General features: G+C 30.5%; 116 protein-coding genes and 1 riboswitch. Of the genes, 96 read left to right on the top strand and 20 right to left on the bottom strand.

Translation table 11 applies throughout. The annotated features are described in order from the left end of the window. Nucleotides 1-195 precede the first annotated feature (195 nt). The 5 genes from KQI86_RS06185 to KQI86_RS06205 all read right to left on the bottom strand — a co-directional run bounded on the left by KQI86_RS06185 (nt 196) and on the right by KQI86_RS06205 (nt 5,702). Nucleotides 196-960, bottom strand: a complete 765-nt coding sequence (locus KQI86_RS06185; RefSeq protein ID WP_216438411.1) for a DeoR/GlpR family DNA-binding transcription regulator — start codon at nt 958-960, stop codon at nt 196-198. 40 nt (nt 961-1,000) lie between these two features. Then, nucleotides 1,001-1,369 (bottom strand): DUF1667 domain-containing protein, encoded by a 369-nt coding sequence (locus KQI86_RS06190; RefSeq protein WP_216438412.1) that lies wholly within the window; start codon nt 1,367-1,369, stop codon nt 1,001-1,003. Next, the gene (locus tag KQI86_RS06195) at nt 1,370-2,632 is read right to left on the bottom strand and encodes an NAD(P)/FAD-dependent oxidoreductase (RefSeq protein ID WP_216438413.1); all 1,263 of its coding nucleotides are present in this window, start codon (nt 2,630-2,632) and stop codon (nt 1,370-1,372) included. A gap of 12 nt (nt 2,633-2,644) precedes the next feature. Then, nucleotides 2,645-4,090, bottom strand: coding sequence for an NAD(P)/FAD-dependent oxidoreductase (locus KQI86_RS06200; protein ID WP_216438414.1), 1,446 nt, complete (start codon nt 4,088-4,090; stop codon nt 2,645-2,647). 70 nt (nt 4,091-4,160) lie between these two features. Beyond that, nucleotides 4,161-5,702, bottom strand: a complete 1,542-nt coding sequence (locus KQI86_RS06205) for an FGGY-family carbohydrate kinase (RefSeq protein ID WP_216438415.1) — start codon at nt 5,700-5,702, stop codon at nt 4,161-4,163. Between the two features lie 221 nt (nt 5,703-5,923). Between KQI86_RS06205 and KQI86_RS06210 the strand changes: the two genes are divergently transcribed. The 8 genes from KQI86_RS06210 to KQI86_RS06245 all read left to right on the top strand — a co-directional run bounded on the left by KQI86_RS06210 (nt 5,924) and on the right by KQI86_RS06245 (nt 14,619). Next, nucleotides 5,924-6,919 carry a dihydroxyacetone kinase subunit DhaK gene (locus tag KQI86_RS06210; RefSeq protein ID WP_216438416.1) on the top strand — a complete coding sequence of 332 codons (996 nt, stop codon included), beginning with the start codon at nt 5,924-5,926 and terminating at the stop codon, nt 6,917-6,919. Nucleotides 6,920-6,948: 29 nt separating this feature from the next. Then, nucleotides 6,949-7,710 carry a triose-phosphate isomerase gene (gene tpiA, locus KQI86_RS06215; RefSeq protein WP_216438417.1) on the top strand — a complete coding sequence of 254 codons (762 nt, stop codon included), beginning with the start codon at nt 6,949-6,951 and terminating at the stop codon, nt 7,708-7,710. Nucleotides 7,711-8,041: 331 nt separating this feature from the next. After that, nucleotides 8,042-9,532 (top strand): glycerol kinase GlpK, encoded by a 1,491-nt coding sequence (gene glpK / locus KQI86_RS06220; RefSeq protein WP_216438418.1) that lies wholly within the window; start codon nt 8,042-8,044, stop codon nt 9,530-9,532. Continuing rightward, entirely contained in the window at nt 9,525-10,451 is a 927-nt protein-coding gene (locus KQI86_RS06225; protein WP_216438419.1) for a sugar phosphate isomerase/epimerase family protein, read from the top strand. The genes glpK and KQI86_RS06225 overlap by 8 nt, the downstream gene beginning before the upstream one ends. Then, a complete protein-coding gene (gene rpiB, locus KQI86_RS06230) occupies nt 10,451-10,906 on the top strand; it encodes a ribose 5-phosphate isomerase B (protein ID WP_216438420.1) in 456 nt (151 codons plus the stop codon). The genes KQI86_RS06225 and rpiB overlap by 1 nt, the downstream gene beginning before the upstream one ends. Before the next feature lie 77 nt (nt 10,907-10,983). Then, nucleotides 10,984-12,435 carry an FGGY-family carbohydrate kinase gene (locus KQI86_RS06235; RefSeq protein ID WP_216438421.1) on the top strand — a complete coding sequence of 484 codons (1,452 nt, stop codon included), beginning with the start codon at nt 10,984-10,986 and terminating at the stop codon, nt 12,433-12,435. Nucleotides 12,436-12,445: 10 nt separating this feature from the next. Then, nucleotides 12,446-13,801, top strand: a complete 1,356-nt coding sequence (locus KQI86_RS06240; protein WP_216438422.1) for a phosphomannomutase/phosphoglucomutase — start codon at nt 12,446-12,448, stop codon at nt 13,799-13,801. Between the two features lie 14 nt (nt 13,802-13,815). Continuing rightward, nucleotides 13,816-14,619 carry a Cof-type HAD-IIB family hydrolase gene (locus KQI86_RS06245; protein WP_216438423.1) on the top strand — a complete coding sequence of 268 codons (804 nt, stop codon included), beginning with the start codon at nt 13,816-13,818 and terminating at the stop codon, nt 14,617-14,619. Nucleotides 14,620-14,773: 154 nt separating this feature from the next. Here KQI86_RS06245 and KQI86_RS06250 read toward each other — a convergent pair whose 3' ends face one another. Both KQI86_RS06250 and KQI86_RS06255 read right to left on the bottom strand, forming a co-directional pair. Then, nucleotides 14,774-15,106, bottom strand: a complete 333-nt coding sequence (locus KQI86_RS06250) for a HesB-like protein (protein WP_216438424.1) — start codon at nt 15,104-15,106, stop codon at nt 14,774-14,776. A gap of 380 nt (nt 15,107-15,486) precedes the next feature. Next, nucleotides 15,487-15,645, bottom strand: a complete 159-nt coding sequence (locus tag KQI86_RS06255; protein WP_216438425.1) for a hypothetical protein — start codon at nt 15,643-15,645, stop codon at nt 15,487-15,489. A gap of 319 nt (nt 15,646-15,964) precedes the next feature. Here KQI86_RS06255 and KQI86_RS06260 point away from each other — a divergent pair, with 319 nt between their 5' ends. The 10 genes from KQI86_RS06260 to KQI86_RS06305 all read left to right on the top strand — a co-directional run bounded on the left by KQI86_RS06260 (nt 15,965) and on the right by KQI86_RS06305 (nt 24,905). Beyond that, a complete protein-coding gene (locus KQI86_RS06260) occupies nt 15,965-16,183 on the top strand; it encodes a FeoA family protein (protein ID WP_216438426.1) in 219 nt (72 codons plus the stop codon). 20 nt (nt 16,184-16,203) lie between these two features. Next, complete coding sequence (feoB, locus tag KQI86_RS06265; RefSeq protein WP_216438427.1) at nt 16,204-18,063, top strand: ferrous iron transport protein B; 1,860 nt, start codon at nt 16,204-16,206, stop codon at nt 18,061-18,063. 42 nt (nt 18,064-18,105) lie between these two features. Then, nucleotides 18,106-18,255, top strand: a complete 150-nt coding sequence (locus KQI86_RS06270) for a hypothetical protein (RefSeq protein WP_216438428.1) — start codon at nt 18,106-18,108, stop codon at nt 18,253-18,255. A gap of 88 nt (nt 18,256-18,343) precedes the next feature. Further along, nucleotides 18,344-18,523, top strand: a riboswitch (cobalamin riboswitch). 141 nt (nt 18,524-18,664) lie between these two features. Further along, complete coding sequence (locus KQI86_RS06275) at nt 18,665-19,786, top strand: ABC transporter substrate-binding protein (protein ID WP_216438429.1); 1,122 nt, start codon at nt 18,665-18,667, stop codon at nt 19,784-19,786. A 22-nt stretch (nt 19,787-19,808) separates the two neighbouring features. Continuing rightward, nucleotides 19,809-20,903 (top strand): FecCD family ABC transporter permease, encoded by a 1,095-nt coding sequence (locus KQI86_RS06280; protein WP_216438430.1) that lies wholly within the window; start codon nt 19,809-19,811, stop codon nt 20,901-20,903. Nucleotides 20,904-20,915: 12 nt separating this feature from the next. Then, the gene (locus tag KQI86_RS06285; RefSeq protein ID WP_216438431.1) at nt 20,916-21,689 is read left to right on the top strand and encodes an ABC transporter ATP-binding protein; all 774 of its coding nucleotides are present in this window, start codon (nt 20,916-20,918) and stop codon (nt 21,687-21,689) included. Nucleotides 21,690-21,700: 11 nt separating this feature from the next. After that, nucleotides 21,701-22,543, top strand: coding sequence for a class I SAM-dependent methyltransferase (locus KQI86_RS06290; RefSeq protein WP_216438432.1), 843 nt, complete (start codon nt 21,701-21,703; stop codon nt 22,541-22,543). 84 nt (nt 22,544-22,627) lie between these two features. Next, nucleotides 22,628-23,527 carry an HD domain-containing protein gene (locus KQI86_RS06295; protein ID WP_216438433.1) on the top strand — a complete coding sequence of 300 codons (900 nt, stop codon included), beginning with the start codon at nt 22,628-22,630 and terminating at the stop codon, nt 23,525-23,527. Between the two features lie 146 nt (nt 23,528-23,673). After that, entirely contained in the window at nt 23,674-24,105 is a 432-nt protein-coding gene (locus KQI86_RS06300; protein WP_216438434.1) for a MarR family winged helix-turn-helix transcriptional regulator, read from the top strand. Nucleotides 24,106-24,200: 95 nt separating this feature from the next. After that, complete coding sequence (locus tag KQI86_RS06305) at nt 24,201-24,905, top strand: hypothetical protein (RefSeq protein WP_216438435.1); 705 nt, start codon at nt 24,201-24,203, stop codon at nt 24,903-24,905. Nucleotides 24,906-25,026: 121 nt separating this feature from the next. Here KQI86_RS06305 and KQI86_RS06310 read toward each other — a convergent pair whose 3' ends face one another. Then, a complete protein-coding gene (locus KQI86_RS06310) occupies nt 25,027-25,443 on the bottom strand; it encodes an HNH endonuclease (RefSeq protein WP_216438436.1) in 417 nt (138 codons plus the stop codon). Nucleotides 25,444-25,608: 165 nt separating this feature from the next. On the opposite strand from KQI86_RS06310, the gene KQI86_RS06315 reads away from it, so the two are divergent. After that, nucleotides 25,609-26,226, top strand: a complete 618-nt coding sequence (locus KQI86_RS06315; RefSeq protein ID WP_216438437.1) for a hypothetical protein — start codon at nt 25,609-25,611, stop codon at nt 26,224-26,226. 324 nt (nt 26,227-26,550) lie between these two features. Here the strand turns inward: KQI86_RS06315 and KQI86_RS06320 are convergent, their stop codons facing one another. Then, a complete protein-coding gene (locus KQI86_RS06320) occupies nt 26,551-27,240 on the bottom strand; it encodes a YjjG family noncanonical pyrimidine nucleotidase (protein ID WP_216438438.1) in 690 nt (229 codons plus the stop codon). 139 nt (nt 27,241-27,379) lie between these two features. Here KQI86_RS06320 and KQI86_RS06325 point away from each other — a divergent pair, with 139 nt between their 5' ends. Beyond that, the gene (locus KQI86_RS06325) at nt 27,380-28,069 is read left to right on the top strand and encodes a Crp/Fnr family transcriptional regulator (protein ID WP_216438439.1); all 690 of its coding nucleotides are present in this window, start codon (nt 27,380-27,382) and stop codon (nt 28,067-28,069) included. Between the two features lie 13 nt (nt 28,070-28,082). Here the strand turns inward: KQI86_RS06325 and KQI86_RS06330 are convergent, their stop codons facing one another. Next, nucleotides 28,083-30,554 carry a GxGYxYP domain-containing protein gene (locus KQI86_RS06330; protein WP_216438440.1) on the bottom strand — a complete coding sequence of 824 codons (2,472 nt, stop codon included), beginning with the start codon at nt 30,552-30,554 and terminating at the stop codon, nt 28,083-28,085. Between the two features lie 274 nt (nt 30,555-30,828). Beyond that, complete coding sequence (locus KQI86_RS06335; protein WP_216438441.1) at nt 30,829-31,503, bottom strand: uracil-DNA glycosylase; 675 nt, start codon at nt 31,501-31,503, stop codon at nt 30,829-30,831. Nucleotides 31,504-31,680: 177 nt separating this feature from the next. Between KQI86_RS06335 and KQI86_RS06340 the strand changes: the two genes are divergently transcribed. From KQI86_RS06340 to KQI86_RS06355, 4 genes are all read left to right on the top strand, one after another. Further along, on the top strand, nt 31,681-32,382 hold the full coding sequence (locus KQI86_RS06340) for a response regulator transcription factor (RefSeq protein WP_216438442.1): 702 nt from the start codon (nt 31,681-31,683) through the stop codon (nt 32,380-32,382). 82 nt (nt 32,383-32,464) lie between these two features. Next, nucleotides 32,465-33,388 carry an ABC transporter ATP-binding protein gene (locus KQI86_RS06345; RefSeq protein ID WP_216438443.1) on the top strand — a complete coding sequence of 308 codons (924 nt, stop codon included), beginning with the start codon at nt 32,465-32,467 and terminating at the stop codon, nt 33,386-33,388. Then, entirely contained in the window at nt 33,381-34,151 is a 771-nt protein-coding gene (locus KQI86_RS06350; RefSeq protein ID WP_216438444.1) for an ABC transporter permease, read from the top strand. The genes KQI86_RS06345 and KQI86_RS06350 overlap by 8 nt, the downstream gene beginning before the upstream one ends. A gap of 17 nt (nt 34,152-34,168) precedes the next feature. Continuing rightward, nucleotides 34,169-35,092: a sensor histidine kinase gene (locus tag KQI86_RS06355; protein ID WP_216438445.1), complete on the top strand. Its 924-nt coding sequence runs from the start codon at nt 34,169-34,171 to the stop codon at nt 35,090-35,092. A gap of 162 nt (nt 35,093-35,254) precedes the next feature. Here KQI86_RS06355 and KQI86_RS06360 read toward each other — a convergent pair whose 3' ends face one another. After that, nucleotides 35,255-36,445, bottom strand: coding sequence for a coenzyme F420-0:L-glutamate ligase (locus KQI86_RS06360; RefSeq protein ID WP_216438446.1), 1,191 nt, complete (start codon nt 36,443-36,445; stop codon nt 35,255-35,257). 120 nt (nt 36,446-36,565) lie between these two features. Here KQI86_RS06360 and KQI86_RS06365 point away from each other — a divergent pair, with 120 nt between their 5' ends. After that, a complete protein-coding gene (locus KQI86_RS06365; RefSeq protein ID WP_216438447.1) occupies nt 36,566-37,450 on the top strand; it encodes a LysR family transcriptional regulator in 885 nt (294 codons plus the stop codon). A 172-nt stretch (nt 37,451-37,622) separates the two neighbouring features. On the opposite strand, the gene KQI86_RS06370 is transcribed toward KQI86_RS06365, so the two are convergent. Next, entirely contained in the window at nt 37,623-39,536 is a 1,914-nt protein-coding gene (locus KQI86_RS06370; RefSeq protein ID WP_281417251.1) for an oxidoreductase, read from the bottom strand. Nucleotides 39,537-39,689: 153 nt separating this feature from the next. Here KQI86_RS06370 and KQI86_RS06375 point away from each other — a divergent pair, with 153 nt between their 5' ends. Next, complete coding sequence (locus tag KQI86_RS06375; protein WP_216438449.1) at nt 39,690-40,265, top strand: TetR/AcrR family transcriptional regulator; 576 nt, start codon at nt 39,690-39,692, stop codon at nt 40,263-40,265. A gap of 78 nt (nt 40,266-40,343) precedes the next feature. Here KQI86_RS06375 and KQI86_RS06380 read toward each other — a convergent pair whose 3' ends face one another. Beyond that, on the bottom strand, nt 40,344-41,492 hold the full coding sequence (locus KQI86_RS06380; RefSeq protein WP_216438450.1) for a methyl-accepting chemotaxis protein: 1,149 nt from the start codon (nt 41,490-41,492) through the stop codon (nt 40,344-40,346). Between the two features lie 620 nt (nt 41,493-42,112). Between KQI86_RS06380 and KQI86_RS06385 the strand changes: the two genes are divergently transcribed. Genes KQI86_RS06385 through bioA form a run of 4 tightly spaced genes read left to right on the top strand, consistent with a single transcriptional unit; the run spans nt 42,113 to nt 45,768 of the window. Continuing rightward, entirely contained in the window at nt 42,113-42,667 is a 555-nt protein-coding gene (locus tag KQI86_RS06385; RefSeq protein ID WP_216438451.1) for a biotin transporter BioY, read from the top strand. Between the two features lie 24 nt (nt 42,668-42,691). Next, on the top strand, nt 42,692-43,675 hold the full coding sequence (gene bioB, locus KQI86_RS06390; protein WP_216438452.1) for a biotin synthase BioB: 984 nt from the start codon (nt 42,692-42,694) through the stop codon (nt 43,673-43,675). Then, nucleotides 43,668-44,393 (top strand): dethiobiotin synthase, encoded by a 726-nt coding sequence (bioD, locus tag KQI86_RS06395; RefSeq protein WP_216438453.1) that lies wholly within the window; start codon nt 43,668-43,670, stop codon nt 44,391-44,393. The genes bioB and bioD overlap by 8 nt, the downstream gene beginning before the upstream one ends. A gap of 19 nt (nt 44,394-44,412) precedes the next feature. Next, complete coding sequence (gene bioA / locus KQI86_RS06400) at nt 44,413-45,768, top strand: adenosylmethionine--8-amino-7-oxononanoate transaminase (RefSeq protein ID WP_216438454.1); 1,356 nt, start codon at nt 44,413-44,415, stop codon at nt 45,766-45,768. 149 nt (nt 45,769-45,917) lie between these two features. Here the strand turns inward: bioA and KQI86_RS06405 are convergent, their stop codons facing one another. After that, entirely contained in the window at nt 45,918-47,441 is a 1,524-nt protein-coding gene (locus tag KQI86_RS06405) for a thiol-activated cytolysin family protein (RefSeq protein ID WP_425514368.1), read from the bottom strand. 427 nt (nt 47,442-47,868) lie between these two features. On the opposite strand from KQI86_RS06405, the gene KQI86_RS06410 reads away from it, so the two are divergent. The 13 genes from KQI86_RS06410 to KQI86_RS06470 all read left to right on the top strand — a co-directional run bounded on the left by KQI86_RS06410 (nt 47,869) and on the right by KQI86_RS06470 (nt 59,674). Beyond that, nucleotides 47,869-48,513, top strand: a complete 645-nt coding sequence (locus tag KQI86_RS06410) for a TetR/AcrR family transcriptional regulator (RefSeq protein ID WP_246582706.1) — start codon at nt 47,869-47,871, stop codon at nt 48,511-48,513. A gap of 5 nt (nt 48,514-48,518) precedes the next feature. Next, entirely contained in the window at nt 48,519-49,781 is a 1,263-nt protein-coding gene (locus KQI86_RS06415) for a cation:proton antiporter (protein WP_216438456.1), read from the top strand. A gap of 157 nt (nt 49,782-49,938) precedes the next feature. Next, nucleotides 49,939-50,658, top strand: a complete 720-nt coding sequence (locus tag KQI86_RS06420; protein WP_216438457.1) for an MBL fold metallo-hydrolase — start codon at nt 49,939-49,941, stop codon at nt 50,656-50,658. Nucleotides 50,659-50,947: 289 nt separating this feature from the next. Then, on the top strand, nt 50,948-52,243 hold the full coding sequence (locus KQI86_RS06425) for an IS30 family transposase (protein WP_216438458.1): 1,296 nt from the start codon (nt 50,948-50,950) through the stop codon (nt 52,241-52,243). A 427-nt stretch (nt 52,244-52,670) separates the two neighbouring features. Next, on the top strand, nt 52,671-53,159 hold the full coding sequence (locus tag KQI86_RS06430) for a helix-turn-helix domain-containing protein (RefSeq protein ID WP_216438459.1): 489 nt from the start codon (nt 52,671-52,673) through the stop codon (nt 53,157-53,159). A 13-nt stretch (nt 53,160-53,172) separates the two neighbouring features. Further along, nucleotides 53,173-53,532, top strand: a complete 360-nt coding sequence (locus KQI86_RS06435; RefSeq protein WP_216438460.1) for a DUF4180 domain-containing protein — start codon at nt 53,173-53,175, stop codon at nt 53,530-53,532. A 129-nt stretch (nt 53,533-53,661) separates the two neighbouring features. Then, nucleotides 53,662-54,525, top strand: coding sequence for a pentapeptide repeat-containing protein (locus tag KQI86_RS06440; RefSeq protein ID WP_216438461.1), 864 nt, complete (start codon nt 53,662-53,664; stop codon nt 54,523-54,525). Between the two features lie 33 nt (nt 54,526-54,558). Continuing rightward, nucleotides 54,559-56,100 carry a response regulator transcription factor gene (locus KQI86_RS06445; RefSeq protein WP_216438462.1) on the top strand — a complete coding sequence of 514 codons (1,542 nt, stop codon included), beginning with the start codon at nt 54,559-54,561 and terminating at the stop codon, nt 56,098-56,100. 115 nt (nt 56,101-56,215) lie between these two features. Beyond that, on the top strand, nt 56,216-56,827 hold the full coding sequence (locus tag KQI86_RS06450; RefSeq protein ID WP_216438463.1) for a methyltransferase family protein: 612 nt from the start codon (nt 56,216-56,218) through the stop codon (nt 56,825-56,827). 87 nt (nt 56,828-56,914) lie between these two features. Continuing rightward, a complete protein-coding gene (locus tag KQI86_RS06455) occupies nt 56,915-57,427 on the top strand; it encodes a dihydrofolate reductase (protein WP_216438464.1) in 513 nt (170 codons plus the stop codon). A gap of 316 nt (nt 57,428-57,743) precedes the next feature. Next, a complete protein-coding gene (locus tag KQI86_RS06460) occupies nt 57,744-58,454 on the top strand; it encodes an endonuclease V (protein WP_216438465.1) in 711 nt (236 codons plus the stop codon). A 196-nt stretch (nt 58,455-58,650) separates the two neighbouring features. Beyond that, entirely contained in the window at nt 58,651-59,133 is a 483-nt protein-coding gene (locus KQI86_RS06465) for a hypothetical protein (protein ID WP_216438466.1), read from the top strand. 16 nt (nt 59,134-59,149) lie between these two features. Continuing rightward, nucleotides 59,150-59,674 (top strand): hypothetical protein, encoded by a 525-nt coding sequence (locus KQI86_RS06470; protein WP_216438467.1) that lies wholly within the window; start codon nt 59,150-59,152, stop codon nt 59,672-59,674. A 164-nt stretch (nt 59,675-59,838) separates the two neighbouring features. Here KQI86_RS06470 and KQI86_RS06475 read toward each other — a convergent pair whose 3' ends face one another. Continuing rightward, nucleotides 59,839-60,795, bottom strand: a complete 957-nt coding sequence (locus KQI86_RS06475; protein WP_216438468.1) for an ABC transporter substrate-binding protein — start codon at nt 60,793-60,795, stop codon at nt 59,839-59,841. 144 nt (nt 60,796-60,939) lie between these two features. Here KQI86_RS06475 and KQI86_RS06480 point away from each other — a divergent pair, with 144 nt between their 5' ends. The 8 genes from KQI86_RS06480 (at nt 60,940) to KQI86_RS06515 (ending at nt 68,233) form a co-directional block, all read left to right on the top strand. After that, nucleotides 60,940-61,944 carry a FecCD family ABC transporter permease gene (locus tag KQI86_RS06480; RefSeq protein WP_216438469.1) on the top strand — a complete coding sequence of 335 codons (1,005 nt, stop codon included), beginning with the start codon at nt 60,940-60,942 and terminating at the stop codon, nt 61,942-61,944. After that, on the top strand, nt 61,944-62,969 hold the full coding sequence (locus tag KQI86_RS06485; protein WP_216438470.1) for a FecCD family ABC transporter permease: 1,026 nt from the start codon (nt 61,944-61,946) through the stop codon (nt 62,967-62,969). Before KQI86_RS06480 ends, KQI86_RS06485 begins: the two co-directional genes overlap by 1 nt. Nucleotides 62,970-62,971: 2 nt before the next feature. Then, a complete protein-coding gene (locus KQI86_RS06490) occupies nt 62,972-63,742 on the top strand; it encodes an ABC transporter ATP-binding protein (protein WP_216438471.1) in 771 nt (256 codons plus the stop codon). A 192-nt stretch (nt 63,743-63,934) separates the two neighbouring features. Then, nucleotides 63,935-64,363, top strand: coding sequence for a flavodoxin (locus KQI86_RS06495; protein WP_216438472.1), 429 nt, complete (start codon nt 63,935-63,937; stop codon nt 64,361-64,363). A gap of 50 nt (nt 64,364-64,413) precedes the next feature. Then, the gene (locus KQI86_RS06500) at nt 64,414-65,091 is read left to right on the top strand and encodes a DUF3793 family protein (protein ID WP_216438473.1); all 678 of its coding nucleotides are present in this window, start codon (nt 64,414-64,416) and stop codon (nt 65,089-65,091) included. 34 nt (nt 65,092-65,125) lie between these two features. Then, nucleotides 65,126-66,367 (top strand): arginine deiminase, encoded by a 1,242-nt coding sequence (gene arcA, locus KQI86_RS06505; RefSeq protein WP_246582707.1) that lies wholly within the window; start codon nt 65,126-65,128, stop codon nt 66,365-66,367. Nucleotides 66,368-66,589: 222 nt separating this feature from the next. Continuing rightward, nucleotides 66,590-67,270: a pseudouridine synthase gene (locus KQI86_RS06510; protein WP_216438474.1), complete on the top strand. Its 681-nt coding sequence runs from the start codon at nt 66,590-66,592 to the stop codon at nt 67,268-67,270. A 360-nt stretch (nt 67,271-67,630) separates the two neighbouring features. Further along, the gene (locus KQI86_RS06515; protein ID WP_216438475.1) at nt 67,631-68,233 is read left to right on the top strand and encodes an FMN-dependent NADH-azoreductase; all 603 of its coding nucleotides are present in this window, start codon (nt 67,631-67,633) and stop codon (nt 68,231-68,233) included. A 156-nt stretch (nt 68,234-68,389) separates the two neighbouring features. On the opposite strand, the gene KQI86_RS06520 is transcribed toward KQI86_RS06515, so the two are convergent. Continuing rightward, nucleotides 68,390-68,908, bottom strand: coding sequence for a nitroreductase family protein (locus KQI86_RS06520; protein WP_216438476.1), 519 nt, complete (start codon nt 68,906-68,908; stop codon nt 68,390-68,392). Between the two features lie 12 nt (nt 68,909-68,920). Further along, nucleotides 68,921-69,430, bottom strand: a complete 510-nt coding sequence (locus KQI86_RS06525) for a flavin reductase (protein ID WP_216438477.1) — start codon at nt 69,428-69,430, stop codon at nt 68,921-68,923. 129 nt (nt 69,431-69,559) lie between these two features. Here KQI86_RS06525 and KQI86_RS06530 point away from each other — a divergent pair, with 129 nt between their 5' ends. The 11 genes from KQI86_RS06530 to KQI86_RS06580 all read left to right on the top strand — a co-directional run bounded on the left by KQI86_RS06530 (nt 69,560) and on the right by KQI86_RS06580 (nt 76,629). After that, nucleotides 69,560-69,907, top strand: coding sequence for a winged helix-turn-helix transcriptional regulator (locus tag KQI86_RS06530; RefSeq protein WP_216438478.1), 348 nt, complete (start codon nt 69,560-69,562; stop codon nt 69,905-69,907). Between the two features lie 44 nt (nt 69,908-69,951). Then, nucleotides 69,952-70,749: a helix-turn-helix transcriptional regulator gene (locus KQI86_RS06535; protein ID WP_216438479.1), complete on the top strand. Its 798-nt coding sequence runs from the start codon at nt 69,952-69,954 to the stop codon at nt 70,747-70,749. 42 nt (nt 70,750-70,791) lie between these two features. Beyond that, the gene (locus KQI86_RS06540; protein WP_216438480.1) at nt 70,792-71,490 is read left to right on the top strand and encodes a transglutaminase-like domain-containing protein; all 699 of its coding nucleotides are present in this window, start codon (nt 70,792-70,794) and stop codon (nt 71,488-71,490) included. Between the two features lie 96 nt (nt 71,491-71,586). Next, nucleotides 71,587-71,925 (top strand): PadR family transcriptional regulator, encoded by a 339-nt coding sequence (locus tag KQI86_RS06545; protein WP_216438481.1) that lies wholly within the window; start codon nt 71,587-71,589, stop codon nt 71,923-71,925. Nucleotides 71,926-71,936: 11 nt separating this feature from the next. Further along, entirely contained in the window at nt 71,937-72,602 is a 666-nt protein-coding gene (locus KQI86_RS06550) for a permease prefix domain 1-containing protein (RefSeq protein WP_216438482.1), read from the top strand. Further along, nucleotides 72,602-73,189: a DUF4825 domain-containing protein gene (locus KQI86_RS06555; RefSeq protein ID WP_216438483.1), complete on the top strand. Its 588-nt coding sequence runs from the start codon at nt 72,602-72,604 to the stop codon at nt 73,187-73,189. Before KQI86_RS06550 ends, KQI86_RS06555 begins: the two co-directional genes overlap by 1 nt. Before the next feature lie 220 nt (nt 73,190-73,409). After that, the gene (locus KQI86_RS06560) at nt 73,410-73,751 is read left to right on the top strand and encodes a PadR family transcriptional regulator (RefSeq protein ID WP_216438484.1); all 342 of its coding nucleotides are present in this window, start codon (nt 73,410-73,412) and stop codon (nt 73,749-73,751) included. Further along, nucleotides 73,735-74,955, top strand: a complete 1,221-nt coding sequence (locus KQI86_RS06565) for a DUF2812 domain-containing protein (RefSeq protein WP_216438485.1) — start codon at nt 73,735-73,737, stop codon at nt 74,953-74,955. The genes KQI86_RS06560 and KQI86_RS06565 overlap by 17 nt, the downstream gene beginning before the upstream one ends. Nucleotides 74,956-75,138: 183 nt before the next feature. Next, nucleotides 75,139-75,633, top strand: coding sequence for a flavodoxin domain-containing protein (locus tag KQI86_RS06570; protein ID WP_216438486.1), 495 nt, complete (start codon nt 75,139-75,141; stop codon nt 75,631-75,633). Further along, a complete protein-coding gene (locus tag KQI86_RS06575) occupies nt 75,626-76,219 on the top strand; it encodes a TetR/AcrR family transcriptional regulator (protein WP_216438487.1) in 594 nt (197 codons plus the stop codon). Before KQI86_RS06570 ends, KQI86_RS06575 begins: the two co-directional genes overlap by 8 nt. Nucleotides 76,220-76,221: 2 nt before the next feature. Beyond that, on the top strand, nt 76,222-76,629 hold the full coding sequence (locus KQI86_RS06580; RefSeq protein WP_216438488.1) for an FMN-binding protein: 408 nt from the start codon (nt 76,222-76,224) through the stop codon (nt 76,627-76,629). A gap of 27 nt (nt 76,630-76,656) precedes the next feature. On the opposite strand, the gene KQI86_RS06585 is transcribed toward KQI86_RS06580, so the two are convergent. Next, entirely contained in the window at nt 76,657-77,523 is an 867-nt protein-coding gene (locus KQI86_RS06585) for a LysR family transcriptional regulator (RefSeq protein ID WP_216438489.1), read from the bottom strand. A 513-nt stretch (nt 77,524-78,036) separates the two neighbouring features. Between KQI86_RS06585 and KQI86_RS06590 the strand changes: the two genes are divergently transcribed. The 11 genes from KQI86_RS06590 to KQI86_RS06640 all read left to right on the top strand — a co-directional run bounded on the left by KQI86_RS06590 (nt 78,037) and on the right by KQI86_RS06640 (nt 87,609). Next, nucleotides 78,037-78,837 (top strand): ABC transporter ATP-binding protein, encoded by an 801-nt coding sequence (locus KQI86_RS06590; protein ID WP_216438490.1) that lies wholly within the window; start codon nt 78,037-78,039, stop codon nt 78,835-78,837. Next, complete coding sequence (locus tag KQI86_RS06595; RefSeq protein ID WP_216438491.1) at nt 78,830-80,479, top strand: hypothetical protein; 1,650 nt, start codon at nt 78,830-78,832, stop codon at nt 80,477-80,479. The genes KQI86_RS06590 and KQI86_RS06595 overlap by 8 nt, the downstream gene beginning before the upstream one ends. 605 nt (nt 80,480-81,084) lie before the next feature. Then, nucleotides 81,085-81,966: a hypothetical protein gene (locus KQI86_RS06600; RefSeq protein WP_216438492.1), complete on the top strand. Its 882-nt coding sequence runs from the start codon at nt 81,085-81,087 to the stop codon at nt 81,964-81,966. Nucleotides 81,967-82,508: 542 nt separating this feature from the next. Then, nucleotides 82,509-83,639, top strand: a complete 1,131-nt coding sequence (locus tag KQI86_RS06605) for a zinc-dependent alcohol dehydrogenase (protein WP_216438493.1) — start codon at nt 82,509-82,511, stop codon at nt 83,637-83,639. A 108-nt stretch (nt 83,640-83,747) separates the two neighbouring features. After that, nucleotides 83,748-84,557, top strand: coding sequence for an MBL fold metallo-hydrolase (locus KQI86_RS06610; protein ID WP_216438494.1), 810 nt, complete (start codon nt 83,748-83,750; stop codon nt 84,555-84,557). Nucleotides 84,558-84,874: 317 nt separating this feature from the next. After that, the gene (locus KQI86_RS06615) at nt 84,875-85,642 is read left to right on the top strand and encodes a class I SAM-dependent methyltransferase (RefSeq protein ID WP_343216149.1); all 768 of its coding nucleotides are present in this window, start codon (nt 84,875-84,877) and stop codon (nt 85,640-85,642) included. A 54-nt stretch (nt 85,643-85,696) separates the two neighbouring features. Then, nucleotides 85,697-86,185: an HXXEE domain-containing protein gene (locus KQI86_RS06620; RefSeq protein WP_246582708.1), complete on the top strand. Its 489-nt coding sequence runs from the start codon at nt 85,697-85,699 to the stop codon at nt 86,183-86,185. 61 nt (nt 86,186-86,246) lie between these two features. Beyond that, nucleotides 86,247-86,393, top strand: a complete 147-nt coding sequence (locus KQI86_RS06625) for a hypothetical protein (RefSeq protein WP_216438496.1) — start codon at nt 86,247-86,249, stop codon at nt 86,391-86,393. Nucleotides 86,394-86,448: 55 nt separating this feature from the next. Further along, nucleotides 86,449-86,688, top strand: a complete 240-nt coding sequence (locus tag KQI86_RS06630; protein WP_216438497.1) for a hypothetical protein — start codon at nt 86,449-86,451, stop codon at nt 86,686-86,688. A gap of 307 nt (nt 86,689-86,995) precedes the next feature. After that, a complete protein-coding gene (locus KQI86_RS06635) occupies nt 86,996-87,307 on the top strand; it encodes a hypothetical protein (RefSeq protein WP_216438498.1) in 312 nt (103 codons plus the stop codon). Nucleotides 87,308-87,462: 155 nt separating this feature from the next. Then, nucleotides 87,463-87,609 carry a hypothetical protein gene (locus tag KQI86_RS06640; RefSeq protein ID WP_216438499.1) on the top strand — a complete coding sequence of 49 codons (147 nt, stop codon included), beginning with the start codon at nt 87,463-87,465 and terminating at the stop codon, nt 87,607-87,609. Nucleotides 87,610-87,779: 170 nt separating this feature from the next. On the opposite strand, the gene tpx is transcribed toward KQI86_RS06640, so the two are convergent. Next, nucleotides 87,780-88,274: a thiol peroxidase gene (gene tpx / locus KQI86_RS06645; protein WP_216438500.1), complete on the bottom strand. Its 495-nt coding sequence runs from the start codon at nt 88,272-88,274 to the stop codon at nt 87,780-87,782. A 329-nt stretch (nt 88,275-88,603) separates the two neighbouring features. Here tpx and KQI86_RS06650 point away from each other — a divergent pair, with 329 nt between their 5' ends. From KQI86_RS06650 to KQI86_RS06760, 23 genes are all read left to right on the top strand, one after another. Further along, nucleotides 88,604-89,230 (top strand): hypothetical protein, encoded by a 627-nt coding sequence (locus KQI86_RS06650; RefSeq protein WP_216438501.1) that lies wholly within the window; start codon nt 88,604-88,606, stop codon nt 89,228-89,230. A gap of 253 nt (nt 89,231-89,483) precedes the next feature. After that, a complete protein-coding gene (locus KQI86_RS06655) occupies nt 89,484-90,839 on the top strand; it encodes an FAD-dependent oxidoreductase (RefSeq protein WP_216438502.1) in 1,356 nt (451 codons plus the stop codon). A gap of 195 nt (nt 90,840-91,034) precedes the next feature. Next, complete coding sequence (locus KQI86_RS06660; RefSeq protein WP_216438503.1) at nt 91,035-91,970, top strand: sugar-binding transcriptional regulator; 936 nt, start codon at nt 91,035-91,037, stop codon at nt 91,968-91,970. Between the two features lie 33 nt (nt 91,971-92,003). Beyond that, nucleotides 92,004-92,654 (top strand): L-fuculose-phosphate aldolase, encoded by a 651-nt coding sequence (locus tag KQI86_RS06665; RefSeq protein ID WP_216438504.1) that lies wholly within the window; start codon nt 92,004-92,006, stop codon nt 92,652-92,654. Between the two features lie 30 nt (nt 92,655-92,684). Beyond that, complete coding sequence (locus KQI86_RS06670; protein WP_216438505.1) at nt 92,685-94,004, top strand: Na+/H+ antiporter NhaC family protein; 1,320 nt, start codon at nt 92,685-92,687, stop codon at nt 94,002-94,004. Nucleotides 94,005-94,099: 95 nt separating this feature from the next. Continuing rightward, complete coding sequence (locus KQI86_RS06675) at nt 94,100-95,152, top strand: S-methyl-5-thioribose-1-phosphate isomerase (RefSeq protein ID WP_216438506.1); 1,053 nt, start codon at nt 94,100-94,102, stop codon at nt 95,150-95,152. A gap of 30 nt (nt 95,153-95,182) precedes the next feature. Then, nucleotides 95,183-96,394: an S-methyl-5-thioribose kinase gene (gene mtnK, locus KQI86_RS06680; protein WP_216438507.1), complete on the top strand. Its 1,212-nt coding sequence runs from the start codon at nt 95,183-95,185 to the stop codon at nt 96,392-96,394. A 47-nt stretch (nt 96,395-96,441) separates the two neighbouring features. Beyond that, on the top strand, nt 96,442-97,605 hold the full coding sequence (locus KQI86_RS06685) for an iron-containing alcohol dehydrogenase (protein ID WP_216438508.1): 1,164 nt from the start codon (nt 96,442-96,444) through the stop codon (nt 97,603-97,605). 260 nt (nt 97,606-97,865) lie between these two features. Continuing rightward, nucleotides 97,866-99,626, top strand: coding sequence for a helicase-related protein (locus KQI86_RS06690; protein ID WP_216438509.1), 1,761 nt, complete (start codon nt 97,866-97,868; stop codon nt 99,624-99,626). Between the two features lie 64 nt (nt 99,627-99,690). Beyond that, entirely contained in the window at nt 99,691-101,385 is a 1,695-nt protein-coding gene (locus tag KQI86_RS06695; protein WP_216438510.1) for a sigma-54 interaction domain-containing protein, read from the top strand. Nucleotides 101,386-101,757: 372 nt separating this feature from the next. Continuing rightward, nucleotides 101,758-103,323 (top strand): BCCT family transporter, encoded by a 1,566-nt coding sequence (locus tag KQI86_RS06700; RefSeq protein WP_216438511.1) that lies wholly within the window; start codon nt 101,758-101,760, stop codon nt 103,321-103,323. A 24-nt stretch (nt 103,324-103,347) separates the two neighbouring features. Continuing rightward, nucleotides 103,348-104,898, top strand: coding sequence for an HAL/PAL/TAL family ammonia-lyase (locus KQI86_RS06705; protein WP_246582709.1), 1,551 nt, complete (start codon nt 103,348-103,350; stop codon nt 104,896-104,898). A gap of 3 nt (nt 104,899-104,901) precedes the next feature. Next, nucleotides 104,902-105,144: a hypothetical protein gene (locus KQI86_RS06710; protein ID WP_216438512.1), complete on the top strand. Its 243-nt coding sequence runs from the start codon at nt 104,902-104,904 to the stop codon at nt 105,142-105,144. A gap of 347 nt (nt 105,145-105,491) precedes the next feature. Next, nucleotides 105,492-105,722 (top strand): DUF3892 domain-containing protein, encoded by a 231-nt coding sequence (locus tag KQI86_RS06715; protein WP_216438513.1) that lies wholly within the window; start codon nt 105,492-105,494, stop codon nt 105,720-105,722. 815 nt (nt 105,723-106,537) lie between these two features. Next, the gene (locus KQI86_RS06720; protein ID WP_216438514.1) at nt 106,538-106,861 is read left to right on the top strand and encodes a hypothetical protein; all 324 of its coding nucleotides are present in this window, start codon (nt 106,538-106,540) and stop codon (nt 106,859-106,861) included. Between the two features lie 2 nt (nt 106,862-106,863). Beyond that, entirely contained in the window at nt 106,864-107,913 is a 1,050-nt protein-coding gene (locus KQI86_RS06725) for a V-type ATPase subunit (protein WP_216438515.1), read from the top strand. Between the two features lie 11 nt (nt 107,914-107,924). Next, nucleotides 107,925-109,898 (top strand): V-type ATP synthase subunit I, encoded by a 1,974-nt coding sequence (locus KQI86_RS06730; protein WP_216438516.1) that lies wholly within the window; start codon nt 107,925-107,927, stop codon nt 109,896-109,898. 12 nt (nt 109,899-109,910) lie between these two features. Continuing rightward, nucleotides 109,911-110,336: an ATP synthase subunit C gene (locus tag KQI86_RS06735; protein ID WP_216438517.1), complete on the top strand. Its 426-nt coding sequence runs from the start codon at nt 109,911-109,913 to the stop codon at nt 110,334-110,336. Nucleotides 110,337-110,531: 195 nt separating this feature from the next. Beyond that, nucleotides 110,532-110,840, top strand: a complete 309-nt coding sequence (locus KQI86_RS06740) for a V-type ATP synthase subunit F (RefSeq protein WP_216438518.1) — start codon at nt 110,532-110,534, stop codon at nt 110,838-110,840. Between the two features lie 11 nt (nt 110,841-110,851). Next, the gene (locus tag KQI86_RS06745) at nt 110,852-111,457 is read left to right on the top strand and encodes a V-type ATP synthase subunit E (RefSeq protein WP_216438519.1); all 606 of its coding nucleotides are present in this window, start codon (nt 110,852-110,854) and stop codon (nt 111,455-111,457) included. An 8-nt stretch (nt 111,458-111,465) separates the two neighbouring features. Next, the gene (locus tag KQI86_RS06750; protein ID WP_216438520.1) at nt 111,466-113,244 is read left to right on the top strand and encodes a V-type ATP synthase subunit A; all 1,779 of its coding nucleotides are present in this window, start codon (nt 111,466-111,468) and stop codon (nt 113,242-113,244) included. A gap of 17 nt (nt 113,245-113,261) precedes the next feature. Then, nucleotides 113,262-114,641, top strand: coding sequence for a V-type ATP synthase subunit B (locus KQI86_RS06755; protein WP_216438521.1), 1,380 nt, complete (start codon nt 113,262-113,264; stop codon nt 114,639-114,641). Then, nucleotides 114,641-115,255 carry a V-type ATP synthase subunit D gene (locus KQI86_RS06760; protein ID WP_216438522.1) on the top strand — a complete coding sequence of 205 codons (615 nt, stop codon included), beginning with the start codon at nt 114,641-114,643 and terminating at the stop codon, nt 115,253-115,255. The genes KQI86_RS06755 and KQI86_RS06760 overlap by 1 nt, the downstream gene beginning before the upstream one ends. Nucleotides 115,256-115,343: the final 88 nt, after the last annotated feature.

Here is a 115,343-nt window from a genome sequence, read left to right on the forward strand (position 1 = left end):
ATAATTTATCATAATATATATTTGAAAATACGTCTGTAAAACATAAAGGGACTGAGGTATATAGTGGGAGGAGCGCCTTTTTCGAAGCGACGTCACTATGTATCTCAGTCCCTATTTTTTATGCCTAATTATCTTTGTATAAACTCACAATTTATATACAAAATAATTCACAAGGAACTTTGAAAATAAACTATGTCAATCACATAATATTACTTCGAGGTCTTTAGCCATATACTCTTTAATCACATCTTTTGATACTTTAGAGTTTGTAATTAGAGTATCCACTTGACTAGCTTTAGCAAAGCTAGATATGGAATTTTTTCCTACCTTAGAGTAATCCATAAGGGCTATTACTTTTTTTGCTCGAGAAACAAGTAGTTTTTTTAATTCTGCTTCATATATGTTAAATTCAGTAAGGCCTTCATCTAAAGTAAATCCTCTAGCGGAGACAAAGGCCATATCTGCATTGATTTGTTCCACAAGATTTTTTCCAAGAAGTCCTTCTAGGGAATTAGATTTAGGACGAACTACTCCTCCTGTAAGTATTACATTAATATTGGTATTATCCTTTAACTTGTCTGCTATATATAATCCGTTTGTGATTACGGTTAAATTTTTTACATTATCCATATATTTTGATAGGTATAGAGTTGTAGAACTTGCATCTATTATAATACACTGGTTTCCGGTTATAAATTCACTAGCTTTTTTGCATATATTTTCTTTTTCTAATTGATGCTGAGCTTCCCTTGTAGAAAAACTCAAATCTTTCATTGAGCTTTGGGGTAAAACAGCACCACCATGCATTCGCTGAAGAAGACCGTTTTTTTCTAATTTGTTTAGGTCATTTCTTATTGTGCATGGGGAGACACTAAAAAATGATTCTAACTCTTGGGTAGTTACCTTTTTATTTTTATAAAGTATCTCTAATATTTTATTATGTCTTTCAAAAGCAAGCATCTCATCCCCTCTTTTCTTTAATTATAATTTGCTTATAGAATTATAATTTGATTATAGTTCTAGATGCCACTATATTTATTTCTGAATTTAATATATTATTAATTATTATATCTCCCATTTTTATAGGGGGACTCACTTCGGTTTTATTGACAATTTCTATAATTTCTTTGAATAATTTCTGGGATATGGGTTTACTACTTCTAATAGGAAGTAGAGATTCTTTATTATTATCTTTAATTAATAGGGTACTTGTAAAAATCCTTTGAGGGTCTATAAATTCTAATTTGGCATAATCTATTCCTCTTGAGCACTTATTGCCGGAGATGCTTTCTATAGCATCGTTATTGATTGTTAATTTTAAGGTGCATTCAAGAGGGCAAGTAGTGCATACCACAGTTTTTTCTAACATTTATTCAACCTCCTTAATCTCTTCAATGGATAAAAACAAATCTTTTTCAATATTATTTAAATACTTCTTATTTAAGATGAAGTTTTCCATCTTATTTGGTCTAAAAGAGGTTAACTTTCCTTTGAAAAGTATTTCATCCTTTGATTTTAAAACTAAATGTCCTTGTTCTATTGGGTGCGTTACCCTAAAAAATATATTGATATTTTCCTCTAAAGCTTTGTTTATATATCTTGGCACTGTATATCTAATATTTTTCTCAGTTTCAATAGGGACTTTTTCAGATTCATACAAAACACCTTTAGAGAAAAGAGCTGCATTTTTTCCAGCTAATTCTGCTTCAAGGGTTACATTATCCACTAAATCGTGTACGTGAAGCACATTCCCACAAGCAAAAATACCTTCCGTTGAAGTTTGAAGATGGCTATCAACTAAAGGACCATTGGTAAAGGGATTTAATTCTACACCTGCTTTGCTTGAGAGTTCATTTTCAGGAATTAATCCAATGGAGAGAATTAAAGTGTCACATTCTATTTTTTCTTCAGTACCAGCTATAGGCTGCAAGTTTTCATCTACCTTTGATAGAACTACAGCTTCTACTCTGTCTTTACCTATTATATTAGTAACTGTGGTTGATAGGTTAAGAGGAATATCATAATCATCAAGGCAATGCTTTATATTTCTATATAGCCCATTAGGATAGGGCATAAGTTCGTAAACACCAAGGACTTTTATTCCTTCAATGGTAAGTCTTCTTGCCATAATAAGTCCAATATCTCCAGAACCTAATATAACTACTTTATTTCCAGGTTTTAAATTTTCGATATTCATGTATCTTTGAGCCAAACCAGCAGTAAATACTCCAGCAGGTCTAGAACCAGGTATCATTATAGAACCGCGGGTTCTTTCTCTGCATCCCATAGATAAAACTATGGATTTAGCTTCTATTAATATGTGACCATCATTATTTATTGCAGTTATTTCTCTGTCCTTTGTTATATCAACTACCATGGTATTTAAATATACATCTATGTTTGTATTGGTGATTTTATCTATAAATATTTGGCCATATTCAGGACCTGTTAATTCTTCTTTAAAATATTGAAGACCAAATCCACTGTGGATACATTGATTCAGTATTCCTCCTAATTCAGAATTTCTTTCTATAATTGCCACAGAACAATTTTCTTCATAACTTTTTAGTGCAGCAGCTAACCCGGCTGGACCGCCACCGATAATAACCACATCATAATTTAAGTGTTTCATATAGCTACCCTCCTAACCTTTAAGCCTATTTAATATTACATTAGAAGATTTATTTTCTAAATATATTTCATTTTCCAATAGATGAAGTTCTTTTGATAATATGTTAAGAACTCTATGTTGGCAAAATCCACTCTGACAACGGCCCATTCCTGCTCTAGTTCTCCTTTTAACACCATCTAATGTTTTAGCACCTAAAGGTCTATTTATACTTTGTAATATTTCGCCTTCAGTTATGGTTTCACATCTACAAATTACATTTCCATAGGAAGGATTATCTTTTATAAGTTTTTCTCTTTCTTCCATCGATAAATCGCTAAAATGTATTATTCCATTTCTATATGGGTTAAAGTTAGACTTAAATTTTAAGTCCAAACCTTCATTGCTTAAAATATCTCTAACATATTCAGCTATGGCGGGAGCAGAGGCTACTCCAGGGGATTGTATACCAGCTACATGTATAAAGCCCTTAACTTCACTGGAAGCTTCTATATAAAAATCATCATTATTTTCTAAAGCAACGGCTCTTAATCCGGAAAATTCTCTAATTATCATCTTTCTATTTATTTGTGGAACCATTTTTCTGGCTCCATTTAATAATTCATTAATTCCTTCCGTAGTATTTGAGAGATCTTCTTTATCATCTACCATTCTTGCGGTTGAGCCAACTATTATGTTCCCGGTAATACTAGGTATTACGACGATACCCTTTGTATGAGCACTTGGAATAGGGAATAACACTGTATTTAATCCTGTATTGTGGTTTTTATCTAGGATTAAAATTTCACCTAATCTAGGTTTTATTGAATAATTTTTTAGATTTACCATTTGTGAAATTTCATCTGCAAATACCCCAGCGGCATTAATTACATAGGAGGATTTGTATTTGAATTTTTCTGTCTCTAAATAAAAATAATTCTTTTCCTTTTCAATGGATAGAACTTTTTCATTTAAAAAAATATCCACTCCATTTTCTAATGCATTTTCACCAAAGGCTAATGCAACCTCGAAAGGCTCTACAATTCCTGCGGTGGGGGCGTAAAGAGCAAACTTTGCGTTATTACTTATGCTAGGCTCTATTTCTTTTATTTTATCTGTTTTAAGTATTTCAATATTAGGTACTGAATTTTTCACTCCATTTTCATATAGTTTCTTTAAATAGTCTAAATCCTTATCTTCAAAACCAACTACTAATGAGCCGGTATTTTTATATTTAAAACTTAATTCCTTAGATAATTTTTCATACATTAAAGAGCCATTAACATTTAATTTGCCTTTTAAAGTATTAGGCTTAGGATCATAACCGGCATGTACGACGCCGCCATTTCCTTTGGTTGTTCCAATTCCTAAATCTGAGTAAGCTTCTAAAAGAGCCACTGAAACATTATACTTTGATAATTCTCTTGCGATGGATGTTCCAGCAATGCCTCCACCTATAATAATTACATCATATTCTTTCATATTTACCACCTTTCTTTTTAAAGAGATAGCTTAAGATTTTGCTTATCATAGCTATCTCTTTAAGAGTAAATTAATAGAAATTTTTAATTGTATTGCTTAATTTATCCCAAAGATCCCACTGGGCTTTATATATATCCCTGTAGCAATCATATAGCTTTTCGTATTTTAAATGGTTATCCATATTAGGATTGAATTGTCTTTCGATTCTTACCATGTTTTCTACTGCCTCTTCAAAAGAGCTGAATAGATTTATAGCAACAGAAGCGTTTATTATAGCACCTTTAGCACCGAATTCACTTCCATGAGGAACTTTCATTATCTTACCAGTGGCATCTGAGAACATTTGGCACCAGAAACTGCTACTAGCCCCTCCACCAGATAAGCGGACTTCATTAATTTCTCCTGGCATATGCTTATAGCAATCTAACATTTCCATAGCTACTCCTTCGTATACAGCTCTTAGAAGGTCATATCTATTGTGATCCATACAAATTCCAGTAAATTGGGCTCTTGCAGTTGGTTTAACAAATGGTGCTCTTTCTCCACCAGGGCTTAAATAAGGGTGATATATTACTCCGTTAGAGCCTATAGGAATATTTTGGGCTTTTTCTTCTAAGAATGAGAATAAATCCATATTAGAGTTTTTAGAGTTCTCTTTATCTAAAGCACAAATATTATCTATACACCAATCTATATTAGGGGTTCCCATCATAGCTCCAAGGGCTCTCATCCATTTATTTGGTATTCCATGAGCTATAGTCATACCTACATTTAGTGGAGTAATATCTGGGCTACTCATAGTAACTTCATTAAAACAAGTTGTCCCAACTATAGAGCAAGCGTTTCCATCGTTTATTGCACCTACTCCTATTGAAGCAGATATTACATCAAAAGGAGCGATGACTACTGGTGTTCCTTCTATAAGTCCAGTAAAGTCTGCAACATTTTTAAGTAAGGGTGCGAAAGCTTTAGTAGAAGGAATTATTTCAGGAAAAATATGATTCAGATCATCTATGCCATATAATTTTAAAAGTTCCTGTGAATAAGTTTTTGTTCTTATATTGACATGAGGAAGTGAAGCATCGGATTCGTCTGTTGCAATAACTCCAGTTAATTTATATCTTAACCAATCTTTACAGTAGAAAGCATGGGCTATTTTGGAAAGGTTTTCGGCTTCATTATGCTTTAGCCACTTCAAAATAGCATTTTGAGCACCGGGGAAAAGGGATGATCCGCATATTTTGTAAGCTTCAGATGAAAGGCCACTTTCTTGCCACTCATTAATAATATTTCCTGCTCGTCCATCTGACCAAAGGATAGCATTTCTGATAGGATCTCCATTTTTATCTATCATCCAACATCCATCCCCTTGAGCTGTAACTCCAATAGCTAATACATCTTTAGGGTTAATTTTGGATTCATCTATTAATTCTCTTAGTGTGTTTAAAGCAGCCTGAAAAACAGAGTACATATCTTGTTCAGCCCAATCCTGTTTAGGAGTAAGAACCTGAGTTTTTTGCTTAGATACAAATAGTTCATGTCCTTGAAGATCAAATAATACGCTTTTAACTAGTGAAGTACCAGCGTCTAGCCCAATTAAGTATTTTTTCATACTTAAACCCCCTCGAGATTTATTATTTTTTATTATTTCTTACTTTTTCGTATGGAATTTTATTATAAATATATTCGTGAAATGGAAATTAATACAAATAAAAAAGGAAAAGTATAAATAGTTATTTTTTTAAATGAAAAAACATAGACATGTAATACAAAACAATAATAAAAGAGAATAAATGAAAATAAAAAATAGAAGGATAAAATAGGAGGGTAAAAATGAAAAGATTATTTAATGATCCATATAATATTGTAGAAGAAATGTTAGAAGGATACTGTAGAGCACATAAGAAATATATAAGGCTTTTAGAAGATGATAGACGAGTAGTAATTAGCAATGCTGCCCCCATAAAAGACAAGGTTGGAATAATAATAGGTGGTGGATCTGGACATGAGCCACTGTTTTTAGGATATGTAGGAGAAAACTTTGCTGATGCAGCAGTTATAGGCAATATTAATACATCACCTTCACCGGAACCTTGCTACAATGCTGTAAAGGCAGTGAATAGCGGCAAGGGTTGTTTATATATGTACGGTAATTATTCAGGAGATGTAATGAATTTTGATATGGCAGCTGAAATGGCAACAGATGAAGGTATTAGAGTAGAGACGGTAGTAGTTACTGACGACGTAATGTCATCTAAAGTGATAAGTGAAAGAAGAGGAGTGGCAGGAGACTTCTTTGTATTTAAATGTGCAGCAGCCAAAGCAGCTATGGGAGGAGATTTAGATGAGGTAAAGGCAGCGGCAGAGAAAGCTAACGATAATACAAGATCCATGGGAGTTGCAATGTCTTCATCTACTTTACCAACCAAAGGAAGCCCTATATTCCATATGGAAGAGGGTGATATGGAAATAGGCATGGGCATTCATGGAGAGCCAGGTGTAAAAAGAGAAAAATTAAGAAAAGCGGATGAAGTTGTAGGAGAAATAATGGAACACATTTTACCAGACATTCCTTTTACATCAGGAGATGAAGTTTATGTTTTAGTGAATGGATTAGGGGCAACTCCGTTGATGGATCTACATGTATGCTACAGGAAGGTTGATGAAATATTGGAGGAAAAGGGGATTAAAGTATATAAATCCTTGGTAGGAACCTTCGCTTCTTCTATGGATATGGCAGGTATGTCAATTACCTTAATGAAGTTGGATGAAGAATTAAAAGAATTGATGGATTACCCTTGTGACACCCCTTACTTTGTTCAATACTAAATTAACAATAAGAATGGATGTGGAGGAGTTTGAGAAAGCAAATAATAGGCTCTAGTTGGAAAATGCATATTAATTCTATTAATATGGCAGAGGAAACTGGTGAAGATTTAAATAAATTATTGGGGCATGAAAGTAGAGTGGAGATGTTTATACTACCTTCTTTTCCTATGATACCTAAATTATCTGAAGTACTTAAAAATAGCTCTATAAAATATGGTGCACAAAATATGTGCTATGAAGAAAAGGGAGCCTTTACAGGGGAAGTGCCACCACTAGTTTTAAAGGAATTAGGATGTTCTTATGTGGAAATTGGTCATGCAGAAAGAAGGTCTTATTTTAATGAGAGAGATGAAAACATTAATAAAAAGGTGAGATTAGCCTTTAAATATGGAATGATTCCCGTGGTATGCATAGGGGAAGAGGAGAGAGATAAAAAAGAAAACATAGGTGAAATAAAAATAAGAAGTCAAATACTTTGGGCTTTAAATGGATTGTCAAAGGAGGATGCACAAGAGGTTATTTTAGCTTACGAGCCTGTTTGGGCAATAGGTAAAGAAGAAGCAGCTTCTGTGGATTATGTAGAAAACATGCATGGACATATAAGGGATATTGTAAAAAAAGAGTTAGGTGAAGAAGTAAGTAAAAATATAAGAATAATATATGGAGGGTCAGTAGGTCCTGAAAATTCTAAGGAATTAAGCAAAAGAGAAGATATAGATGGAGTATTCGTGGGGCGTTTTGGATTAGAAGCTGAGAACTTTAAATCCATAGTAGATAATTTTATCCGATGACTACCATCCGTAATACTATCATCGCACTCTGTGAAAGCGATTCACGTAAAATCAAAGATTTTGGTTCTCTGCTTTTCTACAAGTGGGAGATATTAGAACTCTTGAGTTCCAGCGATTTAGAGTTCTTATGCTGTGCATAACGGATGCTACGTCCCTGGATAAGTTCTTCTCCTAAAGGATAAGGATTTCTAAGAAGCAAAGCTTCTAAGAACTCTCTTAATAACCTTCAGTTGGAGTAAGTATTCCTTTTAAGCAAACTCCATCTGAAGCTAAGAATCACTTGATAAAAAACAAATTATAAGAAGCAAAATTTAATAAGGGGGAAATCATAGTGGATAAAAAGATTTTAGTCATTGACCAAGGAACTACGGGCTCGCGTGCTATAGTTTTTGATGATAATGGTGATAGAGTTTCCATGTGCTATGAAGAGCATACCCAAATATATCCTCAAGCAGGATGGATGGAACATAATCCTTTAGAAGTATGGGATGTAACGATAAAAGTGGCTAGGGAAGCTTTAGTTAAGGCAAATTTAACAGGTAAAGATATTTCATGCATCGGTATAACTAATCAAAGAGAAACCACTACTATTTGGGATAAAAATACTGGAAAGCCACTATATAATTCAATTGTTTGGGGATGTAGAAGAAGTAGTCCACTATGTACAAAGCTAATAAAGGAAGGATATAGTTCTATATTCAATGAAAAAACTGGCTTGGTAATAGACCCCGTTTATTCTGCCACAAAAATTAAATGGATAATTGATAATGTGCCAGAAGCAAGAGAGAAGATTAAAAAGGGCGAAGGGATTTTTGGAACTATAGATACTTGGCTATTATGGAAGCTAACTAAAGGAAGAGTACATGCTACAGATTATTCAAACGCTTCAAGAACTCTTTTATTTAATGTTCATACCCTAGAGTGGGATAAAGAACTCTTATGGATTTTAGATATCCCAGAAGAAATATTTCCAGAGGTAAAACCCTCGGTTAATTTTTATGGATATGCAGATAAGGAATGGTTCGGCTGTGAAATACCAATAACAGGTATAGCAGGAGATCAGCAAGCTGCATTATTTGGCCAAACTTGTTTTGAAGAGGGATCAGCTAAAAACACTTATGGAACCAGTGCTGTACCATTGATGTTTACAGGAGAAAAAATAACAAAGAGTGATAAGGGGTTGCTTACCCTGGCTTGGGGAATTGATGAAAAAGTTAATTATGCTATGGGAGCAAGTATTTTTATTGCCGGAGCAGCGGTACAGTGGTTAAGAGATGGATTGAAGATTATAGAAAGTTCTAAAGATGTAGAAAAAATGGTTCTTAGTGTACCTGACAATGGAGGAATTTATTTTGTACCAGCCTTTACAGGATTAGGTGCACCTCATTGGGACATGTACTCTAGAGGATTAATAATAGGACTAACTTCTTCAGTAACAAGAGCTCATTTAGTTAGAGCTACAGTAGAATCTTTGGCTTACCAAGTAAAGGATCTCCTAGATGAAATGGAGAAGGAATCAAAAATAAAGTTAAGAGAATTAAAAGTAGATGGGGGAGCAGCTAATAATGATTTTTTACTACAGTTTCAAGCGGATATGTTAAATTGTAAAGTTATAAGGCCAAAGGATATAGAAACGACTTCCTTAGGAGCTGCATACTTAGCAGGGTTAGGAAATGGGGTTTGGAAGAATCAAAGTGAGATAAAAGAAAAATGGAAAGTAGATAAAATATTCTATCCTCAAATGAAAGATGAAGATAGAGAAGCCTTGTATTATAAATGGAAAAAGGCAGTACAAAGATCAAAGGAGTGGTTAGATGGCTAATATAATGTTAGGAATGAATACCAGCTTTGCTTTAAATAGATATCCTCTAACAGAAGAGTGGATAGACATCATAGTAGATGAATTGGGTTTAAAATATGTTCAATTTTATTTTGATATGTTGGACCCAGTTTTAATTGAAGAAAATGCAAGAAAGAAAGTGTGTTATGAAATTAGAGAATATGCTGAAAAGAAAGGTATAGAAATAATTAATACCGCCACAGGAGCGATATCTCATCAGACAAATTTTCTACTTCATCCTGATAAAGAGCTGAGAAAGAGTTATATTAATTGGTATAAAAAATCCATAGATCAAACTAAAGACATGGGATGCTATTCTACAGGAGTATACTTAGGTGCTTTTAGCATGAATGACATTAAGAATGAAAAAAGGAAAAATCAATTATTAGAAGAGCTAATTGAAACCATGGGAGAATTATCTGTGTACGCTGACAAGCAAGGATTGAAAGAATTGATAATTGAACCTATGTCAATTCCAAGAGAATACCCATCCACCATTGAAGAAACGGAATACATTTTTGAAAGATTAAATAAAGTTTCAGCAATTCCTATATATTTAAATCTTGATGTAGGACATTTAGATATAACATCTAAAAATCAGGAGGATAGTGATCCTTATTGTTGGATTAAAAAGTTAATACACAAGTCTAAAATATTACATTTACAGCAAACAGATAAAAGTGCGAGTCATCATTGGCCATTTACAGAGGAAAACAATAAAAGAGGAATAATAGATGGAGCAAAGGTTGTAGAGACAATAGAATCTACAGAGGTAGAGAATATATATCTAGTTATGGAGCTGTTTTATAAGGCCTATGGTTTTAATGATGAGATAGTAATTCCAAGCCTTAAAGAAAGTGTGAATTATTGGAAATATATTCTAGATGGGAGGGCTAAATAATGAAGATAGTTATAGGGTGTGATCAAAATGCCTATAAATTAAAATTAATTATAATGAATCACCTAAAAGATATTGGCATTGAGTATGTGGATTTTGGATGTTATGAAAATGAAGAAGTATTATATCCCAATGTTGCTCTAAAAGTTGCAAATGGGATTGGTAAAGGTGAATTTGAAAGGGGAATTTTACTTTGTGGTACAGGCATTGGCATGTGTATAACCGCTAATAAGGTACCAGGAGCAAGGGCTGCCGTATGTCATGATGTATATTCAGCTGAAAGAGCAAGAAAGAGCAATAATGCACAAATTTTATGCATGGGGTCAGAAATATTAGGACCAGCTCTTGCTAAAAAACTAGTAGATATATGGTTAAGTTCTGAGTTTCAAGGAGGGAAATCTAAGCCTAAAGTTGATCTAATAGAAGAAATAGATAGGAACTTTAGAATTGAAATATAAACCTCAAATAAAGATAAGGTAGCTCTAAAGTTACCTTATCTTTAAAAATATAAAAATATATATCGGGAGAATAGATTATGTATTTTATTGGATTAGATATGGGAACACAAGGGGTAAGGGGAATAATTACAAACTATAAAGGGGAATTAATATGTTCAAGTAATATAAAGTTTAATGTTATTAATTGCTCAAATATAGAAGGATTTATTGAACAAGACCCTAGTATGTGGTTAAATTCAGCCATCGACGTCTTAAAAGATTTAGTTTATAAGTTTAAAAATACAGGAAAAAAAGTAGAGGATATAAAGGCCCTATCTTTAGATGGCACTTCAGGAACAATTATCTTTTTGGATGGAAACAATAAACCTTTGACCAATGGAATTATGTACAACGATAGAAGAGCATATGAAGAAAGTCATATAGTTCAAAGCTACGGTAAAGAACTTAGTGAATCTTTAGGGTATAAATTTAACTTTTCTTACGCCCTTCCTAAAATATTATGGGTTAAAAATCATAGATCAAATATATATGAAAAGACTAAAAAGATACTGCATCAAGGGGATTATATTTTAGGGAATCTTATAGGTATTTTCTGTACTTCAGATTATTCTAATGGATTAAAAACAGGATATGATTTAATAAATAAAAAGTGGCCTGATTTTATTGAAAAACTAGGTATTTCTAAAAGAATATTGCCTAAAGTAGTAGCGCCAGGAGAGGTAATTGGAAATATAAGCGGCGAAATTAGCAATATAACTGGATTGAAAACTAGCACTTTAGTGGTAGGTGGCTGCACAGATGGATATGCATCCTCTATTGCTTCAGGCATGAGTAAAGAGGGGGAATTTAATACTTCTTTAGGGACAACTATTACAATAAAAGGTATATGGAATAATATTATTAAGGATAAGCATGGAAGGATATATTCCCATCTACACCCAGAAGGATATTGGATTGTAGGAGGAGCATCTAATATAGGAGGGAAATCTTTAGATTCTAGGTTTAAAAAAGAAGAATTTGATATCTTAAATAAGGAACTTGACAAATATGCACCTACAAATATAGTTATGTATCCTCTAATAGGAAAAGGGGAAAGGTTTCCTTTTGTAAAAGAAGAGGCAGAAGGGTTTATAATAGGGGAACCTAAAGATAAGGCGGAGTTATATATAGCAGTTTTAGAAGGGGTAGGGTATATAGAAAGACTTTGTTATGAGACTATTGAAGATTTAGGATGTAAGGTTAAGGATTATATATTCATAACAGGTGGAGGAGTAAAATCAAAAGAATGGTGCCAGATAAGGGCAAATATACTTAATAAAACATTGTTAATACCAGAGATTTGGGAAGCAGCAATGGGTGCAGCTATATTAGCCACCTCTAAAACTTTTTACAGTAGTTTAACAGAAGGGGTGGAGAATATGGTGAAAATAAAAGAAAAAATTGAGCCTAAATATGGACAAGAAAAAACTTATGAAGAGAGATATGAGATGTTTAAAGATAAATGTAGAGAAAAATCTTATTTAATATAAGGAGGGCTCAATGGGAATTTACAAAGAATGTGATATAAGGGGAGTATATATAGAAGAATTTGATGGAAAAGATGCTTACCATATAGGTAGAGCTATAGGGACACTTATCCATGGGAAAACCGTAGTTGTAGGTGGGGATGTAAGAGTATCAACTCCCATATTAAAGGAGTTATTAATTCAAGGATTGATTAATAGCGGAATTAGGGTTATGGACATAGGTAGAGTTACCACACCAGCATTGTATTTTGCAAAAGATTATTTAAAAACCTATGGAGGGGTAATGGTAACTGCATCCCATAATCCAGCAAAATATAATGGATTTAAGATAATCTTAGGGAATGATCCAATTACTCCTGAAGAAATAAACTCTATAAAGGATATAGTAGATAAAAAAGAATACTTAAATGAAGAGGGAAAGAGGAGTTTAATAAATATTGACGAAGAGTATAAAGAGTATATAAAAAACTTAATTGGTGAAAAAGGAAATATAAAAGTAGTAATAGATTGCGGCAACGGAACTACCTCAAAATTAGCACCAGAGATATTTAGAGAGATGGGTTATGAAGTAAAGGAACTTTTTTGTGAATTCGATGGCAGTTTTCCCAATAGAGAACCTAACCCTGCAGCATATTCCAATTTAAAAAAGCTGCAACAAACAGTTTTAGAAAATAAGGCTGACTTAGGAGTAGCCTTTGATGGTGACGGGGATAGAGTAGTATTTGTTGATGATAAGGGAAGAATTGTTCAAAGTGAGGAAGCCTTTGTATTTTTAATTCACTATTATTTACAGGATTATTTCCAGGGAAATAAAATAAATCCCTGTATAGTATATGATTTAAAGTCATCAAGTATTGTTAAAAGAAAAGTTGAGAGCATGGGTGGAATCCCTATAATGGAAAAGTCCGGACATACATTTATTAAAAGTAGGTTTATAAAAGAAAGAGCAATTTTAGCGGGAGAAATAAGTGGACATTTCTTTTTTCACGAACTGGGTAAGGATGATGGGATCTATGCAGCTATAAAAATTGCTAGCATAATTTCAAAAGAAAAAGTTAAGATTTCAGAATTTGTAGATGGCATAGAGAAGACCACAATTACTCCAGATATAAGAATCCCATGGCATAAGGATAAGAGAGAAAAATTATTGGATAAATTTAGAGCATTAAAGTCAATATATAATATTACAGAATTGGATGGGGTCAAAATAGAATTTGAAGGAGGATGGTTGTTAATTAGAAAATCTGTGACGGAACCTTGTGTTACCTTAAGAATGGAAGGCATATCAAAAGAATATGTAAATTATATGAAAGAAGAAATTACTAGGTTAATACCCGAATTGAAAGGGAAATTTAATGTAAACATTTGAAATGGAGGGAAGCTATGTTTAAGTTAGTTGCCTTGGACATAGATGGTACTTTACTGGATAATAATCATGAATTAAGCAGTAAAGTTGAAGAGACTTTAACAAGGGTAAAAGAAAAAGGCATAAGAATAATATTAGCATCAGGGAGGGATTTTCCAGCAATAAAGCCATTCTTATACAAATTAGAAACAGAAGATTTATCTATTTGTATGAATGGATGTAAGGTATATGATTACTCAGGTAAATTAATATTTGATGAAAGTATTGATAAAAAAACTTCAGAAGAGATAATTAAACTTTGTGAGGAAAAAGAAATTTACATTATTCTTTTTATGAATGAAAACATATATGTTGAAAAATCATTTAACTACATGGATTATGAAAACTATACGGGAAAAGGAATTGAAGTAGGAAAAATATCTGAGTTTATCAATAATAAAGCTGACAATATTTATAAAATACTCTTAGTAGGAGAACATGAAAGATTATTAGAAATTAAAAAAATATTAAAATTAGAATATAAAGGTAAAGTTAATGCAATTTTTTCATTACCTCAATTTTTAGAGATTTTTAGCAATAGAATTGATAAGGGTTTAATGCTGAAAAAAATAGCTAATCTTCACAATATCTCACCAGAGAAGGTATTATCAATTGGAGATTGGGATAACGATATATCAATGATAGAATTTGCAGGCTTAGGGGTTGCTATGGGGAATGGGTCTTCTAAGTTAAAAGAAAAAGCAGATTTTATTACAAAAACTAATGAAGAACATGGTGTAGCCTATGCTTTAGAGAAGTTTATATTATCAAGTGATTCTTAGGTTCAGATGGAGTTTGCTTAAAAGGAATACTTACTCCAGCTGAAGTTTAGAAGTTTAAAAATATATTTGCAAAATTAAAAACAGCTAAGTATGTAGTGAAATAGCTACTTTTTTAAAGTAGCTTTACTGCATACTTAGCTTTCTATTTAAGAAATTAATGACAACCTGGACAAGTTGAACAACCATCGCCATCATCAGTTCTTAATAATGGTTGTAAATCGAAACCTCCAAGGCCGTTTTCTTCATCACAAGTTAGTGTAAATCCACCAAACTGTGCAATTAAGTCTTTATCTACTAAAAAAGTTAAATCTTCTATTTTAGTAACTTCATCATTTGTCCTTTGCTCATCTAGAACAATATTAAATACTGGACCACCACAGCCATGACCAGCTAAATTTATTCTAATTGACTTTGATGTAACATTATTTTCTTCAAGAAACTTTAAAAATTCCTTATAAGCTATTTCGCTCATGCTAAAAGCTTTCATAATTTTAACCTCCTTTGTGATTAATAGTATCATTTTAATATATTAGAATGTAATTTTCAAACTATATATATCATTTTCTTTATGTTTTATAAATATATTTTCAAATGTATATTATAATAAATTGTTTTCTCAAATGGATAGCTAAATACGTAGTAAAGCCGCTCCAGAAAAAGTCGCTTTTTTACTACGTATTTAGCTCTTAATAGTTTACAAATATATTTTGAAAATTTTATCATGATAAGTATTTTGTCAATTATTGATTCACTTAATTATAGTAAACACTACTTATTGTCTAAATTTTAAAAGTTCTTATTGTAGCGAGACAGCATAAAAAGCATTATATAGCACTTTTTATTTGTAGAAATAATCACTCACAAAAACTAATTATCTTCATAAAACTTAATCATATTTGTAATAACTTCAAGTCTTGCCTGAACTTCAGGGTAATCCATGTAGTTATCGCCATACTGATATTTAAAACTTTCTTTAAGTTCTTCTAACTCCTCTTTTAAAAGAGCTACTTTTACGTCTTTATCCATACTAATTTTACCTCCGTGAACTTTATATATTCATTATTCCACATATGAAGCGTAATTAAAATAATAAATAAGCTAAATTACTAAAATTAAAAGATAGTTCTTAAATAAAATGGTACTTGATTTACTTAATAATGTTTTGGTAGTTAAGCTTATATGATTGAAGGATATAAAGCATAAGAGATTTAAATTAGAATAAATTTCAGATGAAAAATTTTCTCAATAATGCTCTATATAGCTTGACAATAAAAAAACAATAGGGGTATAATATAATAAGCAATGATAATGATTTTCAATATTAATAAATTTCGGAGGCGGTTTTATGACACTGGATCAGGTTACAAAGGGTAAGAAAATAGAAATAATTAATATACCCGATGATAATATTCGTGTACAAGCTATAAGACTTGGAATATGTGAAGGAGCTCAGCTTATTTGTGCAGAAAAATTACCAGCTGGTCCTATTGTATTACAAAATAGAATGCAAGAGGTTGCTATAGGGCGAAGATTAGCAGAGACCATAGAAGTAAAAGTTGTTTAATTGACGATAGGAGGTTTAGCATGAGTTGTCATGATTTAAATAAGGTAGTAGAAGTTCCTGCTGGTAGCAAAAAGATAGTATTAGTAGGTAACCCCAATGTAGGGAAATCTGTGTTTTTCAATGCTTTGACAGGTATATATGTGGATGTATCTAACTTTCCAGGTACAACAGTAGATATTAGTCATGGAAAATACAAAGAAGATATAGTTATAGATACACCAGGTGTATATGGGGTATCTTCATTTAATGATGAAGAAAGAGTAGCAAGAGATGTTATACTTGAGGCAGATGTTATTTTGAATGTAGTAGACGCTTTGCACTTAGAAAGGGATCTATTTTTAACTCAACAAATAATAGATATGGGCAAACCCACAATAGTTGCTCTTAATATGATGGATGATGTTAAGAAAAATGGACTAAGTATAGATGTAAAAAAACTCTCTAATGAATTAGGAGTAGAGGTTATTCCAACAGTAGCTACTGCAGGCGAAGGTATAGAAAAGGTAAAGGATTCTATTTGCTGTGCTAGAAGAGGTAAGGCTATAGATATAGTTAAAGCTCATATTAACAGTGTAAAAGATAAAGTAGAATTTGAAGCAGAAGCTCTTTTAGTACTTGAAGAGGATGAAAATGTTATGGAGCGTAATAATATAACTTCTAATGAGCATTTAAGAGAAGAAATTTATTTAAAAAGAAGAAGAAGGGTAGACGAAGTTATCTCCAAAGTAGTTTCAGAAAATAATGATGGAGCATCCTTTAAGACTAAATTAGGAAGATGGATGGTACAACCTTTAACAGGAATACCTATCTTACTAGTTACCCTATATATTATGTATCAAATAATCGGTGTATTTGTGGCTCAAACTGTGGTAGGAATTACAGAAGAGGTCATAATGGGAACTTATTATAATGATTTTATAATGAACATATTTTCTAATGTACTTTCAACAGAGACTTTTATAGGTCAACTACTTATTGGTGAATTTGGATTGCTAACAATGGCCCCAATATACTTAATAGGATTGTTATTACCTTTAGTTATTGGTTTTTATCTAATTTTGTCATCCTTAGAGGATTCAGGATACTTACCAAGGATAGCTACTTTGGTAGACCGTCTATTAACGGGACTAGGATTAAATGGTAGAGCAGTTATTCCTATGATATTAGGCTTTGGTTGTGTTACTATGGCTACTATTTCTACTCGTATATTAGGGTCTAAAAGAGAAAGGTTTATTGCTACTATGCTCCTAGGACTAGCTATTCCTTGCTCTGCTCAGTTAGGGGTAATTGCAGGCCTTATTGCTCCACTAGGTGCAAAATATTTTATGATTTATACAATTACTATACTTGCAGTGTTTGTTATTACAGGAACCTTATTAAATAAAGTAATGCCAGGAAAATCAACAGATTTATTAATTGATTTACCACCTTTAAGATTACCGCAATTATCTAATGTGTTAAAAAAGACTCGTACTAAAACTGTAATGTTTATGAAAGAAGCAGCTCCATTATTTATCTTAGGTGCAGCTCTAATTACAGGAATGCAATATACTGGTATATTAGATGGTATTATAGATTTATTTACACCATTAACTCAAGGTTTCTTAAAGTTAGATCCAAGAGTTACTCAAGCCTTTATTATGGGTATTGTAAGAAGAGACTTTGGAGCCGCGGGATTAAATAGTTTGGCTAGTGAAGGAATTTTATCAGCACCTCAATTAATAGTTTCATTGGTAGCAATCACTTTATTTGTACCTTGTATTGCTGCTATAATGATTATATTTAAAGAAAGAAGCTGGAAGGAATCAGCAGTTATTTGGATCGGAAGTTTTGTTATTGCATTTTTAACAGGTGGTATTTTAGCTCAGTTTATAATATAGATATATAAGCTATTACCACTGGTTTAGTAAGAAGGTGAAATGATGACAGTTATTTGTCCAACTTGTAAAATGGAAATAAAGGATGCAGATAAAAATCCTAGATGTCCAAGATGTCATAGTATTGTAGAAAAGCCTTTAAAATGTGAGGACTGTAAGGGATGTTCATTGTTTAGAACCTGTAAAAAGAATTAAAAAGGACTCCAACCGATGTTTATATCAACGGTTGGAGTTTTTTATCGTTGCTTTATATAACCAATACTGGTATAATTTATTTCAAATTAAATAGTTTAATATTTTAGGTGCCTTATATTATAAGGTTAAAAGGGAAAGTGGTTTAAATCCACTGCAGCCCCGCTACTGTAAGCAAGGACGAAGTCCATATCCACTGGAATTAATTTCTGGGAAGGAGGACTGAGTATGATATGCGAGCCAGGAAACCTGCCTAAAATAGTAGGACTAGCCTTCGGGGGGAGGGGGAAGCCAGCATGATACACGTTTTGTTAGTATGTTTTGAAAAAGGATAGACATCTCCCATTTTGGGAGTTTTTTTATTTTAAGAGAATATTTCAAATTTAATTAGATTTATTAGGAGGCAGTACAGATGAAGAATAAAACAAGAAAATTTATAGTTAGTTTACTATCCTTTATATTACTAATATCTTTTACAGCTTGTAGTAAGGGTGAAAAAGTTGAAGATAAGGGTAATAGTAATAAAGTTATTACTATAAAAGATTCAACGGGCAAGGATATAGAGATTAAATTGCCAGTAGAAAGAGTTGTATCCTTAAATAGACAGACTTCTGAAGCACTTAAAATACTAGAGGTTGATGATAAAGTAGTAGGTACTGGGGATACTACAGTGAAAAATAACCCTTATCTAGGATTTGATAATGTTCCAGACTTAGGAAAAACTGATAAGGTGAATATTGAAGAAATTATAAAATTAAAACCTGAAATAGTTTTTGCCCATACAAATAGAAATAAAGATGTATTAGAAGAAAAATTGGAGCCTGTAGGCATTAAAGTAGTAAGAATAGATAATTATCTTCCGGAAAAAATGAATGATGAAATGAAATTGCTAGGACAAATATTTAGTAAGGAAGATAGAGTAAAGGAATTTTTGGATTGGAAGAAAAATTTAGAGAGTTTAGTGGAAGAAAGAGTAAAAGGTATAGAGGATAAAGATAAAAAGTCAGTATTAGCTTTATCTGTAGGATTCCTAAACTCAGATGGTGGATATAGAGTATTTCCAAGTAAATCAAAAGACGGAAAACCAGGTGTTGGAGAGGGATATGCCACTATTTTAGCTGGAGGTAAGGATGCTGGTGATTTAGAATGGAACCCTTCTGAAAAGAGTACAACCATACTTGTAAATGACGAGTATGTTTTAAAGAATAACCCTGAAGTGGTTACTCTTCATGGAACTTGGTTAGGAGGATATAATGAAGAGAATAAAAAAGCTTTTGAAGATGTATTAAATAATATCAAAAAAATGTCAAGTTTAGAGAAGTTGGACGCTGGTAAAAATGATGAAGTATATATATTTCATACGGACATGCTAGGAGCTAACAAAAGACCAATAGGTGTTTTACAATTAGCTAAATACTTATACCCAGAAAAATTTAAAGATGTGGAACCAGAACAATATGCTAAAGAATATTTTAATAAATGGTTAGGAACTGAGTATAAAGGAATATGGTTCTATTCTGCAAAGGATAAATAGATTAGAAAAGAGGTATATTTTATTGGAAGATAGGCAGTTAAACAGCGTAAAAAAAGTTTATTTAAACAGTAAAAATAAGAAAAATATGATGTTAATTACTTTGTTTATAGCTAGCCTAGTGGTTTTCTTCTATTCATTAACTATAGGGACAGCAAAAATGTCCCTTAGTGATTTTATGAAAATATTACTAGGCAAATTTATAGATAGAATTGATACGAGTACAATAAATGATTATGAACTTAATAGTTATATTATATTTTCAGTAAGGCTTCCTAGAATTTTACTTGCTTTTCTTGCCGGATTCTCTTTAGGAGGGGCTGGAGTTGTAATGCAAGGTATATTTAGAAATCCACTGGCAAGTCCCTTTACCCTAGGAGTTTCCAATGGTGCAGCTTTTGGGGCGGCAATGGCCATAGTTTTAGGAACTAGTATTTTCAAGTTTAAAGTTCAATCATTTCCTGTATTAATAGCTGTAAATGCTTTTATATTTGGTTGTGTATCTCTTTTCTTAGTCTACTTAATAGGTAGAATAAAGGTAGGCTCTACAACTGTATTGTTACTTGCAGGAGTCGCGGTAGGTAGCCTTTTTTCTGCTGGAGTTTCTGTATTGAAATATTTTTCAAGTAATGAAGCACTAAGAGATTTAGATACTTGGCTTATGGGTGGATTTTGGGGAGCTAATTATAAAAATATTACGCTTCTTTTTCCTTTAATAGCCATATGTACTATTATCTTAATAAAAATATCCTGGGATTTAAATGCGCTTTTATCGGGAGAAGAGGTAGCTCTTACTTTAGGAATAGATGTAAAGAAAATTGTAGTGATTTCTCTTCTAATAGTTACTTTGATGGCTTCAGGAGTAATAGCTTTTACAGGAGTAATAGGATTTATAGGATTAGTAGCTCCTCATATAAGCAGAAGTTTTATTGGTACGGATAATAGGTATTTAATTCCATGTTCCTGTTTACTTGGAGGAATACTATTGCTCATATCAGATACCATAGGTAGAACTATAATTTCACCTATAGAAATACCAGTTGGTATAATAACTTCTCTTATAGGAGCACCTTTCTTTATATATATATTGATAAAGAAGGACAGTATTTCTTATGAATAGGGGGATTGAGAAATGAAGGTGACCATAGAGGATATTTCTTTTAGCTATGGAAGTAGTGAACTTCTTAAAAATATAAATATAGAATTGTGCAAAGGGCAACTTGTAAGTATTATAGGTCCTAATGGAGCGGGAAAAAGCACATTATTAAAGTGCATAGCCACAATATTAAAACCGAAGAATGGCAGTATATTTATAGATTCAAAGAATATAAGTGAATATGAAAAAATAGAACTTGCTAAAATTCAAGGATATGTGCCACAAAACTACTATAGCAGTTTTAGAATTAATGTAACCGATGCGGTTATGTTAGGAAGAAGACCTTATATTAAATGGAAGGCTAAGGAGGAGGATTTAAAGATTGTAAATTCCTCCATAGAATATTTAGGATTACAGTCTATGTGTCATAGAGAACTAGATAGTTTAAGTGGCGGCGAAAGACAAAAGGTGATGATAGCAAGGGCTTTAGCGCAAGAACCTCACATAATGCTTTTAGATGAACCAACCTCTGCTTTAGATTTAAAATACAGTTTAGAGGTAATGGAACTGTTAAAAAAACTTGCTAAAAAAGAAAATAAATTGATTATAGTAGTTATGCATAATTTAGAAATGAGTGCTAGATACTCAGACAAGCTTATACTGATGAAGGAAGGTAAAGTGCACTCATCAGGAGATCCTAAAGAAGTTGTTACTATAAAAAATTTGGAAGAAGTTTATGGTGTACATTGTAAAATAGAAGAAGACAGCTTTGGGTTTAAGATAACCCCAGTAAAAACTATAGAAAGTTAAAGGAGATAATTATGTATTTAGGAGTTAGTATTCCTACAGATTTTAATAAGTTATGGTATGAAGGAATGAAAGATGAAGAAGGAAACCTTCCCTCTAGAGCTAAAGAAGATAGTATTGAAAAGTCTTTTTGGAAAGATTTCATAGGAAGAAGGAAGAATTACGAAGAAGATAAATTTATATTTCCTTTAAAAGAAGAGATTTTAAAACTTATAAATAAAGAAGATAGTGTATTAGAAATAGGACCAGGTTGGGGAAATTATACTTTCGATATAGCAAGAAGAGTAGAGGAAATAAGCTGTATAGATATATCTAAAGATATATTAGAATACATAAAAAAAGGATGTATTGAAAAAGAATTGCCTCAGATAAAAGGAATAGAAGGTAAATTTGAGGATTATAATTTCCAAGAGAAATATGATGTGGTCTTTGGGGTGAATTGTTATTACAGAATGAGGGATATAAAAGAAGTTATAAAAAAGATAAATAACTTAAGCAAAAGAATATCTATTATAGGATTTACATCAGGACCAGACAAACCTCATTACTTAGAATTAAATAATAAATTTAGATATAAAATAAATTCTCCTAGAAGGGATTATATTCATATATACAATTTGCTTTATTCATTAAATATTTATGGGAATATTAAAATAGTTGATTTAAAAAAAGACTATGTGTATGATAGTTATGATGAAGCCTTAAAGGACAACACCAGTAAGATACTTTCTAAATATGACGTAGAGGAAGTAAAAGAGGTTTTAGATAAATATTTAGTATATGAAAATGATAAAGTAATATATACTCATAATTTTAAAGGGGTATTAATATATTGGAATGCTAAAAAGGAACTATAATGGTTCCTTTTTAATTTCATTTTAATATTTTTTTATAGAGTAGAACATAATAATTGTGTAGTTTTTAATGAAGGAGAGAGAATTGTGAAAAATTTATATGCTAAGGATATAAAAAGTGGAGATAAAGTAAATACCAGTTTTATGATTATGAAAAAATTATATAAAGATAATGAAAATAATACAATTGCATATATAGGAGATAATAGCGGGGATATTAAAGCTATAATGCCAGATAAAGGAGATCATATTAAAGTTGGAGATGTAATACAATGTGAGGCTTCAATGGAGAGCATACTAAATATAGCTAGCTTCAAAAAGGTAGAGCATTTCCTAATAGAAGAATATCTGCCTACAATAAAAACCCCTGTGGAAGATATAATGAAGGAAATAAATAAAATATCAGAGGAAGAATTTAAGAGAGAAGATGTAAAAGCATTAAACGATTATTTTTTTAATGATAAAAGTTTTTTAGAAAAATTTGAAAAAGGTATAGGTGGAGTAAGTATGCATCATAACTATCTAGGAGGTTTAGCAGAACATACCTTAAATGTAATGTATTTGTCTAAGGTATTTTCCTATAGATATAACTGTAGAAATAAAGAAATAGCAATTTTAGGAGCTAAACTTCATGATATAGGAAAAATATATGAATATAATTTTGATGGACCTTTTTCCTACACTTTAAGAGGAGAAATGGAAGGACATATAGTTATAGGAGTGACTATGCTAGAGGAAGCATTTAAAGCTAATCCAGAAATGTACAATGAAGATTTTAGGGAAAGAATGAAAGGCTGCATTGTTCAACATCATGGGAAAGTAGAATTTGGTTCTCCAAAGAAACCTAGTATGGAAGAATCCCATATAGTGCATTATGCAGATTATGTAGACGCAACCTTCAATAAAATATCCCAGATCAAAGAAGGATTAGAACCTGGAACTTGGTCACAGTATGATAGGAGAATTGATGGAAAACTTTATATTTAGTTTAATTTAAATTTAATATTGACTTTAATTATTTTGTATATTAATATAGTTTGTATGCGAACTATATTAATGCTTTTCCCTTTATGAATTGACTAACATATATACATGGGTTAGAATTATTCTTATATTACACTCGAGGTGATTTTATGAACTCAAATTTTGATAGTTTTAGAATAGCTATGTTAATAAAAGAAATATATTCTAAATCTATGTATGTAGTGGACGAAAATTTAAAAAATAGTGGCCTTACTCATCAGCAGATTATGGTAATCAAGCTTATAGCTCATAATAAAGAAATGACTATTTCTGATCTTTGTTGTGAAATGTCATTAGCTAAGGGGACAGTCTCTGGCATCGTTACAAGATTAGAGCAGTATGGGTATTTAGAAAAGGTAAAGTATACTGATGATAAAAGAAATACCTATGTGAGATTTTCTAAAGAGGGAATGGAATTTGCTAAGAGTTTTAAAGAAACTATACAGGAAAGCTTTGATAATATATTCAAAGGTTGTAGTGAAGAAGAGTTAAGAGAATTTGTAAAGGTGTTGAGAAATATTTCGTCAAAGATTAATATATAATTCATATGGAAAAACCGTAGAATTATAAGAATGCTACAATTAAAGTAATGGAAAATAGTTCGCATGCAAATTATACTATATTAGGAGGGATATTCATGCAAGCTATAATGGAACCAATTTTTCATGTCGTATATCTAACAACGGTAATTTCTCTTGGAATTATTATGATAAAAAAGAGTGGAGACAATAAGTATTTCAAATTATTTGGCTATATGTCATTTGTATTAGGACTAGGGGATTCCTTTCACCTTATACCAAGGATATATGCCTTATTGACTACTGGTTTGGAGGCAAATGCCGCTGCTTTAGGTTTTGGTAAATTTATAACTTCTATTACAATGACTATTTTTTATGTTATTCTATATAAAATTTTGGTATTAAGATTTAATATAAAAAATTCTAAGATGCTAGATAATTGTATTTATGGACTTGCTTTTATTAGAATAGCTATATGCCTTTTTCCTCAAAATCAATGGTTAAATTATTATCCTCCTGTAAGTTGGGGTATTTATAGAAATATACCTTTCACAATTATGGGAATAGTAATGATTTACATTATCTACAGGGAAGCTGATAAAAATAAGGACAAAGATTATAAACACATGGCCTTAGCTGTATTTTTATCCTTTGCTATGTATATTCCTGTTGTACTTTGGGCTAATATAAATAAATTGATTGGGATGTTAATGATACCAAAAACTTTAGCCTATGTATGGATTGTATTGATTGGATATAAGCAGTTTAGAAATTATTTTAAAGAAAGCAAAATCATAAACACAGGCGTAGAAATAACAAGCTAGTTAAGTCCTATTTAACTATTTACATTGTTATATTAGAAATAGACAACCTAAGGAATAGATTCGATTTGTTATTGAATCTATTCCTTTATATTATAGAAAAATAATTGTTAACTGTTAAAAGTTAATTTATATTAACAATTTTAAATACCTTATTATTTTTAATATAAAATCTCTTAGTATCACTTTGAAATGTAACATGATCATTTAAATCCTCTAATTTATTTACTTTTAAAAGTTCTTCTTTAAGAAATTTTTGAGAGAGTTTTAAACCGCTACCTAATATACGGTTATCTTCTACAGCTTTTAAAAAAAGATGAAGTATAACTTCTTTATAATCTTCAGGTGTTCTATTTCCTTTTAACTTATTACAAAATTTACAACAAGTAACCAGATTGAACACATCCATAGTTCCTTTTTTACTTTTAGGCAAATAGTGATCAAGGGTTATTTTGTTAAATTTTAAACTTTTTTTGCAGTAGTAGCATTTACATTCATCACGCATATATATGTATTGTTTATCTACGTTAGATATGTTCATAAAATACCACTTATCCTTTCTTTGCATATTATAACCCAATATTGAAGAATAATATATAATTGGATAATGTTTTAATTGTTTTAATATTCCGCAAAAGAGCATATGTAGTATATTTTAATGTATAATAAAATTTGTTATATTTTAAGAAAAAAAGGAGAAAGTGTCGTGGAAATTAATAATTTTGTATTGCCTAATAATGCTTTGGGAAATAGATTTAAGTTGGGTGTGAGATTTACACCAGACAGAACATTAAATAGATACTTAGATTATATACTATTTGTAGTTAAGAATGATTTCAAAGGGGAAGAGCTATATAACCTTTGTTTCAAAAAGGGAAGAAAATTTAATAACTTTACTTTGACTAGAGATAGTTTTGAGGAGTATTTATCTTTTCTTAAAAGTATTGACAACTGCGAGTACTCTCCTGAAAATAAAATTTATAAAGAATTTATTGCTAAAGGGGAGAAACAAAAGATAATAATATCCTCTTTAAATGAAGATTATTTTAAAGTATGTTCAGTAAAAGAAGCAGAAAAAGTATTTTTCGTATTAACTAGAGAAGAAATAATGGAACATTTATGTGCATTATATTCTATATACAGAGAAAAGGTATTAGTAGATAAGTTAAACAACTCATCAAATAACTTTTTAAAGATAAATGAGAAGAATGAAGTATACTTAAATGCTTTAAATATACTTATAAATGAAGCCTTAGATAGAAATGATAAAAATACATTTGATATATTAAGTAAAGAAATAAGTAGATTAGAAAGATCCCATTAAAAAATTATGGGATTTTTTTATTTTTATGAATAAAGTTTATGATTTTAGACAAAGATATTAATACCACAGAAACATTAAAAGGAAATTCCGTTTTATCAGAAGGAATTTCATAATATTGCTAAAAAGAAAAATTTAATAATAGTCCCCTTTCAAAAAAGCATTCTAATGTTAGAGTGCTTTTTTACATGTTTATATACTTAATTATCATTGTGGAAATTTGCAAATGTAAAAATAAATATCTTCTCTTAAAACTTTGAAAAGACATTTATTTCAAATTATAATTTTCTAAGTAAATCTCATCTGAAGCTAAGAAACACTTTATATCTATTTTTCAAGTATATCCTTAAGCTCCATCAAATTAGAAATCTCATAAGTAGGTTTTATTCTCGTCTCATTTACAATTTTACTAGCATTAAACCAGCAGGTATCTATACCAAAATTTATCCCACCTTTTATATCGGAGGTTAAGCTGTCTCCTACCATCAATACCTTACTTTTTTCAGTATATTTCATATTGTTTAAAGCGAGTTCAAATATTTTAGGATTTGGCTTTGATACTTGAACCTCTTCAGATATTACTATATCCTCAAAGTATTTTGCTATAGTAGATTTCCTTATTCTATTATTCTGAACGTCCTTAAGACCATTAGTTATTATAGAAAGTCTATAATTTTTATGCAAACTTTCTATAAGCTCTATACTATCGGCATATAAGAAGGATGCAAAAGACAAATGCTTCATATAGGATTTTGCAAATTCAACTTCGTTAAAGTCAGCATTTAACTTATCTAATAGTCTTTTAAATCTTTCAACCTTTAATTTTTCCTGAGTAATAAGTCCATCCTCAAACTCTTTCCATATAGCTGTATTTATTTCTTTGTATACTTTTAAATGATGATCTTCATCATATTCTATATTAAATTCAAGCATGGCATTTTTAAGAGCATCTCTTTCAGATTTTTTAAAATCAAATAAAGTCTCATCTGCATCAAATAGTATAATTTCGTACTTCATAATAATTCTCCCCCCATATAGTTAGTTTTTTAAAATTATAACATATAATTAAAATCTTCTATACTGTACAATGTCATATAAATAAATTACAATATTTATATGAATTCATACATGACATAGGTCATGGTGAGGAGGGCTTATGAGAAGAATTTTTGATAATAAACTTTTAGAGCATTATATTATTAAGCATAATATAGAAGACATATTTGATAAAGATATATTAAAGCATGCACAACTTCATTTTTATGAAAAAGATAAATGTATATTAGAACCAGATTCTAGTCTTGAATACTACTATTTGCTTGTAGATGGGAAAATTAAAATTTTTTATCCTTTTGAAAACGGTAAATCAATGTTTTTAAAGTTTTATAAAGAATTTAATACAATAGGAGATTTAGAACTTTTAAAAAATATTCCTGTACTCTGTAACATTGATACAATAGAAGATACTTATTTAATAGCAATACCTGCAGATATACTTAGGAAAAAATATTTAAATAACCTAAAGTTTTTACATCATTTAATAGACTCTTTAAGCGACAAACTTTATGCAACCATTAATAATAGTTCATATAATTTTGTATATCCCCTTATAAATAGATTATCTAGCTATTTACTTGAGTATATAACAGATAAAGACTATATAATTTTGAATTCATCATTCATAGAAATTGCTCAATTCTTAGGAACAACCTATAGGCATTTAAATAGAACTTTTAAAGAGCTTGAATTAGAATCAATTATAAAATGTGAGGATAAAAAAATATATATATTAGATGAGGATAGACTTCGAGAACTATCTAAAAATTTGTATGTAAAATCTCTTTAATACTAGAATATTATTACTTCTTAACATTTTTCTTTATCAATTCCATAAATGTTTCAGGGGTGACTATTGCTAGTTTAGGGTTTTCCTTTAGCTTATTTACAACTTTTTCAATATCACTCAAGGTTTTGCTCCAGGCATGAACATAAACAAAGGTGTAACTATTAGAGTTATGGATATCTGTTTGCCCAGAGGCGATTCTATCATTAATATTTTTCACTAATTCATCTTCACTTTCTAGATTAGCCCAAAGCAAATCTCTACAGGATACTATAGGTTTATTATTAGACCAAAGGATTTCTCCATGATAGTTGTCATGCTTATGATAATCAAGATAAAATAGACCCTGTATATTAGGCTTAATAGTAAATTTGCCCCAAAGTTTAGTATTATAAAAAGAGGAATCATCAATAATTGCTATATATTTTTGATCAACCTTCTTCATATAATCATTTAATCTGTCGATATATACACCTAGCGCACTTTTATCGAATTTGCTTGGGTACATGTAGCCATTTCCGGAGGGTGATACTATAAAATAATCATTAATAGAGCCATGAGTTGCATTTTTATAATACAAGTTCAAAACAGTAGGAGCTAAATAATATAAAGATGGGCTTAAGGACCAACCAAAATTAAAATTACCTCTATAAGGAGAGCCGTACCATTTGGGAGAACCATAATTGGTTCCAAGGTTCCACTGTTGATTATCTCCATCAGACATAATGAATGTTACATAATGGACATTTTCTTTATGAGGAATATGTGATAATGCTTTTTGAGTTATAGGCAGTGATGGGAATGCGCTTAATACAGTTAAATTATAAGACCAATCTGCAGCAACCATGCTTACGCCATGTTTTGATGATGTGCTTACATTGGTAAATTCATCTGGACCCCAACCTAAACAAATTGAATCAGCTTCCATAGAGGAAAATATTCTATCTCTAAGAGATGTATCAGTTATGCTATCCTCATAAAATATTAGAGATTTGGTCATTATGGCATAATCTCTTAGGGCTGTATCTTTCTTTGGAGAAAGTTGAATTACTATAGAATGGTTTAAGCCAGAATTCCATAAGTTATCGTAAGCCCAGTTTTTATCTGTGTTTCTACAGTCGCCTTTAATATTTGTTATACCGTGGGCTTGTACTTTATCTTGAATAGATTCATCAACTGCAATGGAATTATTCAATGAAGCAAGGGAACAAGCATTATTTATTGAAGGATCTTTTAGTGATTTGTTATTATAAAGTACATACCCATCAACATAATTTTCAAACATATCTAATAATTTCCATGGGTCTGAAATGTTTTCGTATGAAACTCCATAGTTATTCTTTAAATCATCAAGCCATATTTGATAATCTGGTTGAGAGGAGTTAAGTGTGTATATTTGAGAAGAACAATGACTATTAACTATACCTTGAAGAGTAGCTATCATTGTTCTTTCACTAGGAGTCATTATATTTTGAGAAATTACATATAGATGAGTTGGGATTTTAGAGTTCTTTATATAGTTAGATGTATTTTTAGGGGGAGAAGCAATAGGAAAAAAACTATTGCTATTAGCAGTATGAGTTTTTTTCCAATCACTCCATTTAACATTGAAATCATCACTATTTTCTTTAGTATACTTATAAAAGTCTTGTAAAAAGTCATATCTTTTACCACTAAAAAAAGATTTGCTACGGTCTTTATCAAAGTTTGCTAATAGAAGTTGTCTTTTTATAATATCATCAGCGCTAACTTCTTTTGAGTTTTTAACCATATCATACATAATCATGAAGGTGGTAGTCCTTCCTATACCCTGTTTGCAGTGAAAATGGAACCATGTATTTTTAGGTTGAGATTTTGTTACTTCGACAAAATAATCAACCATATCATCTGTAGGTAACTTAGTATCAGTAACGGGTATACGAATATATGATAGCGATTTAGAAGTAACAAGTTGATTTTCATCTTCAACTTTTGTTGGGATCATAGTTATCTTAGGATGATTATAAAAACTAATAGGTTCATTTAATTTAATACTATTTAGTTTCTTCTTTTCATCTAATAAAACTTGCTCCTTTGTCAAACCTATATTAGCATCATTTTTAGCGTTGGCCCAGCTAACAGGGGCACCGTTAATAAATCCATGGGATTCTTGTCTTAAATCAACAACTGTTATAGGTAGTGAAGTCCCTATACTCTTGATTATAAGAGGAAGATTGTATTCAGAAAATTGCTGACTACCAGAAATATTTAATGTGTTTAATCCACTAAGATTTACAGTTTTATCTTTCTGTACGTTTGTTAAATCAGAGGATGTACGAAAATTTCTTGGCATATCCTTATAATGTGTTGAATCTAAAACAAGATGTACACTGTTAGGATCTACAGGTGCAGGAGAAGTTTTAGCTACTACATTTTTTATTGGTAAAGAGCAAAAGATGCTTAATAGAATTAAGAAAATAGATACGCGCACTTTTAAATTTTTATACAATTAGAATCACCTGCCTTATATAAATTATAAATATATTAATTTTTACTATAATTAATAAGTTATATAAATATAATGTGTACTACTTATAGAGCTTTTATACAGATTGTTAATTGGCTTCTAATGGAAAATAAGACTAGGTAAATCATGATGTAAAAAATTAGGAAGAAAGGATTAATCATAGTATAGGTAGCGTTGAAAATTTATAAAAAATAAAAGGCATACAAATTTATGTATTTGCATGCCTTAAAATATTTCTATAAAAAATTTACGTTATTTATATATTTTCAATTTGCCAGTCTATAGGATCTTTACCTATTGAAGTAAGAAAATTATTAGCTTTAGAAAAAGGTTTACTTCCTAAGAAACCTCTATGCGCAGATAATGGACTTGGATGAGTAGATTTTATTATGTAATGCCTACTATTGTTTATTATATTCAATTTAGATTGAGCATTATTTCCCCATAATATAAAAACAATAGGATCTTCTCTATGGTTTAATAAACTAATTACTTTATCAGTAAAGTGCTCCCAACCCATATCCTTATGAGAATTTGCCTGGCCTCCTCTAACTGTCAATACAGTATTAAGAAGCATAACTCCTTGATCAGTCCATTTTTTTAAGTAACCATTGTTAGGAATAAAACATCCTAAATCACTATTAAGTTCTTTATATATATTCATAAGAGAAGGAGGAGCTGGTACACCTGGCTTTACAGAAAAACTCAAACCATGTGCCTGATTAGGACCATGATAGGGGTCTTGACCTAATATAACTACCTTTACATCTTTATACTGTGTATAGTGTAAAGCGTTAAACATATCATACATATCTGGATATATAATTTTTGTTCTATATTCATTTATTAAAAATTTTCTAAGTTTTAAGTAGTAATCTTTTTTAAACTCATCTTCTAATAAATCTTGCCAATCATTTTTTAATATTTTCATACAAATCACCCTAATAGATTATACCATAAAAGCTGGGAATATATAAAATCACTTATAGTAAATAACTTAAGTTTTTATTAAGTATCACTATGAAAATTTCATGATATAATTAACTTAATTTACATTAGTAATATAAAAATTAATAAATATTATATAAATAAGATGGTGGTATTTGATATGAATGATAATATAAATATATTGGTTGTAGAAGATGACGCAGATATAAACAATCTTCTATGTAAAATGTTAGCTAAACAGGGATATAAGGTGAGAGGTGCTTATTCAGGTTCTGAAGCAAAGATGTGTCTTGAATATCAGGATTTTCAATTGGTTTTATTGGATTTAATGATACCTGGATTAACAGGAGAGAAGCTTATCTATGAAATAAGAAAAATTAAAACCATGCCTATTATAGTTATTTCTGCAAAGCCTGGACAAGATATAAAAATAGAGGTATTAAAACTTGGTGCAGATGATTTTATCTCTAAGCCTTTTGACACTAATGAAGTTTTAGCAAGGGTTGAAGCTCAGTTAAGGAGGTATACTGTATTTTCTAATATAAATGTGAAAAATAATATATTAGTATATAAGGATTTGATTTTGAACCGTGAAACTGTAGAAGTTACAGTTAAAAATCAGTATATTTACCTTACGGCGAGAGAATTTACCATATTAGAACTTTTAATGGCCAATCCAAGTAAGGTTTTTACAAAAGCTAATTTGTTTGAACATGTTTGGAATGAGGATTTTCTTGGTGATGATAATACAGTGAATGTACACATAAGTAACATTCGTTCAAAGCTAGCTAAAATTAATCCTGATACAGAATACATACATACTGTATGGGGAATCGGGTATAAAATTAGTGATAAAACTTAATACTTTCTTAACCTTTTCTTTAGGTTATCTTGGTGATTGTATTTTAATATATGATTATGCAAGAAAAAGGAGGGGGATTTAGATGTGTGATACAATACTTAAGACTAAAAATATTACTAAAAAGTATGGTGATCATCTAGTCGTAAATAATGTGAATATAGATGTAAAACAGGGAGAAATTTATGGCCTTGTTGGCAAAAATGGAGCGGGAAAAACAACTCTGCTTAGAATGATGTGTGGACTTACAATGCCCTCAAAGGGAGAAATTGATTTATTTAATGAAACATCTCAGAGTGGATTAAATAAATCTAGAAGGAGGATAGGATGTATAATTGAAGCGCCTAGCTTCTATCCTTATTTATCCGTAAAAAAGAATCTTGAATATTATAGAATACAAAGGGGAATTCCAGAAAAAGAATGTATAGATGAACTAATTAGAATTGTAGGCCTTGAAGATGCTTCTAAGAAAAAATTTAAAAAACTTTCACTGGGTATGAAACAACGTTTAGGCTTAGCTTTGGCTTTAATGGCAACCCCAGATTTACTCATTTTAGATGAGCCTATTAATGGTCTTGATCCTACAGGAATTGTAGAGTTTAGAGAAATTTTATTAAAACTCAATAAGGAAAGAAATACTACAATAATTATATCCAGTCATATATTAGGTGAACTTTCTCAAATGGCAACTATGTATGGATTCATTAATAATGGTGAGCTTATAGAGCAAATATCCTCAAAAGAATTACAAGAAAAATGTAAGCGTTCATTATCAATTAAAGTAAAAAATATTGAAAAAGCTATTGTTGTAATTGAAAAAGAGCTTGGTTGCAATAAGTATGAAGTGTTAAATGACAATGAGATTAGATTATATGAGCATATAGATACTCCAGAAATAATAGCGGAAGCACTTGTAAGTAATGGGGTAGTGTTCTCCTCAATGAATCAAATTGGTGTAAATCTAGAGAATTATTTTATCAACTTGATTGGAGGTGCTCATCATGCTTAATTATATAAAAGCAGAGCTTTACAGAAACTTTAATAGGGCGTATTTTTGGGTATATACAGGTTTTATGGCTATTTTACCATTGATATTTAATATTTTTACTAAAACAACTAAGTTTTCATCTAATATGAACTTAACTGCGCTATTTGAATTTGGTAACGCTATAATTGTAGCGGCAGTATATTTAATATTACCCATGGTTGACATAGCTACGGCAGAAGAAGAGAAGAATCTTACTTTAAAAAATGTGGTATCCTTCGGGGTTTCAAGAAATAAATTAATAATATCAAAAGTTATAGTGGCAACAATTCTTTCTATAATATCAGCAGTTATTATATTAACTGTGTTCTTTGTAAGTGGTACAATATTATTCGGTGTTGGACAAGATTTTACCATGAATATTGCAATAGATTATATGAGGAGATTATCAGGGACAACTATCCTATTGATTGGGGCTATATCAGTATGCACATTCTTAGCTTTTGTTATTAAAAACAATAATGTGTTTGCTTTTGTTTATATAGGTGTATTCATCATATTAGGAAAAGTAATTTTACTTCTTTCAATGTTTGTCTCTGATAAATTCCAGTACATTTATAATATACTCATTACTACTCAGCTAAGTAATCTAACTAGGAATGATTTAAGGGTATTTGAAGAAGTAACAAATTCTCAGTTGGGTTCTGCAGCTTTAGTAGGGATTCTATATACCATAGTATTCATAGGTTTAACTATGATGTATGTTAAAAATAAAGAGATTAAATAAAGAGGGTGGTGACATTTATGCAAGGGGTTACGCTAGGGTTAATAATTATTTTTCTTATAATTATAGCAGGGATATTTGCCACCCTTTATATTTTACTGTATAAAGAAGTAAGAAATATAACCAATCAATTAAAAGAAATCAATAAAGTTAAAACCAACTCAAAAATATTACTATCAACATCTAATAAGGGAGCAGAAAAGCTAACTTTAGAAATAAATAAAGCTTTAGAAGAAAAACAGAAAGCTGAAGCTGAATATAAGAAAATGGATTTGGAAATTAGGCAAGCTATTGCAAATGTATCCCACGATTTAAGGACACCTTTAACATCCATAATGGGATACATTCAACTCATGGAGGATAGTAGTCTATGTGAAGATGAAAAAAGTCAGTATTTAGATATAGTAAAAAAGAGAACTAAATCCCTACAAGTCTTAATAGATAGCTTTTATGAACTATCCAGGTTAGAGGGAAAAGAGTATAAATTCTCTCTTAAATCCATGAATTTATATAATATACTATGTGATACAATTGCGTTATTTTATAATGATTTTTTAGATAAAGGAATAGAACCTATTATGAATTTAGAGGAGAAAATTCCTTTAGTTATTGTTGATGATAATGCAGTGAGGCGAATAATTTCAAATTTGATACAAAATATGCTTAAATATAGTAAGGAAGTTATAAATATATCCTTAAGACAGCAGGAAAACCATGTAATAATGACTTTTACAAATGATGCTAAAGACTTAAAGAAAGAGGATGTAGATCAGTTATTTAATCGTTTCTTTACAGCGGATCGTACTAGAAGTGGAAAAAATACGGGGCTTGGGCTTGCTATAACTAAGAAACTAGTGGAACAAATGGGGCATAAAATTTTTGCAGAGTTATCAGGAGATAAGCTTAGTATAATAATAAAATGGAAAATAAGGTATGGGGCATAAAGATAATTTACTAAATTTTTACATGCTAAATAATATATTAAAAAACCTTAGCTATTTGTTTAAAACGTGATCCCATAATTTGGATAAGAAAATAAAAACCGTCTATGTGATAGAAATTAATTCTTCTACATAGACGGTTATATCTTTAATTAAGGGAAATTTTTATTTTGTATAGTTATCAAAATATCCTTGTATATATATAATAGGTGTACCTTTATCTCCACTTCCTGAAGTTAAATCGGAAAGAGAGCCTATAAGATCAGTAAGTTGTCTAGGAGTAGTACCTTGTGATTCCATAGCACCTACTAGGTCTAACTCTTTGTTTGAGATATATTCTGAAATAGCTTTCTTAAGTTCTTCTCCCCTTAAATTAGAAAAGTTATTATCTGCAAGATATTTTAACTTTACTTCATTAGGAGTGCCTTCAAGTCCTGATGTATAAGCTGGTGATACAACAGGGTCAGCAAGTTCCCAAATCTTACCCACTGGATCTTTGAATGCGCCATCTCCATAAATCATAACTTCTACAGTTTTCCCAGTCTTTTCTTTAAGTGTAGATTGTATAGTATCAACTACAGGCTGACAATTACGTGGGAAAAGTTTAACACTTTCTTCAGTTGCTTTATTTGAACCTAAAAGACCATAGTTTTCGTTATAACCACTACCATCTATAGAGGTTGATAGAATATCATCAAGGCTATAAACTTTATCTGCACCATTTGCTTTTAATATTCTTTTTGTTCTAAATCTTGTATGAATGTCACAAGTAAGAATAGATTTTGTATGATTTAAAATAGTTTTTGGATTGTTTGAAAAGATAACTTCACACTCAACACCATACTCTTCAATCAAAGATTTATAATAATCAATATAATCAACACCAGTAAAAGTATGTTTGTTATGTCCAAAATGACCACGAAATTCTTCTTCTGTTAAAGCATCTGTCCAAGGATTGATTCCTTTTTCATCAAGTAAATCTATATCTACTAAATGATTACCTACCTCATCTGATGGATAGCTAAGCATTAATACAATTTTTTTAGCTCCTTTTGCTATACCACGAAGACAAATTGCAAAACGGTTACGACTTAAAATAGGAAATATTACTCCAATAGTATCGTCACCAAATTTTGAATTTACATCTTTTGCAATATGGTCGATAGTTGCATAATTCCCTTGAGCACGAGCAACTATTGATTCTGTTACAGTAACAATATCTTTATCATTAATTGAAAATCCTTCTACTTCTGAAGCTTTTAATACTGCATCTACAACTATTTTTGCAATATCGTCTCCTTTGTTGATGATTGGGGCACGTAGACCTCTAACTACAGTTCCAACAACTCTTTCCATTTTATCTCTCCTTAATTGTTTTCAAATTGAATTAAGTTTTATTTTATACTTGTAATATACATTATATTTATGGTATAAGTAAAATAAATAGATATAATGAGAGGTATAAGGAGTGCTTATATGATAAGTAAATTAGATTTATATAAAGTATTTTGTGAAGTAGCTAAATGTGAAAGCTTTTCTAAAGGGGCAAAGGCACTTTACATGACACAACCTGCTGTAAGTCAAGCAATTATGCAGCTTGAAGAGGAACTTGAGATACGGTTATTTACAAGAACACCTAGAGGGGTAACTCTTACAAATGAAGGAAAGCTTTTATTTGAGTATGCAAATTCTGCTATAAACTTAATCAATGTAGGTGAAAAAAAACTTTTAGAATCAAAAAATTTGATGTTAGGAGATTTGAAAATAGGGGTAGGGGATACCATTTCACGATATTTTTTATTACCCTATTTGGAAAAGTTTCATAATGAATATCCAAATATTAAGCTGAAAATTGTAAACAAAACAACTTTAGAACTTTGTCCTATGTTAAAATCAGGAGAAATTGATATTGCAATTTGTAATTTTCCCATTGAAGACACTTCTTTAGAGATAAAAAAGTGCATAGATGTGCAAGATATTTTTGTCTGTGGTGATAGTTACAAAAATACACTTTCTATGCCTTTAAGCTTTGAGGAAATAGCAAATTTGCCATTGATATTACTTGATTCTAAATCAAATTCAAGACGATATGTGGAAAAATATATTTTATCAAAAGGCGTTGAAATTACCTCGGAAATTGAACTTGGATCTCACGATCTATTATTAGAGTTTGCAAAAATTAATCTAGGTATAGCTTGTGTTATTAAAGAGTTCTCACAGGAATATCTAAAGAAGGGTATATTGCATGAAGTACAAATGGTTGAGGAAATACCTAAAAGAAGCATAGGATATTGTTTTTCAAAGAGTGTATCTCTTTCTCCTGCTTCAAAAAAATTTGTGGAGATATTGGAGGGGAGATAAGGTGAACCGTATCATAAGTGAATGCGAAACTTACTAGAATTGGATAAAGAGTTATTAAAACAGCTTACAATATAAGAATTAATATGGTTTAGAATATATACTTCTCCCATTAAATAATAAGAAAGATGTTAAATGCATGAAACTTTTAACATCTTTCTTAACCTCTATTTAATTACATTACTCGTATTGTATGATATCCTTCGTGTACTGCAGTAAGGATTTTTCTTGGTGATTCTGCATCTCCGATAATAGTTAAATCTTCAACCTTTCCTTCCAATTCATTCTCTAATTGATTATTTGAATAGTAGCCAGCTGCAATAATAACTGTGTCACATTCAATTATATGTTCTTGTCCATCTTTTGAGTAACTAATTCCGGATGGAGTTATTTTTGTTACTTTTGCATTACCTACAACTTCAATGTTTCTTTCTTTAATGATTGTTCTTAATGCTTGATCATTGTTTAGGCAATGTTCTGAAATTGCCAAAATATCTTCTAACATTTCCACGATTGTTACTTCCTCAGCAGTTTCCTTCATATATGCTGCAGTTTCACAGCCAACAAGACCACCACCGATTACAACGACTTTATTACCTGGTTTTTTAAGTCCTAATAAATAGTCATTTGCAGGAGCAGCTGTTTCAATTCCCTTAATTGGAGGCATAAACGCTTTTGAGCCAGTAGCTAATACAACCTTGTCATATTTACCAGCTAAAACAGTTTCTGCTGTAGCTTCCTTATTCAATATAATCTTAACTCCAAGTTTTAACACTTGACGTTCCATATATGTAATCAATCTTAATACGTCATGCTTAAATGTTGGTAGACCTGCCGCCCATAGATTACCACCTAATCGTGAGGACTTTTCCCATATTTCCACATCAAATCCACGTTTAGCGGCAGCAATAGCAGCTGACATCCCACCAGGACCACCACCAATAATCAATACAGATTTCTTCACATCATTTTTTTCTGGAAGTTGATAGTCACCCTCTGCATAGCATAATGGATTTACAGCACAATAATAATGTTTGCCTGAAAAACCTGAAAGCAAGCATTCATTACATCCAATGCAAGGAGCTATGTCCATTGTATTTCCTGCCTTAACTTTGTTCGCCCAAGCTGGGTCTGCTAACATTTGATGTGCTAATACAATATAATCAGTTTTACCTTCAAGAACAGCTTTTTCAGCTTTCTCAGGATCAAACATTTTACCTTGTCCAAGAACTGGTAAAGTTACTGTCTTCTTAACAGCTTCGACAACATCCATTTGATGTTCTTCTTTTTCATATACTGTAGAGATTGCTTTATGCCAAGCTTCATAGCAACCAACGTCAACATGAAGAGCATCTATATTTGCAGCCTCAAGTATTTTAGCCATTGCCAATCCTTCTTCTAATTCACGTCCTCCTTCAACACGATGTACAGGTGTGAATTTAACAAGTATAGGGAATTTTGCACCAACATTTTTTCGAATTGCTTCAATACATTCTAAAGTAAATCTCATACGATTTTTTAGTTCTCCACCATACTCATCTGTACGATTATTCCATTGCTTTGAATGGAACTGATCTAATAAATATCCACCATATGCATGTAATTCTACTGCATCAGCACCAGCCATTTTTGCAAGACTAGCTGAAAAACCTACTTTTTCTACAATGTCGTGAATCTCTTCTTTTGAAAATGGTTTGCATTTCAAATTTGGGAACCAAAAAGCACTACATTCACTTGCTGAATAAGGTGGAGTAAATGGATCTGTAAATTGTTGACGACCTAAACCTGGTGAAATTTGTACACATACCTTAGTACCATAATGATGACAACGTTCTATTAACATATTCAAACGTTCAACATGATGAAAATTACTAAGTTCGGTGCAAGGACGTGGCTCATATTTAGTCGTAACAACGTTTGCACCAGTGATGATAAGACCTGTTCCTCCTTTAGCACGTTCCTCAAAGTAACGAATACCTTCTGAGCAGTATGAACCATCAGCTTCTCCTGTTGTTCCCATAGGTCCCATAACAACACGATTTTTAAGTTTCATACTCCCAATTTGTGTTTTCTCAAATAATTTTAACATAAAAACCCTCCTCTTACCTAGGTTATAAATTATAGTACCGCAGTAATATAGTATCAATTTGGTAAATAATAGTCAATATGGATTTTTGAGAAATAATATGTTACTATATAATTGATTTTGTTCACTATTTATTGAATAAATTCGGAGGAAATTATGACAAAGAAAACTACTAAAGATTTTATAATAGAGACAGCCAATAAATTATTCCTTGAAAAAGGTTATCAAAACGTTACAGTTGTAGATATCTGCGAAGCATGTGGCATTTCTAAGACTACTTTTTATTATCATCTTAAATCAAAGGAAGATATTATTTTACGTTTCTACGATTCATTGACACATAATATAAGCCAGCATCTTATGTCTATTCTTACCATGGATAATTATTGGGAACAATTAATGGTATGTTTTGAATCTCTTGTAGCTGAAGCTTATAAATATGGGACTGATTTTTTTAGTCAAATGATGATTAGCAATTTAAAAGAAGACTTTGGAAGCTATGATTTTAGGGATGAACTAACTAATATTGCCGTAATGATTATTAAAAAAGGTCAGGAATCAGGCCAAATAAGAAATAAAAGTAGTGCGAAAGACTTATATAAAGCATCTGCCTACGCATTTTTAGGATATGAAGTGACTTGGTGCATTAAAAAAGGGAAGTTTGATTGGAAACAAGAAATTCGTAAATCATTGGAAAATATTTATGATGTGGCACCAGAATTTAGGAAGTGATTAAAATTTATTATAGCGAGGAGGAAACAACAGCTAATTTTAGTTGTGTTTCCTCGTTTTTTCATATATGCTTTATATTTATATTCTATTTGCAATTTCATTTAATTCTTCTGATAATGAAGTTATTTTTTCTATAGTAGCACTAACTTCCTGAGTTGCGGCTGCTTGTTCCTGACTAGATGCTAATGAACTTTGGCTTTTTTGATTTGATTCTTCTACTTTACTTATGATATCATCTGTAAGTTTATTAATTTTAGAAATTGTAATTTTTGATTGTTCAGATAAATTTCTAATTTCATTTGCAACAACACCAAAACCTTTACCCAAGTCTCCTGCTCTAGCTGCTTCAATAGAAGCATTTAAACCTAACATTTTAGTTTGATTAGCTATTTGATGTATGAAATTACTAACCTCATTAATTTGCTCTGATAATTTTGTTATTTCTTTAATATTTTCACTTAATGCTTGTTCGTTTATATGTATTTCTGATGCTGATGCAGCTAGCTCTTCAACTGTAGCTGCTATATTTGAAAGACTGTTTTTCATGCTATTTGACATATTACGTAGATTTATTTCAGTTTCTTTTGCTCTAGTTACCATTACAACTCCGGAAGATTCGTTACTCTCTTCATCAAAATACGGTGATACTAATACTCTAATAGGCTTTCCATACTCAAAACTATCAAAATCAAACCGTTTATTTTTACCAGTTCTTAGACATTCAGCAATATTTGCATCATCTGTTATATCAAAACCTGGACCTACTTCTGGTATATCAAATTTTTCAGTTGCATATTTTTGAAGTACTTCCTTTTTATCTGTTATTGTTATGTATGCACCCTCTGTAAACATTTCATTTATAATTGGAGCAAAGTATTTAAATGCATTTTCTAAATGATGTATTATTGGAATTATCATATAAAATGTACCAACACTCTCATCCTCATCATTAATAATAGGAATAGCTGTTATTTTTAATCTAGTTCCATATACCGCTTTAGAAATATTTTCAGTTATAATCTTTTTTTCATGACTAGCCCTTAATATTACATTATTTCTATCTACTTTTTTACCAATTTTAAACTCTTCGATGTTGAATGAGTTTGAAGAAATCTGCCAAGTTATATCATCTCCCTCCATAATTCCAAATATCCCTTGATTTATTACATGGGTAAGTTGTACTTCGGCTAAATCCTTTATATAATTTAGTGTATTAACATGAATCATTATCTTTCCCTCCTGCTAAATAAAAATTATAAAACATTATTTTAAAATTATGTTGGTTAATACCATAATTGTTATTATTTCGACAAATGTTTTAGTAATCCTTCTTATTTATTCTAATATTTGTTATATAATCTTTTTTATATAGAAAATAATTGTTATATGACCAGTTGGCCAGAGTACTTATTATCAATTATTCTTTATTTTTTCTATAAATGCTTTTGTAGCCTTGGATATAGAATCAATTTTGGAAGATGCCGCTGAAAAGGTTAAACAAGCAGCTAAAAACTTTTAGCCATTACAATAAAACTGTAATGGTAACAAAGGTAAAAAAGAAGATGATTAGGTGATTTTCACGTTAATTGTCTTCTTTTTAATTGTAGAAAATTAAAGTAGTTAGAATAAAACATATTAGGTATAGCATTAAGTTGGTAATATTTAGTATATGCACGAAAAATTTGATATGTGGCGCATCGTAATATGGTAAATGCGAAAGATTTGTTCAAAAAAAGTGAATGAGGGCATCTGTAAATCTATTGTCAACTAATCACAATGAATTAGTTGACAATAATAAGCCTATTTATTATGATATAGAAAAGTAATGTTATAAAGGGAGTATATTCATGAAAAATACACGTGATTTAATTTTAGTAGCTATGTTTGCAGCTCTAACAGCAATAGGAGCATTTATTAAGATACCAATACCCTACATACCTTTTACTCTTCAGTATCTATTTTGTGCCTTAGCTGGTGTGATTTTAGGTTCAAGACTAGGTGCTTTATCACAAATAGTTTATGTGTCCCTAGGGCTTTTAGGAGTACCTGTATTCACTGAGGGTGGTGGTTTTGACTACATATTTAAACCTACTTTTGGGTATCTTATAGGATTTATCGTAGCGGCTTATGTCATAGGTAAAATAAGAGAGAACGTTAAGGAATTAACTTTTACTAAGGCAACACTTATGATGCTTTTGGGGCTATTTTTTGTCTACTTCTTTGGAGTTATATACTTATATATTATCTTTAATTTATATCTAGGGAAAAATGTTTCTTTTTATTTTGCATTTTTTTATGGTTTTGTAGTTTGTATAGCTGGAGATTTGGTACTAACAATTTTTGGAGCCTATATTTCAGTAAAAATTTTACCTACATTAGGTAAATTTGGGTATATTGCTTAAAAACAGAAGAAGGAGAATTATAACATGAAAGAATTTATTAAAGAGATAGAGAAAAAAATTTTAGAAAAAGAATGTATTACTTTTGAGGAGGCTATGAAATTATCAAGCATTGAAGCCAAAGAAGATGTAGAGCAATTATGTATTAGCGCTAATAACATACGAGAATTTTTTTGTGGCAAAGAAATAGACCTTTGTACTATTATGAATGCAAAGTCAGGGCGTTGTTCTGAGGACTGTAAGTTTTGTGCACAATCTGCCTATTATAAAACAAATATAGAAGTATATGAGTTGGTTTCAAGTGAAGCTGCTTTAAAGTTGTCAAAGGAAAATGAAAGTGAGGGAGTAAATAGATTTTCTTTAGTTACAAGTGGTAGAGGAATTAAAGGCAGTGATTTTGAGAAGGTTTTAGATATATATGAAAAGTTAAATAAGGAAGTGAAAATGGATTTATGTGCCTCATTAGGGATATTAGGATATGGAGAATTCATTAAGCTGAGAGAGAAAGGAATAACTATGTATCATCATAACCTAGAAACTAGTAGGGAGTATTATAAAAATATCTGTACAACCCATAGTTATGATGAAAGGATAGATACTATAAATGCAGCTAAGAAGGCTGGTATGGATATTTGCTCGGGGGGAATAATTGGTCTTGGAGAAAGCTTTGAGGAAAGAGTTAAACTAGCTTTTCAACTAAAGAATTTAGCTGTTAAATCTATTCCAGTAAATATACTAAATCCGGTTAATGGAACACCTTTAGAAAATGCAAAAAGTTTAAGTCAGAAGGAAATACTAAAAACCATTGCAATTTTCAGATTGATAAACCCTGACGCTTTTATAAGACTTGCTGGAGGAAGAAACCTCATTGATTCTTTTGGAGAAAATTGCTTTAATGCAGGAGCCAATGCTACAATCACAGGAAATTATCTTACAACATCAGGCAATAAAATATGTGATGATAAGAAAATGATAAGTGAATTAAAGCTGGAGGTCAGGAAAAATGGCTAAGGGGGTATTTGTAGTTGGAACAGATACTGATGTGGGAAAAACCATTGTAACTGCTGGACTTATGCATACTTTAAGGAGTAATGGTTATAATGCTACATATTTTAAAGCAGCTTTAAGTGGTGCTTTAGAAATAGGCAATAAGCTTATTCCAGGTGACACTAAACTTGTAAGTGAAGTGAGTAAATTAGAAGAAGCTTATGAAAACATTACACCATATATTTATAGGGAGGCTGTAAGTCCTCATCTTGCAGCAAAATTAGAAAATAATCCTATGGATTTAGATATAGTAAAAGACAAATATCTTTATTTAAAGAATAAATATGATTTTATAGTTGCTGAAGGTAGTGGAGGAATAATATGTCCATTGATAGATGATGAAAGGGGAGTATATACCATTGGAAATCTTATTAAGGATTTAAATATGAGTGCTATTATCGTTGCAAGGGCTGGAGTTGGAACAATAAATCATTCAGTGTTGACAGTAAAATATATAGAAAGTTTAGGAATTAAAATTAAAGGTATTATAATAAACAACTATAAAGAAGAGTTGCCTTATGATGATAATATTAAAATGATAGAAAAGTTTACTAAAACACCTATTATAGGGAAATTTAAAACCATTGAAAATTTAGAGAATAACAAAATAGAATCTATTAGAAGAAATTCTGAAAAGGCTTTTAGAGTTCAGAAGATAATAGAATGTATGGAAGAACTATAATAAAGATTGAGGTATGGATATGAACGAATATGTAAAAAAGGATTTGAAATATATATGGCATCCTTGTGGACAAATGAAGGATTATGAAGATCTTAATCCAATAGTTATAGAAAAAGGAGAAGGGGTTTGGCTCTATGATATTGATGGCAATAAATATTTAGACTGCATATCATCCTGGTGGACAAATACACTGGGACATAGCAATAAGAGAATTAATGAGGCTATAAAAAAGCAGATAGATAGTATTGAACATGTTATATTTGCTAATTTCTCAAGCAAACCTGCTATAGAATTAGCCGAGAAGCTGGTAAATATAACACCAGAAAAGCTTACAAAAGTGTTTTTCTCTGATAATGGGTCCTCGGCGGTAGAAATTGCCCTAAAGATGAGCTTTCATTACAACATGCAAAAGGGAAATACTAAAAAGAAAAGGTTCGTTACTCTAAGCGATGCATACCATGGAGAAACCTTAGGTGCTTTGTCTGTTTGTGATATTGACCAGTTTAATATGATATACAAACCTCTTCTTTTAGATACAATAAGAGTAGAGGGACCAGATTGCTATAGGTGTAAATATGATTGCATTAGAGATAATTGTAGTGCTGAGTGCTTTGAATCTATGGAAAATTGTATAATGAAAAATCATGAGGAGATAAGTGCTATAATAGTTGAACCTATGGTTCAGGGAGCTGCAGGCATGAAGATTTACTCACCAGTTTATCTAAGGAAGCTTAGAGAACTTTGTGATAAATATGAGATACACCTTATTGCAGATGAAATTGCAATGGGATTTGGTAGAACTGGGGAGATGTTTGCTTGTAATCATGCTCAAATAAGTCCAGACTTTATGTGCCTTTCAAAAGGAATTTCTGCTGGATATATGCCTATGTCGGTAGTTATGACAACAGATGAAATATATGATTGCTTTTATGGGGATTATAGTGAGCGAAAATCATTTCTTCATAGTCATACTTATTCAGGTAATGCTATTGGTTGTGCCATTGCTTTAGAGAATCTTAAGATATTTGAAGAAGATAATATTGTAGAGAATAGTCGAGAAAAAGGTCAATTAATAAGAAAACTAACATTGGAAAAATCCAAAACTTCAAAACATGTAGGTGAAGTAAGAAGTATAGGTATGATAACAGCTATTGAAATAGTAAAAGACAAGTGGACAAAAGAAGGCTATCCTTGGCACATGAGAGTAGGGTATGAAATTTATAGAATTGCTCTTAAAAAAGGATTATTATTAAGACCTATTGGAAATGTACTCTATTTTATTCCTCCATTCATTATTAGCAAAGAGGAAATAAAATTTATGATAAATACCTGCTTTCAGAGTATAGAAGAATACTTTATAGAGAGTAAACTATAATAAAGTAAAATTATGACATTATGATAAATATCTCTGTAAATGGTGATATTAAAATATTTGACAAGCCATTAAAGCAAATAATAAATATAAAGAGAGACACCATTTTGGCGGTATGCTAAATGCTGAAACCAAAAGGGTGTCTCGCTTGACTAATAGCTAATATAAGCTTTTGGGTATAATGTAGTTCCTCCAATTGAAACTTTTATTTCCTTTGATAATGGAACATTATATTCGTCAATAATTGTTCTCCACCATTCCCATGCAAGGCCTGTACATTCTCTTGCTAAAATTCTTATATTCTTTGAATTGGCTGGAATTGGTATTATTGTAGAGTAATGAGCTGTTTTGTCTTGATAGTTTCCTTCCCATGTTTTATGTGATAGTACTTCTTTTCCATTTTCATCATATGAAAATTCATCCCATGATACTTCGAATTGAGCAACATATGCACCAGAATGATCAAGAAGTATTTTACCTCTAGAGTATTCTCTAGATATAGTTTCAATATAATCTGTTTTGTTATGAACAGCAGCAATTGAATTATCTTTTAGGAAAACACTTGTATATGAGATTGGGTATGCTGGATTTTTAGGACTAAATTCTGCATTATCTTTAATTATATTTCGTATTTCATTAAAATCCTTTGTGACAATCTTGTTATGTTCTTTTGCATCTCCACCTAATACTACAGCAGTAAATGAACTTTCTTCAAAAATATCTTTGTACTGTAGATTAGATTCTACGCTGTTATTCTTGAGTAAGGCTTTAAAGGCAGCTTGTACATCTTTGCTATTAGAAGTTGTTTCTAATTTTACATAAATTGTTCTGCCATAGGCTACATTTGATACCATAACAGGTGGTGCTGCATTACATACTCCTTTGCGAGTTAACTCTTCAAAAGTAACGCTATCATCAAAAAGGTCTGATGGATTGTTAGGTAGTTCTGCACTTACGGTATAAAATATTTGTTTGTATGCCGCAACCATCACTTTTTTCTCTCCATTTGCTATAGCATTAAAGTCAATTCCAAGTGAATTATCTATAACTTTAGAGTTAACATTAAGAGCACTTGCTATTTGAGATTTACTATAAACCATAGATTCTGAATACTGTGTTCTTGAAGGTAAAGTGTGTGTTGCTGAATACTTTTCATTCCAAGTAGATACTAACTCATCTATTGCTCCTGACACGTTACCATATGTTGGATTTTGAACAGTTATTGAATTTTCTTTTTTCATACCTGGTAAATCTATACTAATGTTTAAAGGTTTTCTCTTGCACATTAGTATAGTAGGTTGATTTTCCACGAAAGCATCGTCTACAAGTTGTAATGCTCCTGGATATGTACGATCAGTCATAGAATCGATAATTGAAATATCCACTGGTGAAGTTGTAAGTGATTTTTTATTACGTTCAACCACTATAAATTTTCCATTTGAATTTAAGCCCTCTTTTGGAACAAAACTTTCTATACTATCACCATTTACTGCTAAAATCTCGTTTCTATCATATTTTAAATTTGCTATGCCAGTATCGATATCATCAGGTTTGTTTGTTTTACTGGCTAAATTAGTTGTAGGAGCTTCAGCAAAGTAAGTAAGTGGATATTGAATAATACATAAACTAACAAATAAACATACTATTATTTTTTTTACTTTAAAATTCTTCAAAATCTTCAAGGAATCTCCCCCTTTCTATATGTAAATTATACCATAATTTGCATATAGAAATCAAATCCACTAAATGAATATTTATCCAATAGGAATTTATAAGATATCTTTATATTCTCTATTATGCATTATTTATTATATGAATTAATGTAGAGGAAATAAATTTTAATTGAAGAGATTGCAATAAGCAATAGCGTTAACATAAAAAATTTGTGGAGATATTGGAGGGAGATAGGAGGTATAATAATTTATAAATTGGATAAATAACTAGTAAAGTAAGATATCTTCATTAGTTTATTTGTTTACAAAATAGTAATACTTAATTCATTGACTAGGTGGTCTGTTTTAAATATAATAAAATAGACCAGATAGTCTGTTTTGAGTATAACGATGCAGATTAGGTGGTCAATATTTATTTAGAGGAGGAGAAATGACGCAAAAAGAAAAGAATAAAATGACGCAAAAGGAAAAAAATAAAATCAGCAAAGATAAAATATTAAATGCAGCTATTGTAGAATTTGGAACTAAAAATTATGGAAATGCATCTTTAAATAATATTTGCAATGATAATAATATTTCAAAAGGTCTTATCTATCACTATTACAAAAATAAGGATGATTTATTTTTAACTTGTGTAAAGTATTGTTTTGATCAATTTGTAGATTATCTTCAAAGTGAAGAGTTTAATCAAAATGATTTTCAAGGTATTATGCAAAAAAATTTGGATTTAAGATATGATTTTTTTAAAGAGAATGTTTATTTAAGACATATATTTTTTAATGTAGTTTTGCAACCACCTATGCATTTAAAAGAAGAAATTAAAGCTATAAGAAAGAAATTTGATAATCTCAATATCGGTATTTATCGATTTGCATTAAGTAAAGTAACACTAAGAGAAGGTATAACAGAAGAAGAAGCAATGAAATATTTTTGGATTCTACAAGAAATGTTCAATGGGTATTTTCAAAGCAAAGCATATGATAATTCTGACTTTAATGGTTTAATCAAGGCGCATGAAATCAATCTTGGGAAAATGGTAAATATTATGATTTATGGCATTGCAAAGGAGGAGTAACAATAATGATACAATTAATATTAAGATTAATAATAGCAGTTGCAATTGCTTTTTTTATAGGTAAATTAGTTTCAAAAATCAAACTACCTGCTATTTTAGGGTGGTTGCTTGCAGGTATGATACTTGGTCCTCATGCAGTGGCACTTGTAAATGAAGCTGTTTTAAATGCTGGATGGTATAAAATTGCTGTGGATATTTTTGAGTGTGTATTAGGACTTTTAATTGGAACAGAATTAATTTGGAATAAAATTAAAAACTCAGGTAAACAACTTATAATAACAACTTTAACACAATCCTTAGGAGCATTTTTTGTAGTTACTTTAGTATTCGGAGTTGTATTTTATTTTACAGGTATTCCAGTATATCTTGCTTTTATTTTTGGAGGTATTGCTCTTGCGACAGCACCAGCACCTGCTTTATCAATTGTAAGAGAATTTAAAACAGATGGTCCTGTAACTAGAACATTAATTCCTATGGCAGCACTTGATGACATGGTGGCAGTTGTTGTGTTCTTCTCAACTATGGGAGTTGTAGCTGCTAATGTTTCAGAACAAAAGATACCTATATATATGATATTATTAGCTGTGTTATTGCCGATTATCATTGGTATTGGTACAGGACTTTTGGCAGGATTTTTACTTAAAAAAGATAATACATCCCAAAAAACTATGTTATTTTTAGTTACAACTATATTAATATCTGCAGGTGTAGGACTTATATTCGATAATGTAATTTTACCTAAGCCAGTATTAAACTATATGTTAATTGGAATGGCTTTTTCAGCTACATTTGCTAACATGATTTCAGAGGATAAACTAAATGAAATAATGAATGCATTTAATCCTATTTTAGGTATATCTATGATTGTAGTAATATTAGATCTAGGTACACCACTTGACTATCATTTAATTTTGGGTGCAGGATTATTTACTGCAATCTATATTATTGCAAGAGCCTTAGGGAAATATGGTGGAGCATTCTTTGGAGCAACTATTACTAATTCACCAAAAACTGTAAAGAAATATCTAGGGCTTACATTATTACCACATTCAGGAGTATCACTAGTGTTTACAGGAATAGCAGTTTCTATTTTAGCGGGGCCTGATCCAGAAAGTGCAAAAGTTATACAAGGTACAATTGCAGCAGCAGCAGTAATAAATGAAGTTATTGCAGTAATTGTTGCTAAAAAAGCTTTTGAATGGGCAGGAGAATTTAATAAAAAAGATGATGGCGAACTTGGTGGTAGTAAATCAACTACCATTGCCTAAGGGCGAAGGGGTGTTTAGCGGTGGTTAAGTCCACCGCTTTAAATTACTTTGAATTTATTATATGGACATATATGATACAGAATTATTTACGCATTAGCTATGTTCTTTATGGTTATGATATTATCTAAGTGATTAAACTATCCTTAGGAGGCTTAGCATGAGTAAAATAAATATATTAGAAATAGATTTTAATTTTAATGGAGAAAGTAGTACTATTTATCCAGTTATATTAGAAGATAAAAACGAGATGATTTTAGTTGATTGTGGATACCCTAATTTTTTGAATTTAATTGAAGATGCTGCAATAAGTAATGGAGTTAACATAAAAAAGTTATCTAAAATAATTATAACTCATCATGATTTTGATCATATGGGATCCCTAGCGGAATTTAAGAAAAAATATCCTAATATACAGGTGTTAGCATCAAAAGAAGATGAGCCTTATATTAATGGTAGTGAAAAATCATTAAGATTAAGGCAAGCGGAAAGTATATATGACTCTTTGTCAGAATTAGAAAAAGAAAATGCTGAGGGTTTTCATAAAATGCTTGAATCAATAGAAAGCTGTAATGTAGATATATGTTTAAAAGATAGCGATTACTTTGATTTTTGCGGAGGCATAGAAATAATATCTACACCAGGTCATATGCCAGGGCACATATCCATTTATCATAAAGAGAGTAAATCATTAATAGCTGGAGATGCTTTAGTTATAGAAAATGGAGAGTTGGTTATCGCATTGCCACAGTATACTTTAGATATGAATGAAGCTAGAAATTCTGTTAAAAAACTTTTGAATTATGATATAGATAGGATTATATGTTATCATGGTGGAATATATACAAAGGACATAACAAAATCACTTAAAAGAATTTAATATTAAAATACAATCATAAAACCCTGGACAATACAGAAATGTGTTGTCCAGGGTTTTATTTTCCTTAATTGTAAAATGAATTTCCATAGTGTTTTGTATAATTGTCTTTATTAGCTACAAAATTCCATACTAATTCTATACTGGATTTGCATCTTACAAAAATATATTAATGGTTTATAATTCAATTCAGGAGACTAGGATTAACTTAGTTTCCTGCTTTTTTCTTGTTTGATTTTCTCCTTCGTTACTGCTACGTTTAATGTACTGGTGGCAATGAAGGAGGTTTATTATGTCTAAATATCTAACCTATGATCAACGCCTTGAAATCGAGGCGGGTTTAAAAGAAAACCTTTCTTTTGGTGCTATTGCCAAAAAGATTAATAAGGACAGAACCACTGTTGCTAAAGAGATAAAGCGTAATTTTATCATTAAGAAAATTGGATGTAGTGGTTGGCCTTATAACTCTTGTAAACACCGTGAAAAGTGCAACAAGTTAAAAGTATGTGATGAATGCAAGTATCCATCAAAACAATATTGCAAGTTGTGTAAGCTTTGTAATGATGGCTGCGCCTATTTTGATGAAGAAGTTTGTATAAACAAGTTCAAACCACCTTATGTATGTAATGCTTGCAAAGACTTTCAAAAATGTACATTAGCAAAACCATTTTATAGTGCTATTGATGCACATCATGCTTTTTCTGAAAATATTTCTGAAGCTAGAAGTGGCATCATATCCAATGAGACTGAAATAGCTAGAATCAATGAACTTATTACACCACTTATCCGAAACGGGCAGTCTATTCATCAGATATATGTAAATAATGTTGATGAGCTCATGTGTAGTGAAAAAACGCTTTATAACTATGTTGATGCATGCTTGTTTGATGTCAGAAACATTGATCTTCCACGTAAAGTTAAATATCGACCACGTTATAAAAAATCAGAGTTCAAGGTAGATAAAGGATGTCGTATTGGACGTAACTATACAAACTTCACTGAATTTATCAGTAAGAATCCCGAGAGCCCAATTGTTCAAATGGATTCAGTCATTGGTGCTAGTGGTGGTAAGGTATTACTAACTCTGCACTTTGTTGAAACAAGTTTTATGTTAGCTTTCTTACGAGAAGCTAATACCTCAAAGTCCGTTATTGATGTATTTGATTACCTGTACAAAACATTAGGAAGGAATACATATGAAAAGTTATTTCCTATTATTCTTACAGATAACGGTAGTGAATTTTCTAATCCTAAAGCTATTGAATATGGCCCGGACGGTATTCTTAGAAGTCGCGTATTTTACTGTGATTCCAGTGCTCCTTATCAAAAGGGTGCTATTGAAGTTAATCATTCATTGATTCGAAGAATCCTTCCAAAAGGCAAGTCTTTTGATGTACTGACACAGAATGATATAATCTTGGCTATGAATCATGTGAACTCTTACAAACGTAAAAAGCTGAACGATAAAAGTCCCTACGACGCGTTCAGCTTCTATTACGGAGAAGACATACTTGGTAAGTTAGGTTATGCTCCAGTTGCAGCTGATAGCATAATACTCGCACCAAAACTTCTCAAAAGTAACCTGTAAAAACGAACAAATGCCACCAGTAAAAAGGATAACTCAATAAAACTGGAATAGGGGTGGATTCTTCGATTACAAAAAAATCGCCGAAAGTTGACCTCTATTTTTCATGCCCTTTTATTCGTGCTTACACACGAATTATAACAAATTTCATAGGCAATTGGTAATTCATTTATGGAATTTTGTTTACAAAACAGGATTTTCAGTTACAAAAAGTGATTTTTGTTAACAAAATTAAACTTTGAATTACAAAACGAGATTATTGGATTACAAATGGGAATTTCATGTTTCAATTCACCGGGTTTTATTTTTTGGCTGAATAAAGTACAACAAAGTATAATAAAGTTAAATAAAATACAATGAAATACTTGACGAATGCAAGAGGAATTATTATAATTTAATCATAAACTAATTTTGAAAGGATAGATTTTTTATGGAGAATCAATTTTATACAATAGATAAAATCGCAGAAATGTTAGGTATGCATCACAAAACTATAAGAAAATTTATAACAGAAGGTAAACTTGGAGCAAGTAAAGTTGGAAAGCAGTGGAGAATTTCAGGTCATGATTTAAGTGTTTTTATGGAAAAAAATAATGTTAATATTAATGATAAAAAAGCCAGTCAAGGGTCAAGTATTGATTTTTCTACTAATGGAGAAGAGGATACTACTGTACAGAAAAAGATAAATGTGTCAACTGTTGTAGACATCAGTGATATAGATAAAGATGAGTATATGAGGGTATCAAACACTCTTATAGCTATGATGAACTGCAAAGACCCTAAAATGGGAAAGTCCACAATTAATATGAAATATGATGATAAAGAAAACAGACTAAAAGTAATATTGTGGGGAAGTACGAAATTTACTGAAGGTATGCTCAGCACAATTTCACTCATAGTAGAACAAAAGGATTTATAAGGGGGCAAAGATAATGAATTATAAAGTAATAAAAAAATACAATAAAAAATATATTGAATGCATTTCTTTGGAAAAACAAATTTCTTCAGAACAAGATATATTAGATATTATTTCTATATGTATGGAAAATGATGTGAATATAATAATATTCTACGACAACGCATTTTCAGAGAGTTTCTTTAATCTTAGAACGGGATTGGCAGGAATAATGTTGCAAAAGTTTATAAACTATAATATAAAACTTGGAATTGTTTTAGATGAAGAAAAGGTAAAGGGTAGATTTAAAGAAATGATTATTGAAGCTAATAATGGAAATCAGTTCAGAACATTTAAAAGTATTGAAGATGCTGAAATTTGGATTTCGAAATTATGATTTATTTCTTGAGAAGTGAGCATCATCCTATGAAAAAGTATATTAATATATGCAGTAATTTGATGGGGATATGATATAATTTAGAAGTTGAAATTATTTATATGTTAAGAATATGGGGTGGCAATAAATATGACATATGAAAATGGACTTAAATATGATAAAGAATTACATGAGAATTTGAAAATTGACTGCCAAAAATGTTTCGGATTTTGCTGTGTTGCATTATATTTTTCTGCTTCAGAAGGTTTTCCAACGGATAAAGATGCGGGTAAACCTTGTATAAATTTACAATCTGATTTTAAATGTGCTGTTCACAAAAATCTTAGAGAGAAGGGTCTTAAAGGATGTACTGCTTATGACTGCTTTGGAGCAGGTCAAAAAGTTGCTGAAGTTACATATGATGGACAGGATTGGAGAGTAAATCCAGAAACTGCAAAACAAATGTTTGATGTGTTTTTGGTTATGAGGCAACTTCATGAAATGTTATGGTATCTAACGGAAGCACTTAGGATACAACATGATAGTATTATCCAAGAGAGGATTAGTCATATGATAAGTGAAACGGTGCGGCTTACTAATTTAGATGCTGATTCTCTTATAAAGCTAGATTTGGTAGCACATAGAAATAATGTTAACGCTCTACTTTCAGAAGCTAGTGAGCTTGTAAGAACTAAAGCTCGTAGAGGGCAGAAAAGTACTTTAAAACGTAAGAAAACAATTGTTGGAAGGTTAAATCTTATTGGTTCAGACCTTAGAAAAATTAATCTAATAGGAGAAGACTTGAGAGGAGCATTTCTGATTGCAGCGGATCTCAGGGGTGTTGACTTAAGTGGAGCAGACCTTATTGGAGCTGATTTGAGAGATGCGGATATAAGAGGAGCTAATCTCACAAATAGTATATTTATTACGCAAGCCCAGATTAATGCTGCTAAGGGAGATTCTAATACAAGGTTACCAATATCAATAGTTCGTCCTGCGTATTGGGATAAATAATTGGCTGAGAAATAAATTTATGGAGTGAGAATGTTGAATAATAATGATGAATTCCAGAAGGAATTGCAAAGAGTATTGAATACTGAATCTCTTCAGGATGTACTTAATTATATGGAAAAAAATATTGTTTCTTTTTTCTCAACACCAAATATTGCCCAGTATTACCATATGGTCAAGGAGATAGATATATCAACTTCAAGTAGAATGATGACTATACTTATTAAAGCTTGGTTGGCTTTTTTGAGTGGAGATAATGCAGGGTTTACATCAACTATAAAATATATTAATGAAGCAGAACTTAAAGGATGCTATGAGAGCTCCTTTTATTATGCTCTAAAAGCATTGGCGGAATTTTCAACAGACCCTATGGAAAAACTTAAATACGCAAAACTATCTGTGGATATTCTTCCAAAGGGAGATAAGGGGCTTTTTATGGCAAATGCAAAGCTTACCTATGGACAAATACTTTCTGGTTTAAATCAATACCGCCATGCTGCAGAAATGTTTGATGATTCATTTCAAATATTTAAATCCTTGGATATATTTTTTCTTGCAGTTATAGCTTTTGTAAATAAATCACTTAATAAATATAAACTAGGAGAAGTTTCTTACGTTATAGATGAATGTAATAAAATATTAGTCATGTCTGCTAGTTTTAAAGAGAAGATTGAGGAATACTGGAATATTATACATTTACCTTTGGGCATGTGTTATTATGACTTAAACAAACCGAATCTTGCAGTTCATCATTTAAAACTTGCCAAGTCAAGTATTGATAAAATGAGTTTACTTCATATGCATGGAATAATTGAGCTTTATCTGTTTAAAGCATATTTTATACTTAATGATGAAGCTAGCATGGAAGAAATTCTTAAACAATCGGAAGTTGACTTTGGAGAGATGCACTATACTATGACAGATTTACTTATTTCCATGTTTAGAATAATGTCCTGCAGGGAAGAGAATAGAAAGGCGATTCAGTCAGATATCGAAAGATTTGAAGTTGAATATATGAAGGTAGGGGAAAAAAGCCCCTTTATACTTCTTGAAACTCTTGGATATTTAAAGTTAAAGGGATACAGTAATTTGATTACAATAGATGATATATTAGAAAGCTTAAAAAAACTACGTTTTATCGGTCTTGTGTCATATATTCAGATGTTTTTAATTTTACTATCTGAAATTCATTTTATTGAGAATAAAGAAAAGGAAGCTGAATTATGTCTCAAGGAAGCAGTATCTATTTACAAGGAGTATGGTATAAGCGTTAATTTTTATATCTTCCCTATGAAATCTGTTGAACTTTTAAAAGCAATTGATAACAAATTATATAAAATGTTGGAAAAGAATCATATTTCAAATGAATTTACTTGTAAGGACTCTTTACTTTCACCAAGAGAAAAAGAAGTTATGCAACATATTGCCTTGGGAAAGAGCAATGATGAAATAAGTAAAACACTGTTTGTTAGTGTTGGTACTATAAAATGGCATATAAATAATATTTTTGGAAAGCTTGAAGTAAAGAATAGAGTACAAGCAATTGAGAAGGCAAAAATCTTAGGAGAGATTTCTTAATTTCATCAATATTAAATAAAATCTTATAGCATAACCAAAAACCTAACCTAGGTTAGGTCTTTTTTTTATTTTTCTCCTGTAAAATAAAAATATAATATTTCAGGAGGACTTGGCTATGGAAACATTACAAAGTCATTATTACCAATGGTGGGGAGTGGTATTTTTTATTATTATTTATTCTATAGCACTTCTATTTGTACCATTTCATAAAAAGATGAATAGAAAGCCTGCCACAGCTTATTTTGCTTTTATTCTTGCTTTTGCAATAGAAATGCATGGCATTCCTATGAGTATGTATCTTATTTCATGGATAATTGGAAAGAATCTGCCAGAGGGAGTTTTGTGGGGACATACCTTTTTTAATCAAATAGGATATGCTGGTATGTACTTAAACATAGTATGTGCAGTTATTTCAGCATTCCTTATCATTAATGGGTGGTATAATATTTATCATAAATACTGGTCAAAGGAGTCAGGGAAGGGCGAGGTAGTAAAAACAGGTGTATATAAATATATTCGACATCCTCAGTATACGGGATTTATACTTTTAACTATGGGAATGATTCTTGAATGGGCAACACTACCAATGCTTATTATGTGGCCTTTTATAGTGTGGATGTATTACAGGCTTGCAAAAAAAGAAGAAAAAGATATGATTGAGGAATTTGAAGAAGAATATATCATGTACATGAAGAAGACCAAAATGTTTATTCCCTTGATAATATGATTATAAATAGATTATTAAGGGAAGACAGGTATATTATTTAGAGCAGAAGAAACAATATTATAAAAATGAGTTTAATTAGGAGGAGCTATGATTTTAATTTTTTCAGTGGATGATAATTGGAACATTGGATATAAAGGGGATCTATTATATAAAATATCTGAGGACTTAAAAAGGTTTAGAAAGTTAACAGAAAATAATATTGTTATAATGGGAAGAAGAACATTTGAATCTTTGCCAGATAAAAAAGCACTTCCTAACAGGATAAATATTGTGATTACTGAAAATAAGGAATATAAGGGCTGCAAAGGAGATAATATTATCATTGTTAACTCCATAGAAGAATTACTTTCCGTATTAAAAGAAGTAAATCCTAATAATGCAATGGAAAACTTTGTTATAGGGGGAGGGAATATTGCAAGGCAGATAATGCCCTACTGTACCAAAGCCTATATAACTAAGATATTAAAATCCTTTGAAAAGGCAGATACTTCTATGCCTAATTTGGATTTGCTTGATGATTGGAAGATAGTAAAAGAGTCGGAGATATATAAGCAAGAAGATGTAGAATATAAATATGTAGATTATGTTAAAGTTATTTAAAGTTTCATTACATGAATATATTTGGTGATTGCATAGGGCTGCAGGTGAATTGTGTTCATTTGCAGCCTTTTTATATTATTTTTAGATGTTCATTTGCAAATATAATGGACACATTATAGCTTATTATATTTAAAGTAAGCTATTTTTTTATACAATTAAGAAAAGGTATTAAGCATTTATACGAGTATTTAAATAATGGAAGATATCATAAATAATCAAAGAATAGGATTAATGTGCTCAAGAGGAGAGTGAATATAAAGAGTGGGATGAAAATGGAAACGCAAAAGAATAAATATATGAGGTAGGAGAAGATAAAATGAAGGTACAATTTATTCATAATTTTAGTGCAAATACTGAGGAGGAGTTCTCTAAAATTCAAAATAGTTTAGGAAAAAATATCATACTAAAAAATAGTTTTAATATTAAAGATATAAAAACCTGCGCAGGTGTGGATCTAGCCTATTGGATGAAAGATGAAGAAGAGTATGCTACATGCTGTATAGTAGTAATTGACTATAATACTAAAAAAGTAATAGAAAAAATATATAGTTATGGGAAAGTTAATGAACCATATATACCAGGATGTTTAGCTTTTAGAGAATTACCATTAATTATTAAAGCAGTAGAAAAACTAAAAATAGAACCGGATATTTTTATATTCGATGGTAATGGATATTTACATTTTAACCACATGGGAATAGCTACTCATGCTTCATTTTTCTTAAACAAACCAACCATAGGCGTAGCAAAAAGTTATCTTAAAATTAAAGAAACAGATTTTGAAATGCCTGAAGATGAAATGGGGTCATATAAGGATATAGCCATAGATAATGAAGTCTATGGAAGAGTATTAAGAAGTAGAAGCAATACTAAACCAATATTTATTTCATGTGGAAATTACATTGACTTAGATACAAGTACGAGGATAATAATGAATTTATTAAATGAAGAAAGTAGAATTCCAATTCCCGTAAGGTTAGCAGATTTAGAAACACATATTGTAAGAGAAAAACTAAAAAATATATAGTATTTTAGTTATAAAAATCTCTAAAGTTTTGTATAGCTTCATTTTACATAATTAGGAGGAAAAAGATAAGAGTATGTTGCATAGATAAAATAAGAAAGAATAGAGCTAATATTTCTATGAAGGAAGCATTGGTTCTATTTTTGTATAGAGAAATATAGAAGAGAAAATATGATGAAATATTAATAGGAGTGGAGAAATGCATAAGAAGGAAGATTTTAAAGATTTAACTATGTACGAAGAAATAGCTTATAGTATAACATGTTTAGAAAAATTGTGTATAGAGTGGAATATAGGAAGTAAGAAAATGGCTGCATTTATAGAAATACTATGGGGATTCACAAAGGATTTTGATTGTTGGGAAGCCAATATCCATAGTCTCAAACGTAATTCCATTGGAAGATGCGAATTAGGCAATATTGACGGTGAAAAAAAGAAGATTATAGATAATATTATTGAGAGATTATTTAGAATTTGCTTAGGAAATTTATATACAGAGTATAGATATACAGGCGTATTGAACGATATATTGAGTATTGAAGAACATTTAGAAACAAATAAAATAGAATGTCCAGATTTAAATTTCTATATAGGAAGGGAAAAAATTTATCGAGATGATTTAGGTATGCTTAGATGTGGTAAATATAATTTAACAAACATTATTCCCTTTAGAGAAAAATAATGATTTGGAGGATAAAATGAAAAGTTTAGATTTTAATAATATATCCATAAGAGGAAGGTTTGTATTTGCAGTGGAATGTTTATTAAAAGTAATTAATAAGTTTCATATTGTAACTGATTTTGATACATTTATCGATGATTTATTGGAGTTTACCAATTGCTCTAAAATGGAGTTATGGGAAACAAAGATCATATTATTATTACCAGAAGAATTAAATAATGATACTCTTTCTTATGATTTAGATTATGATGAAGATATAGGTGAAGAAGAACAACAACTTTTAACAGAGGTATTTTTAGAAGTTTTGAATGTGGGGAGAGCAAACTTATATAAGAGTTTTGAGAGTGATATAACATTACACCATGTGATGAACATAGTAAAGTTGCTAAATGAAAATAATATAGAGCTACCAAGTATTGATAAAGTAAAATTTTCAACGGTTTCAGAGAATGGTGGATGGGGAAACGCATTTGATTACAAAATTGGATATGATAATGCTTATGAGGATGAAATACACCATGTTATAGAAATTCTAAAGTAGTTAGTTAATAATATAATTGGACGTAGAATCAGTTATAGGGCAATTGATTCTAGGAAATTTTGTAAAATAGTTGAAGTATATACCGAAGAACCATATAAGAAATAGCATAGTAATACTTAGACAAATTTGTTGGTATTACTATGCTATTATTTAAGTAAATATCCTTAGAATTTTCCTTCTTTTAAAATGTTAGTTAAATCATCAAGCATTAAGTTAGCAGCTTTTATACCACCTGCTGTATTCCATATAATATCATCTACTTTAAATGCTTTGTTATTCTTAACTGCACCTAGAGATTTAAATAATGGATCATTTAACCACTCTTCTTCTCTAGCAAGGCCTTTTCCATCGCCAGTGTCATAAGTGAAATAGAACATTACATCTCCATCAGCTTCTTTTAATCTTTCTTTACCGATTTCATTAACGAATTCTGTTCCTTGTTGAGTTGATGGTCTTTTAAATCCTATTTCTTTAAGAATAGTTCCTGAGAAAGTATCTCCAAGGTATATTCTAGTTTTTCCAGGCATAAATCTAACAAGTGATATTTCGGTATTCAACTTATCTTTATAAGTTTCTTTTATAGAAGCAATCTTATCTTCATATTCTTTTAGAGCTTTATTTCCTTCAGCTTCTTTATTTAAAACTTTAGCATAGAATTCGAAGTTATCTTTCCATGCTCCTCTTATTGTATCTGAATAAACAGTTGGTGCTATTGCCTTTAATTGATCATATATTTTTTCGTGTCTCATTTTGTTTCCAATTATTAAATCAGGTTTTAAAGCAGCAACGGCTTCTACGTTTACAGATGATTCCTTTCCAAGAGGTTTAACTCCTTCAAGATCCTTTTTAGTATGTTCATACCAATCACCTGTAACACCAGTTACAGCTCCTACTGGTTTAACTCCAAGGGTAATAAGTGCTTCTGCACCTTCATTGGTTAATATAACAACCTTTTGAGGATTTTCAGGAATTTCTGATGTTCCCATAGCATGTTCTATAGATATAGTCTTTCCCTTTGATGCGTTCTCCTTTGAGGTATTCTCGGTTTTGCTTGAGCATCCTACAAATAAACTTGTAGCTACTATACTAGATAAAATTATAGACAATAATTTTTTTGTCATATGTATTACCCCCCTAAGTAAATATATTTTATGTCGAATACTGTAGAATTATTCGCTTAATTATGATATCATAATTAATATTGATTATCAATAGCAATTGATAGTAATTCTAAATTAAGCAGTAAATTAAAAGGAGAAAGTTATATGAAAAATATTCTAAGAAGCAATAAAAGCAAAACAATTTTACTTTTATCACTAATAGTATTAATTTTTGCATTATGTTATTTAAGTATTACTAAAGGATTTATACATACATCTTACGATATGTTCTTAGATACATATAGAAACTTTAATAATTCTCAAGAACATATAATTATAAAAACTTCTAGGGTTCCAAGAACTTTAAATGCTCTTTTAGTTGGAGGAGCACTTGGAGTAGCAGGACTTTTAACTCAAGGATTAACAAGAAATAAATTAGCTTCCCCCAGCATATTAGGTATAAATTCTGGAGCGGTTTTTACCCTTGTTATAGCTATAACCTACTTTCCACAGATATCTTTTTTAGGTCTTATGTGGATATCTTTCTTTGGAGCATTAGGTGCAGCTATACTAGTATATGTATTGTCTGGAGGACTTTCTGGAGATGTAAGACCTATGGATTTAACATTAGGTGGAAGTGCCTTAGGAGCATTACTGTTTTCTTTGACTCAAGGTATTCTATATAAAAATGACGTTGCCTTAGAGGAAGTTGTTTATTGGATGACAGGTTCTGTGGAAGGAAAAAAAATAGAACTTATTCTTCAATTTGCTCCAATAATACTTATGGTAATAATCTGCACATTATTCATTGGAAAAAAACTTAATGTATTCTCATTAGGGGAGGAGATGGCAAGGTCCTTAGGAATGAAAACACTATATCTAAAGATAATTATAATAGCTATAGTGGCGGTTTTATCAGGTGTATCTGTAGCTCTTGCAGGACCTGTCGCTTTTATTGGGCTTGTAACCCCTCACATAGTACATAAATTTATTGGTACAGATTATAGATGGCTTATACCATTCTCTATTTTAATAGGTGCCTCTATATTATTATCTGCTGATATAATGTCAAGGTTCATAATATATCCAAAAGAAGTTCCAGTTGGTGCATTAACTGCACTTATAGGGGGGCCATTCTTCATATATATTGCTAAAAGGAGGAATAGTTAATGGTTAACATAAGTAAAAGAACTATCAAAATAAGTGGAATTTTATTAATTATTACCCTCTTGATAATGACTTTATCATTAGGTATAGGAGAAGTAATGGTAACTCCCTTAGATGTTTTTAAAAGTATAATAGGTATAGATACAGGGTTCTCCTCTATTTTAGTAATGAATATAAGACTGCCAAGGGTTCTTGTAGCCTTTTTTGTTGGAGCATCTTTAGCATTATCTGGTGCTATACTTCAAGGAGTAGTTAAAAACAATCTAGCCTCACCTAATATATTAGGAATAGTGGATGGGGGAGCTGTTGGTGCTTTAGTATTTTTGACAATTTTTATAGACCCTAAAAATAACTCACTAACAACTTCAATATTGTATATGCCATTATTTACTTTTGCATTTTCATTTTTAGCCTTAATGTTTATCTTTTTTATTTACGGAAAATCAGCTTCAACAAACAAGCTAATTATAATAGGAATCGGAGTTTCTGCTATTTTTAAAGCGTTAACTAATATCCTTATAATAAATGGGCCAGTAATTTTTATAAAAGAAGCTACAACTTGGATAACGGGAACTATATATGGTGCTAATTGGACTCACGCAATGTTAATTGCAGTAATATTTTTTGTTTTTACTATAATGGCTTTAATATTTATAAAAGAGTTAAATCTCCATCAACTAGAAGATGAAGTTGTAACAGTACTTGGTAGCAATGTACATAAGAGTAGATTTATACTTCTATGCATTTCAGCTGCATTAACTGCAGGAGCGGTAACTATTGGAGGAGGTATATCATTTGTAGGTTTAATAGCTCCACATATAGCTAGAAAACTTGTAGATTCAAAATTTGAAAATCTAATACCCCTTTCAATACTTATAGGTGGAATAATAACTCTATTAGCTGATTTTGCTTCTAAGTGGCTATTTTACCCTCAAGATTTACCTATAGGTATATTTACAGCTTCTATAGGAGCACCTTACTTTATATATCTTTTAATTAAAAATAGAAAGTACTCAAAGGGGAGATAGAAATGATAAAGATAAATGATCTGAAATTATGTTATGATGAAAAGATTATATTAGATGATATTAATTTGAATATAGAAAAGGGAAAGATTACAGCTTTAATTGGTTCTAATGGATGTGGAAAAACCACATTAATAAAGGCTATAGCAAGAATACTTACTCCTAAGAAAGGAACTGTGTTAATGGAGGACAAAGATATTCTTAAAATGCCATCAAAAGAGGTATCAAAGCTACTAGCAATGCTTCCTCAAAGTAGTAATGCTCCAGAAGACTTAACTATTTATGATTTGGTAAAGCAAGGGAGATATCCATATCATAACTTATTATCATTTTGGAGTAAGAAGGATGAATCTATAGTTTTAGAATCCATAAGAAAGATGGGGCTTACAAATGAAAAAGATAGGACGCTAGGAAATCTTTCTGGGGGACAAAGACAAAGAGCTTGGATTGCTCTAGCTTTAGCACAAGATACTGATATTATACTTTTAGATGAACCTACAAATCACTTAGACATAAAATATCAACTAGAAATTTTAAATATATTGAAGGAACTAAATGAAAAAGAAAATAGAACTATAGTAATGGTTATTCATGATATAAATCATGCATTGAAGTATGCTCATAATATAATTGCTTTAAAAGATGGAAATATATTAGCTCAGGGTCCTAAGGAAGATATTATAAATGAGAATCTCATAAAAAGCGTATTTGGTGTTGAGTGTAAACTTATTACCTCTCCTGTAGATAACTGCAAGATATGTGTACCTTTTATATAGTCACAATCAAGTGGAATGTTTTATATTAAAACATTCTTGTAAGCTTAAAAAAAGCACTGCTCCTTATTTAGGGGAGACAGTGCTTTTTATATAAAACTTTTCTTCGTTAATGTATTGACAAATTTAGAGAACAGGCATATAATTCATAATATAGATGATAATGATAATCAATATCAATAAGGAGGAATTAATATGAAGAATGTTTTAATTGTTTATTGGAGTGGTACAGGAAATACAGAACAAATGGCAGCTGCTATAGCAGAAGGAGCTAAGAAGGAGAATGTAGAAGTAGAACTTTTACATGTAAGCCAAGCTACATTGGACAAGGTGAAAAACGCAAATGCGGTAGCTTTAGGGTGCCCATCTATGGGTTCTGAAGTATTGGAAGAATATGAAATGGAGCCTTTTGTAGAGTCTATATCTAACGATATTTCAGGAAAACCATTAGCACTTTTTGGATCCTACGATTGGGGCGATGGTCAATGGATGAGAGAATGGGTAGAAAGAATGGAAGGTTGCGGAGCTAATCTTATTCATGAAGGATTAATAATACACTTAACTCCTGAGGAAGATGGATTAGAAGAGTGCAAAGAACTAGGAAGTAAACTTGCAGAGGCATAGAAAAAATCAGTTAATAACAAGATTTCTGAAATAAAAAAGGAGGCTGCCTTATGATTCACAACATGCTAAAAGAATATATGAGTGCAATTAATTGCATGGAAGATAAAGAATATTTATTTGCGAGAATTGCATATTATATAGCTCCCACCCTTGTGGATCATAAGCCCTCCACCATTATTACTCTTAACCAAGATGGACGTAACTGCTATATGCTCTGGGATCTTTATAAAGAAGAATTTAAGAAAAGGTATGGAATAGAGTGCTATGAAATGAGACGAAAGGAAAATGGTATTACTATATTATTTTATCAAACTCAAGCACTTAAAGATGTAATTTATGAAAGAGAAAACATGCAATTTCTTAAAGGCTTTGGATATGAGGAAAAAATGTCTATAGAAGAGTGTTTAGGTATACTAAAAGGAAGATTTGAAAGCATTTGTCCACATGAGATCGGTATATTTCTCGGAATTCCATTGGAGGATGTTATTACTTTTATAGAATGTCCAAATAAAGAATGTCTTCTTTGTGGATATTGGAAGGCATATAGCAATATAGAAGATTGCAGAATAAAATTTTTTTCATATGATAGGGCAAAGAAAAATGTGATACAGGCGGTCTTAAAGGGTATTGATCTCTCTATGTTTGTTAGGCAAACTAGGGTGTATCCTAATATAATCCAGATTAAAGTACATACAGGAAATGCTAACTTATTAAAGGGAATAATGTAACTTTAGTAAGGAAAAACTATAGGTTAGAATTCGTATGGAAAGGATGAATGATATGTCTTTAAACCATAGTATTTATGTCTATAGTGAAATCGGAAAATTAAAATCTGTTCTTCTTCATTGTCCAGGTGAAGAAATAGAAAACATAGTACCAGATTATCTAAGAAGGCTTTTATTTGATGAGATTGCCTATTTAGATCAGGCCCGCAGAGAACATAATCAATTTGCTGAAATCCTAAGAAATGAAGGGGTAGAAATTATCTATCTTACTGATTTAATGGCAGATGTTTTAGAGGATTCAGAAGTTAGGAATGAATTTTTAAAGGAGTTTATGGAAGAAGGAAAGGTTGTAACAGGAGGACTCCAAGAAGCTATAATGGAGTTTTTTAGCTCTTATACTTCAAAGGAGTTTATAAAAAAATGTATAGCAGGAGTTAGAAAGGAAGAACTTAAACATATTAAACCTAAATCCTTAGGTGATATGATTAAAAATCCATATCCTTTCTACCTTGATCCAATTCCTAATATGTATTTTCAAAGAGACCCTTTTGCATCTATTGGAAGAGGAATTTCTTTAAATGTTATGGCTAATGAAACCAGAAACAGAGAAACTATATTTGCAAAATACATTTTTAAATATCATCCTAGATTTAAAGGTGTACCTAGATGGTATAACAGAGATAAAACCCATCCAATTGAAGGAGGAGATATTTTAGTTCTTTCTGACAAAGTTTTAGCTATAGGAATTAGTGATAGAACTAGGCCAATAGCTATTGAAAGATTAGCTTATAATCTTTTAAACTCCGAGGAAGGTTTTGAAACTGTTTTAGCTTTTGATATTCCAAAGACAAGAGCCTACATGCATTTAGATACAGTATTTACTATGGTTGATTATGATCAGTTTACCATATATCCGGTTATTGAAGAACCTTTAGATGTATATAGTATTACCAGGGGAAAAAACAATGAAATTAATATTAAATATGAACAAGGGGATTTGTCTAATATATTAAAAAAACACTTAAACTTACCAGCGGTAAATTTGATAAGGTGCGGAGATGGTGACAGTATTGCAGCTAGAAGAGAACAATGGAATGATGGAAGTAATACTCTTGCTATATCGCCAGGAAAAGTTGTTTGCTATAATCGTAATCATGTAACAAATAAAGTTTTAAGAAGAAATAACATAGAGGTACTAGAATTTGAATCCTATGAGTTGTCTAGAGGACGTGGAGGCCCAAGATGTATGAGCATGCCTTTAGTTAGAGAAAATCTATAAGAATCGATAAAAATGGAAGAATGGTTAAAGCCATTCTTTTTTTATACTCTACTATTAAAAAGGAATTGGTTGCATATTTACGGTATTTTTATTGGTATAAATATTTGTTATTAGAAACCTGTTATAATATAAAACATATGCTTATAAAGATAAGCAATATCAATGTATTTTATGAAGCAATATATAATAAACTTTTTAAAATAGAAAGGATAAAAGATTAGAATGAGAATAAATAAACTTCTTAGCAATCTTGGTTTTTGTTCTAGGAGAGAAACCAATAGACTTATTGAAGAAAATAGAGTAACAGTAAATGGAGAACTCTGTGAACCAGGGCAATGGGTGGAAGAGGGAGATGTTATTCTTATAGACAATAAGCCAATTCCAGTGAAAGATAAAATTTATATTGTATTGAACAAACCAGTAGGGATTATTTGTACTGCGGCAAAGGAAATAGAAAATAATATAATTAATTTTATAAATTATCCAGAATATATTTTCCCAGTAGGTAGATTGGACAAAGCTTCTCAAGGATTAATATTAATGACCAATGACGGTGATTTAGCAAATAAAATTTTAGAATCGGAAAGTGAACATGAAAAAGAATACATAGTAACTGTTAATAAAACTTTTGATGATGATTTTTTAAAAGGAATGGCTGAAGGTGTAGAAATCCGTGGAGGTAAAACAAGACATTGTAAGGTTACTAGAGTTAATGAAGATACTTTTCGTATTATTCTCACACAGGGACTGAATAAACAAATTCGAAGAATGAGCAAGGTCTTTGGATATACAGTTATACGTTTAGAGCGTATTAGAATTGTTAATATAAAAATAGATGGTATAGATATTGGTAAATGGCGCAATCTTACGGAGGAAGAGGTAGTGGAATTGAGAAATTTGTAAAGGTAATTTTTTGTCATATGAAATAATTTATAAATTTAAAATAAGATAAATACAGGAATTTAAATTTGTAAGATGGCAATAATATCAAGTGATTCTTAGCTTCAGATGGAGTTTGCTTAAAAGGAATACTTACTCCAACTGAAGGTTATTAAGAGATTTCTTAGAAGATTTGCTTCTTAGAAATCCTTATCCTTTAGGGGAAGAACTTATCCAGGGACGTAGCATCAGTTATGCACAGCATAAGAACTCTAAATCGCTGAAGCTCAAGAGTTCTAATATCTCTCACTTGTAGAAAAGCGATGGGAGTATTACGGATGGTAGTCATCGGATAAAATTATATATAAAGAGAGGTACATTAATATGAGTAAAGTATTATATATTAAAGCAAATGCAAAAAAAGACGGGGAATCAAGAACTTTTAGAATTTCTGATAGTTTTATTGAAAAATATAAGGAGCTTAATCCGAATGACGAAATTATAACTTTAGACTTATATCAGGAGGGGATAGGGTTTCTAACAGAGGAAGGAATTAACCTTCATAGACCAAAACCAGGAGAAGGTAAAGAACATCCGATTTTAAAATACGCATATCAATTTGCAGAAGCAGACAAATATATAGTTGCAGCACCATTTTGGAATTTAAGTTTTCCAGCAATTTTAAAGGCATATATAGATTATATATGTGTTACAGGAATTACATTCAAATACACAGCAGAGGGGCCAATAGGGTTATGCCAAGGTAAGAAGGCAGTTCACATTGTTGCAAGAGGTGGCGGATATTCAGAGGAACCAGCGGCAGGATATGAAATGGGAGATAGATATTTGAGAACAATCTTTGGATTCTTGGGAATAACTGATTTTACTACAATAGCAGCAAATAAACTAGATGTTATTGGTGAAGACGTAGAAGCAATTATGCAAGATACGATTGCAGAAGCTCAATATAAGGCAAAAAGTTTTTAGACTTTATTTTATTATATAAGTATTTGAAGAATGAATGATTTAACTTATTTTTTAAAAATAAGCTTATTTTAGAACACAATGAAAAACCGTAATATATATAATTTATTGAATATAAAATAAACCAGTGCTTGAATAACACTGGTTTTACTACTTAAATTAAAAATGATTATATAAAACAGTTTGTGAAATATCCTTCCTTTTTGTATGGTTTGGATGGACTTTTGCATCTTTACTTGGATAGCCTAATGGGAGAATACATACTGGTTCAATATTTGATGGTATATTAAAAGCATTACGAACAGCAATTGGATCAAAATGGCCAACCCATGTTGTGCCTAATCCAAGTTCAGTAGCTTGCAACATCATATGTGTGGCAACAATACTTGCATCGATATCAGTATGAATTTTTCCATCATAGCTACGCTTCCATGCCTCATCTTTGTTAGCACATACAAGTAAAGCTATAGGTGCATTGAAGTGAAAAACTGTACAGTCTTTTAATTTAGCAAGTGCCTCATCACTTTCAATTATTAAAATTCTTTGAGGTTGATAATTTACAGCAGTAGGTGATAATTGACCAGCTTGTAAAATTAAATCTAGTTTTTCTTGTTCAACCTTCTTAACATCAAAATATCTTAAAGAGTATCTTTCCTTTGCTAGTTCTATAAAATTCATAGAAATACCTCCTTATTCTTTTATAAGAATTTTTTCTACTTCAGCTATATATACCGTATGATGATCTTTTTCAGGATACCATTTTTCATCTAGTTCCTTTTTGATAAAGCATTCAGGCTTAAAATCTTGTGCATATAATTTCTTGCATATAATTACAAGATTTGCTTCTTGGAAGTATGGTGTATTGTCTAAATGTTGAATTGTTAAATTAGATTTTGAAATCTTATCTTCATCTCTACCGGATACAGTTCCAAGATAACTTAATTGTTTTTTGAAGCTTTCATCAAAGAATGTTAGAGAAAAAGTATCAGAGTTATCTACAAATTCTTTAGTAAAACGCTGAGGTCTTATAACAATATAAGTTACATTTTTACCCCACATAAAACCAAAACCGCCCCATGCCGCAGTCATTGTATTTACTTTACTATCTTTCTCAGCTGTGATGAGCATCCAATCTCTACCTATAAGTTGAAATGGGCTTTTGTTTAATTCCTCAGGTTTGATTTCTATAAATTTATTCATAGTTATAGTGTCTCCTTTCATGATATAAATTATTTTGCAAAATATTCTTATATAAATTATTATATAAATGATAATAAAAAGATAGTATGCACTTTAATGTAAGATACTAACCAAAAGGAGAGTAATGGAATGGATAAAAAAATAGAAGTAAACTCAGAGCCATTTGAATATACACTATCTGTAATCGGAGGTAAGTGGAAGATGACTATAATGTTTTGGCTACATACATGTGAAGTGTTGCGTTATGGAGAACTAAAGAGATGTGTTAAAGGCATTACTCATAAAATGTTAAGTAGTCAGCTAAAGGAACTTGAGTCTGATGATATTATAGTGCGTAAAGAATATCACCAAGTACCACCAAAAGTAGAGTACTTTTTATCAAAGAAAGGACTATCTCTTATGCCTATTTTAGAAGAGATGTGTAAGTGGGGGCATTTGAATATTGAGGATAGCGATTGTTTAGAATTAAAGAAATAATTGTGTTATTTAAAATATATTTTGAGAGGAGATAATTGATATTAATGATTGACAATGAAAATATAGAGAAGAAATTTAGTAATGAATTAATTCTACTTCATTCAAAGGATCATATTGCCTTTTTCACAGATAAAGTAGATACTCATTATCACAGTCATAATTATATTCAAATTACTATTGGACTTGAGAAAGGTTTTAATATTACTGTAGAAAAGGACTCACTCTATACAGAGGGCATTATTGTAAATTCCAACATTAGTCATAGATTATATGGGTATAATGAATGGCAGTTATATTTATTAATTAACCCAGAATCCCACTTTGGAGAGGCAATAAAAAGAAATTTCTTACAAGAAAAACAAGTATATGTATTAGGAGAAAAGGAGATAAGGGATATTATTCAACTTGATATTCAATCAATGCCAAGAATGATTAATTCCCTAGAATACAGTAAGTTTATAAAAAGATTAAAAGAAGTTTTAAATATATCAAATTATAATCTGCAACATAAAATAGATGATCGTATACAAAAGATTTTAACTTACATAGGAGCTTATCCATTAGATAAATTATCTGTTAAAGAATTGAGTAATATGATTTTTTTATCAGAAAGTAGATTATCGCATTTATTTAAAGAAGAAATTGGCATATCTTTAACCAGCTACATACTACATGAAAAATTAGAAAAAGCTTTTTATCTAATATTTAACGGATTAAATATTACTGATTCAGCCATTGAAGCTGGATTCAGCAGTTCTTCTCATTTTACTCGCACCGTTCGGGACAAGTTAGGAATGGCTCCAAGAGAAATTATAAAAAACAGCAGATATTTGAAAGTATAGTTATAAAAATCCCCTTATAATAAAATAAAAAAGGGTGATTATATGGAGAGGTATTTAAAACAAACCACATTATTAGATTTCAACACGCCGTCTATTCAAGATTTAATTATCAGTAGAGGATGGAAGGAGTTAAAAGAAGAAGAAAAGATTAAAGCGGTTTATGATTTTGTACGAAATGAAATCAAGTTTGGCTACAATAGAAGTGATGATATAATTGCTTCTGAAGTTTTAAAAGATGGATATGGACAATGTAATACAAAAAGTATACTTTTAATGGCTTTGTTAAGAGGTTTAGGTATCCCATGCAGAATTCACGGCTTTTATATAGATAAAAAAATGCAGAAAGGTGCATTAACAGGGATCGCTTATTTATTCGCTCCTAAAAAAATTGTTCATGCTTGGACAGAAGTGTATTTCAATAATCAGTGGGTAGCTTTAGAAGGGGTAATTATTGATGATAAATATCTTGACCAAGTAAAAGATAAACTTTGTAATTTTAATAAAGGCTATATAGGTTATGGGATTTCTGTAGATAACAAAGAAAAGATCAACCTTTGTTGGCAAGGGCAAAGCACATATATTCAAAGTTTTTCTATTACAGATGACTTAGGTATTTTCAATAGTCCTGATGATTTTTTTATGAAATATAATAATACTAGTAACAAAATAAAAAGGCTTTTATTTAATATTTTAAGAAAAAGAATCAATAAGAAATTAGATTGGATCAGATATAGTAAATAATTTTAATGATAAATATAAAAGATAGTAATTATTATACGCATAGTACATTGACAGACATAGTACTATGCGTTATATTATTGTTAGGAGGTGATTTTATTGACTCTTAGCAATGTGAGTAGCGACCTTATAAGGGGTAATATAGATACTATTATACTTTGTGTTTTATGCAATAAAGACAGTTATGGTTATGAGATTATAAAAACTATAAAGGAAAATAGCGGCGGTAAATATGAGTTAAAAGAGCCTACCCTTTATTCTAGCTTAAAAAGATTAGAGACTCAAAACATGGTGGAATCCTATTGGGGAAACGAAAGTCAAGGTGGTAGAAGAAAATATTATAAGATCACCTCAAATGGTTTAGAAATGTATAAGAGTAATTATGAAGCTTGGAAAATTGCTCGGGATGTTATTGATAAATTGATTAAAATTAGATAGGAGGATAGTTTATGAAAGATCTTGAAAAATATGTTGATAGGCTATTTGAAAATTATAAAAAAACAGAGGAAACAGAAGATTTACGTGAAGAAATTTTGAGCAATCTAGAAGCTAGAATTAAGGATAATATGGATAGTGGACTAGAATATAAAAAGGCATATAAAGAAGCTATAAAAAATATTCAAAGTATTGATATGTTTATTGATGATAATAAAAAAATATATATTAATAGATTCAAAAAAGAATTGGCTCAAATAGGAGTTTTATACGCTTTAATTGGATGGATATTGACTATACCATTAAGATTGATATTTAAATCTACGGTAAATAATATTTTCATGATTGCATTGATTTGTACAGGGATAGTATATTTATTTATGATTTACAAAAAAGATGATGAATATTTAAGCCAAACTTCAACAATTGACATGAATGATATTAACACTATAAAAAATTATACTTGGATTGTTTGGGGAATATTTGTACTTTTAATAATGATAGTTAATTTTGGTGTTCGTTTTGCAAGCAATATTTGGTTTTCACGTCCAATTAGAATTGACGGACCCTATCAATTTGCAATGATAGCGGGTGGTTTTTTTATACCTTTGTTATCCATAATAATCCCTCTATTTATAAATAGAGCTTGCAAGTTAATAAATGAATATGAGGTGAATTAATGGTGAAAAGACGCAATTTTATAATAATTATTTTGCTTGTATTTGGCATATCAGCATTTGGAATTACAGAGTTTATTATTAAGCCAAGACAAGAAGAGAAGAGAGCTAAATATCGATTAGAGCAACAAAATTCACTAACACATGATTTTAAAGGACTTTTTAAATATAAAACCAAATACATGGGGGATAGTTCAAATATTGTAAACCTAAATTATTCACTTCCACTAGGTAATGTTCCTAGAACAAATGAAATTGATTCAGATAATCTTGAGTATATAATCAACTATGAAGAAAGTGCATTAAAGATCGGAAAAGAGAAAGTTAAAACTGACTTAATCTACAATGCTACAGCAAATTTTGCCTTGATAGATAATTTAGAAGCAATTACTTTTAATTTTACAGATTCCTCATACAAAATAGCAAGAAATGATGTGGAAGATTGGTATAAGATAGATCTATCTTCTCTTGTAGATGAGACAAAGTGGTCAAAAGAGATTCAAGAAAAGTTAGAGGAAAAAAATTATGTAGATGAATTCTGGAAGGCTAACTTTATGGAGATAAAGGATAGAGTTGCAAGTAGTTTTTAATATGATTTTATAGAATTAATTTTAGAAGAGCTAAATAAAACATTAGATTTATATTTAAGTTTAATAAGCCAATGATACTGTGTAGATATCATTGGCTTTTTTATATAATTTTTTGACTTGAATTTATTCTATTTGACAACTATGTCACAGCGTGATATAGTTTAATTATGATATGTCACACTGTGACATATCACAATTAAATATAGTTAGGGGAGACAGTATGAGTGTGGAAAAGGTATTAAAAGCATTTATCCCAATGACGGAAACCGCATATTATATTCTTCTTTCGCTTACAGAACCAAGGCATGGATATGGAATAATACAGCATGTTGAAAAAATAACTAATGGAAGAATTAGGCTTGGGTCAGGGACTGTATATGGTACATTATCTAAAATGCAAAAGAGTGAAGTTATCTCTGTGTATTCTGATGAGGAACGAAGAACCATATATGAAATAACTGATATAGGGAAAATTTTAATTAAAGAAGAGATCAATAGAATAAAAGAGTTATACAATAATGCACTTACATATGAGGAGTGGTTTTATGAAAAAGATAATTAAACTTTTTTGGAGCTTTAATATTATTAAAATAGAAAAATGGTTATCAGAAAAAGCTTTAGAGGGATACATATTAAAAGATGTAAATATGATAACTAGAGTATTTACTTTTGAAAAAGGGAAAAGTAAAAAACTAACCTATAAAATTTGTTGTGAAGCTAGAGGAACAAAAGATATCCAAAACGCTCTAAAAAAAGATGGATGGTATAAGGTATACAATAAAGGTAAGTGGTTCTTTATTACTAATGAAAAGGAAAAAGAAGAGATAAAAATATATCCATCAAGAGAAAGGTTATTAAAAAGAATCAAAATATTAAAAAGTATATTAGGCTTTATAGTATTATATTATGGAGTAAGTTTTGGGATATTTTTTATACTGTTTGTTCCAGTTATAATTGCATGGATATTTGAATTAGGAAATATACAATATATAAATGAAGCTAGTGAAGAAAGTATAGAATCCGGTGTTTCATATTTTACAAATAAAGATATTTCTGGTGTAGTTTCTGTATTAGTAGTTATTTCTATATTGCTATATTTAATTTTAAAATTAAATACCAGGGAAAAAGAATTAAAGGGAAATTGCACTTCCAATTTAATTATTTCTGATGATAATGTTATATTAGAGGAAGAAGAAGTAAGTCATAAAAAAGGTGTAAAGACGATAAAAAAATTAAAACTTGGATGGATGTACTCACCAGATAAATTGGAAAATTGGTTAGAGAAAATGGAGAGTAGAGGATTTAATTTATATAAAGTAAATAACCTAGGAACTAAATTTTATTTTGCAGAAGGAAAGCCACGTAAAATAAGGTATATTACGGACTATCAAAATTTAGAGAATGAAGCCTGCTATGAAATATATAAACAAGATGGGTGGAAATTAATTTTCAATAGTATGGGAAGTATAACTAAATGGACTATATGGGGAAAAGAATATGTTGATGAACGTCCAGAGATATATTCAGATAAAAGTGATATGCTTAAGCACGCTAAAAAAGTATTAATATCATATTCCACTTGGCTAATTCCAGTTATAATTATGTATATGTTTCAAGTAAAAATGCAAATGACACTAGTTAGGAAATACGGGTATAAAGTATGGGGACTTACATTAATTCCTATGATAGCGGTAATATATTTTTGTTATCTATATTATAATGCTATAGCTTTTTATAATAGAACGAAAAAACAATTGATGATTTAAAAGATTATCATAAAAGGGCAGAGAAAACTTAAATTTCTCTGCTTTTTTTTTATATACTCTTTTATTTGTTGGAAAATATTGTTGACAAAAATCAATAGTAGAATATAATAATATTAACAGTGTTAATATTATTAATAATGTTAATAAAAATAACGGTGTTAATATAAGCGAAGAGGTGGGTTTATGAAAACTTTAATTTTAGTTAATTCTAAATATGGATCAGCTGAAAAGTGTGCAAAGCTTATTATGAAAGACTTAGAAGGAAAAGTAGATATAATAAATTTAAAAAATAAAGAATGCAAAGAGATAGATAGTTATGACACTGTAATTATTGGAGGCTCTGTTTATGCCGGAAGAATGGGAGAAGAGATAAAAAAAATTATTGAAAATAATAAAGAATCTCTATGCAGAAAAAATGTAGGATTATTTATTTGCTGCAAAGAGGAAGGAGAAAAAGCTCAAGAATTTATGAAAGCTAATATTCCACAATGGCTTATCGAAAGAGCTTTTATAAAGGAACATTTAGGCCATGAAATTAATTTAGAAAAAATGAATTTTTTAGAAAGATTTCTTTTAAAAAGCATATTTAAGGTAAAGGAAAGTTACTCAATGATAGACTATGATGCATTAAAGAGGTTAATTGAAAAAATAAACAGAATGGATGTTGTAAATGGATAATAAAGAGATACAAAGACAGAGAATGATGAGATATTTTATAGATGCAGCAAAAGAAATTATTAAGGAAGAAGGAGTAAATGAGCTTACGGTTAGAAAAGTTGGGGAAAAGGCTGGTTATTCTTATGCCACCATATATAATTATTTTAATGATTTAAATACATTGCTTGCATATTGTGCTTTTGATTTTCTTGAAGATTGTTATAGATATGTAGTGAGTTTTAAAGATAAAACAGAAGATTGTAGAGAACGAGTTGGCATATGTGGAGCAGCATATTTTAGGTATTTTGCTGAAAACCCTGATATGTTTCAGATTATATTTTTAGAAGAATTGGGAAAGGGCTCAGAGGAAGTTATTAAAAATTTTACCCAACCTTCAGTAGCTCTCCTTCTTGGTGAAACAATAGTTGAATGTTCTAAGCAAGGTTATATAAGGAAAGAAAAAATTGGATTTTTAGCGGAATTGATTGCATCTTCTATTCATGGAAAGCTTTTATTCTTCTTAAAAGGAAGGAATATAGAAAGTTTAGAGGATATGATCACTTCTATTAAGAATGAAATAGAATTGCTTATTGAACTGGTGGGGTGAAAATGAGCAAAAATAAAGTAATTAGAAGAATTTTAACTGTAATGATAATAGTAGTACTTGGAATGTTTATTACCATTTATATAAGCATTCAAGGTCTTAATAAAAAAATAGGATCAGTAGAAATAAATAATATAGATTTATATAAAGTGAGAGATGGGGAATATAGCGGTGATTACAGTTTTAAAGAAATCATAGCATCTAAAGTTAAAGTAACGGTTGACAACAATAAAATAACGAATATTGATTTAATTGAACACAAATATGGACTTGGGAAAAAGGCAGAAACTATTATTAGTAGAGTTATTGATTCACAAAGTTTAAATGTAGATGTGGTTTCAGGGGCCACAGCTAGTAGTAAAGTTATACTAAAGTCAATAGAAAATGCATTAACAAAAGAAAAGGTCAATTAAGAATGAAATTTTAGCCTAGCTAAAATTTCATTCTTGAAAGGTCTTTAAAAAGTTTCTTGCCGGAGTTGATAGATACTTATTTTTCAACCATACTATAGCTGTTTGTGTAGTTAGAGATGGAGCATTAATCTCCTTAATTTTTAAAGTATCCATTGAAACAAGATTAATCCAAGTAGCTGGTACAATAGCTACTCCTATTCCTTTATTTGCCCAAGACAATATTAATCTAGGGTCATCATTTACACAAAGTATCTTAGGCTGAAAACCTGATTTTTCGCAGGCATCTATTATCATATTCTCATATCTTCTATCTACTAATAAAGGTTGATTTTTTAATTCAGTTAAATATATAGATTCTTCATTTTTACTCCAAGATAAATCAATGCTAGTTGCAGCTACCATTGGTTCGCTTGGCAGATATATTGATTCAAGAATTTCTGGGTTTAATGGTGTTCTTATAATCCCAATTTCTATAACTCTACTTTTTAACATTTCCAATACTTTAAATGTACTACCTTCTCTTATTTGAAAACTTATATTAGGATATTTTTTATGAAAGGTATAAACTCTATCCTCTAGAAGAGTAGCCCCTGCAGTTGCAATGCTGCCGATGGAGAGTGTCCCTTGAATTCCTTCATCAAAATCTTTTAATTCCTTAACTGTGGTTTCTGTCAATTCTAAAATTTGTTCAGCTCTGCGTCGCAACATCAATCCGGCATCAGTTATTTGAAATTTTCTCGTAGTTCTTTCGATTAATTTAACGCCTAATTCATCTTCTAGAAATTTTAATTGTTGACTTAGATAAGGTTGAGCTATATGCAGTCTTTCAGCAGCCTTTGTTATGTTTCCTTCTTCGACAATAGCAAGAAAATAAGTAAGTTGCCTATTATCCATAATTATTATCACTCCATATGTTTATTTATATATATTTTCATATAAGTATAAGAGTTTTTAGATATTTTTAATATATATAATTACCTGATATAATAATATATGAAATAACAAATAAAGTCAAAAGCTAGTAAGAATAATACGAATAGATTGAATAAATAAAAATTAATAGTGTTTGCATTTGTCTAAGTCCATACAAAAAGGAGGGGGCAAAATTAGATTTAAATCTAATTTGTCACATCCTCCTAATCCACCGAATTTTAATTCTGCTGTAATAGGCAGAATTTTTTTTAGCAAAATCCTCTTTTACAAGATTTAATGAATTTAATAATCTGAAACTATTTTACCTGCTTCCGTAAATTCCACTCCCTTAAAGACTCCCGTTAAAAATGTAGAAACAATACTAAAATCTATAAAAGTTAGATTTTAGCATTGTTTTTTTATATGTTTCTATTTTATGAACAAGCATTTAATGTTATATTATAGTTAAGTTATAATTTAGAGTGGAGTGATTTTATGGAGTTAGATAGAGAACCTATTATTAAGATTAGGGATTTATATATGAATTTTGGAGATAAAGAAGTGCTAAAGGGTATAAATCTAGATGTTTATAAGGGTCAAATAATAGGATATATAGGACCTAATGGTGCAGGGAAAAGTACTACAGTTAAAATTATGTTAGGACTTATTGAAGGATACACAGGGAATATTGAGATCTTTGGTGAATCTATAGAAAAAGGAGCCATAGAATATAAAAGAAGAATAGGGTATGTTCCTGAAACTGCAGATATTTATGACAGCCTTACTGCGAATGAATATTTAACATTTATAGGTGAATTATATGGAATGACATCCGATGAAGTGGATAATAAAGCTAAAAGACTTATGAATATATTTGATATAGAAAATGCCTATAATTCTAGAATTTCATCTTATTCTAAAGGGATGAGGCAAAAGGTTGCAATAATATCTAGCTTAATACATAACCCAGATGTATTATTTTTAGATGAACCATTAAGTGGCTTGGATGCAAATACAGTAATTATAGTAAAAGAAATATTATCTAAATTAGCAAGCAAAGGTAAGACTATATTTTATTCTTCTCACATAATGGAGGTAGTTGAAAAGATCAGTAGCAGAATAGTGTTATTGAATGATGGGCAAATAGTAGCAGATGGAAGCTTTGAAGATCTTAAAAATACATGTAGTGAAGGTTCTTTAGAGCAAATATTTAATCAACTCACTGGCTTTAATGAGCATGAAAATAAGGCAGAAGAATTTGTAACTATAATTGAAGAAGGTGAGAGATATGAATGAATCTAAGGTGCTTAAATTTGTAGATAAATTTAAGTTTTTATTCACTAAATTCGGAGTAGATTACAAAACCATGAGAAGCATTCTTCAAATAAAACTAATAATGGATGGTAGAAGAGTACCTACCGTTATAAATAATCATAAAAACAATGAAGAAGGGCAAGGAAATAAATTCTTTAAATCCCTAGTATCATATTTTCTTTTAGGAATAGTTTTAGCTATATTAATGATACCTAAATTCAATACTATGTATCAAATGACCGTATTTTTTGGTATAACAATGTTTATGTTAATTACTACCCTAATTTCAGACTTTTCATCTGTACTTTTAGATTTAAGGGATAAGAATATCATATTTACAAAACCTGTAGATAGCAAAACAATAAATGCAGCTAAAATTACCCACATATTAATATATATGTTTTGTGTTACCACTGCATTAACAGGTTTATCACTTTTAGTATCTCTAAGGCATGGAGTTACATTTTTCCTAATTTTATTTTTTGAAATAATTCTTATAGATATATTTATGATTGCAATTATAGCAGCATTGTACACTTTTATATTAAAGTTTTTCGATGGAGAGAAGTTAAAGGATATAATAAATTATGTTCAAATAATATTAAGCATATTTTTGGCCGTAGGATATCAGCTTATGGGAAGGCTATTTAGTATTGTAGATATAAATGTAGCTTTTAATCCTAAATGGTGGCAATATTTAATTCCTCCAGCTTGGTTTGCAGCACCTTTTGAGATGATTTTAAATAATAACTATAGTAGTTTTATTTTGATTTTATCTTCAATGGCCATAATTATGCCTATTGTTTCTATAGTAATATATATCAATCTTATACCTACGTTTGAAAGAAATTTACAAAAACTCAATAATAATTCTAATTTTACAAATAAAAAGAGAAGGTCAATAAGTGAAAGTATAGCTAACTTAATTTGCTTTAATAAGATTGAAAAAACTTTTTATAAATTCACATGTAATATAATAAAGAATGAAAGAGAATTTAAATTAAAAATATATCCATCTTTAGGATTTGCTATAATATTTCCTTTCATATTTTTGTTTAATAGCATTTCAAGAGAAATGTCATTAAGTGAATGGATTAATCATTTAAGTTCAACAAAATATTATTTCAACATATATTTTTGTGCATTTGCATCTTCTACGGTAATTATGATGATTAAATACTCGGAAAAATATAAAGGGGCATGGATTTATAAAGTAGCTCCTATAAAGGAAATTTCACCAATATTTAAGGGGACCATAAAGGCTTGTTTAGTAAAGCTTATAATTCCAATATATATAGTTGATGCAATTATATTCTCATGGATATTTGGTATTAAGATATTACCACACCTAATTATAGTATTCTTAAATATAATATTGTATGTAATCTTATGTTTTAAGTCATTCAATAAAGCATTACCATTTTCCAAGCAATTTCAAGCTACTCAGGATGGAGAAGGACTAACAAATTTTTTACTAGTTATTGGTTTAGGAATTTTGGTAGGAGTTCATTATGGACTTACTAATCTTGGATTTAATGTTTATCTATATATGGGGATATTAATTATAGGGGTTATTATACTTTGGAAAAATTCATTTAACATATCTTTAGATAGCCTGAATTAGGAAAAAGCATATGGAAATCATATGCTTTTTTTATTATAGAAATCAAGTGATTCTTAGCTTCAGATGGAATTTGCTAAAAAGGAATACCTACTCCAACTGAAGCTTAGAAGAACTTATCCAGGGACGTAGCATCCGTTATGCACAGCATAAGAACTCTAAAACTTTGATTTTATGTGAATCGCTTTCACAGAGTGCGATGGGAGTATTACGGATGGTAGTCATCGGATAAATATAGAAATAAATATAGATATAGCAATGCAGTTAGGAAAATACTTATTAGAAAAATTTATTTCAGCAAAAGCTTAGAGAAGCCTAATCATAACCTTAAGAGAACTTATCTTAGAGAGGATTAGGATTGGATAACTACAGGATAAATGGATATTATATAAAATATAGGTAAATTTCATAAACATTAGATTTTATTATAATATGTGGTATAATATTAAATAACAGGTACAATAATAGGGATAGAAAGCTATCCTTTTTTATATGGTCAATGATTACCTCCAAAATCTTTAATGTTAAAATTTAAAATAACATTAAAGTCCCTTATATTAGAAATAGTATAAGGGATTTTTATTAAAATTAGAAACGGAGTGATTTAAATGAAAGTATTGTTCTGTAATATAGGATGGATGAAAGAATATAAAGGTATTAGCGAAGATGATACCATTGCCTCTATTACTACAAAATCAGATAAAAATGGCAAAGATGCAGAACAGTATAACTTTTTAAACCTGGATGGGTATTATTACGGATATGCATCTACTAAATCAGGTAGCAAGAAGAAAGCAGAACTACAATTAGAAGAGATAGACCCTAAAGAGGAGGGAACGGAATTTTTAGATGACGTGCTAGTTATTTGGGTGGCAAAAAGGCCAAATGATAAAGCAGGTAGTAGAATAATAGGATGGTATAAAAATGCCAGGGTTTATAGAAATTATAAAGAGAATTCCTTAGGATTATATAATATAAGAGCGAAGGTAAAGGATAGTTTATTAATACCGCCTATGCATAGAAGCTATTTAATATATCCTGCAAGAATAATAGGAGCAGGAAAGGGAATGGGACAGTCTAATATATGGTTTGCTAAAGGAGAAGAAGCAAAAGAAATATTGGAAAATTCCATAAGCTATATAAATGATTATAGCTATGAGAGATTCGATGACCACATTACAGAAGATCAGTTAAACTTTATTACAAGAGATAAATTAGATTCAATAGATTCCTACTTTAAAAAGGGTGAGGAACTTCTACATATAAATCCTCTAAAAACAGTTCAATATTGTAATAAGATTATAGATGAAAAAGGTGAAGATTTAGATATTCTATATAATAAAGCTTTAGGTCTTGAGAAATTAAGATTCTATAGCAAAGCAAGGGAACTACTTAAGCACATACTTGAAAAGGATGAAAGTCATAAAGAAGCTAAAGCTAAGTTTGAAAATATTAATAAGTTGCTTAAGGATATAGATGAAGTTTCTTGATCAATATATACTTCAGTTCTTTTATGTTTTGAAAATTTATATTATGAAATATTGGTTTTAAATATTAGTTTGTAAAATTTAATTATCTAAAACTTAAAAATGTTATGTGGTGCGCCCTATGCATTTGAGCAAAATCTAGAAATTCTTAATTTATTTTTTTAAATATCACTAAGATGCTGTACATATTTGACCGAAGGGAGTTTGTCAGCATTAAGGGTTTTTAGAAAATAAATTTTTAGAAGTTCTTATTGAAGCGAGACAGCATAAGAACCATTATATAGCATTTTTTATTTGTTGTAACCTTAAATTGATTTGGCAATTATAAGTTTCTACAAAGGTAATTAGGATTCCAAATCATAGAGCTAAGTACGTAGTAAAGCCGTTCCAAAAAAGTCGCTTTTTTACTACATACTTAGCTCTTTTATATCTTATAAGTATATTTTTGTAGCAAAAATACCATTAAGGAAATTTATTCATTAATTGGATATTATTTTTAAAATTTTAGGGAAAGATACAATAAAGTATACTTAAGGAGGCTTACAATGAAAGCATTAACATATCAAGGTATAAAGGATGTTAAAGTTAAAAATATGAAAGATCCTACTATTGAGAAAGAAGACGATATAATAGTTAAGGTTACTTCAACGGCAATTTGTGGTTCTGACTTACATTTGATACATGGAATGATACCGAATACACCTAAAGATTACATTTTAGGGCATGAAACTATGGGAATTGTAGAGGAAGTAGGAAAAGGAGTAACTAAGTTGAAAAAAGGTGATAGGATAATAGTTCCCTTTCCTATATCTTGTGGTCACTGTTGGTATTGTGAACATGACTTGTGGAGTCAATGTGATAATTCAAACCCTAATGGGGGAGTGGGAGCTGTATTTGGGTACAGTAATACTTTAGGTGGATATAATGGAGGGCAAGCAGAATTTTTAAGAGTACCATATGCCAATGTAGGCCCTATGATTATCCCAGAGGAGCTTACAGATGAAGAGGTTTTGTTTTTAACAGATATACTTCCTACTTCATATTGGGGAGTTGAAAATGGTAATGTTAAACATGGGGATACTGTTGTAATATTAGGATGTGGTCCAGTAGGACTTCTATCACAAAAATGGGCAGCTTATATAGGAGCTAAAAGAATAATTGCAGTAGACTATATTGACTACAGACTTAAACATGCCCAAAAATATAATGGAGTAGAAACAGTTAATTTAGAGCATCATGATAATGTAGGTGAATATATTAAGGATATAACAAATGGAGGAGCGGATGTTGTAGTTGATTGTGTTGGCATGGATGGCAAAATGACCATGATTGAAAAAGTAGAGACACTCTTAAAGCTACAGGGTGGTTCGAAGTCTGCAATTGAAATAGCTACTCAGGCTGTAAGAAAAGGAGGAACTGTATCACTAGTGGGAGTATACGGAGCAAGGTATAATGCTTTTCCTCTTGGTGACTTTTTCTCGAGAAATATTACGCTTAAGATGGGGCAGTGCCCAGTTCATTCTTATGTTGAACCCATATTAAAGCTTATAAAAGAAAAGAAGATCGATGCAACAGACATTATAACTCATAAACTATCTTTAGATAAAGGTGAGTATGGATATAAGATCTTTGATGAAAAGAAAGATGAATGTATAAAAGTAATTTTAAAGCCGTAGAAGAGATAATAAACAATATATTAGGTTTTATGAGGAGAATTAAAAAAAGATTTTAATAATCTTAATTTTACTTAAATGTTTAATGAACTTAAAATGGAGGATAGGAAAATGGGAAACAAATTAGTTGAAGGTTTATCTGCTGTGACCACGTCATCACTACAAGTTACTCCAGATATATTAGTACTACAATTCACTATTGTAAATGCTTTTATAGTTAATACTTCAAATAATGAAAATAACAAATGGGTTCTCGTAGATACAGGACTTGAAAACTCTGCAGAGTTTATTTTACAATCAGTTGAAAAGAAGTTCGGAAAAGATAATCCACCAGAGGCAATAATTCTTACTCATGGTCATTTTGATCATGTTGGTTCTGTCATTAAACTTACTAAACATTGGGATGTTCCAGTTTATATTCATAAATTAGAACTTCCTAATATAACTGGTAAAAAAGATTATCCTTTAGCAGACCCTACTGTAGATAATGGAATGGTAGCAAAAATGTCTACAACTTTCCCTCATACCAGTATAGATGTAGGAAATTATGCTTTAGAACTACCTTCAGATGGCAGCATACCGGGTATGCCAGAATGGAGATGGTTGCACACTCCTGGACATACTGAAGGGCATATAGCATTATTCAAAGAGAAAGATCGTGTACTTATAGCTGGAGATGCATTTTCAACAGTAAAGCAGGAGTCACTTATGTCAGTATTAACTCAAGGAGAGCAGATAAGTGGACCTCCTAAATATTTAACTACTGATTGGAGAGAAGCTAAGAAGTCTGTAAAACAGCTTTTAGACTTAAGGCCATTGCTAGCGATACCAAGTCACGGGCAACCTATGGAGGGTAAAGAATTAATAAGTCATTTAGAAACGTTAGTTAATGATTTTGATAAAATAGCTGAACCTAAATAAGGATGAAAGGTTATAGTCTCAAATTGGCTTCTTAAATATAGATTTCTACAAGAATAATTAGGATTTCAAATCATAGAGCTAAGCACGTAGTAAAGCTGCTCCGAAAAAAGTCGCTTTTGTACTACATACTTAGCTCTTTTATGTTCTACAAATATATCATAAAAATTAAGTAATGGTATATTGTTTTTATATTTTAAAGAGAAAGCTGATATTTAGTTAATCATATGTGTTTTATTAGAATAAATGTTATAATTAGTATGTAAAGATATGCAATTTAATTAAACAATTGTAAAGTATTACGTGAGGAGGGAAGTATAGTGAATAATCTACCACAGCAAAAACAAGTTATAAATAAAGACTCAGTTTCACTTGAATCCTATGAAGAAATGGCAGAATGGTATTTTGAATATATTGATAAAAAACCGTTCAATGCCTACTATGAAAGACCTGCAACTATATCTTTGCTTCCAGATGTAAAAGGAAAGAAAGTTTTAGACGCAGGTTGTGCTGCAGGATGGTACACTAAGTGGCTATTGGATAAAGGGGCAAGTGTAATAGCATTAGATTTTAGTCCCAATATGATAAAGATGACTAAAGAGAGAGTTGGAGATAAAGCTGAAATTATAAGAGCTGACTTAAACGAGCCACTAAGCTTTATTCAAGACGAGTCTATTGATGTTGTGGTATCATCTTTAACACTTCACTATATTAAAAATTGGGATATAGTAATGAGTGAATTTAATAGAATTCTAAAGAAAAATGGCCAACTTGTTTTCTCGGTTCATCATCCTTTTATGGATTTTACGGTTTTTAATAAGGAAAATTATTTCTCTACAGAGATTATAGATGATGAGTGGGAAACACATAAAGGTAAGGTTAAAGTTCAATTTTACAGGAGACCTTTGAATAAGATAGTTTCTCCAGTTATAGAAAATGGATTTATTATAGAAAAGTTATTAGAACCTATGCCAATAGAACAATTTAAAATAGAACAGCCAGAGCTTTATGATAAACTAACTAAGAGACCTCAATTTCTATTTTTTAGAGCAATCAAAATTAGTACAGATACAAAGATTAATTCGTAATCTCCTCATATCACGGATTAAAACAATAAATAATTTAAAGGAATGGAAAGTGTTATGAATACATCAAGCATATACTTACTGTTTATTCTTGCAATAACATTGCATAACATAGAAGAAGCACTTTGGTTGCCAGAGTGGTCAAAACATGTACAAAGATTTGGTAAACAAGTGAGTAGAGATGAATTTTGCTTTGCTGTATTAATAATTACAATGTTAGCATATTTAGCAACGGGTTTATTTATGATTTTTCCTCAGATTTTAATACTAAAATATTTTTTCTTCGGCTTTATAGGATCAATGATCATTAATGTTATTTTTCCGCACTTGGCTTCAAGCATTGTGTTAAAAAAGTATTGCCCGGGATTAATTACAGGAATTTTTCTTATAATACCCTTCAATAGCTTAATCATAGCTTTTTTATTAAATAATAAGATTATTAATTTTAGTGAAATAATTATATCTACAGTTGTAGTGGGTATATTCCTATTAATATTAATATATATTTTAAAAAAGATAGGTGGAAAATTAATTGATTATAAATAAATTAATAGAACACTTAGAGAAATTTTAGGAAAATGTAATACAAAAAATTGGCACATTAATTATGAGGAAACTGATGGATTATATTGATGATAATTATACAGATGATGCTATTATCGGTCTGATTGCAATAAGTGAACTTGATAAATTTTATAAAAAATTTGGATTCACATATAACCAAAATAATCGTTTTTACAGGTATAATGGTTAAGGATTATGAATAGTTCAAACTTTTTTTATTATAACTTAACTATGGGGGGATTATAATGAATGAATGGGAATCTTTTAAAGAAGGATTGAGAATTATAAAAGAAAAATTTAAACCAATATTTATAGGAATAATGGTTTTTGTTTTAGGTTTAGTCATTAGTGTGCTTATAACAGACTCATATAGTCATGATAGTAGTGAGGCTGAAATAATTTTATATGGAGTTTTTTATCTAAGCAGCGTTATAGCTGTTTGTACATCAATAATAGTAAAAACATTAAAAAATAAAGATTCATAATCTAAAAATTTAAAAAACTAAAGAACTATATATCTAAATATATAACTAAAATGATTTCTCAATTATAGGTTTTTACAGAAATGATTAGGGTATCCAAAAGAGGAACTAAGTACATAATGACGTCGCTTCAAAAAAGGCGCTCCTCCCATTATATACTTAGTTCCTTGATGTTTTACAAATAGATTAAATAGATGAATAGATGATGGATGTGGTGTAAATTCCCTTACGGGAATAGTTCATTAATATTTAAACTATAGACTAAAAAAGTTATTAATTAACATAGAAAATCCTTTCAAGGGGGCTGTTTATGGATAATAAAGAAACTAATAAGGAAATTAACTCATTTGAAGAACAGTTAGATGAAATTAAAGAATATCAAAAGAATGCTTTTAATCCTGGTTACTATGTAGGCTCAGGAAGAGTTAATTTAGCTACAAAAAATTTATTTAAATCACCTAAGGTACTTATAACTATGGGAATTATATTTTTAACTCCAGCAATATATAATATAATAAAAGATTTTAGCACAGTTACACTGTTAAACCAAGCTATGCAGATAATTATAGGATGCATACTAATTTTGGGAGGTTTTATAAGGTTGCGTAGAAAAAAACATTAAAAATTTTAATGTATTATAACCCATAAATGCTTCTTATTTAGTTTATGGTAAAGTGTTTTTATATTTATAAATTTCTACAGAAATGATTAGGGTATTCAAATGGGGAACTAAGTGTATTAAATTTAAATTAATTTTAAACAAAGGGGGTAATCATTGTGGGAGCTTTTGGTATTGCAGGGTCTCTTGGTGTTTTGGGGATTATTAAAGAACTATTAGAATGTTTAGTTTATATATCAGCAATTATTGTATTATTCAAAGCATCACAGGCATTAAGTATATATATTAATAAAAATTCAAGATAGATTGCCAAAAAAGAACTAAGTACATAGTGAAGTTGAGCGGGGGTTTGGGGGGTGCCCTTCTTACCATGTACTTAGTTTCTTTATTTTTATAATTATTAGCTATAAATAATTCATAGGGGGTATGAATTATTTACAGTATAATGTTAGCATTTTAATTTTACACTTAGATTTTATTTTGCTTCACTAGCAGCTTTTAATATAGCATTGTAGTTAGGTTGTTCGGTTATTTCATCTAAGTATTCTACATAAACTATTTTGTTAGTGCTGTCTACAACGAAAGCTGCTCTTGTAAGTAGTCCTAATTCCTTAATATATGTTCCATAGTTTTTGCCAACTAATCTATCTTTATAGTCAGATAGTGTAGTTACATTTTTTATTCCATGAGCTGCGCACCATCTGGATTGTGCAAATGGTAAATCCATGGATATAGTATATATAGATACATTTGGAATTGAAGTAGCTTTTGAGTTAAAAGTTCTTGTTTCCAAGTCACAAACAGGGGTGTCTATGGAAGGAACTGTTAAAATTATTCTAACTCCTTTTGTATCTTTAAAATAAACATCTTTTAAATCATTATTTGTAGCAGTAAAGTCTGGTGCAACATCACCAACTTTTACCTGTTCTCCTACAAGGCTTAATGGATTGCCGTCAAATTTTATTGTCATATTAAGTACCTCCTAAAGTGAAATTGTTATTAATTAATAACAATTATTTATTAATATTATAATATCACATATAAATAATATTTTCAATAGCTTTGATAAATATACCATTTACGTATATAATGTTATTAAATATATAAGATAATATTAATATGTACATAGAACATTATTAATATGTATGCAGAATGGGATTAATGGGCGCCATGGAATAGTGTCCATATGTGCACGGAATAATGTTAATAGATGTTATGAAATAGTGTTAATAAGTGTATGAAATAGTGTTAATATATGTGTATAATATTAATAAAAACTAATGAGAAGGTGATAAAATTATGAAAAAGTATATAATAGCTATATTATTGATAGTAGCTGTATCTTTAGGAATAACCTACAAATATATTAATAGCAAAGAGGTAAAGGTAAATAAAAATTCTATAGAATTAAGTGAAAATAAGAGGAAAGAGTTGAATAATTATTTCACTCTTTTTGTAAAATATAAATTAGAAGATTTTAAAGAAAACTCATTAACAGATGAAAATGCTATAAATTTCGCTGTAGCATATAATTTTGATAATAATTTTGAAAAGTTTTCTGTGTATCAAGAAAAATGTTGTGCTTATATAGAGCAAAAGTATATCGAGGATACCATAAATGAATTTTTCGCGAAGAAAGTAGAAAAACATTTGACCACTCCAAAGTATGAATTTATAGACAATAAATATATTGCTCCTCTTGCTAGCGGAGGAAGTTATAATTTTGCAAAAGTTAAAGAAATGGTGGAGGAAGATGGTAAGGTAACGGCGTATTTAGATATATATCATGCCGATGGAAGCTTTATCGGGGATATTAATGATACAGAAGAGGAATGGGCAAAAGGTGAAGGTGAAGTGCCAGAACTTATTGGGAAGAAGAAGGCATTGATGAAAGATGGTAAAGTCTTAAGCTTTGAAAATTACTAATATAGTTTTAGGGTTATAGAAGTTGATATTTAATATTTGATAGGAATTGATAGGAGAGCTGATAGTTGATATTAACTATTAAGCTTATAGTTAATAGTTAGATATTAAATAGTAGAGATGAAAAATTGATAACTTTAATAATTGACAATTATAATAGAAGAATGGAAAGTTTATAATTGAGAATCATAATAAGTGAAGAGTTAAGAGTGAAAAGCTAAAAGTGAAGAGTAAAAAGTGAAGGAAGGGGATTTATATGAGTAAGAGGATAGTTATAATAGGTGGTGTAGCAGGGGGAACCACAGCGGCAACTCAGGCTAGAAGAAATGATAGAGATGCGGAAATAATTATATATGATAGAGATAAGGATATTTCTTATTCAGGATGTAGTCTTCCATATTATATAGGGAAAATTGTTAATACAAGAAGAGAGATTGTGCCAAGAGATAGTAAATACTTTAAAGAGAAGTTTAATGTAGATGTGAAAATACTACATGAAGTAACTTATATAGATTCTAAAAATAAAAAGGTAAAGGTAAAGAATTTATCCACAGGGGAAGAGTTTGAGGATCACTATGATAAGCTTGTTATAGCCACAGGTGCTTCACCTTTTATACCTAATAAGGAATGGATGGATAAAGACAATGTATTTGTTTTAAGAAATGTTGAAAGTGCAGATAGAATAAAAAAGTACATAGAAGAAAAAAATCCTAAGAAAGCTTTAATAGTAGGTACAGGATTTATAGGCATGGAATTATGTGAAAATCTAACCGAAATAGGAATAGATGTAACCATGGTGGAGCTAAAAGATCAAGTCATGCCAACACTAGATAGAGATATGGCTAATAGAATAGAGGAATATATAAAAGAAAAGGGAGTAACGATATACACAGGAGAAGAAGTAAAGAGTTTACTTGGAGAAAAATCAGCTAAAAAAGCTGTAACAGATAAAAGAGTTATAGACGCAGATATGGTTATACTTTCTATTGGAATAAGAGCTAATGTGGACTTGGCACTTAATGCTGGAGTAAATATTGGAAAAACTAAAGCCATAAGGGTAAATGAGAAAATGGAGACTAATTTGGAAGATATATATGCAGCAGGGGATTGTGCGGAAATTTATTCATTGATACATGAAGACTATGTTTACAGACCTCTTGGAACTACGGCAAATAAGATGGGAAGAATAGCAGGGAAAAATGCCACAGGGGAGGATCTATCCTATGAAGGAATTCTTTCTACAGGCATATTTAAAATATTTGATAAGACAGTAGCTTTTCTTGGAATGAACCAAAGAGAAGCAGAGGCATTAGGAAAGAAAGTAGATATTCATTATGTAAAGACATATAATAAACCACCTTTTATGTCTGGAGCTTCCATTATGTATATAAAAATAATGGTGGAAAAAGAAAGTGAAAAGATATTAGGAATTCAAATATTTGGAGGAGAGGGAGTAGATAAGACAATAGATACTTATGTAGCAGCTATAACCTTTGGAGCAAGAAAAAGAGATTTAGCGCTAATAGATTTATCTTACTCTCCACCATATTCAACAGTTAATAGCCCAGTTATCCAATCAGGGGTAATTATGGAGGGAAGTTTAGAATCATAAGTTTATAGAGCTAGGCTGAAATATTATCGGCCTAGTTTTTTATATGCATTGAACATGACAACATGCTAAAAAAATTATTAGAAAATTATAAAAATACTGAAAAAAATGTTGAATTATATTGAATTGGGTGATATAATTTTATCAAGGTGTTACAAAGTACAACCTAGTGAGCAAATGTAACAAGGGAGGGATTGAATGGCGAATTATAACAATCGAGAGTTGATAAAAGTTGCATACTACTACTATAAAAAAGGATTAACACAGGCTGAAATAGCAGAAAAAATGGTTATGTCTAGACAAAGAGTAAATAGATTATTAAAAAAAGCCATCAATGAAAATATAGTTCAAATTCAAATTATAGATATAGACAAATATAATTTGGAGTTGGAGACCAAGTTAGAAGAAAAGTTTAATTTAACACAAAGTGTAGTTATTTCTGCTATGGATGAGAAAAACATAACTAGTAGTTTAGGGATAGCAGGAGCTGAATATTTAGAGAAGCTGATTGTAAAAGATGATGTTATAGGAGTAACCTGGGGCAAAACATTATCAGAGGTAGCTAATAGATTATCATATAATAATAAGCTAGAGGCCCCAGTTGTTCAACTGATAGGTGGAATGGATATAGCATTTACTGCTCTACAGCCTGATGAAATCACTAGAACTATAGCAGAAAAGCTAGGAGGAAAACCTTATTTATTATATGCTCCAGCTATTGTAGAAAATAAGGAAACTAAATCTGCAATTATGTCTGATAAAAGTTTAAAAACTACTTTTGAAAACATGGAACAATGTAACATCATAATAGCGGGTATAGGAGAATTGAGCACAAATAATACTTTATATAAGCAAACACAATTTAATGAAAAATACATAGAGCATCTTCTATCTCGCCAATGTGTTGGGGATATTGGATTTAGATGGTACAACGAAAATGGTGAAATTGTAGAGCATGACTATAAAGATAAAACTATAGGATATGACATACTCGAAAATAAAAGCAATGCATTGGTCATAGGAATAGCAGGGGGAGAAAGCAAGTATAAAGCTATTTTAGGAGCACTGAAAGGAAACTATTTAGATGTTTTAATTACCGACAGTGATATGGCTAAGCGATTAATTGAAGAATAAATAATAGATAGTATTAAGAGAGAAGGGATATATTTGATATTTAAAGAAGAAAGAGAACTGGTTATAGAGTACGGTAAAAAGTTAATTGAAAGTAATCTAACTAAAGGGACAGGAGGTAATATTAGCGTTTTTATAAGGGATAAAAAATTGATGGCTATAACTCCAAGTGGAATTGATTATTTTAAGCTTAAGCCAGAGGATATTTTGATTATGGACCTTAATGGCAATGTAGTTGATGGAAGGAAAAAACCGTCTAGCGAATACTCAATGCACAAAATTTTTTATGAGAAAAGAGATGATATTAATGCAGTAGTTCATGTTCACTCTATGTATTCAGCGGTTTTATCTTGTATGAATTGGGAACTACCAGCGGTACATTATCTAGTTGCAATTTCAGGGGGACGAAATGTAAGATGTGCAGAATATGCAACTTTTGGAACTGAGGAGCTTGCTATAAATGCATTTGAAGGGATGAAGGATAGATATGCTGTTTTTCTAGCTAATCATGGCTTGTTGACAGGAGCAAAAGATTTACCTAATGCTTTTAACAAAGCAGAAGAAATTGAGTATTGTGCAGAAATATATTATAGAACAAAAACTTTAGGAGAGGCTAAAATACTTTCAGATAATGAGATGGACAAAATGTTAGGGTTATTTCAATCTTATGGGCAAGTAAAACGATAAGGATAAGATTAAAATTAGGGGGTATATATAATGGATAAAAAAAGTAACTTTTTAGGGTTAGTACCTTTAGTATTTTTCTTGGCATTATTCATGGGGACAGGAATTATAACAGGTGATTTTACTAATATGCCTTTATTATTAGCACTTATTTTTGCTTCAGGTTTTGCTTTATTATTTGATAAAAAAGGGGAAAAGACATCATTAAACGATAAGATTGATATATTTTCAAAAGCTGGAGGGGAACCGACTATAATATTAATGGTTGTGGTTTTCCTACTTGCAGGAGCTTTTTATTCAATTGCAGATGCAATGGGGGCTGTAAGTTCCATAGTAAATTTAGGATTAAGTGTTTTACCAGCAAATATGTTATTACCAGGTATATTTATGGTTGGATGTACTTTATCATTTGCCATGGGAACTTCCATGGGAACCATAAGTGCCTTAACACCTATAGGTGTGGGGATAGCACAACAGACAGGAATTGGCTTACCTTTAGTTTTAGGAACTGTAGTAGGTAGTGCAATGTTTGGGGACAATCTATCCTTTATCTCAGATACAACAATAGCGGCTATAAGAACTCAAGGAGTAGAACCAAGAGACAAATTCAAAGCTAACTTTTTGATTGTTTTACCAGCTGTTATTATCACTCTCATAGCATTAACATTTTTGTCCACTGGAAATGCTGAATTAGCTACTTATGAATATTCATTAGTAAGGATAATCCCTTATGTAGCAATTATTGTTAGTGCACTTATTGGTGTAAACGTTATGCTAGTTTTAGGAATAGGTATAGGTAGTGGAGCCATAATAGGACTAGCAATGGGTAGCTTTAATATGGTTGAACTTTTCCAAGTATTACAAAGAGGAATGGGATGGATGGAGGACTTAGCTATAATCGCTATTATAGTAGGAGGATTAGTTGGACTTATGAGTCACTATGGCGGTCTTGACTACTTACTAGAAAAGGTTACATCAAAAGTAAAAACAAAAAAAGGAGCAGAGATGGGCATAGCTGCTTTAGTAAGTGTAATAGATATAGCTACAACTAACAATACAATATCCATTATTACAGCAGGGCCATTAGCAAAAGACCTGTCAAAAGAATATGATATAGACCCAAGAAGAACCGCAAGTATTTTAGATATATTCTCATCTGCTTTCCAAGGCTTAATCCCATATGGGGGACAATTATTATTAGCTGCAGGAATTGGGAAAATATCACCAATAGAAATTGTACCATTTTCAATATATTCATTTTTAATCATTATTTTTGGTCTATTAGCTATTATATTCGATCTTCCAAAATTAAAATCTAAAGATAATAAAAATGATTTAACTATGAAAGGTTAATATCAGGCGTATAGGGCTAGAAGTCTTTGGGAGTTCTGGCTCTATAGTTTATAATATAATTGGTAGTTTAAAACAAATTAGAAAGGCGGAAACATATGGACAGAGTAGATAAAGATTTAGCTTTCATGCTTAGATATGAAAATGTAGCTTGGTATGATGGCGGTAAGGTAAAAATATTAGATAGAAGAATTTATCCAACGGAAGTAAAGTTTGTTACATGCAATAATCATGAGGAAGTTGCAAAGGCTATTAAAGACATGGTAACTCAAAGTGCCGGCCCTTATACAGCGGCAGGTATGGGGATGGCTTTAGCTGCATATGAATGTAGAGAACTATCATTTAAGGATCAAATTGATTATTTAGAAAAAGCTGCTTATAGATTGGCAAATGCAAGACCTACCACAGCAAATAGAATGACATTAGTGGTTGAAGGATGCTTAGAATCTGCAAAAGGAGCTATGCAAAATGGGCAAAAAGTTGATGAGACAATTTTTCAGCATACTGTTAAATCCATGAACAATCGTTATTCAAGGATTGGTGAAGTAGCAAAATATCTAGTAGATATGTTCCCGCAAAATGGTAACATAATGACACAGTGCTTTGGAGAAACCATCGTTGGTATGATGCTAAAAGAAGCAAAAAATCAAAATAAAAATATTAAACTGTTTTGCCCAGAAACTAGACCATATTTACAAGGAGCTAGGCTTACTGCAAGTGTAGCATATGATCAAGGTTTTGACGTAACTGTAATTACAGATAATATGCCTGCATTTACTATGCAAAATAAAAATATAGATGTATTTACATCAGCAGCGGACTCTATTTGTTTAGATGGTCATATAGTAAACAAGATAGGAACATTACAAATAGCTATAGTAGCTAAATATTTCGGTATTCCCTACTTTGTAACAGGTATTCCTGATGGGGATCGTGAGAGTATTTCACAGGTTAAAATTGAGGAAAGAGATCCGAGTCTAGTACTAGAATTTAGAGGTATTAAGAATACTATGAAGGGAGTTAAGGGATATTATCCATCCTTTGATATTACTCCTCCTCATTTAGTAAGCGGCGTAGTTACAGATAAGGGGATATTTAATCCTTATGATTTGCATAGATACTTCCAGTCAAAGGTAGAAAATTATTATTAAATCATAAAATGAAGTTAAGGAGTTGATGTCTTGTCTAGATTTAATTCACATTTTAAAATGGAAGCAGAAGATGCTATGCTCTATGCAAAAGAAAAATTAGACATGTTTCATGAGGATGCTAAGCTTGAAGTAGAAGAAATAGGGGATGGAAATATAAATTATGTATTCAAAGTTTGGGATGTGAACACTAAAAAATCAGTTATAATAAAGCATGCTGATGGTTTTCTTAGATCTTCAGGTCGTGAGTTAGATGTGGATAGAAATAGAATAGAAGCAGAAGTGTTGATGTTGCAAGGGGATTTAGCACCTACACTAATTCCAAAAGTATATAAATATGATGCTGTAATGTGTGCCCTATCAATGGAGGATATATCTGATCATGGCAATTTAAGAAAAGAACTATTACAAAGAAAAACATTTCCATTACTTGCAGATCACATAACTACTTTTATTGTAGATACACTTTTGCCAACAACAGATTTAGTTATGGATTCAGGAGAAAAGAAGGATAATGTTAAAAGATATATTAATAAAGATCTTTGCAAAATATCAGAGGATCTAGTATTTACAGAGCCCTTTATAGATTATAAAGGTAGAAATATTGTGTTAGAAGAAAATATGGAGTTTGTAAAAACCCGACTATATGAAGATAAAGAGTTAATACTAGAGGCAGGAAAACTTAAAAACAATTTTATGAATAATTCACAAGCTTTAATCCATGGGGATTTGCATTCAGGTTCTATTTTTGTAAAAGAGGATTCCACTAAAGTGTTAGACCCTGAGTTTGCATTCTATGGACCTATTGGCTATGATCTAGGAAATGTAATAGGAAATTTATTTTTCGCATGGGTAAATGCTTATGTAACTCAAGAGGATAAGGAAACAGAAGAGTTTACAATATGGATTGAAAAAACTATAGAGGATATTATAGAACTGTTTAAGGAAAAATTCATAAAAAAATATAAAGAAATAGTGACAGATGTAATGGCAAAAGAAGAATATTATATGGATTGGTATTTGCATTCTATATTATCAGATACAGCAGGACAAGCTGGTCTTGAAATTATTAGAAGAGTGGTAGGGGATTCAAAGGTTTTAGATATTACAAGTATTGATGATATAGATAAAAGAGTTAGAGCTGAAAGAATATTAATACTTTCCGCTAAAACTTTCATAAAAGATAGAGAGAATATTAAAACAGGTAAAAAATATATAGACATCTTTAATAGCAATATGTATTAAGGATATACACATATAAGTATATAGGGATATAAATTAAGGGGGTTAAAATGAATAGCTTTTATTATTATAATCCAACAGAATTGGTATTCGGAAAGGATTCCCTTTCTAAAATGAAGAGTTATTTTCCTAAAAATATAAAAAAAATACTTCTTCACTATGGAAAGGATAGTATTAAAAGGTCTGGTTTGCATGATGAAGTAATAGAAATATTGAAAAGTAATAACATAGAAGTAGTTGAGCTTTCTGGAGTAACACCTAATCCAAAACTTAGCTTAGTAAAAGAAGGCATAAGAATTTGTAGAGATGAAGACATCGATTTTATATTGGCAGTAGGTGGAGGAAGTGTTATAGATTCCGCAAAGGCAATAGCAGCTGGGGTATACTACGAAGGAAATGTGTGGGAATTGTTTACTCAAAATGTAGAATTAAAAGAAGCCTTACCAATAGGTGTAATTCTTACATTGCCTGCAACAGGGAGTGAGAGCAGTTCCGCTACAGTAATTAATAATGAAGAAACACTACAGAAGCTAGGGTTAGAAAGTGATCTTTTAAGACCTAAATTTGCCATATTAAATCCAGAACTTACTTTAACTCTACCTAATAACCAAACATTTGCAGGAGTAGTAGATATTTTGTCCCATGTTATGGAAAGATATTTTACTAATACTACAGATGTAGAACTTACTGATAATCTATGTGAAGGAGCTATGAGAGCAGTTATAGCTAATGCATATAAATTATTAGAAAATCCTAATGACTACGCAGCAAGGGCTGAAATAATGTTAAGTGGAACCATTGCTCATTCAGGAATTCTTGGATTAGGAAGGGAAGAAGATTGGGCTAGCCATAGAATAGGACATGAAATAACGGCGTTATATGGTGTAACCCATGGGGCAACCTTATCCATGATTTTTCCTGCATGGATGAAATATATTTATAAAGAAAACATAAAAAGATTTACAAGGTTTAGTAAATTTGTTTTCAATGTCCATGATGATGAAAAAACAGAAGAAGAAATAGCATTGTTAGGAATAGAAAAGTTTGAAGAGTTTTTAAAGGATATTCACATGCCTATAAGATTAAAAGAGGAAAATATTCTTTATGATGATTTCAATACTATGGCTGAGAAATGTACTAGTTCAGGTTTTGTTGGTCGCTTTGTAAAGCTCTCTAAAGAGGATGTAATAAAAATATTTGAAATGGCAAAATAATATTTTAAAGCTAGATATTAATAAAGTTTATTAATATCTAGCTTTTTTACGTAAGGCTAGCATTGACACAGCTAAGCTGTGAAAGTACACTGTGAGGTGAAAGCTAAAGAAAATGGAGGAATAAATAATAATTAACTACTATAAAGGGAAAAATAATAAATAATATTATTAGTTATTATTACTATCATTTATTATTATTATTATTATTATTATTATTATTATTATTATTATTATTATTATAGAAGTTTGGAGGCCTTGGCATGAAGACGAGAGCTATGGAAAGAAACTTTAGGAAAATAAAAAACGAAGCAGCTCACATTGAAGGATTGGTAAAAAATACAAAAAGTATAAATGGATTATGGGAACAGGAAGCAGCAGTAAGAAAAAAGCTAAAGCATTTAAGAGAATTTAAAGGGCAAGGTTTAAGGGATTTTGATAAGGTATACCGTAGATATTCAGAGATATTGCAGAATGTATCTGAAAAATTAATTCAAGATTACAATAGAAAGAACAAAACAGACTTTACTTTTCATGAAATAGTTAGAGGTAATTATGAGGGGTATATGAAATCAGGAGTTATGAGCGTTTTAATAACTCATCATATACCTAAACTTATATTTAAGCAGTTTGATGAAATATTTCCTGAAAACCCCAAAGATGAATATGAAGAGGCAAGACGGCTTGAAAGAAAATTTTATCTTCATTTAGGGGAGACCAATACAGGAAAAACTTATAATGCAATGGAAAGATTAAAGGAAGTTAAAAAGGGAATATATCTTTCTCCACTTAGAATATTAGCCCTTGAGAATTTTGAAAAATTAAACAGGGAAGGGGTTAAGTGCAATTTAATCACTGGAGAAGAAGAAATATTAGTAGAAGATGCTAGCCATATTTCTTGTACAATAGAAAAATTGGATTTAAGAGAAAAATATGATTTAGCTATAATCGATGAGATACAAATGATAGATGATGATTCTAGAGGAGCTGCATGGAGCCGAGCGGTTTTGGGATTAAAGTGTAAAGAAATACATATTTGTGGTGCTATAAATTCTAGAGAAGTTTTACAAGAAATAATTGAGGATTGCTATGACACCTATGAAATTAAAGAATATAAAAGAAATGTACCACTTCAAATTGAGGGGAGAGGATTCTCATATAATGATGTACAACCAGGAGATGCCTTAGTAGTATTCTCCAAAAAAAGAGTGTTACAGTTGGCCTATCATTATGCAGATTTAGGTATAAAGGCTAGTTTAATATACGGAGATTTACCACCAGAGGTAAGAAGAAAGCAATATGAACAATTCATAAATAAGGAAACCACCATACTTATAACAACAGATGCTATAGGAATGGGAGTAAATCTTCCTATAAGAAGAATAGTTTTCATGGATATTAAGAAGTTTGATGGAGAAGAGGTAAGATATTTAACTTCCCAAGAAGTTAAGCAAATCGGGGGAAGGGCAGGTAGAAAAGGTATATACGAAGTTGGATACTTGACTTCCTTTGGTAACTCTCAAAGTTTTATTGAAGACATGATAAATAGTGAAGACAAAGTTATTGATACAGGAGTGGTAGGACCTAGTGAAGCCATACTAAAAATTAAAAATCTATCTTTAAGAGAAAAGTTAGCTCTATGGAGTACTAGAGAAGAAAAAACTTCTTTTTATAGAAAGATGGATATAAGTGAATATTTGATAGTATTGGATAGTATAAAATCATATAAATTGGATCAAAACACAGAATGGCAAACTCTAAGAATACCCTTTGATGTGACAACTCCAGAGATAATGGATCAGTTCTTAAATTATATGGATGAATTATTTATAGCAAAAAGAAAAGATATAACTAAGCCTAGAATAAAGTTTAAAGAGCTATATGAATTAGAACTTTATTACCAAAAAATAAATCTTTACTATTCTTTTTCAAAAGTATTCAACCTTCCTTTTGATGAAGAATGGGTATATGATGAAAGGCTAAAAGTTAGTGAAGAGATAAATGATATATTGCTTGGGATATAGTAAAAGGAAAATATGAACATTATGGTATAATTTAAATTAAAAGCGCAAATAAGGGGATGGGTATATGATTGTTATAATTGATTATATATTTAAGCTTGATATTGAACTTCGATTAAAAGGAGTATATTATCCAGGAGAAGATAATAACCTGCTTTTAGATGATAGTTGGTGCAATTATATAGGAGAAAAAATTGAATATGTATTAGGTGATTCTGTTAACCCTAAGGGAGGGACAGTAGAAATAAAAAATAAATTTTATAAATATCAGTGGCTGAAAGAAGAGGACGGTGTAAACTTATATTTAAGTAAAGAACCAATATTAAAAGAGTTTTATGAAGAAATAATCAATTATATACCAGAAGGGATTCAAATTTATGATAAGAATGGATATCTTTTAAACTCTAATTCTGCTAGTGAGATACTGCAAAATTATAATAAGGATGAGTTTAAGGGAAAGCATTTATTAGATATTTATGATTTAACAGAGGATTTCAGTACAGTTTTATCTGTGTTAAGGACTAAGAAACCTGTTATAAATCGTTGTGATAGATTTAAAATGAGGAATGGTAAGGTTTTAACTACTATTAATTCTGGCTATCCTGTAAAAGTACATGATAAATTATACGGTGCTGTTGTGCTGGAAAGTGATTTATCTGTACTTAACAAAATTAGAAATCGTTCATTGAATCTAGAGGCTTATATAAAAGATGAACAACCTATTTATGAATATGAATTGTATACCTTTGATGATATAATACATTCTTCTGAGAAAATGAGTGAGCTTATTCATTTTGCTAAAAAGGTTTCCCTAACAAATTCTAGTATTTTGATTATAGGGGAAACGGGGACCGGAAAAGAGCTTGTAGCCCAGAGCATACATAGTTTTAGCCCTAGAAGGCATAAACCCTTTATTGATGTAAATTGCAGTGCCATACCAAGTAATTTATTTGAGAGCATGTTTTTTGGAACTGAGAAAGGAGCTTTCACAGGGAGTATTAATAAAGAAGGATTTTTTGAGATGGCAGATGGAGGAACTCTTTTTCTAGATGAAATCAACTCTATCAGTGTTGATATGCAAGCTAAGCTTTTAAGAGTGCTTCAAGAAAAAAGATTTCAAAGAGTTGGGGGAAGTAAATATATAAAATGTGATGTTAGAATAATTACTGCGGCAAATGAAAATCTTTCTGATCTAATGGAGAAACAACAATTTCGTAGGGATTTCTATTATAGAGTTTCTACAATTAAAATAAATATTCCACCTTTGAGGGAAAGAAAAGAAGATATACATTTATTAGTTAAGTATTTTTTAAATATGCTATGTAAAGAATATGATGGGAAAAAAATATCTATTGATGGAAAAACCATAGATGTATTGATGGAATATGATTGGCCAGGAAATGTAAGAGAACTTCAAAATGTAATTGAATATGCTTTTAATAAAGTTATAGAAGATAAAAATTATATAGAAATTGAGAATTTACCAGATTATCTTCATTCATTAGAAAAAGGAATAAGTATAAAGAATCAATACTATAATGAAAAGGATGTTAGAGAAGAACAATACTATAATAAAATAGATGTTAGAGAAGTACAATCAGAAGTATTAGAGGAAAGAATGAAAAAATTAGAAAAACAGATAATAAAAGAAGTTCTTTACTTTAATGATGGAAACATAACAAAAAGTGCAAAGGAATTGGGAATGAGCAGGCAAAGCTTACAATATAGAATTAAAAAGTTAGATATAGAGTTAAAAAATTAGATATTTAAAGTATATGAAAATACAAAACTACAGAAGATTATAAGAAGATATAAAAAAATGAAGAAAATACAGAAGAATTTGAAGAAAATAGAATAATATGATGAAAAAACAAAATAAAATGCAAAATGATTTTGCAGGTGCTAAAAAATTTGGCACCTTTTTTCGTGTTTTTAAAGGAAATTATTTATAAAAGCGCAAAATAATTTTGCGGAGTGATAATTTAAAATAGTGGAATTGTTCATGCATAACTGAAAATTGTGACTTTTAGGCGTATATCTATCATATATGAACTTAGTATTTATTTGGCATTAGATTTGCTATAGATAGAAGTACTATTAAGCAAAAATGTAAAAAAACTAAGGAGGAAGGTATATGTTAAAAGAAGGTTATGAAAAAGAGACAAGCAATAGGAAAGAGGTACGTAAAGGAGTATTTTTACCAGCATTTATTGTGGTAGGAAGTGCAACTTTATTGGGGATTGTTAATAATAAACTATTAACGGATGTTGCTAAAAGTACTTTTACATGGTCTCTTAGAAGTTTTGGATGGCTATATCAACTTATATCCATTGTGACAGTTATACTTGCTGTAGTAGTCACATTTTCAAAGCTTGGAAATATACGTTTTGGAGGGGCTGATGCAAAACCAAAGTTCCCATTTCTAACATGGTTTGCTATGGCTCTTACTGGAGGAATTGCCACAGGTCTTATTACTTACGGAGTTAATGAGCCTATAATTTACTTTGGTAATATATATGGTGAAATGGCGCAAACAGGAATAGAACCGGGGACTTCATCAGCAGCACTATTTGCCATAGCTCGTTCTTTCTACAATTGGTCATTTATACCCTATGCAATGTATTCATTATCAGGATTAGCAGTTGCTTATATGTATTTTAATAGAAAGAAATCATTATCTGTAACAGCTACACTAATTCCATTATTCGGAGAAAAGGTAACTAAAGGTATTTGGGCGAATATCATTGACACTCTATCACTTTTGGCCATAGCTTTAGGATTAGCTTCTTCCCTTGGGGCTGGGCTCGCATTGGTTGGAGCTGGAATAGAGATTGCCTATGGGATTAAACAAGGAGTAGTTGTATGGTTGGTATTGGCAGTAATTATAACGGCTACATTTACAATTGCTTCATTTTTGGGCATGGATAAAGGTATTAAATGGTTAGCAACCTTAAACTCAAAGATATTCTATATATTATTAGCATTCCTTTTCGTTGTGGGACCTACAGTTTATATATGTAAAACTTCTACAGCTGGATTAGGATATTGGCTTCAAAACTTTTGGAACTGGGGACTTGACTCAGGTAATGTAGGTGGAGAAGCATTAGTAATGTGGTGGACATTATATGACTGGGCTATATGGATTGCTTATGCACCATTGATGGGTATATTTTTGGCTATTATCTCATATGGAAGAACGGTTCGTGAATATATGATAATCAATTGGATACTTCCTTCAACTTTTGGATTTGTTTGGTTTGCAATTTGGGGTTCAACAGCACTTCACTGGCAGCAAACAGGAGTAGTAGACTTAGTTTCCACCATAAAAGAAAGTGGGGCAGTAGCTGGATTATGGACATTTTTACAACATATGCCACTAGGAAAGCTGCTCATACCAATTGTTATGTTAACTCTTATTATTTCATTTGCTACGTCCGCTGATGCTATGACTACGACAATTGCATCTTTATGTACAAAAGATATGGAACATGATGAGGAACCTGCTACTTGGCAGAAGATTCTTTGGGGTGTTTCAATAGGAGCAATTTCATTCTTTATGGTAGCTTATGGTGGAGGAGAACAAGGAGTTGATGGTGTTAAATACCTTGCAGCAGCAGGTGGATTTATGGTGCTATTCATATTCGTTCTACAAGTAATATCTACTATTAAAATGTTTTTCATTGATAAGATAGAGGAATAATTTTAAAAAAGGGAGGAAGTAATATTGTCAGATATAAGATATGCTAAAGAAATAGAAAAAGTAATTTTAGGAGATAAAATAAGTATAGAAGAATTAATTGCAGTTGCTCGTTTTGGTGCTAAGGTAGAATTTTCAGAGGAGTATTGTGAAAGGGTAAAAAGGTCAAGAAACTTAGTGGAAAGATGGATTGAAGAAGGACGTGTCATGTATGGAATCACTACAGGCTTTGGATCCCTTTGTACTGAAGTTATATCACCAGAAGATACGGCCAAACTACAAAAAAACATTATTTTATCCCATTCAACCTCTGTAGGAGAACCTTTGTCTATTGAACAAGTGCGTGCAACTATGATGATGGTATTACAAAACGTTGGGCAAGGATATTCAGGAGCATGCATTGAGACTATGGAGATGTATAAAGAATTTTTAAATAGAGGACTTACTCCCTTTGCACCCAAAGAAGGTTCCGTAGGTTACCTTTGTCCTGAAGCCCATATGGCATTAGTGTTAATCGGAGAAGGCAAGGCATATGTTGATGGAGAATTAATGCCAGCGAAAGAAGCTTTAAATAAGTGTTCATTATCTCCAATATCATTGTCCGCTAAGGAAGGATTAGTACTTGTTTCTGGAACAACTAGTGTTACTGCTATTGGATCATTAGCATTGTACGATATGATAAACTCATCAAAAACTGCAGATATAATTGCCTCAATGACTTTAGAAGTACTTAAGGGAACCACTAAAGCTTTTGATAATCGTTTAATGAGTGTTAGACCTCATGAAGAACAGTCTAATACAGCTAAAAATACAAGAAAAATACTAGAGGACTCAGAAATAGCAAGGCATTATAAGGATTATCGCTTACAAGATGCCCTATCATTAAGGTGCATACCACAGGTTCATGGAGCAGCAAAAAAGACTCTTAAGGATGCTTTGAAAGTTGTTGAAATAGAAATGAACTCTTGTTGTGATAATCCAATAATATGGCAAGAAAATAATGATGGAGAAGCACTTTCAGGATGTAATGCGGATTCTTCCTATGTGGGTATAGAAATGGACTCTGCCTGCATTGCAGCTACCATGATTGGGAGAATGTCAGAGCGTAGAAACAATAGAATGATAGATGGGAATCTTTCAGAATATCCTTGGTTTCTTATAAAAAAACCAGGACTTAATTCTGGACTAATGATACCTCAATATACACAAGCAGGATTGATAAATGATATGAAAATTTTATCACATCCAGCTACGGTAGACGGCATACCTACTTGTGGAAATCAAGAAGATTATGTAGCTATGGGATATAATGCATGCAAAAAGGCTTCACAAATAGCAGATAAGTTGGAATATGTTTTAGCAATTGAGCTATTGTCTGTATTTCAAGCTCACCAATTTGTTGAAGAAAATCTTTTGCCAAGTACTGCTACAAAATCAGTTTTAGATGAGATTGCTAGTACTGTGCCAGTAATGGAAGAGGATATATATCTTTATCCACATATTAATACCTTAAAGGATTTAATACACTCAGGAAAAATTCTTGAGTTAGTAGAAGAAAAGGTTGGGAGGTTAGAGTAAATTATGAGGGTGAAAATAGATATTGCAAAAATATTTTTAACACCTCCATACGAAATGAGTGAACGTGTTACATTATTTCTAATGTTGGTAATTACCTTTATAATATTCTTTACACCGTTAAAGTTTTCACGGATATCACCTTTTGAAGCAGCGATAACAGCAGCATTTCCATCACTATCAATTTCTTGGGGGTGGATTGTACTTCTTAGATCCATTTTCAAAAAAAAGAAGTATTGCAAAGATTGAGAGTATAACATAAATAAGGAGAAGGCTTGTGTTATATATTACCCAGGAAATATCAAGTGATTCTTAGCTTCAGATGGAGTTTGCTTAAAAGGATACTTACTCCAACTGAAGCTTATTAAGAGAGTTCTTAGAAGCTTTGCTTCTTAGAAATCCTTATCCTTTAGGGGAAGAACTTATCCAGGGACGTAGCATCCGTTATACACAGCATAAGAATTCTAAATCGCTTTCACAGAGTGCGATGGGAGTATTACGGATGGTAGTCATCGGATAAAAAAATTAATGAATAAATATAATGTTTTTCCGCAAAATAATATTACCTCAACAAAATAAAGGAAGGAGAGGTAATAATGAACGAGAAAAATAAAATTGTAAAAGTAAAAAAGAATACAGAGGGAGATATAACTGATGTAATGCTTGATAATGGATCAGTATATCCAATAAAGGAAGCTATATCTATGACTAAAAATGAAATGATTGATGGAGTAAACGTAGGAAAAGCTAAAAATGGAAGAGAATTTTTAAGAAGCAATCCTAATGGAACAGAGTACGATAATTTAGATCAGCTTCCAACTTTTTAATAATAAATAAGTTTTTATAAAGTTAAATAATAGAAAAACTAGGTTAATTAATTAACAATATTAATTGCCTAGTTTTTTATTTTTAATAGATTAAAATCCGAAAATTACATTTGCAAATTAGAGGTAAAACAAAAGGATAAATTGGCTTCATGTGTTAGTTTACTGTTACCGGAACAAGAACTAAAAGGAGATCAATTTATAATTTTAGTACACAAGTCTAGTTTAAAAAGTTAGTTTTATAATAAAAAAGTTAAAACTGCTAATAATTTTATACTAAAACTGGTTATAGGGTGTAAAATCTAGAGAATCTACGAGCGAATAAGCTAAATTTTAATAATTAGTCAATACAATGCGTAATTGACATGGAGTTGATAATAAACTACTTTATTTACTGAAATTCAGCTGTTAATATATATATCATGCTCTAAAATTCTACAATATATCTTATTAGTTTTTGCAAATAGGATATTAAAACTAATATAATATTTTAAAAAGTCCTTTGAAATTTATTATTGGAAAATTTTTAATATTCGAAATTTTCGATTAAATATCACAAATATATTGAATCTTTATTTAACATAGATTTAACGCATGTTTAACAATGAAGGGCTTCCTTTAATTATATTTAATGTTAACATATATGTGATGTTGAAAATCATACAAATTACGCCAATATTTTCAAGTAAAATTTATCAAAAAATGTATAAGATTGATTATTGAAGTTTTTTAAATTATATTAAAACTTTATCAATAAACAATTAATATTTAATATATTACCATTGAGTACATAGAAAAAAAGAAAAGAGGTGGTGTGTTTGGAGAAGGCAATAGAAAGTTTAATAGCTTTAGATCAAGAAGTAGAAAGTAATTTAGAAATTAAGAAAAGAGAACTGATTCAAAGAAGAGATGACATAAGTAAAAAAGTAGAGCAAATGTGGAAAGATGCTGAAGAGGAATTGAACACTTTAAAAAATAGTAAATTAGAAGAATATGAGAGAAAAACTAATGAAAGTAGATTGACTATAAAAAAGGAATTAGAAGAAAAATCTATGCAGGCTAAGAGTAAATACAAAGCCATTAAAACTTCATTAGTTGAGTATTCTATAAATTATATTATTAATTCCTCTAAGGGGGAATAGATATGGGAAGTATAACCAGATATGCTGCTATTAATTCTAGGTTAAAAGCTATGGAAAGAAGGTTTTTAGCAAAGGAGCAATATAAAAAAATTATTAAAAGTGTAAATTACGAAGAATCTATAAGTTATATAAGAGATGAAACCTTATATGGAAAAATAATGAATAACTATAATTTAGAGAAATTTAACGAAGAAAATATTCAGTATATTCTAATGAAAGATTATATTAAGAATTTTCATAATATATCAAGCTTTTTCAATGGTGAATATAAAAAATTGTTTAACATCATGTTTATGAAGTTTCAATTTGAGGATTTAATATTAATCCTTAGAGAAAAGCATACAGGAAGAAAATATACAGATGAAAACTTGTTAATAACCTATGATAGTCCATTAAATAAGATTAACTTTGAAAAAATTATATCTTCAAAGGACATAAATGAAGCAATCTCAATGTTAAAAGATAATAGATTTTATAAATATCTTCATGGAGGATTAAATCCTTTAGATGAGGAGCTTTTGTTTCGTCTAGAAGTTTCTTTGGATTATATATACTATGTTGAGCTTATGAAAGCCTTAGACAATATTGATAAAGAGGACAAAGATATAATAAATAAGATAATCGGAAGTTATATAGATTTATTAAACATTCAATTTATTTATAGAGCTAAAAAATATTATAAGTTGAGTTCAGAGGAAATTTTAAACCACACAATACCTAATGGTTTTAATATAAATATAAATAAATTGAAAAGGCTGTGCTATCATAAGAATCTTGAGGAGTTTCAAGATATACTAGCAGATACAAAGTACAAAGATTTATTTAAATATGGAGTAGAAGAAGACTATTTAACAGAAAAATACATTTCATCTTATATCAAAAAAATGTTGTTGAAATATAAAAAAGAGCATAAAAACAACATAGGGACGGTAATTGCATACTTGGAACTGTCATTATTTGAAATAAAAGACATTATATCCCTATTGGAAGCTAAAAGATATTGTATAGAAGATGAAGAATTATTAAGCTATATAAGTTTTACTATTGATTGAGAGGTGAGTTTATGGCAATCGAAAAAATGATGATGATCAATATGGTAGCACCCGTAAATCATATGGATGTGGTGACCAAAAATGTAGTGCTTACAGGAATGTTTCATCCAATTAACGCACTAGAAGAAATCAACAGTGGAAATTTTAAAATATCTACAACAGAAGACAATCTAGACACTTTAATAGATGTAAACTATGTAAGATCCTATTCTGAGAAAAGAAACTACTCAAAGATAAACAAAGAAATAAACAATATATCACAAATCGTTCAAGATCGTGATAATAGAGATAAGAAATGTAAAGATTTAATTTTTGATTATAGCCAGTTACAAAGTAGTGTAGAGGAAATATCAGATAAATATAGAGAATTACATGAGGAACTTACAGCTATTAAGGCCCAGAAAGAAAAGCTAGAAGAGTATAAGAATAATCTTAAATATATATCAAAGCTGGACATCCCTATGGAGCATTTTTCAGAGTTAAAGAATTTTGAAATGCAGCTCTATAAAATAAATGATGAAAAGCTCAATATATTAAAGGCTAATTATGAAAATATACCAGCCATAGTTGATAAGGTTTATAAAGGCGATGGCTATGCGGTAATACTAGTTTTATCTATTAAAGAATTGAAAATAGACTCAGATAGAATGCTAAACTCTTTAAATTGTGAAAAAATAGATATTCCTATGAATTACGAAGGAAATCCAAATGAAGTAATGAAAAAAATAAATGAAGAGTTAAAAGAAGTAAGCAGTAAGGCAGCTATTTTAGAAAAGAATATAGATAAGTTTTACAATGAAAATAAGCAGGATATAGAAGTTATGGTGGAAAGCTTTGATTTAGAAAAAAGCTCAGCTAAATTAAAAGAATATGTAGCTTATAGTAACGAGTTTTTCTATTTATCTGGATGGGTTCCTAAGAGTTCATTAAAAAGCTTTGAAGAAAAAATTAAAAATGCAGATAGAAAAATAATTATATTAGAAAAAAAAACTGAAGACATGAAGGAAGACCTGAGACCGCCAACCAAATTAAAAAATAATTTTTTAGTAAAGCCCTTTGAAATGATGGTTAATATGTATGGTGTGCCTACCTATGAGGAGTCAGACCCTACTACTTTCTTAGCATTGACTTATATGATAATGTTCGGAGCTATGTTTGGTGATGTTGGACAAGGAGCTATATTGTTTTTAGCAGGCTTACTTATGAAATATAAGATGAATAATAATACTGCAGGAGGTATATTACAAAGATTAGGTATTACTTCCACAATATTCGGATTCTTATATGGAAGTATATTTGGATTTGAACATGTTATAAAACCTATATTAATAAGTCCAATGGAAAATATTGAAACAGTGCTTATTGCTGCCATCATATTTGGTTGTGGAATTTTACTTGTAGGTTTTGTATACGGAATTGTAAATAGTATCAAAAGCAAAAACTTAGAGGAAGGGCTTTTTGGACACAATGGATTGGCAGGTATGGCTTTTTATGTGTTGCTTTTACTATTTGCTTATTCAACTATAACATCAAAAAACATTGTGAATACTGGAGTTTTGATAGTTTTATTAGTAGTATTAATGGCTTTAATGGTGTTAAAACAACCTTTAACAAATCTTCTAATGAAAAAAGGTTTTACATTTTCAGAAAAAAAATCAGACTATTTTATTGAAAGTGGTTTTGGCGCTTTAGAGACTCTTTTAAGTATGTTTTCAAATACTTTATCTTTTATAAGAGTTGGTGCCTTTGTATTAAATCACGTAGGATTATTCATAGCCTTCTCAGCATTGGCTAATATGATGAGTAACTCTGCTGGAAGTATATTTATGTATATACTAGGCAATGTGATAATAATAGTTTTAGAGGGTCTTATAGTTCTTATACAGGGATTAAGACTTGAATACTACGAATTATTTAGTAAGTACTATGATGGATCTGGATTAGAATTTAAACCTATAACTATTAACAATGGAGAGTATATTTAGGAGGTAATATAGATGATATATGTATTAATGATTACTTTTGTAATTGCAATTGGAACTATAACTTATGGATTTGTACAAAAATCAAAGGAAGATATAGAAGGAAAGAGCAAGATTAAGAAGGCTTTGAAAATAAATTTATCTACGTTTATACCAGCAATAAGTGCAGCTTTAATATTTATGATCCCTAACATTGCACATGCAGCTGGAGAAGCAAGTTTAGGAACAGCTACTGGATTAGGATATATAGCAGCAGCCCTATGTACAGGACTTGCAACAATTGGTGCAGGATATGCGGTTGGAGCCGTTGGTTCATCAGCATTAGGAGCGGTATCAGAAGATCCTTCAATACTTGGTAAAACTTTAATATATGTTGGACTTGCTGAAGGTATAGCTATTTATGGTCTTATAATTTCTATAATGATATTATCTAAGATTTAATCATTAATTTTAAAATGACTACATGATTCTAGATATTTAGATGGTTAGATAATTAGGTATTTAGATTTTTAGATGATTAAAGGATTAAAGGATTAGATATTTAGATGGGTAGAAAATTAAATGTTTAAATATCTATGCGATTGGATAATTAGACATTTATGTTATTAGATAACTAGATGATTAGAGGTAGATAATATGAAAATGTATTTAATAAGCGATAATGTAGACACCTTAGTTGGTCTTAAAATTGCAGGTATAGATGGAGAGATTGTACACAATAGAGAAGAAGCTATAAAATGCATAGAAGAAATTAGGAGTAACAAAGAGATTGGCATTATAGTAATCACAGAAAAGGCTATGGAAATGATGCCTGAAAAAATTAGTGAACTTAAACTTTCAAAATATTTGCCTCTAATAGTTGAAATTCCAGATAGACATGGAAGTAAAAAAGAAAAAGATTGGATTTTAAACTATATAAAAGAGGCTGTAGGTATAAAGATTTGAGGTGAGATCGAGTGGTTACTGTAGAAGATAAAATTAATCTATTCTCAAAAATAATGCAGGATAAGCTTAGTGAAAAAATTAATGCTAAACTTGAAGCAGTAAAAAAAGAAGAGGAAGAAGTATTCGGAAAAGAAGAAAAATCTATAAAAGAATATAAAGAAAAAACTTTTAAGGATATAGAAAGAAAATGCAATTCAATGTACGAACAGGAAGTATCTAAGGCTACCTTTGATAAACAAGAAGAGTTGACCAATTTAAAAGAAACTATGATAAGAGAAACCTTAGATGATATAAAAAATAGATTGAAGGAATTTATTAATTCTGAGAACTATGAGGAGTATATATTTTCAAGACTTAATAAAACCTTAGAAGATATGAAAGACGGAGAAAGTGCATTCATATATTTTAATAATGAGGATTTATTAAGATTTGAAGATAAGCTAGCTAAATATGCCCTAGGAAAAAATATTGAAATAAGTAATAACTCTGTAAATATTTTAGGGGGATATATAGTAGAGGATAAATTAAAAAGATTTAGAATAGATTGTAGTTTAGATAGCAGCATCGAGGAATGCATTGAGGAAATAGGAATTAAAATAACAGATATATTCATGTAGATAAAGGAGTGGTTCTATTGGATAGTCTAGTAGGAACTATTGTAAGTATAAACGGTCCTGTTATTAAAGGAAAGAACATGGCTAAATTTAAAATGAGAGAAATGGTAATGGTAGGGCAGAAAAAGCTCATAGGAGAAATAATTGCATTAGAACAAGATTTGGCTATAGTACAGGTTTATGAAGAAACTTCAGGATTAAAAGTAGGAGAAGAAATCCTTTCTACTGGAATGCCACTTTCTTTAAAATTAGGACCAGGAATCATTGGAAATATATTTGATGGTATACAAAGACCCCTAAATAAAATAAATGAGATTTCCTATGGATTTATAAAAGAAGGTATTGGCCTTATATCCATAGATGAACAAAAGGAATGGCATGTGGATGTAGTTGCCAACATAGGAGATATCTTAAAAGCAGGAGACATTTATGGAGAAGTACAGGAAACAAATATAATAAAGCATAGATTAATGGTGCCTCCAGGAGTAAAGGGAGAAGTAATTAAAGTTAAGGAAAGCGGTTCATATAATATAGAAGAAAAAATCGTTACTCTAAAGGACGGAGAAGTCACTCATGAGCTAAGCTTATATCAAAGATGGCCTGTTAGAACTCCAAGACCTATTAAGAAAAGAAAAATATTAAGCAAACCTCTTGTTACAGGACAAAGAATATTAGACATGTTCTTTCCTATAGCTAAAGGGGGAACCGTTGCTATACCAGGAGGATTCGGAACAGGTAAAACTATGACACAGCATCAGTTAGCAAAATGGTCTGATGCAGATATAATAGTTTACATTGGTTGTGGTGAAAGAGGAAATGAAATGACAGAGGTTTTAGAAGATTTTCCAAAACTTATAGACCCAAAAACCAATACTTCATTGATGAATAGAACGGTTTTAATAGCTAATACTTCTGATATGCCTGTTGCAGCAAGAGAAGCTTCTATATATACGGGTATAACTATAGCAGAGTATTTTAGAGATATGGGATATAACGTGGCTATTATGGCAGACTCCACTTCCCGTTGGGCAGAGGCTTTAAGAGAGATATCTGGAAGACTTGAAGAAATGCCTGCGGAAGAAGGATATCCAGCTTATTTACCTTCAAGGATAGCAGAATTCTACGAGAGAGCAGGATTTGTAGAAAACTTAAATGGCAGTGAAGGTTCTGTTACAGTTATTGGTGCTGTTTCCCCAGCAGGAGCGGATTTTTCTGAACCTGTAACTCAAAATACTAAAAGATTTGTTAGTGCTTTTTTAGGATTAGATAAAAAGCTTGCCTATGCAAGACACTATCCTGCTATAAACTGGTTATCAAGCTATAGTGGTTATACACCAATGCTTAAGGATTGGTATGAAGAAAATGTATCCTCTGAGTTTATAGATTTAAGAAGCAAGATGCTGAAAATATTATTTGAAGAAAATAAGCTTCAAGAAATTGTTAAGCTTGTTGGAGAAGACGTTCTGCCAGATGATCAGAGACTTATTTTAGAAGCTGCTAAAATATTAAAAGTAGGATTTTTACAGCAAAATGCTTATCATGACGTAGATACCTATGTGCCTATTGAGAAGCAATTTAAAATGTTAAAGATAATAGAGTTGTTTTATGACAAGGCATATGGATGTGTTAAAATAGGAGTTCCTATCTCAAAAATTAGGGATGGAGAAATCTTCGGAGAAATGATTAAAATGAAATATAATATACCAAATGATGATTTTTCAGGCTTTGATAAAATAGAGGAAAAAATATCTTTATATTATGAAGAGCTAATGAAAAAATATAGACAATAGCAAGGGAGGGGAAAGTAGTGAAAAAGGAATATTTAGTATTAGACAGAGTACAAGGTCCCTTGATTGTGCTATCCGGGGTTGAAGGAGTTTCTTATGATGAAATTGTGCAGATAAAGGTGGAAAATGGAGAGAGTAAAAAAGGAAAAGTAGTTCAATTAGACGGAGATAAAGCCATAGTTCAGGTTTTTGAATCTACTGCAGGAATATCTCTTCACAATACTGCAGTTTCTTTTAGCGGAAGGCCTTTAGAGATAAGTCTTTCAAAAGAAATTTTAGGTAGAGAATTTAGTGGTATAGGTAAGCCTATAGATGGCAGAGGAGAAATATATAGCACTAAAAAATACAATGTAAATGGAAGACCTATTAACCCCGTTGCTCGTAAATATCCAAGAAATTTTATTCAAACAGGAATTTCTTCTATAGATTGTTTATCTACATTAATAAGAGGGCAAAAGCTTCCTATATTTTCAGGGAACGGTATTCCTCATAACGAGTTAGCTGCTCAAATAGTAAGGCAAGCTCGTATAGGAAGTGATTCAGATGAGAAATTTGCAGTAGTTTTTGCTGCTATGGGCATAAAACATGATGACAAGGAGTTCTTTAGAAAAAGCTTTGAAGAAGCTGGGGTAATGGACAGATTAGTAATGTTTACTAATTTGGCAGATGATCCTATAGTGGAAAGAATAGTAACTCCTAGAGCAGCTCTTACTGCGGCGGAATATTTAGCTTTTGAAGAGGGAATGCACATATTAGTTATAATGACAGATATAACTAACTATTGTGAAGCCTTAAGAGAGCTATCCTCATCAAGAGAAGAAGTGCCTAGTAGAAAGGGTTATCCAGGATATCTTTATTCTGACTTAGCTTCTCTTTATGAAAGAGCAGGCATGATGAAGGATAAAAAAGGATCTATAACTCAGTTGCCAATTTTAACCATGCCAAATGATGATATAACACATCCAATACCTGATTTAACTGGATATATAACTGAAGGACAGGTTGTTTTAAGCAAAGATATTTTTGGAAGAGGTATATATCCTCCTGTAGATATTCTTCCTTCTCTATCAAGATTAATGAAGGATGGTATAGGAGAAGGATACACTAGAGAGGACCATGCAGAGGTATCAAACCAGTTATTTGCTAGTTACTCTTATGTGCAAGATGTAATAGCCTTAGCTCAAGTTATAGGAGAGGACGAACTATCTCCTGTAGATAAAATATATATGGACTTTGGAAAAGAATTTGAAGGAAAGTTTTTAAATCAAGGATTTGATGAAAATAGAGATATAGTTAGAACTTTAGAGTTAGCATGGGAGATACTATCTATTCTACCTGAAAATGAATTAGATAGAATAAGCCCTGAAATTGTGAGAAAGTATTATAGGGGTGGTAAGTAATGCTTAACATCGCTCCGACTAAAGCAAACTTAATAAGTGCAAAGAATTCTCTAGAGTTCTCTCAAAAAGGATTTGAACTTTTAGATAAAAAAAGAAATGTACTAATAAGAGAGTTAATGTCATATGTAGATTTGGCAAAGGAACTGCAGGATAAAATTAATGCTTCTTTTAATGAAGCTTATGAAGCCTTAAAAAAAGCCAACATAACCATGGGGCTAAAGGAAGTTCAAGAGGTAGCATCAACTATACCTGAGGCTATGGATTATGAGGTTATTTTTAAATCCGTTATGGGGGTTGAAGTTCCTATAATAAAATATGAAGAAAAAGATATAATCCCAAGATACAGTATTTATAAAACCAATTCTACTATGGACGCGGCTTATATTAAGTTTAATGAAATTAAGTACTTGATTTATATGCTTGGTCAAGTTGAAAATGCCGTTTATAGATTAGCAATCGAGGTTAAAAAAACTCAAAAAAGAGCTAATGCTTTAGAAAATATTCAAATACCTAAGTTTAAAGAAATAATTAAAGAGATAAGTGGAGTGCTAGAAGAAAAGGAAAGAGAAGACTTCTTTAGACTTAAAGTGGTAAAAAAGAGAAAACAAGAGTAAAAATTATTTATTATTGTGAAAATTATATGATTTATAGGCTTATAATAATGTAAACTTTGTGTTATAATGAACATGTAAAAAAATTATA

Origin of the sequence: Clostridium mobile (genome assembly GCF_018918285.1) — a bacterium.
GTDB classification, from domain to species: Bacteria; Bacillota; Clostridia; order Clostridiales; family Clostridiaceae; genus Clostridium_AW; species Clostridium_AW mobile.

What these genes read in the sequence shown, in the direction of transcription:
- KQI86_RS06185 (WP_216438411.1), bottom strand. Translation starts at nt 960, where the DNA reads ATGCTTGCTTTTGAAAGACATAATAAAATATTAGAGATACTTTATAAA.
- KQI86_RS06190 (WP_216438412.1), bottom strand. Translation starts at nt 1,369, where the DNA reads ATGTTAGAAAAAACTGTGGTATGCACTACTTGCCCTCTTGAATGCACC.
- KQI86_RS06195 (WP_216438413.1), bottom strand. Translation starts at nt 2,632, where the DNA reads ATGAAACACTTAAATTATGATGTGGTTATTATCGGTGGCGGTCCAGCC.
- KQI86_RS06200 (WP_216438414.1), bottom strand. Translation starts at nt 4,090, where the DNA reads ATGAAAGAATATGATGTAATTATTATAGGTGGAGGCATTGCTGGAACA.
- KQI86_RS06205 (WP_216438415.1), bottom strand. Translation starts at nt 5,702, where the DNA reads ATGAAAAAATACTTAATTGGGCTAGACGCTGGTACTTCACTAGTTAAA.
- KQI86_RS06210 (WP_216438416.1), top strand. Translation starts at nt 5,924, where the DNA reads ATGAAAAGATTATTTAATGATCCATATAATATTGTAGAAGAAATGTTA.
- KQI86_RS06225 (WP_216438419.1), top strand. Translation starts at nt 9,525, where the DNA reads ATGGCTAATATAATGTTAGGAATGAATACCAGCTTTGCTTTAAATAGA.
- rpiB (WP_216438420.1), top strand. Translation starts at nt 10,451, where the DNA reads ATGAAGATAGTTATAGGGTGTGATCAAAATGCCTATAAATTAAAATTA.
- KQI86_RS06235 (WP_216438421.1), top strand. Translation starts at nt 10,984, where the DNA reads ATGTATTTTATTGGATTAGATATGGGAACACAAGGGGTAAGGGGAATA.
- KQI86_RS06240 (WP_216438422.1), top strand. Translation starts at nt 12,446, where the DNA reads ATGGGAATTTACAAAGAATGTGATATAAGGGGAGTATATATAGAAGAA.
- KQI86_RS06245 (WP_216438423.1), top strand. Translation starts at nt 13,816, where the DNA reads ATGTTTAAGTTAGTTGCCTTGGACATAGATGGTACTTTACTGGATAAT.
- KQI86_RS06250 (WP_216438424.1), bottom strand. Translation starts at nt 15,106, where the DNA reads ATGAAAGCTTTTAGCATGAGCGAAATAGCTTATAAGGAATTTTTAAAG.
- KQI86_RS06255 (WP_216438425.1), bottom strand. Translation starts at nt 15,645, where the DNA reads ATGGATAAAGACGTAAAAGTAGCTCTTTTAAAAGAGGAGTTAGAAGAA.
- KQI86_RS06260 (WP_216438426.1), top strand. Translation starts at nt 15,965, where the DNA reads ATGACACTGGATCAGGTTACAAAGGGTAAGAAAATAGAAATAATTAAT.
- feoB (WP_216438427.1), top strand. Translation starts at nt 16,204, where the DNA reads ATGAGTTGTCATGATTTAAATAAGGTAGTAGAAGTTCCTGCTGGTAGC.
- KQI86_RS06270 (WP_216438428.1), top strand. Translation starts at nt 18,106, where the DNA reads ATGACAGTTATTTGTCCAACTTGTAAAATGGAAATAAAGGATGCAGAT.
- KQI86_RS06275 (WP_216438429.1), top strand. Translation starts at nt 18,665, where the DNA reads ATGAAGAATAAAACAAGAAAATTTATAGTTAGTTTACTATCCTTTATA.
- KQI86_RS06285 (WP_216438431.1), top strand. Translation starts at nt 20,916, where the DNA reads ATGAAGGTGACCATAGAGGATATTTCTTTTAGCTATGGAAGTAGTGAA.
- KQI86_RS06290 (WP_216438432.1), top strand. Translation starts at nt 21,701, where the DNA reads ATGTATTTAGGAGTTAGTATTCCTACAGATTTTAATAAGTTATGGTAT.
- KQI86_RS06300 (WP_216438434.1), top strand. Translation starts at nt 23,674, where the DNA reads ATGAACTCAAATTTTGATAGTTTTAGAATAGCTATGTTAATAAAAGAA.
- KQI86_RS06305 (WP_216438435.1), top strand. Translation starts at nt 24,201, where the DNA reads ATGCAAGCTATAATGGAACCAATTTTTCATGTCGTATATCTAACAACG.
- KQI86_RS06310 (WP_216438436.1), bottom strand. Translation starts at nt 25,443, where the DNA reads ATGAACATATCTAACGTAGATAAACAATACATATATATGCGTGATGAA.
- KQI86_RS06320 (WP_216438438.1), bottom strand. Translation starts at nt 27,240, where the DNA reads ATGAAGTACGAAATTATACTATTTGATGCAGATGAGACTTTATTTGAT.
- KQI86_RS06325 (WP_216438439.1), top strand. Translation starts at nt 27,380, where the DNA reads ATGAGAAGAATTTTTGATAATAAACTTTTAGAGCATTATATTATTAAG.
- KQI86_RS06335 (WP_216438441.1), bottom strand. Translation starts at nt 31,503, where the DNA reads ATGAAAATATTAAAAAATGATTGGCAAGATTTATTAGAAGATGAGTTT.
- KQI86_RS06340 (WP_216438442.1), top strand. Translation starts at nt 31,681, where the DNA reads ATGAATGATAATATAAATATATTGGTTGTAGAAGATGACGCAGATATA.
- KQI86_RS06345 (WP_216438443.1), top strand. Translation starts at nt 32,465, where the DNA reads ATGTGTGATACAATACTTAAGACTAAAAATATTACTAAAAAGTATGGT.
- KQI86_RS06350 (WP_216438444.1), top strand. Translation starts at nt 33,381, where the DNA reads ATGCTTAATTATATAAAAGCAGAGCTTTACAGAAACTTTAATAGGGCG.
- KQI86_RS06355 (WP_216438445.1), top strand. Translation starts at nt 34,169, where the DNA reads ATGCAAGGGGTTACGCTAGGGTTAATAATTATTTTTCTTATAATTATA.
- KQI86_RS06360 (WP_216438446.1), bottom strand. Translation starts at nt 36,445, where the DNA reads ATGGAAAGAGTTGTTGGAACTGTAGTTAGAGGTCTACGTGCCCCAATC.
- KQI86_RS06365 (WP_216438447.1), top strand. Translation starts at nt 36,566, where the DNA reads ATGATAAGTAAATTAGATTTATATAAAGTATTTTGTGAAGTAGCTAAA.
- KQI86_RS06370 (WP_281417251.1), bottom strand. Translation starts at nt 39,536, where the DNA reads ATGTTAAAATTATTTGAGAAAACACAAATTGGGAGTATGAAACTTAAA.
- KQI86_RS06375 (WP_216438449.1), top strand. Translation starts at nt 39,690, where the DNA reads ATGACAAAGAAAACTACTAAAGATTTTATAATAGAGACAGCCAATAAA.
- KQI86_RS06380 (WP_216438450.1), bottom strand. Translation starts at nt 41,492, where the DNA reads ATGATTCATGTTAATACACTAAATTATATAAAGGATTTAGCCGAAGTA.
- KQI86_RS06385 (WP_216438451.1), top strand. Translation starts at nt 42,113, where the DNA reads ATGAAAAATACACGTGATTTAATTTTAGTAGCTATGTTTGCAGCTCTA.
- bioB (WP_216438452.1), top strand. Translation starts at nt 42,692, where the DNA reads ATGAAAGAATTTATTAAAGAGATAGAGAAAAAAATTTTAGAAAAAGAA.
- bioD (WP_216438453.1), top strand. Translation starts at nt 43,668, where the DNA reads ATGGCTAAGGGGGTATTTGTAGTTGGAACAGATACTGATGTGGGAAAA.
- bioA (WP_216438454.1), top strand. Translation starts at nt 44,413, where the DNA reads ATGAACGAATATGTAAAAAAGGATTTGAAATATATATGGCATCCTTGT.
- KQI86_RS06410 (WP_246582706.1), top strand. Translation starts at nt 47,869, where the DNA reads ATGACGCAAAAAGAAAAGAATAAAATGACGCAAAAGGAAAAAAATAAA.
- KQI86_RS06415 (WP_216438456.1), top strand. Translation starts at nt 48,519, where the DNA reads ATGATACAATTAATATTAAGATTAATAATAGCAGTTGCAATTGCTTTT.
- KQI86_RS06420 (WP_216438457.1), top strand. Translation starts at nt 49,939, where the DNA reads ATGAGTAAAATAAATATATTAGAAATAGATTTTAATTTTAATGGAGAA.
- KQI86_RS06425 (WP_216438458.1), top strand. Translation starts at nt 50,948, where the DNA reads ATGTCTAAATATCTAACCTATGATCAACGCCTTGAAATCGAGGCGGGT.
- KQI86_RS06430 (WP_216438459.1), top strand. Translation starts at nt 52,671, where the DNA reads ATGGAGAATCAATTTTATACAATAGATAAAATCGCAGAAATGTTAGGT.
- KQI86_RS06435 (WP_216438460.1), top strand. Translation starts at nt 53,173, where the DNA reads ATGAATTATAAAGTAATAAAAAAATACAATAAAAAATATATTGAATGC.
- KQI86_RS06440 (WP_216438461.1), top strand. Translation starts at nt 53,662, where the DNA reads ATGACATATGAAAATGGACTTAAATATGATAAAGAATTACATGAGAAT.
- KQI86_RS06450 (WP_216438463.1), top strand. Translation starts at nt 56,216, where the DNA reads ATGGAAACATTACAAAGTCATTATTACCAATGGTGGGGAGTGGTATTT.
- KQI86_RS06455 (WP_216438464.1), top strand. Translation starts at nt 56,915, where the DNA reads ATGATTTTAATTTTTTCAGTGGATGATAATTGGAACATTGGATATAAA.
- KQI86_RS06460 (WP_216438465.1), top strand. Translation starts at nt 57,744, where the DNA reads ATGAAGGTACAATTTATTCATAATTTTAGTGCAAATACTGAGGAGGAG.
- KQI86_RS06465 (WP_216438466.1), top strand. Translation starts at nt 58,651, where the DNA reads ATGCATAAGAAGGAAGATTTTAAAGATTTAACTATGTACGAAGAAATA.
- KQI86_RS06470 (WP_216438467.1), top strand. Translation starts at nt 59,150, where the DNA reads ATGAAAAGTTTAGATTTTAATAATATATCCATAAGAGGAAGGTTTGTA.
- KQI86_RS06475 (WP_216438468.1), bottom strand. Translation starts at nt 60,795, where the DNA reads ATGACAAAAAAATTATTGTCTATAATTTTATCTAGTATAGTAGCTACA.
- KQI86_RS06480 (WP_216438469.1), top strand. Translation starts at nt 60,940, where the DNA reads ATGAAAAATATTCTAAGAAGCAATAAAAGCAAAACAATTTTACTTTTA.
- KQI86_RS06485 (WP_216438470.1), top strand. Translation starts at nt 61,944, where the DNA reads ATGGTTAACATAAGTAAAAGAACTATCAAAATAAGTGGAATTTTATTA.
- KQI86_RS06490 (WP_216438471.1), top strand. Translation starts at nt 62,972, where the DNA reads ATGATAAAGATAAATGATCTGAAATTATGTTATGATGAAAAGATTATA.
- KQI86_RS06495 (WP_216438472.1), top strand. Translation starts at nt 63,935, where the DNA reads ATGAAGAATGTTTTAATTGTTTATTGGAGTGGTACAGGAAATACAGAA.
- KQI86_RS06500 (WP_216438473.1), top strand. Translation starts at nt 64,414, where the DNA reads ATGATTCACAACATGCTAAAAGAATATATGAGTGCAATTAATTGCATG.
- arcA (WP_246582707.1), top strand. Translation starts at nt 65,126, where the DNA reads ATGGAAAGGATGAATGATATGTCTTTAAACCATAGTATTTATGTCTAT.
- KQI86_RS06510 (WP_216438474.1), top strand. Translation starts at nt 66,590, where the DNA reads ATGAGAATAAATAAACTTCTTAGCAATCTTGGTTTTTGTTCTAGGAGA.
- KQI86_RS06515 (WP_216438475.1), top strand. Translation starts at nt 67,631, where the DNA reads ATGAGTAAAGTATTATATATTAAAGCAAATGCAAAAAAAGACGGGGAA.
- KQI86_RS06520 (WP_216438476.1), bottom strand. Translation starts at nt 68,908, where the DNA reads ATGAATTTTATAGAACTAGCAAAGGAAAGATACTCTTTAAGATATTTT.
- KQI86_RS06525 (WP_216438477.1), bottom strand. Translation starts at nt 69,430, where the DNA reads ATGAATAAATTTATAGAAATCAAACCTGAGGAATTAAACAAAAGCCCA.
- KQI86_RS06530 (WP_216438478.1), top strand. Translation starts at nt 69,560, where the DNA reads ATGGATAAAAAAATAGAAGTAAACTCAGAGCCATTTGAATATACACTA.
- KQI86_RS06535 (WP_216438479.1), top strand. Translation starts at nt 69,952, where the DNA reads ATGATTGACAATGAAAATATAGAGAAGAAATTTAGTAATGAATTAATT.
- KQI86_RS06540 (WP_216438480.1), top strand. Translation starts at nt 70,792, where the DNA reads ATGGAGAGGTATTTAAAACAAACCACATTATTAGATTTCAACACGCCG.
- KQI86_RS06550 (WP_216438482.1), top strand. Translation starts at nt 71,937, where the DNA reads ATGAAAGATCTTGAAAAATATGTTGATAGGCTATTTGAAAATTATAAA.
- KQI86_RS06555 (WP_216438483.1), top strand. Translation starts at nt 72,602, where the DNA reads ATGGTGAAAAGACGCAATTTTATAATAATTATTTTGCTTGTATTTGGC.
- KQI86_RS06560 (WP_216438484.1), top strand. Translation starts at nt 73,410, where the DNA reads ATGAGTGTGGAAAAGGTATTAAAAGCATTTATCCCAATGACGGAAACC.
- KQI86_RS06565 (WP_216438485.1), top strand. Translation starts at nt 73,735, where the DNA reads ATGAAAAAGATAATTAAACTTTTTTGGAGCTTTAATATTATTAAAATA.
- KQI86_RS06570 (WP_216438486.1), top strand. Translation starts at nt 75,139, where the DNA reads ATGAAAACTTTAATTTTAGTTAATTCTAAATATGGATCAGCTGAAAAG.
- KQI86_RS06575 (WP_216438487.1), top strand. Translation starts at nt 75,626, where the DNA reads ATGGATAATAAAGAGATACAAAGACAGAGAATGATGAGATATTTTATA.
- KQI86_RS06580 (WP_216438488.1), top strand. Translation starts at nt 76,222, where the DNA reads ATGAGCAAAAATAAAGTAATTAGAAGAATTTTAACTGTAATGATAATA.
- KQI86_RS06585 (WP_216438489.1), bottom strand. Translation starts at nt 77,523, where the DNA reads ATGGATAATAGGCAACTTACTTATTTTCTTGCTATTGTCGAAGAAGGA.
- KQI86_RS06590 (WP_216438490.1), top strand. Translation starts at nt 78,037, where the DNA reads ATGGAGTTAGATAGAGAACCTATTATTAAGATTAGGGATTTATATATG.
- KQI86_RS06595 (WP_216438491.1), top strand. Translation starts at nt 78,830, where the DNA reads ATGAATGAATCTAAGGTGCTTAAATTTGTAGATAAATTTAAGTTTTTA.
- KQI86_RS06600 (WP_216438492.1), top strand. Translation starts at nt 81,085, where the DNA reads ATGAAAGTATTGTTCTGTAATATAGGATGGATGAAAGAATATAAAGGT.
- KQI86_RS06605 (WP_216438493.1), top strand. Translation starts at nt 82,509, where the DNA reads ATGAAAGCATTAACATATCAAGGTATAAAGGATGTTAAAGTTAAAAAT.
- KQI86_RS06610 (WP_216438494.1), top strand. Translation starts at nt 83,748, where the DNA reads ATGGGAAACAAATTAGTTGAAGGTTTATCTGCTGTGACCACGTCATCA.
- KQI86_RS06620 (WP_246582708.1), top strand. Translation starts at nt 85,697, where the DNA reads ATGAATACATCAAGCATATACTTACTGTTTATTCTTGCAATAACATTG.
- KQI86_RS06625 (WP_216438496.1), top strand. Translation starts at nt 86,247, where the DNA reads ATGAGGAAACTGATGGATTATATTGATGATAATTATACAGATGATGCT.
- KQI86_RS06630 (WP_216438497.1), top strand. Translation starts at nt 86,449, where the DNA reads ATGAATGAATGGGAATCTTTTAAAGAAGGATTGAGAATTATAAAAGAA.
- KQI86_RS06635 (WP_216438498.1), top strand. Translation starts at nt 86,996, where the DNA reads ATGGATAATAAAGAAACTAATAAGGAAATTAACTCATTTGAAGAACAG.
- tpx (WP_216438500.1), bottom strand. Translation starts at nt 88,274, where the DNA reads ATGACAATAAAATTTGACGGCAATCCATTAAGCCTTGTAGGAGAACAG.
- KQI86_RS06650 (WP_216438501.1), top strand. Translation starts at nt 88,604, where the DNA reads ATGAAAAAGTATATAATAGCTATATTATTGATAGTAGCTGTATCTTTA.
- KQI86_RS06655 (WP_216438502.1), top strand. Translation starts at nt 89,484, where the DNA reads ATGAGTAAGAGGATAGTTATAATAGGTGGTGTAGCAGGGGGAACCACA.
- KQI86_RS06660 (WP_216438503.1), top strand. Translation starts at nt 91,035, where the DNA reads ATGGCGAATTATAACAATCGAGAGTTGATAAAAGTTGCATACTACTAC.
- KQI86_RS06670 (WP_216438505.1), top strand. Translation starts at nt 92,685, where the DNA reads ATGGATAAAAAAAGTAACTTTTTAGGGTTAGTACCTTTAGTATTTTTC.
- KQI86_RS06675 (WP_216438506.1), top strand. Translation starts at nt 94,100, where the DNA reads ATGGACAGAGTAGATAAAGATTTAGCTTTCATGCTTAGATATGAAAAT.
- KQI86_RS06685 (WP_216438508.1), top strand. Translation starts at nt 96,442, where the DNA reads ATGAATAGCTTTTATTATTATAATCCAACAGAATTGGTATTCGGAAAG.
- KQI86_RS06690 (WP_216438509.1), top strand. Translation starts at nt 97,866, where the DNA reads ATGAAGACGAGAGCTATGGAAAGAAACTTTAGGAAAATAAAAAACGAA.
- KQI86_RS06695 (WP_216438510.1), top strand. Translation starts at nt 99,691, where the DNA reads ATGATTGTTATAATTGATTATATATTTAAGCTTGATATTGAACTTCGA.
- KQI86_RS06700 (WP_216438511.1), top strand. Translation starts at nt 101,758, where the DNA reads ATGTTAAAAGAAGGTTATGAAAAAGAGACAAGCAATAGGAAAGAGGTA.
- KQI86_RS06710 (WP_216438512.1), top strand. Translation starts at nt 104,902, where the DNA reads ATGAGGGTGAAAATAGATATTGCAAAAATATTTTTAACACCTCCATAC.
- KQI86_RS06715 (WP_216438513.1), top strand. Translation starts at nt 105,492, where the DNA reads ATGAACGAGAAAAATAAAATTGTAAAAGTAAAAAAGAATACAGAGGGA.
- KQI86_RS06725 (WP_216438515.1), top strand. Translation starts at nt 106,864, where the DNA reads ATGGGAAGTATAACCAGATATGCTGCTATTAATTCTAGGTTAAAAGCT.
- KQI86_RS06730 (WP_216438516.1), top strand. Translation starts at nt 107,925, where the DNA reads ATGGCAATCGAAAAAATGATGATGATCAATATGGTAGCACCCGTAAAT.
- KQI86_RS06735 (WP_216438517.1), top strand. Translation starts at nt 109,911, where the DNA reads ATGATATATGTATTAATGATTACTTTTGTAATTGCAATTGGAACTATA.
- KQI86_RS06740 (WP_216438518.1), top strand. Translation starts at nt 110,532, where the DNA reads ATGAAAATGTATTTAATAAGCGATAATGTAGACACCTTAGTTGGTCTT.
- KQI86_RS06760 (WP_216438522.1), top strand. Translation starts at nt 114,641, where the DNA reads ATGCTTAACATCGCTCCGACTAAAGCAAACTTAATAAGTGCAAAGAAT.